This window comes from Curtobacterium sp. Curtsp22 (assembly GCF_059492135.1).
In genome coordinates this window covers 736,503-851,845 of the sequence record NZ_CP168519.1, presented here as the reverse complement: position 1 = coordinate 851,845, position 115,343 = coordinate 736,503, and the positions used below count along the sequence as shown (strand labels likewise).

General features: G+C 71.8%; 102 protein-coding genes, 1 tRNA gene and 1 pseudogene (2 of these 104 cut by a window edge). 90 read left to right on the top strand and 14 right to left on the bottom strand.

Going from position 1 to position 115,343, the window contains the following annotated elements; all coding sequences use genetic code 11:
- From ACEN8D_RS04030 to ACEN8D_RS04010, 5 genes are all read right to left on the bottom strand, one after another.
- A protein-coding gene (locus tag ACEN8D_RS04030) for a M1 family metallopeptidase (RefSeq protein WP_495601160.1) crosses the window boundary here: on the bottom strand, window positions 1-59 show its start. Its footprint begins 1,261 nt before the window's first position; the window shows 59 of its 1,320 coding nt (coding positions 1-59); its start codon is at window positions 57-59; its stop codon lies off the left edge, out of view.
- Window positions 56-3,982: a Pls/PosA family non-ribosomal peptide synthetase gene (locus tag ACEN8D_RS04025; protein WP_413461444.1), complete on the bottom strand. Its 3,927-nt coding sequence runs from the start codon at window positions 3,980-3,982 to the stop codon at window positions 56-58. The genes ACEN8D_RS04030 and ACEN8D_RS04025 overlap by 4 nt, the downstream gene beginning before the upstream one ends.
- Before the next feature lie 45 nt (window positions 3,983-4,027).
- Window positions 4,028-5,023: a Gfo/Idh/MocA family protein gene (locus ACEN8D_RS04020; protein WP_413461445.1), complete on the bottom strand. Its 996-nt coding sequence runs from the start codon at window positions 5,021-5,023 to the stop codon at window positions 4,028-4,030.
- Between the two features lie 201 nt (window positions 5,024-5,224).
- Window positions 5,225-5,296: transfer RNA gene (locus tag ACEN8D_RS04015), tRNA-Arg, on the bottom strand.
- A gap of 517 nt (window positions 5,297-5,813) precedes the next feature.
- Window positions 5,814-6,389, bottom strand: coding sequence for a hypothetical protein (locus ACEN8D_RS04010; protein WP_413399797.1), 576 nt, complete (start codon window positions 6,387-6,389; stop codon window positions 5,814-5,816).
- Between the two features lie 59 nt (window positions 6,390-6,448).
- On the opposite strand from ACEN8D_RS04010, the gene argS reads away from it, so the two are divergent.
- The 9 genes from argS (at window position 6,449) to prmC (ending at window position 18,251) form a co-directional block, all read left to right on the top strand.
- Complete coding sequence (gene argS, locus ACEN8D_RS04005) at window positions 6,449-8,119, top strand: arginine--tRNA ligase (protein ID WP_413399796.1); 1,671 nt, start codon at window positions 6,449-6,451, stop codon at window positions 8,117-8,119.
- A gap of 80 nt (window positions 8,120-8,199) precedes the next feature.
- Window positions 8,200-8,955, top strand: a complete 756-nt coding sequence (locus tag ACEN8D_RS04000; RefSeq protein WP_070416302.1) for an LmeA family phospholipid-binding protein — start codon at window positions 8,200-8,202, stop codon at window positions 8,953-8,955.
- Window positions 8,956-9,013: 58 nt separating this feature from the next.
- Entirely contained in the window at window positions 9,014-10,417 is a 1,404-nt protein-coding gene (gene lysA / locus ACEN8D_RS03995; protein WP_413399350.1) for a diaminopimelate decarboxylase, read from the top strand.
- Between the two features lie 44 nt (window positions 10,418-10,461).
- Window positions 10,462-11,769, top strand: coding sequence for a homoserine dehydrogenase (locus ACEN8D_RS03990; RefSeq protein ID WP_071296239.1), 1,308 nt, complete (start codon window positions 10,462-10,464; stop codon window positions 11,767-11,769).
- 44 nt (window positions 11,770-11,813) lie between these two features.
- On the top strand, window positions 11,814-12,893 hold the full coding sequence (gene thrC, locus ACEN8D_RS03985; RefSeq protein WP_413399351.1) for a threonine synthase: 1,080 nt from the start codon (window positions 11,814-11,816) through the stop codon (window positions 12,891-12,893).
- A gap of 32 nt (window positions 12,894-12,925) precedes the next feature.
- Complete coding sequence (gene thrB / locus ACEN8D_RS03980; protein ID WP_071296240.1) at window positions 12,926-13,885, top strand: homoserine kinase; 960 nt, start codon at window positions 12,926-12,928, stop codon at window positions 13,883-13,885.
- Between the two features lie 161 nt (window positions 13,886-14,046).
- Window positions 14,047-16,257, top strand: coding sequence for a transcription termination factor Rho (gene rho / locus ACEN8D_RS03975; protein WP_495601159.1), 2,211 nt, complete (start codon window positions 14,047-14,049; stop codon window positions 16,255-16,257).
- Between the two features lie 3 nt (window positions 16,258-16,260).
- Window positions 16,261-17,343 (top strand): peptide chain release factor 1, encoded by a 1,083-nt coding sequence (gene prfA / locus ACEN8D_RS03970; RefSeq protein ID WP_413399874.1) that lies wholly within the window; start codon window positions 16,261-16,263, stop codon window positions 17,341-17,343.
- Between the two features lie 20 nt (window positions 17,344-17,363).
- Window positions 17,364-18,251, top strand: a complete 888-nt coding sequence (gene prmC, locus ACEN8D_RS03965) for a peptide chain release factor N(5)-glutamine methyltransferase (protein ID WP_495601243.1) — start codon at window positions 17,364-17,366, stop codon at window positions 18,249-18,251.
- A gap of 290 nt (window positions 18,252-18,541) precedes the next feature.
- Here prmC and ACEN8D_RS03960 read toward each other — a convergent pair whose 3' ends face one another.
- The gene (locus ACEN8D_RS03960; RefSeq protein WP_413398670.1) at window positions 18,542-19,234 is read right to left on the bottom strand and encodes an HAD family hydrolase; all 693 of its coding nucleotides are present in this window, start codon (window positions 19,232-19,234) and stop codon (window positions 18,542-18,544) included.
- A gap of 37 nt (window positions 19,235-19,271) precedes the next feature.
- On the opposite strand from ACEN8D_RS03960, the gene ACEN8D_RS03955 reads away from it, so the two are divergent.
- The 23 genes and pseudogenes from ACEN8D_RS03955 to ACEN8D_RS03845 all read left to right on the top strand — a co-directional run bounded on the left by ACEN8D_RS03955 (window position 19,272) and on the right by ACEN8D_RS03845 (window position 46,993).
- Window positions 19,272-19,946: an L-threonylcarbamoyladenylate synthase gene (locus tag ACEN8D_RS03955; RefSeq protein WP_070416294.1), complete on the top strand. Its 675-nt coding sequence runs from the start codon at window positions 19,272-19,274 to the stop codon at window positions 19,944-19,946.
- Complete coding sequence (locus ACEN8D_RS03950) at window positions 19,943-21,169, top strand: MraY family glycosyltransferase (protein WP_070416293.1); 1,227 nt, start codon at window positions 19,943-19,945, stop codon at window positions 21,167-21,169. The genes ACEN8D_RS03955 and ACEN8D_RS03950 overlap by 4 nt, the downstream gene beginning before the upstream one ends.
- Window positions 21,166-21,645, top strand: coding sequence for a Cg1360 family ATP-synthase-associated protein (locus tag ACEN8D_RS03945; RefSeq protein WP_229085036.1), 480 nt, complete (start codon window positions 21,166-21,168; stop codon window positions 21,643-21,645). The genes ACEN8D_RS03950 and ACEN8D_RS03945 overlap by 4 nt, the downstream gene beginning before the upstream one ends.
- Window positions 21,646-21,749: 104 nt before the next feature.
- Complete coding sequence (gene atpB / locus ACEN8D_RS03940; protein ID WP_374115161.1) at window positions 21,750-22,610, top strand: F0F1 ATP synthase subunit A; 861 nt, start codon at window positions 21,750-21,752, stop codon at window positions 22,608-22,610.
- A 67-nt stretch (window positions 22,611-22,677) separates the two neighbouring features.
- Window positions 22,678-22,914 (top strand): ATP synthase F0 subunit C, encoded by a 237-nt coding sequence (atpE, locus tag ACEN8D_RS03935; RefSeq protein ID WP_070416292.1) that lies wholly within the window; start codon window positions 22,678-22,680, stop codon window positions 22,912-22,914.
- Between the two features lie 9 nt (window positions 22,915-22,923).
- Window positions 22,924-23,487, top strand: a complete 564-nt coding sequence (locus tag ACEN8D_RS03930; protein ID WP_070416291.1) for a F0F1 ATP synthase subunit B — start codon at window positions 22,924-22,926, stop codon at window positions 23,485-23,487.
- 2 nt (window positions 23,488-23,489) lie between these two features.
- A complete protein-coding gene (locus ACEN8D_RS03925; RefSeq protein ID WP_070416290.1) occupies window positions 23,490-24,284 on the top strand; it encodes a F0F1 ATP synthase subunit delta in 795 nt (264 codons plus the stop codon).
- Between the two features lie 107 nt (window positions 24,285-24,391).
- Window positions 24,392-26,020, top strand: coding sequence for a F0F1 ATP synthase subunit alpha (atpA, locus tag ACEN8D_RS03920; RefSeq protein ID WP_070416289.1), 1,629 nt, complete (start codon window positions 24,392-24,394; stop codon window positions 26,018-26,020).
- Entirely contained in the window at window positions 26,021-26,923 is a 903-nt protein-coding gene (locus ACEN8D_RS03915) for a F0F1 ATP synthase subunit gamma (protein ID WP_070416288.1), read from the top strand.
- A gap of 47 nt (window positions 26,924-26,970) precedes the next feature.
- Window positions 26,971-28,425 (top strand): F0F1 ATP synthase subunit beta, encoded by a 1,455-nt coding sequence (gene atpD / locus ACEN8D_RS03910; RefSeq protein WP_022905457.1) that lies wholly within the window; start codon window positions 26,971-26,973, stop codon window positions 28,423-28,425.
- Between the two features lies 1 nt (window position 28,426).
- On the top strand, window positions 28,427-28,690 hold the full coding sequence (locus ACEN8D_RS03905) for a F0F1 ATP synthase subunit epsilon (RefSeq protein WP_022905458.1): 264 nt from the start codon (window positions 28,427-28,429) through the stop codon (window positions 28,688-28,690).
- Complete coding sequence (locus tag ACEN8D_RS03900; RefSeq protein ID WP_413398671.1) at window positions 28,687-29,460, top strand: YaaA family protein; 774 nt, start codon at window positions 28,687-28,689, stop codon at window positions 29,458-29,460. The genes ACEN8D_RS03905 and ACEN8D_RS03900 overlap by 4 nt, the downstream gene beginning before the upstream one ends.
- 109 nt (window positions 29,461-29,569) lie before the next feature.
- Complete coding sequence (locus ACEN8D_RS03895; RefSeq protein WP_413461450.1) at window positions 29,570-30,127, top strand: hypothetical protein; 558 nt, start codon at window positions 29,570-29,572, stop codon at window positions 30,125-30,127.
- A 54-nt stretch (window positions 30,128-30,181) separates the two neighbouring features.
- Entirely contained in the window at window positions 30,182-31,090 is a 909-nt protein-coding gene (locus ACEN8D_RS03890; protein ID WP_413399894.1) for a hypothetical protein, read from the top strand.
- Between the two features lie 3 nt (window positions 31,091-31,093).
- The gene (locus ACEN8D_RS03885; protein ID WP_070416284.1) at window positions 31,094-31,915 is read left to right on the top strand and encodes a PP2C family protein-serine/threonine phosphatase; all 822 of its coding nucleotides are present in this window, start codon (window positions 31,094-31,096) and stop codon (window positions 31,913-31,915) included.
- Between the two features lie 129 nt (window positions 31,916-32,044).
- Window positions 32,045-33,457, top strand: coding sequence for a serine/threonine-protein kinase (locus ACEN8D_RS03880; protein WP_413461319.1), 1,413 nt, complete (start codon window positions 32,045-32,047; stop codon window positions 33,455-33,457).
- Complete coding sequence (locus tag ACEN8D_RS03875; protein WP_413461320.1) at window positions 33,430-39,303, top strand: Ig-like domain-containing protein; 5,874 nt, start codon at window positions 33,430-33,432, stop codon at window positions 39,301-39,303. Before ACEN8D_RS03880 ends, ACEN8D_RS03875 begins: the two co-directional genes overlap by 28 nt.
- A 68-nt stretch (window positions 39,304-39,371) precedes the next feature.
- Entirely contained in the window at window positions 39,372-40,343 is a 972-nt protein-coding gene (locus ACEN8D_RS03870; RefSeq protein ID WP_070416281.1) for an AAA family ATPase, read from the top strand.
- Window positions 40,340-41,755: a DUF58 domain-containing protein gene (locus ACEN8D_RS03865; protein WP_083294951.1), complete on the top strand. Its 1,416-nt coding sequence runs from the start codon at window positions 40,340-40,342 to the stop codon at window positions 41,753-41,755. The genes ACEN8D_RS03870 and ACEN8D_RS03865 overlap by 4 nt, the downstream gene beginning before the upstream one ends.
- The gene (locus tag ACEN8D_RS03860) at window positions 41,752-44,250 is read left to right on the top strand and encodes a transglutaminaseTgpA domain-containing protein (protein ID WP_413461321.1); all 2,499 of its coding nucleotides are present in this window, start codon (window positions 41,752-41,754) and stop codon (window positions 44,248-44,250) included. The genes ACEN8D_RS03865 and ACEN8D_RS03860 overlap by 4 nt, the downstream gene beginning before the upstream one ends.
- Window positions 44,247-44,315 (top strand): annotated as a pseudogene (locus ACEN8D_RS03855) (zinc-ribbon domain-containing protein); the annotation flags it as partial. The gene ACEN8D_RS03860 and the pseudogene ACEN8D_RS03855, both read left to right, overlap by 4 nt.
- A 3-nt stretch (window positions 44,316-44,318) precedes the next feature.
- Window positions 44,319-46,112, top strand: a complete 1,794-nt coding sequence (locus tag ACEN8D_RS03850) for an FHA domain-containing protein (protein ID WP_495601242.1) — start codon at window positions 44,319-44,321, stop codon at window positions 46,110-46,112.
- 98 nt (window positions 46,113-46,210) lie between these two features.
- Entirely contained in the window at window positions 46,211-46,993 is a 783-nt protein-coding gene (locus tag ACEN8D_RS03845) for a Rossmann-fold NAD(P)-binding domain-containing protein (protein WP_413461323.1), read from the top strand.
- 32 nt (window positions 46,994-47,025) lie between these two features.
- Here ACEN8D_RS03845 and ACEN8D_RS03840 read toward each other — a convergent pair whose 3' ends face one another.
- The gene (locus ACEN8D_RS03840) at window positions 47,026-48,018 is read right to left on the bottom strand and encodes an asparaginase (protein ID WP_071296251.1); all 993 of its coding nucleotides are present in this window, start codon (window positions 48,016-48,018) and stop codon (window positions 47,026-47,028) included.
- 34 nt (window positions 48,019-48,052) lie between these two features.
- Between ACEN8D_RS03840 and ACEN8D_RS03835 the strand changes: the two genes are divergently transcribed.
- The 12 genes from ACEN8D_RS03835 (at window position 48,053) to rbfA (ending at window position 62,191) form a co-directional block, all read left to right on the top strand.
- Window positions 48,053-48,529: an OsmC family protein gene (locus tag ACEN8D_RS03835; protein ID WP_070419068.1), complete on the top strand. Its 477-nt coding sequence runs from the start codon at window positions 48,053-48,055 to the stop codon at window positions 48,527-48,529.
- 6 nt (window positions 48,530-48,535) lie between these two features.
- Window positions 48,536-49,507, top strand: coding sequence for an FKBP-type peptidyl-prolyl cis-trans isomerase (locus ACEN8D_RS03830; RefSeq protein ID WP_413398865.1), 972 nt, complete (start codon window positions 48,536-48,538; stop codon window positions 49,505-49,507).
- Window positions 49,508-49,509: 2 nt separating this feature from the next.
- Window positions 49,510-50,595, top strand: a complete 1,086-nt coding sequence (dxr, locus tag ACEN8D_RS03825; protein WP_071296253.1) for a 1-deoxy-D-xylulose-5-phosphate reductoisomerase — start codon at window positions 49,510-49,512, stop codon at window positions 50,593-50,595.
- A 127-nt stretch (window positions 50,596-50,722) separates the two neighbouring features.
- Window positions 50,723-52,057: a M50 family metallopeptidase gene (locus ACEN8D_RS03820; RefSeq protein ID WP_175475889.1), complete on the top strand. Its 1,335-nt coding sequence runs from the start codon at window positions 50,723-50,725 to the stop codon at window positions 52,055-52,057.
- Window positions 52,058-52,092: 35 nt separating this feature from the next.
- Window positions 52,093-53,538 (top strand): purine-cytosine permease family protein, encoded by a 1,446-nt coding sequence (locus ACEN8D_RS03815; protein WP_413398866.1) that lies wholly within the window; start codon window positions 52,093-52,095, stop codon window positions 53,536-53,538.
- Window positions 53,535-54,095 carry a cysteine hydrolase family protein gene (locus ACEN8D_RS03810; RefSeq protein WP_413398867.1) on the top strand — a complete coding sequence of 187 codons (561 nt, stop codon included), beginning with the start codon at window positions 53,535-53,537 and terminating at the stop codon, window positions 54,093-54,095. The genes ACEN8D_RS03815 and ACEN8D_RS03810 overlap by 4 nt, the downstream gene beginning before the upstream one ends.
- Window positions 54,096-54,169: 74 nt before the next feature.
- Window positions 54,170-55,300 (top strand): flavodoxin-dependent (E)-4-hydroxy-3-methylbut-2-enyl-diphosphate synthase, encoded by a 1,131-nt coding sequence (ispG, locus tag ACEN8D_RS03805; protein ID WP_070419067.1) that lies wholly within the window; start codon window positions 54,170-54,172, stop codon window positions 55,298-55,300.
- Window positions 55,301-55,359: 59 nt separating this feature from the next.
- A complete protein-coding gene (locus ACEN8D_RS03800; RefSeq protein ID WP_413398868.1) occupies window positions 55,360-57,111 on the top strand; it encodes a proline--tRNA ligase in 1,752 nt (583 codons plus the stop codon).
- A 233-nt stretch (window positions 57,112-57,344) separates the two neighbouring features.
- On the top strand, window positions 57,345-58,340 hold the full coding sequence (gene nusA / locus ACEN8D_RS03795; protein WP_070416270.1) for a transcription termination factor NusA: 996 nt from the start codon (window positions 57,345-57,347) through the stop codon (window positions 58,338-58,340).
- A 66-nt stretch (window positions 58,341-58,406) separates the two neighbouring features.
- The gene (locus ACEN8D_RS03790) at window positions 58,407-58,724 is read left to right on the top strand and encodes a YlxR family protein (protein WP_309887000.1); all 318 of its coding nucleotides are present in this window, start codon (window positions 58,407-58,409) and stop codon (window positions 58,722-58,724) included.
- 75 nt (window positions 58,725-58,799) lie between these two features.
- Window positions 58,800-61,652, top strand: a complete 2,853-nt coding sequence (gene infB, locus ACEN8D_RS03785) for a translation initiation factor IF-2 (RefSeq protein WP_495601158.1) — start codon at window positions 58,800-58,802, stop codon at window positions 61,650-61,652.
- An 89-nt stretch (window positions 61,653-61,741) separates the two neighbouring features.
- Window positions 61,742-62,191 carry a 30S ribosome-binding factor RbfA gene (gene rbfA, locus ACEN8D_RS03780; RefSeq protein WP_229085022.1) on the top strand — a complete coding sequence of 150 codons (450 nt, stop codon included), beginning with the start codon at window positions 61,742-61,744 and terminating at the stop codon, window positions 62,189-62,191.
- Window positions 62,192-62,200: 9 nt separating this feature from the next.
- Here the strand turns inward: rbfA and ACEN8D_RS03775 are convergent, their stop codons facing one another.
- Window positions 62,201-63,112, bottom strand: coding sequence for an HhH-GPD family protein (locus ACEN8D_RS03775; RefSeq protein ID WP_070416267.1), 912 nt, complete (start codon window positions 63,110-63,112; stop codon window positions 62,201-62,203).
- Window positions 63,113-63,164: 52 nt separating this feature from the next.
- Here ACEN8D_RS03775 and ACEN8D_RS03770 point away from each other — a divergent pair, with 52 nt between their 5' ends.
- The 5 genes from ACEN8D_RS03770 to ACEN8D_RS03750 all read left to right on the top strand — a co-directional run bounded on the left by ACEN8D_RS03770 (window position 63,165) and on the right by ACEN8D_RS03750 (window position 66,437).
- Entirely contained in the window at window positions 63,165-63,611 is a 447-nt protein-coding gene (locus ACEN8D_RS03770; RefSeq protein ID WP_092386977.1) for a hypothetical protein, read from the top strand.
- Between the two features lie 28 nt (window positions 63,612-63,639).
- Window positions 63,640-64,581, top strand: coding sequence for a tRNA pseudouridine(55) synthase TruB (truB, locus tag ACEN8D_RS03765; protein ID WP_413398916.1), 942 nt, complete (start codon window positions 63,640-63,642; stop codon window positions 64,579-64,581).
- The gene (locus ACEN8D_RS03760) at window positions 64,578-64,943 is read left to right on the top strand and encodes a hypothetical protein (RefSeq protein WP_413398915.1); all 366 of its coding nucleotides are present in this window, start codon (window positions 64,578-64,580) and stop codon (window positions 64,941-64,943) included. The genes truB and ACEN8D_RS03760 overlap by 4 nt, the downstream gene beginning before the upstream one ends.
- A gap of 79 nt (window positions 64,944-65,022) precedes the next feature.
- Complete coding sequence (locus tag ACEN8D_RS03755; protein ID WP_070416263.1) at window positions 65,023-65,466, top strand: hypothetical protein; 444 nt, start codon at window positions 65,023-65,025, stop codon at window positions 65,464-65,466.
- An 8-nt stretch (window positions 65,467-65,474) separates the two neighbouring features.
- Window positions 65,475-66,437 (top strand): bifunctional riboflavin kinase/FAD synthetase, encoded by a 963-nt coding sequence (locus tag ACEN8D_RS03750; RefSeq protein WP_495601157.1) that lies wholly within the window; start codon window positions 65,475-65,477, stop codon window positions 66,435-66,437.
- Between the two features lie 64 nt (window positions 66,438-66,501).
- Here the strand turns inward: ACEN8D_RS03750 and ACEN8D_RS03745 are convergent, their stop codons facing one another.
- Entirely contained in the window at window positions 66,502-67,734 is a 1,233-nt protein-coding gene (locus ACEN8D_RS03745; RefSeq protein WP_309779683.1) for a DUF349 domain-containing protein, read from the bottom strand.
- 113 nt (window positions 67,735-67,847) lie between these two features.
- Window positions 67,848-68,663: a peptidylprolyl isomerase gene (locus tag ACEN8D_RS03740; protein WP_309779682.1), complete on the bottom strand. Its 816-nt coding sequence runs from the start codon at window positions 68,661-68,663 to the stop codon at window positions 67,848-67,850.
- Window positions 68,664-68,791: 128 nt separating this feature from the next.
- Between ACEN8D_RS03740 and ACEN8D_RS03735 the strand changes: the two genes are divergently transcribed.
- From ACEN8D_RS03735 to aroB, 9 genes are all read left to right on the top strand, one after another.
- Entirely contained in the window at window positions 68,792-70,168 is a 1,377-nt protein-coding gene (locus ACEN8D_RS03735) for a replication-associated recombination protein A (protein WP_031261054.1), read from the top strand.
- A gap of 241 nt (window positions 70,169-70,409) precedes the next feature.
- On the top strand, window positions 70,410-71,039 hold the full coding sequence (rpsD, locus tag ACEN8D_RS03730; RefSeq protein ID WP_058726527.1) for a 30S ribosomal protein S4: 630 nt from the start codon (window positions 70,410-70,412) through the stop codon (window positions 71,037-71,039).
- Between the two features lie 130 nt (window positions 71,040-71,169).
- The gene (locus ACEN8D_RS03725) at window positions 71,170-71,352 is read left to right on the top strand and encodes a hypothetical protein (RefSeq protein WP_070416260.1); all 183 of its coding nucleotides are present in this window, start codon (window positions 71,170-71,172) and stop codon (window positions 71,350-71,352) included.
- A gap of 44 nt (window positions 71,353-71,396) precedes the next feature.
- Window positions 71,397-74,054, top strand: a complete 2,658-nt coding sequence (gene alaS, locus ACEN8D_RS03720) for an alanine--tRNA ligase (protein WP_413399447.1) — start codon at window positions 71,397-71,399, stop codon at window positions 74,052-74,054.
- A complete protein-coding gene (gene ruvX / locus ACEN8D_RS03715; protein WP_092386988.1) occupies window positions 74,054-74,506 on the top strand; it encodes a Holliday junction resolvase RuvX in 453 nt (150 codons plus the stop codon). The genes alaS and ruvX overlap by 1 nt, the downstream gene beginning before the upstream one ends.
- A gap of 101 nt (window positions 74,507-74,607) precedes the next feature.
- Entirely contained in the window at window positions 74,608-76,254 is a 1,647-nt protein-coding gene (gene mltG, locus ACEN8D_RS03710; RefSeq protein ID WP_495601156.1) for an endolytic transglycosylase MltG, read from the top strand.
- Window positions 76,255-76,299: 45 nt separating this feature from the next.
- Window positions 76,300-77,520 (top strand): chorismate synthase, encoded by a 1,221-nt coding sequence (aroC, locus tag ACEN8D_RS03705; protein ID WP_070419062.1) that lies wholly within the window; start codon window positions 76,300-76,302, stop codon window positions 77,518-77,520.
- Window positions 77,517-78,104, top strand: coding sequence for a shikimate kinase (locus ACEN8D_RS03700; RefSeq protein WP_309779678.1), 588 nt, complete (start codon window positions 77,517-77,519; stop codon window positions 78,102-78,104). Before aroC ends, ACEN8D_RS03700 begins: the two co-directional genes overlap by 4 nt.
- Window positions 78,101-79,207: a 3-dehydroquinate synthase gene (aroB, locus tag ACEN8D_RS03695; protein ID WP_413398415.1), complete on the top strand. Its 1,107-nt coding sequence runs from the start codon at window positions 78,101-78,103 to the stop codon at window positions 79,205-79,207. The genes ACEN8D_RS03700 and aroB overlap by 4 nt, the downstream gene beginning before the upstream one ends.
- Before the next feature lies 1 nt (window position 79,208).
- Here the strand turns inward: aroB and ACEN8D_RS03690 are convergent, their stop codons facing one another.
- The gene (locus ACEN8D_RS03690) at window positions 79,209-79,403 is read right to left on the bottom strand and encodes a hypothetical protein (RefSeq protein WP_071303732.1); all 195 of its coding nucleotides are present in this window, start codon (window positions 79,401-79,403) and stop codon (window positions 79,209-79,211) included.
- Window positions 79,403-79,702, bottom strand: coding sequence for a hypothetical protein (locus tag ACEN8D_RS03685; RefSeq protein ID WP_413398416.1), 300 nt, complete (start codon window positions 79,700-79,702; stop codon window positions 79,403-79,405). Before ACEN8D_RS03685 ends, ACEN8D_RS03690 begins: the two co-directional genes overlap by 1 nt.
- Window positions 79,703-79,824: 122 nt before the next feature.
- Between ACEN8D_RS03685 and ACEN8D_RS03680 the strand changes: the two genes are divergently transcribed.
- From ACEN8D_RS03680 to ACEN8D_RS03605, 16 genes are all read left to right on the top strand, one after another.
- Window positions 79,825-81,516, top strand: a complete 1,692-nt coding sequence (locus ACEN8D_RS03680; protein WP_413398417.1) for an ABC1 kinase family protein — start codon at window positions 79,825-79,827, stop codon at window positions 81,514-81,516.
- A gap of 138 nt (window positions 81,517-81,654) precedes the next feature.
- Window positions 81,655-82,218, top strand: coding sequence for an elongation factor P (gene efp / locus ACEN8D_RS03675; protein WP_022906721.1), 564 nt, complete (start codon window positions 81,655-81,657; stop codon window positions 82,216-82,218).
- A gap of 11 nt (window positions 82,219-82,229) precedes the next feature.
- A complete protein-coding gene (gene nusB / locus ACEN8D_RS03670; RefSeq protein ID WP_309779675.1) occupies window positions 82,230-82,706 on the top strand; it encodes a transcription antitermination factor NusB in 477 nt (158 codons plus the stop codon).
- A 24-nt stretch (window positions 82,707-82,730) separates the two neighbouring features.
- A complete protein-coding gene (pyrR, locus tag ACEN8D_RS03665; RefSeq protein WP_309886990.1) occupies window positions 82,731-83,375 on the top strand; it encodes a bifunctional pyr operon transcriptional regulator/uracil phosphoribosyltransferase PyrR in 645 nt (214 codons plus the stop codon).
- Complete coding sequence (locus ACEN8D_RS03660; RefSeq protein ID WP_309779673.1) at window positions 83,372-84,343, top strand: aspartate carbamoyltransferase catalytic subunit; 972 nt, start codon at window positions 83,372-83,374, stop codon at window positions 84,341-84,343. Before pyrR ends, ACEN8D_RS03660 begins: the two co-directional genes overlap by 4 nt.
- Window positions 84,340-85,698 (top strand): dihydroorotase, encoded by a 1,359-nt coding sequence (locus tag ACEN8D_RS03655; protein ID WP_413398419.1) that lies wholly within the window; start codon window positions 84,340-84,342, stop codon window positions 85,696-85,698. Before ACEN8D_RS03660 ends, ACEN8D_RS03655 begins: the two co-directional genes overlap by 4 nt.
- Window positions 85,695-86,237: a PH-like domain-containing protein gene (locus ACEN8D_RS03650; RefSeq protein ID WP_413398420.1), complete on the top strand. Its 543-nt coding sequence runs from the start codon at window positions 85,695-85,697 to the stop codon at window positions 86,235-86,237. The genes ACEN8D_RS03655 and ACEN8D_RS03650 overlap by 4 nt, the downstream gene beginning before the upstream one ends.
- Entirely contained in the window at window positions 86,237-87,436 is a 1,200-nt protein-coding gene (gene carA / locus ACEN8D_RS03645) for a glutamine-hydrolyzing carbamoyl-phosphate synthase small subunit (protein ID WP_413398421.1), read from the top strand. The genes ACEN8D_RS03650 and carA overlap by 1 nt, the downstream gene beginning before the upstream one ends.
- Window positions 87,436-90,714 (top strand): carbamoyl-phosphate synthase large subunit, encoded by a 3,279-nt coding sequence (gene carB, locus ACEN8D_RS03640; RefSeq protein WP_413398422.1) that lies wholly within the window; start codon window positions 87,436-87,438, stop codon window positions 90,712-90,714. Before carA ends, carB begins: the two co-directional genes overlap by 1 nt.
- Window positions 90,711-91,595, top strand: coding sequence for an orotidine-5'-phosphate decarboxylase (gene pyrF, locus ACEN8D_RS03635; RefSeq protein ID WP_309886986.1), 885 nt, complete (start codon window positions 90,711-90,713; stop codon window positions 91,593-91,595). Before carB ends, pyrF begins: the two co-directional genes overlap by 4 nt.
- Complete coding sequence (gene gmk / locus ACEN8D_RS03630; protein WP_070416248.1) at window positions 91,592-92,506, top strand: guanylate kinase; 915 nt, start codon at window positions 91,592-91,594, stop codon at window positions 92,504-92,506. Before pyrF ends, gmk begins: the two co-directional genes overlap by 4 nt.
- Window positions 92,507-92,541: 35 nt before the next feature.
- A complete protein-coding gene (rpoZ, locus tag ACEN8D_RS03625; protein ID WP_022906709.1) occupies window positions 92,542-92,805 on the top strand; it encodes a DNA-directed RNA polymerase subunit omega in 264 nt (87 codons plus the stop codon).
- Window positions 92,806-92,810: 5 nt separating this feature from the next.
- Entirely contained in the window at window positions 92,811-94,025 is a 1,215-nt protein-coding gene (gene metK / locus ACEN8D_RS03620) for a methionine adenosyltransferase (RefSeq protein ID WP_413399958.1), read from the top strand.
- A 9-nt stretch (window positions 94,026-94,034) separates the two neighbouring features.
- On the top strand, window positions 94,035-96,017 hold the full coding sequence (locus tag ACEN8D_RS03615; protein ID WP_495601155.1) for a primosomal protein N' family DNA-binding protein: 1,983 nt from the start codon (window positions 94,035-94,037) through the stop codon (window positions 96,015-96,017).
- 333 nt (window positions 96,018-96,350) lie between these two features.
- Window positions 96,351-97,400 (top strand): L-threonine 3-dehydrogenase, encoded by a 1,050-nt coding sequence (gene tdh / locus ACEN8D_RS03610; RefSeq protein ID WP_413400125.1) that lies wholly within the window; start codon window positions 96,351-96,353, stop codon window positions 97,398-97,400.
- A complete protein-coding gene (locus ACEN8D_RS03605) occupies window positions 97,400-98,593 on the top strand; it encodes a glycine C-acetyltransferase (protein WP_413461423.1) in 1,194 nt (397 codons plus the stop codon). Before tdh ends, ACEN8D_RS03605 begins: the two co-directional genes overlap by 1 nt.
- A gap of 28 nt (window positions 98,594-98,621) precedes the next feature.
- Here ACEN8D_RS03605 and ACEN8D_RS03600 read toward each other — a convergent pair whose 3' ends face one another.
- Window positions 98,622-99,080, bottom strand: coding sequence for a DUF4383 domain-containing protein (locus tag ACEN8D_RS03600; protein ID WP_309779665.1), 459 nt, complete (start codon window positions 99,078-99,080; stop codon window positions 98,622-98,624).
- Between the two features lie 54 nt (window positions 99,081-99,134).
- Here ACEN8D_RS03600 and ACEN8D_RS03595 point away from each other — a divergent pair, with 54 nt between their 5' ends.
- The 3 genes from ACEN8D_RS03595 to ACEN8D_RS03585 are packed head-to-tail and all read left to right on the top strand — an operon-like array spanning window position 99,135 to window position 104,603.
- Entirely contained in the window at window positions 99,135-102,119 is a 2,985-nt protein-coding gene (locus ACEN8D_RS03595; RefSeq protein ID WP_413399080.1) for a hypothetical protein, read from the top strand.
- 58 nt (window positions 102,120-102,177) lie between these two features.
- On the top strand, window positions 102,178-103,113 hold the full coding sequence (locus ACEN8D_RS03590; protein ID WP_309779663.1) for a methionyl-tRNA formyltransferase: 936 nt from the start codon (window positions 102,178-102,180) through the stop codon (window positions 103,111-103,113).
- Entirely contained in the window at window positions 103,110-104,603 is a 1,494-nt protein-coding gene (locus tag ACEN8D_RS03585; RefSeq protein ID WP_413399079.1) for an RsmB/NOP family class I SAM-dependent RNA methyltransferase, read from the top strand. The genes ACEN8D_RS03590 and ACEN8D_RS03585 overlap by 4 nt, the downstream gene beginning before the upstream one ends.
- Before the next feature lie 28 nt (window positions 104,604-104,631).
- On the opposite strand, the gene ACEN8D_RS03580 is transcribed toward ACEN8D_RS03585, so the two are convergent.
- Window positions 104,632-105,285, bottom strand: coding sequence for an NAD(P)-dependent oxidoreductase (locus tag ACEN8D_RS03580; protein ID WP_309779661.1), 654 nt, complete (start codon window positions 105,283-105,285; stop codon window positions 104,632-104,634).
- Window positions 105,286-105,347: 62 nt separating this feature from the next.
- Between ACEN8D_RS03580 and ACEN8D_RS03575 the strand changes: the two genes are divergently transcribed.
- The 13 genes from ACEN8D_RS03575 to lgt form a co-directional block, all read left to right on the top strand.
- Entirely contained in the window at window positions 105,348-105,950 is a 603-nt protein-coding gene (locus tag ACEN8D_RS03575) for a TetR/AcrR family transcriptional regulator (protein WP_413399078.1), read from the top strand.
- Between the two features lie 47 nt (window positions 105,951-105,997).
- Window positions 105,998-106,657 (top strand): ribulose-phosphate 3-epimerase, encoded by a 660-nt coding sequence (gene rpe, locus ACEN8D_RS03570; protein WP_413461424.1) that lies wholly within the window; start codon window positions 105,998-106,000, stop codon window positions 106,655-106,657.
- A 101-nt stretch (window positions 106,658-106,758) separates the two neighbouring features.
- The gene (locus tag ACEN8D_RS03565) at window positions 106,759-107,022 is read left to right on the top strand and encodes a phosphoribosyl-ATP diphosphatase (protein ID WP_031259753.1); all 264 of its coding nucleotides are present in this window, start codon (window positions 106,759-106,761) and stop codon (window positions 107,020-107,022) included.
- A 45-nt stretch (window positions 107,023-107,067) separates the two neighbouring features.
- Window positions 107,068-107,907 (top strand): ATP phosphoribosyltransferase, encoded by an 840-nt coding sequence (hisG, locus tag ACEN8D_RS03560; RefSeq protein ID WP_022906699.1) that lies wholly within the window; start codon window positions 107,068-107,070, stop codon window positions 107,905-107,907.
- Window positions 107,904-108,701 (top strand): imidazole glycerol phosphate synthase subunit HisF, encoded by a 798-nt coding sequence (gene hisF / locus ACEN8D_RS03555; protein ID WP_413399915.1) that lies wholly within the window; start codon window positions 107,904-107,906, stop codon window positions 108,699-108,701. The genes hisG and hisF overlap by 4 nt, the downstream gene beginning before the upstream one ends.
- Before the next feature lie 25 nt (window positions 108,702-108,726).
- A complete protein-coding gene (gene hisI / locus ACEN8D_RS03550; protein ID WP_413399914.1) occupies window positions 108,727-109,167 on the top strand; it encodes a phosphoribosyl-AMP cyclohydrolase in 441 nt (146 codons plus the stop codon).
- Complete coding sequence (locus ACEN8D_RS03545) at window positions 109,164-110,708, top strand: anthranilate synthase component I (RefSeq protein ID WP_070416237.1); 1,545 nt, start codon at window positions 109,164-109,166, stop codon at window positions 110,706-110,708. The genes hisI and ACEN8D_RS03545 overlap by 4 nt, the downstream gene beginning before the upstream one ends.
- Entirely contained in the window at window positions 110,705-111,454 is a 750-nt protein-coding gene (locus tag ACEN8D_RS03540) for a Trp biosynthesis-associated membrane protein (RefSeq protein WP_413398485.1), read from the top strand. Before ACEN8D_RS03545 ends, ACEN8D_RS03540 begins: the two co-directional genes overlap by 4 nt.
- The gene (locus tag ACEN8D_RS03535) at window positions 111,451-111,690 is read left to right on the top strand and encodes an HGxxPAAW family protein (RefSeq protein WP_070416235.1); all 240 of its coding nucleotides are present in this window, start codon (window positions 111,451-111,453) and stop codon (window positions 111,688-111,690) included. Before ACEN8D_RS03540 ends, ACEN8D_RS03535 begins: the two co-directional genes overlap by 4 nt.
- Window positions 111,691-111,706: 16 nt before the next feature.
- A complete protein-coding gene (gene trpC, locus ACEN8D_RS03530; protein ID WP_413398488.1) occupies window positions 111,707-112,492 on the top strand; it encodes an indole-3-glycerol phosphate synthase TrpC in 786 nt (261 codons plus the stop codon).
- Between the two features lie 56 nt (window positions 112,493-112,548).
- The gene (trpB, locus tag ACEN8D_RS03525) at window positions 112,549-113,763 is read left to right on the top strand and encodes a tryptophan synthase subunit beta (protein ID WP_070416234.1); all 1,215 of its coding nucleotides are present in this window, start codon (window positions 112,549-112,551) and stop codon (window positions 113,761-113,763) included.
- Window positions 113,760-114,554: a tryptophan synthase subunit alpha gene (gene trpA, locus ACEN8D_RS03520; protein WP_413398486.1), complete on the top strand. Its 795-nt coding sequence runs from the start codon at window positions 113,760-113,762 to the stop codon at window positions 114,552-114,554. Before trpB ends, trpA begins: the two co-directional genes overlap by 4 nt.
- A gap of 216 nt (window positions 114,555-114,770) precedes the next feature.
- A protein-coding gene (gene lgt, locus ACEN8D_RS03515) for a prolipoprotein diacylglyceryl transferase (RefSeq protein WP_413398487.1) crosses the window boundary here: on the top strand, window positions 114,771-115,343 show its 5' portion. 426 nt of this gene lie beyond the right edge of the window; only the first 573 of its 999 coding nucleotides appear in the window; its start codon is at window positions 114,771-114,773; its stop codon lies off the right edge, out of view.

The window sequence follows — 115,343 nt, the reverse complement described above, 5'->3', positions numbered from 1 at the left end:
CGGTCGCCGCTGTGCGGGGTGTACGGGTCGGCGTCTGGGTTCGTCGAGGCGGGCTTCACGGTACCGTCGAGTCTGCCACGGCGACGTGCTCGACGGACGACCGCGCCGGCACCGGCGGCGCCGATGTCCACGGAGCGATCGGGTTGCCGGACCAGTGCGTGCCGCCGGGCACCTGCTCGCCGCGCATCACGAGGGACGCCGGCCCGACGGTGGCGCCCGGTCCGATGCCCGCCGCCGGCAGCACCACGCTGTGCGGCCCGAGCGTCGCACCCGGGTCGAGGCGGACCTCGTCGAGCTGCATCACCCGGTCGTGGAACAGGTGCGTCTGCACGACCGTGCCGCGGGCCACGGCGGCTCCGGACCCGATCGTCACGAGGTCGGCCTCCGGGAGCCAGTACGTCTCGAGCCAGGTGCCGCGGCCGATCGTCGCCCCGAGACTGCGGAGCCACGCCGCGAGGGCCGGGGTCCCCGTCGCCTGCTCGGCGAACCACGGCCGGGCGACGGTCTCGACGAACGTGTCCTGCACCTCGTTCCGCCACACGAACGACGACCAGAGCGGGTGCTCGCGGGCGGCGATCCGGCCGACGAAGGACCACTTCGCGATCGTCGACACCACCGCTGCGACGGCACCGGCGACGATGAGCACCGGCCCGGCGAGCAGCACCGTCCACCCGATGCCGACTGCCGTCCAGAGCGCGAGCAGCGTGCCGACGACCCCGAGCGCGATCCCCGCGGACACCATCGGGGCGACCAGGCGCAGGAGTTCCCAGCAGCCTCGAGCGACCTTGAGGGACCGCGGCGGCCGGAACGTGCGCTCCTCGTCGAACTCCGCCGTGGCGCGCCGGAGCCGCACCGGGGGAGAGCCGAGCCACGACGATCCGCGCTTCGCCTTCTTCGGGACGGCGGACAGCACCGCGACCAGGGCCTCGCGCGGCACCGAACGTCCGGCGCCGGTCATCCCGCTGTTGCCGAGGAACGCCCGCCGCCCCACCTTCGACCGACCGATCCGCACCCGACCGCCGCCGAGCTCGTACGTCGCCACCATCGTGTCGTCGGCGAGGAACGCCCCCGACGCGATCTGCGTGAGCGCCGGGATGAGCAGGACCGTCGAGATCTCGGTGTTCCGTCCCACCCGCGCCCCGAGCAGTCGGAGCCAGAGCGGGGTCACGAGCGACGCGTACACCGGGAACAGCAGCGTCCGGGCGCCGTCGAGGATCCGCTCGGTCGTCCACACCTGCCAGCCGATCCGGGAGCGCACCGGGTGCCGACCCTCGTGCAGACCGATCCCGAGCAACCGCACCGCGGCCACGACGAGTGCCGCGTACACGAGCCCCGCGACGACCGTCCCCACCGGTACCCACGCCAGCGCGAGCAGCACGGCCCGCTGGAGGGACGCGACCGGTCCGACGAGGAGCCACACCAGCCCCACCCCCGCGGCGACACCGATCACCGGCAACCCGGCCACGGCCAGGGACCCGGCCCCGTACGCCAGCAGCCACCGGCGTCGGGACGGGGGTCGCGCCTCCCGGTCGTGCCGAGCCGACCCGACGCGTTCCGCCGGCGACCCCGCCCACCGCTCCCCGTCGGGGACCCGGTCGGCGACCGCGGAACCGGCCTCCACCTCGGCACCGACGCCCACGTGCGCACCCGGCAGCAGCGTCGTCCGGCTGTGCACCACGGCGTCCGCGTCGATCCGGACCCGGCCGAGCCGGAACACGTCGCCGTCCACCCAGTGCCCGGCGAGGTCGACCTCGGGCTCGATCGACGCCCGCTTGCCGACCGTCAGCATCCCGGTAACCGGCGGCAGCGCGTGCAGGTCCACGTCCTTGCCGATCGTCGCGCCCAAGGCTCTGGCGTAGTAGCTGATCCACGGCGCACCGGCCGTCGAGGGGCCGTCCACCGCCTCGGCGATCCGCTCCGCGAGCCAGACCCGCACGTGCACCGACCCGCCACGGGGGTGGTCACCCGGACGCACCCCGACGAGCAGGGCCCGGACGAGGACGACCGTCACGGCCATCTTCCCCGCCGGGGTGACGAACAGGACGAGCGCCACGACGAGCGCCGGCCAGGGCAGCACCGGGACGGACGGGAGCGTCGTCGCGTGCAGCACCGCCGCCACGAGCGCCGTCCACGTCAGCACCCGGAGACCACGGAGCACCTGCAGGGGCAGCCCGAGCACCGTCATCACCACACCCGTCCCCGGCGGGACCGGCCGGACGTCGCGTGGCACCGACGTCACCGGGCCGGAGTCGTCGAGCGCGTCCGCCAGCGCCCCGATCCGCGGGTGGTCGTACACGTCGGCCACCGTCGTCGTCGGGAAGCGCTCACGGATCGCCGACACGAGCTGCGCCGCCGTCAGCGACCCGCCGCCGTGCGCGAAGAAGTCGTCGTCGACGCTCGCCACCGGCACCCCGAGGATCGCGGACCACCGCTCGGCGATCCAGGCCACCGTGTCCGGGAGCATCGCCGTGTCCGACGACCCCGGCAACGGCCACGGGAGCGCGGCACGGTCGACCTTGCCCGAGGTCCGCGTCGGCAGCGAGTCCACCACCGCGAGCAGGGGCACGAGCGCCGCCGGGAGCTCCTCGCGCAGCCGAGCGTTCGCCGCCGCCACGTCCACCGTCGCACCCGCGACCGGCGCGACGTACCCGACCAGCACCTGGTTGCCCGCCGGCGTCCGCTGCACCACGGCAGCACCCCCGGCCACGTCCGGCAGCCCCTGCAGCGCCGCGTCGATCTCCCCGAGCTCGATGCGACGACCGCCGAGCTTCACCTGGTCGTCCGCACGACCCTGGAACACGAGTCCCTCGGGGTCGTACCGCACCAGGTCACCGCTCCGGTACGCCCGCTCCCACCCGAGCTCCGGGAACGACGCGTACTTCTCGGCGTCCTTCGCCGGGTCCAGGTACCGCCCGAGCCCGACGCCGCCGATGACGAGTTCCCCGACACCCCCCGGTTCCACCCGGGCACCCGCCGCGTCCACGACCGCGAGGTCCCAGCCGTCCAACGGCAACCCGATCCGGATCGGCGTGCTCCCGTCGAGCAGAGCACCGCACGCCACCACCGTCGCCTCCGTCGGACCGTAGGTGTTCCACACCTCCCGCTCGCGGCTCGCGATCCGCGCAGCGAGCTCCGGCGGGCAGGCCTCACCACCGAAGATGACCAACCGCACCTGCTCCAGCGCGTCGTCCGGCCACAGCGCCGCGAGCGTCGGCACCGTCGACACCACCGTGATCCCGTGCGCGATGAGCCACGGCCCCAGGTCCACCCCGGTGCGCACGAGCGACCGCGGTGCCGGCACCAGGCACGCACCGTGGCCCCACGCCAGCCACATCTCCTCGCACGACGCGTCGAACGCCACGCTCAGACCCGCCAGCACCCGGTCGCCCGGACCGATCGGCGCGGCCCGCAGGAACATCCGCGCCTCGGCGTCCACGAACGCCGCCGCGGACCGGTGCGTCACGGCGACGCCCTTGGGCACGCCGGTCGACCCGGACGTGAAGATGATCCACGCGTCGTCGTCCTGCCGGGGGAGCTCGGCGCTAGCCGCGGGGTCGGTCACCGGGAGTTCCGCGCCGTCGCGGTCACGCAGGACGCCGCCCACTCCGATCACGCCGACGACGCCGGCCTCGCCGAACACCAGCGTGGCGCGTTCCTCGGGGTCGTCCGCGTCCACCGGGACGTACGCCGCACCAGCCGCGAGGACTGCGAGGATCGACACGTACAGGTCGCGCCCGCCGGACGGGATCCGGACGCCCACCCGGTCGCCCCGTCGGACCCCGCGTCGCGCGAGGTCGTCGGCCTGCTCGTGCACCAGTCGCACGAGCGTCGCGTAGTCGATCGTGCCGGCCGGGTCCTCGAGCGCGGTGGCGTCGGGGTGCTCGGCGGCGGTCGCGGTGAGGACGTCGAGCAGGGTCCGTGGTGCCGGGGCGTCGGCGCCCCGGGCGAGTTCGTGCTGCGGGTTCCCGGTGGCTGCGGTCATCGAGTCCTCTTCCCGGTCGCGTGCGGGGTCGACCGGCCCGTGATCCTAGGGGGTGGACGTGTCGCGTTCGGAAACACCGGGGGCGTCCACCCGGGGACCGAGCGCGGATCGCGCCGCGTCGAGCGTCGCGGCGAGCCCGATCGAGTCGTCGAGCGAGTGCAGCGGCGACTCCGTGCGCCCCTCGCCGACGTACTGCGCGAGCGCCGCGGTCTGCCAGACGAGGCCCTGTCTGCCACGGAGGCCGCTCTCGTCCTCCCAGTGCGCCGCCTCCGCGCCGTGGTGCAGCGCGAAGGACGCCGGGAACACGAAGTGGTCGGTGTACCGCACGGTGGCCGTGCTCCCCGCGATGACCGCGAGTCCGGGCGTCCACGCCGTCATCGTCGTGGTCACCACGGCCTGCGCGCCTCCGGCCGACGTCGACACGGTGACGGACTGGAGGTCCACCCCGCGTCCGGAGACCGCTCCCGTCGTGCTGCTGGTCACCGGGGCGCCGGCGGCGAACCGTGCGAACCAGTGCCCGTAGACACCGGCATCGAGGAGGGCGCCGCCGCCGGCGGCGGGGTCGAACATGCGGTCGGCGGCGTCGGGGTCGTGCGGCCAGCCGACGTCGACGGACGCGAGCCGGACGTCGCCGAGGGCGCCGTCCGCGAGGAGCCGTGCGACGACGGTGGTCCCCGGGAGGTACCGGGTCCACATCGCCTCCATCGCGAACACCCCGGCGCTGCGGGCGGCCTCGGCGAGGGTGCGGGTGTCCGCCTCGGACGTGGTCATCGGCTTCTCGACGAGGACGTGCTTGCCCGCGGCGATCGCGAGGAGCGCGTGGCCGAGGTGCTGCGGGTGCGGTGAGGCGACGTAGACGACGTCGACGGCGGGGTCGGCGACGAGGGCTTCGTACGAGCCGTGCACGCCGGGGATCCCGTGTCGCCGGGCGAAGGCGGCGGCGCGTTCGGGGGAGCGGGAGCCGACGGCGACGACGCGCTGGTCGGAGTTCGCGTGGAGCGTCGACGTGAAGTCGCCCGCGATCTCGCCGGGCCCGATCACGCCCCATCCGAGCCTCGGCCCACCTCGCAGCGGCGCAACACCAGGTTCCGGAAACACCATCGTCATGCGCCCGACGCTACCGCGATGTGCGCCCACGAGGGCCCCGCCCCGACCGCCCCCGGAGGGAAGGTCGGCGAAGCCGACATCGCGGGCAGCCGCCTGAGCGAAGCGAAGTCGCCTGCTTCCGCGGGGATGTCACTGTGCCCCCAGGAGGATTCGAACCTCCGCCCCTGCCTCCGGAGGGCAGTGCTCTATCCCCTGAGCTATGGGGGCCCTGGGTGGAACCAACCGTAGCAGGTCCGCACGGCTGTCCGAGACCACGCGTGTCGCGCCCGGTCCTTCCCAGAACGTGCGCGATGGGAAGCGGAATCGGGCGTACCTGGTCGGAAGAACTCACCGGGTACGCCCGTTCCCGCCAGGTACGCGGGTGACCAGCTGACGGACGGGAGGCGCGGGGCCGCGCCTCCCTTCCTCCTGGTGGGCGCGGGGCGCGCTCGAGCCCGGTCTTTCCCAGGACGCGCGCGATGGCAAACGAGATCGGGCGTACCTGGTCGAAAGAATCGACGAAGTACGCCCGTTCCCGCCAGGTACGCGGGTGACGAGCTGACGGACGGGAGGCGCGGGGCGGGGCCGCACTGCGCCTCCCGTCCGTCTGGTGGGTACGGCGGGCGCGGGGCGCGCTCGGTGCCGGTCTTTCCCAGATCGCGTGCGATGGCAAGCGAGATCGGGCGTACCTGGTCGAAGGAGCTCACCGGGTACGCCCGATCCCATCAGGTACGCGGCGGACGGATCAGCCGGCCGGCGTCGCGGACGCGCTCGGCTGCACGACGCTCCGCACCGCGTCGACGACCGGCTGCGCGCCCCCGGGCTCGGTGAAGAGCGTGGAGGTCGCGGTGATCCAGTACGGGTCGGCGAAGGCGTCCGCGCGCCCGACGCCGTCGGTGAGCGAGAAGTACCCCTCGACCCGGTAGGTCGGCACGGATCCGCCCCGTTCGTAGAGCGCGTCCTTGAGGTTCGTGAGCGACTTCTCAGGCAGGTCGGCGACGGCGACCGTGATCGTCGTCGAGGCGTCGTCGTTCGCGCTCCAGTGGCACACGCGACCGCGCTGCTCGGCGATGCGCGCCGCCGGGGTCCCCTTCTCCGGCGTGAAGTCGTCGTCGAGGGTGAACGTCTTCCCGTAGACGGACAGGGCGTCGGCGGGCAGGAGCTCGGTGCACGTCTGTGCGACCCGTTTCCCGATCGGACCCGCCGTGGCGCTCGGCGTGGCGCCGTCCGAGCCGCCGCCGGAGCACCCCACCAGGGCGACGGACGCGGACACGGTGAGGAGGGCGACGCTGATCGCCCGGACGCGGCTGCGGGTGGTCATCCCGACATGATGGTGCATCGACCGGGGAGGACCTGTGCGTCCCGGTAGACTCGACCCTCGTGACTCCTGCCGAACTCTCCGCCGCGTACCTGTCGATCCTGACCGGGATCGTCGAGCGACGAGGCGCGTCCGACACCGTGACCATCGGGGAGTCCCACGCGGCACTCGAACGTCCGAAGAACCGCGCGCACGGCGACTGGGCCTCGAACGCGGCGATGCAGCTCGCGAAGCGGCTCGGCACGAACCCGCGCGAGCTCGCGACGGAGATCGCCGGCGAGCTGACCGAGCTCGACGGCGTGGACTCGGTCGACGTCGCGGGCCCCGGCTTCATCAACATCACGCTCGAGGCCGCCGCTGCCGGCGAGATCGCGCGCACGATCGTCGAGGGCGGCGAGTCCTTCGGGCACGGCGACCTGTACGACGGCGTGCGGATCGACCTCGAGTTCGTGTCCGCGAACCCGACCGGGCCGATCCACATGGGCGGCGTGCGCTGGGCCGCGGTGGGCGACAGCCTCGCGCGGGTGTTCCAGGCGCAGGGCGGCCTCGTCACCCGCGAGTACTACTTCAACGACCACGGCGCGCAGATCGACCGCTTCGCCCGCTCCCTCGTGGCGTCGGCGCTCGGTGAGCCCACGCCCGAGGACGGCTACGGCGGCGCGTACATCGCCGAGATCGCGGCGCGCGTGATCGCGACCCTCGACCCGTCGGTCGACGTGAAGGACCTGCCGCGCGACGAGGCGCAGGAGCTCTTCCGGCGCGAGGGCGTCGATTTCATGTTCGCCGACATCAAGTCGTCGCTGCACGACTTCGGCGTCGACTTCGACGTCTACTTCCACGAGAACGCCCTGCACGAGTCGAAGGCCGTCGAGCGCGCCATCGAGCGGCTCCGCTCGGCGGGCGTGATGTACGAGGCCGAGGGCGCCGAGTGGCTCCGGACCACCGACTTCGGCGACGACCGCGACCGCGTCGTCATCAAGTCGGACGGCGAGCCCGCCTACATCGCCGGCGACCTGGCGTACTACCTCGACAAGCGCGAGCGCGGCTTCGAGCGGAACCTCATCATGCTCGGCGCGGACCACCACGGCTACGTCGGCCGGATGATGGCGATGTGCGCCGCGTTCGGGGACGAGCCGGGCAAGAACCTCGAGATCCTCATCGGGCAGATGGTCAACCTGCTCAAGGACGGCGAACCGATGCGCATGTCGAAGCGCAACGGCACGATCGTCACGATGGAGGACCTCGTCGACGCCGTGGGCGTGGACGCCGGCCGGTACGCGCTCGTCCGGTTCGCCAGCGACACCGCGATCGACATCGACCTCGACCTGCTCACCAAGCGCACGAACGACAACCCGGTCTTCTACGTGCAGTACGCCCACGCCCGCACGCAGTCCGTGGCCCGCAACGCCGCGAACGCCGGGGTGGACCGGTCGGCCTTCGACGCCTCGCTCCTGACGCACGACACCGAGGGGGCCCTGCTCGGCGCCCTGGCGGAGTACCCGCGCGTGGTGCGCCAGGCTGCCGAGCTGCGCGAGCCGCACCGTGTCGCGCGGTACATCGAGCAGCTCGCCGGGCTCTACCACCGCTGGTACGACGCCTGCCGGGTCACGCCCCTCGGCGACGAGGCCGTGACCGACCTGCACCGCACGCGCCTCTGGCTGAACGACGCCACCGGCCAGGTCGTCCGCAACGGGCTGGGCCTGCTCGGCGTGACGGCGCCGGAGCGCATGTAGCGCTCGCCGTCCGTCCGGCGCGCCGGGCGCACGCCGCGCCTCCAGGCTCGCTGCCGGGGCCACCTGGCAAGGTGGGACGCATGTCCGCCGCCACCGTGACCCCCCGGAAGCGCCGTCGCTGGCCCGTCGTGCTGATCGTCGTCGTGGTCGTCCTCGCCGCGCTCGTCGTGATCGCCGAGTTCGTCCTCCGCGGGGTCGTCGACCGCATCATCGCCCAGCAGGTCGAGCAGTCGCTGCCGTCCGGCGCCACCGGCGAGGTCGAGGCGCACGCGAAGGGCATCGTCATCCCGCAACTGATCAGCGGGCAGCTCGACGAGGTCGAGATCTCCTCCGAGAAGCTCACCATCGACGGCATCCCGCTCGCCGCCGACGTCACCGCGCGCGACGTGCCCGTGGACGGCAAGGGCGACGTGCGCGACGTCGACGGCCACGTCCGGCTGGCGGCCGCGTCCGTGAAGGACCTGTCGAAGTACAGCCCGCTGTTCGACCGGCTCAGCCTGGTCGACGGCGGCGTGGAGCTCTCCGGCAAGACCGCGGTCCTCGGCTACGACATCACCTACGCGGCGAAGGGCGACGTCGCCGCGCAGGACGACGGCAAGGGCATCACGATCACGCCGAAGACGGTGCGGATCACGAACTCGTCGCTCGGCCTCAAGGTGGACTCGATCCCGGGCGTCACGAACGTCCCCGTCGAGGTCTGCACGGCGCAGTTCCTGCCGTCGGGGCTCCTCGTGCGGTCGCTCGACGTCACCGCCTCCGAGGCGACGGTGCGCGTCACGGCCGACTCGCTGCCGCTCAACGAGGCGGGGCTGCAGACGGTCGGTTCGTGCGGTTGAGCACGTGGCTGCGTCACACGGCCAGGAGGCGCGGCTCGGCTCGGTAGGATCGGGTCCCGTGAGCGAGAACCCCCTTGCCCCGCAGCACCTGCGGTTCCCGACGGACGCCTCCGCGCTGACCGCGCGGATCTGGCCTGCCTCCGCGACCCGGACCGACGACGGCGAGCTCGTCGTCGGCGGGATCGCCGCCTCCGACCTGGTCGCGCAGTTCGGCACGCCGCTGTACGTGGTCGACGAACGCGACGTGCAGTCCCGGGCGGTGCGGGTGCGGAACGCCTTCACCGAGGCGTTCGAGCGGATCGGCACCCGGGCGCACGTCTACTACGCCGGCAAGGCGTTCCTGACGACGCAGGTCGCGGCGTGGATGGTCGAGGCCGACCTCCGCGTCGACGTGTGCACCGGCGGCGAGCTCGCGGTGGCCCTGGCCGGGGGAGTCGACCCGGCGCTGCTCGGCTTCCACGGCAACGACAAGTCGGACGCCGAGATCGCCCGCGCGGTCGAGGTCGGCGTCGGCACCATCGTCCTCGACAGCCACGAGGAAGTGCGGCGCGTCGCCCGTGCCGCGGCCGATGCCGGGGTCGTGCAGCGCGTGCGCATCCGGATCAACAGCGGGGTGCACGCGTCGACGCACGAGTACCTCGCCACCGCGCGCGAGGACCAGAAGTTCGGCATCCCCCTGACCGAGGCCGTCACCGCTGCCGAGGCCGTCCGCGCCGAGCCGTCACTCGCCTTCGTCGGCCTGCACTCGCACATCGGCTCGCAGATCTTCGACGAGTCCGGCTTCCGCGAGGCCGCGCGTCGCCTGATGGACGTGCACGCCACGCTCGTGGCGACCGGTCCGGTGCCGGAGCTCAACCTCGGCGGCGGCTGGGGCATCGACTACACCGAGGCCGACTCGGCGTTCGAGCCGGAGGACGTCGCCGACGCGCTCGCGACCATCGTGGCCGAGGCCTGCGCCGAGCGGGACATCCCGGTCCCCGAGATCGCGGTCGAGCCCGGCCGGTACATCGTCGGGCCCGCGGGCATCACGCTCTACCGCGTCGGCACCATCAAGCCCGTGACGCTCTCGGACGACGAGCAGGAGCCCGCCACCCGGACGTACGTGTCGGTCGACGGCGGCATGAGCGACAACGCCCGACCCGCGCTCTACGGCGCCGACTACACGGCCCGGCTCGCCCGGACGTCCGACGCCCCCGCCGTCCTCACCCGCGTGGTCGGGAAGCACTGCGAGTCCGGCGACATCGTCGTGAACGACGAGTACCTGCCCGGTGACGTGCACCGCGGGGACCTCCTCGCCGTGGCCGCCACCGGTGCGTACTGCTGGAGCCTGGCGAGCAACTACAACCACGTCGGACGCCCGCCGGTCGTGGCGGTCGCCGACGGCGTACCCCGTATCCTCGTGCGTGGCGAGTCGATCGACGACCTCCTCGCCCGCGACACCGGGGTGGTCCCGGGGGCCTGAGCCCCTCGGACGACCCGACTCCCCACGAACAGGACCCGCACCAGATGATCGAATACCGCAACGTCCGCGTCGCGCTGCTCGGAGCCGGCTCGGTCGGTTCCCAGGTGGCGCGGCTGCTCCTCGAACACGGCGACGAGCTCGCCTCGCGCGCCGGGGCCGGCCTCGAGCTCGTCGGGATCGCGGTGCGCGACCTCGAGGCCCCGCGCGACGTCGACCTGCCGAAGGAGCTCTTCACGACGGACGCGGCGTCGCTCATCCTCGGCGCGGACATCGTCGTCGAGCTGATCGGTGGCATCGAGCCGGCACGGACGCTCGTGCTCCAGGCGCTGCAGTCCGGCGCCGACGTCGTCACCGGCAACAAGGCCCTCCTGGCGACCCACGGCCCGGAGCTCTTCGCGGTCGCCGAGCAGGTGGGCGCACAGCTCTACTACGAGGCCGCCGTCGCCGGCGCGATCCCGATCATCCGACCGCTGCACGACTCCCTCGCCGGTGACCGCATCGAGCGCATCATGGGCATCGTCAACGGCACGACCAACTTCATCCTCGACCTGATGGACCGCGAGGGCTCGACGTTCGAGGACGCCCTCGCGACCGCCACCGAGCTCGGGTACGCCGAAGCCGACCCGACCGCCGACATCGAGGGCTACGACGCCGCGCAGAAGGCCGCGATCCTGGCGTCGCTCGCGTTCCACACCTCGGTGCCGCTCGCCGCCGTCCACCGCGAGGGCATCACCTCGGTGACGATCGAGCAGGTCCGGGCCGCGCGCAAGGCCGGGTACGTCGTGAAGATCCTCGCGACGGCCGAGCGCCTGACCGACGAGCAGGGCACCGAGGGCGTCAGCGCCCGCGTGTACCCGGCCCTCGTGCCGGAGTCGCACCCGCTCGCGAGCGTGCACGGGGCGAAGAACGCCGTGTTCGTCGAGGCCGAGGCCGCCGGCGACCTGATGTTCTACGGCGCCGGTGCCGGCGGGGTCGAGACCGCCTCGGCCGTCCTCGGCGACCTGGTGTCCGCCGCACGCCGACACGTCATCGGTGGCCCCGGCATCGCCGAGTCGACCCAGTCCGCGCTGCCGGTGTTCCCGATCGGCACCGTCCGCACGCGCTACCAGATCACGCTGCACGTCACGGACGCCCCGGGCGTGCTGTCGACCGTCGCCGGCGTCCTCGCGAAGCACGGCGTCAGCGTCGAGACCGTCGAGCAGACCGTCGCCACCGGGTCCGACGCGACGGCGACCCTCGTCATCGGCACGCACCTGGCGCGCGAGTCCGACCTCGCCGCGACCGTGGTCGCCCTCCGCAACGAGGACGTCGTCGCCGAGGTCACGAGCGTCCTCCGCGTCGTCGGCGCCTGAGCCGCGCCCGACCGAACTCCAGAACCGACAAGAAGGGGAGCCTCATGGCCCACCAGTGGCAGGGTGTCCTGCGCGAGTACGCCGACCGTCTCGACGTCACCGAGGCGACGCCCGTCGTCACGCTCGGTGAGGGCGGGACCCCGCTCATCCCGGCGCGCCGCCTGTCCGAGCGCACGGGGGCCGAGGTCTACGTCAAGTTCGAGGGCATGAACCCGACCGGGTCGTTCAAGGACCGCGGCATGACCATGGCGATCTCGAAGGCCGTCGAGCACGGTGCGAAGGCCGTCATCTGCGCCTCGACCGGCAACACGAGCGCCTCCGCCGCCGCGTACGCCACGCACGCCGGCATCACCGCCGCGGTGCTCGTGCCCGAGGGCAAGATCGCCATGGGCAAGCTCAGCCAGGCCGTCGCCCACGACGCCCAGCTGCTGCAGGTGCAGGGCAACTTCGACGACTGCCTCGACATCGCGCGCGACCTCGCCGCGAACTACCCGGTGCACCTGGTGAACTCGGTCAACAACGACCGCATCGAGGGGCAGAAGACCGCCGCGTTCGAGGTCGTCGACGTCCTCGGCGACGCGCCCGACTTCCACTTCCTGCCGGTCGGCAACGCGGGCAACTACACGGCGTACTCCCGCGGCTACCGCGAGGACGTGGCCGTCGGTCGGTCGTCCAGGCTCCCGCGCATGTTCGGCTTCCAGGCCGCGGGCTCGGCCCCGATCGTCCGCGGCGAGGTCGTCCGCAACCCGGACACCATCGCGTCCGCGATCCGCATCGGCAACCCGGCCTCGTGGGAATTCGCGCTCGAGGCCCGTGACGAGACCGACGGCTACTTCGGTGCCATCACCGACGAGGCGATCCTCGCCGCGCACCGCATCCTCTCCGCCGAGGTCGGCGTCTTCGTCGAGCCCGCCTCGGCCATCGGCGTCGCCGGGCTCCTCGAGCGTGCCGACGCCGGCGTCGTGCCGAAGGGCGCGAAGGTCGTCATCACGGTGACCGGCCACGGCCTCAAGGACCCGCAGTGGGCCCTCCGCACGCAGGACGGCGGCGAGGTCACCCCGACGAGCGTCCCGGTCGACACCAAGTCGGTCGCCGACGTGCTCGGACTGGTCGGCGCCGAGTGAGCCCCGACCGCTCGTCCGGACCGGGGGATGGCATGACCGCCCAGATCGCTGTACCGGCCGGACGGGCGGTCCGCGTACGGGTCCCGGCGACCTCCGCGAACCTCGGACCGGGGTTCGACTCCCTGGGCCTCGCCCTGTCGCTCTACGACGAGGTCGTCGTCCGGGTCCGGCCCGAGCCCGGCGCGACCGTCACGGTCGACGGTGTCGGCGCTGGTGAGGTCGCCACCGACGACACGAACCTCGTCGTCCGCGCCGTCCGCCGCGGGCTCGAGCACGCCGGCGTCGCACAGCAGCCCGGCCTCGAGCTGCACGCGGTGAACGCCATCCCGCACGGCCGCGGCATGGGGTCGTCGGCGGCCGCGATCGTCGCCGGGCTGATGGCCGCGCGCGGGTTGCTCGAGGGCGTCGTCGACCTCGACGCCTCGACCCTGCTCACGCTCGCGACCGAGATGGAGGGGCACCCGGACAACGTCGCGCCGGCGCTCTTCGGCGGGCTGACCATCGCGTGGATGACCGCCGAGGGTCCGGCGTACAAGCGCCTGCTCGTCCACCGCGGTGTCTCGCCGGTGGTCTTCGTGCCGACCTCGACGCTCTCGACGAAGCTCGCGCGCTCCCTGCAGCCGGCGAGCGTCCCGCACGAGGACGCCGCGTTCAACGTGTCCCGCTCCGCCCTACTCGTCGCCGCGCTCATCCAGAGCCCCGAGCTGCTCCTGGCGGCGACCGAGGACCGGTTGCACCAGGCCTACCGTGCCAGCGCCATGCCGGAGACCGACGCCCTCATCGGCCTGCTGCGGCAGCACGGCCTGGCGGCGGTCGTCTCCGGAGCCGGCCCGAGCCTCCTGGTCCTCGGCAGCGACCCCGCGCAGCGACTCACCGCGGCCGACCTCGTGTCGCGACACGGGGAATCCGACTGGCGGGCGCTCATGCTGGCCGTCGACCTCGGTGGTGCTACAGTGGTGCCGCACTCGGCGCTCCAAGCCGAACCCGCGTAGGCAGCAGGAACTTCCTCGCCATGCTGGGTCCGGTGCGCGGGGGCAATCTCTTTCTGATCACCGAATCCCGGTCCGTCGTCTGAACGGCGGTCGATGCATACCCGTGCATCCGGGACGGTGGAAACTCTCCGCGTTCTGCGGTTCGAAAGGAAACACCGACCTTGACGAACGTCAACGACTCCACCCAGGTGGAGATCCCCAGCGATCTGCGCGCCCTCCGGCTCCCGGAACTCCAGCGCATCGCCTCCTCCCTCGGCATCACGGGGCTCTCGAAGCTCCGCAAGGGTGACCTCATCGCCTCGATCGAGGACAAGCGTCCCGTGACGGACGACGCTCCCGCCGAGCCGGCCGCACCCGCGGTCGAGGCCCCCGTGGCCGAGCAGCCGACGCTGCCGGAGCCGACCGAGGCACCCGCAGCACCCGCCGCTGAGGCCGTCGCCGACGCACCGGCAGCGACCGAGGCCCCGGCCGAGCAGCCGGCGTCCTCGCGGGCCCGCCGTTCGCGCCGTGCCTCCTCCGGCGGCACCGTGAGCGCCGCGCCGACCTCGGCCGCCGAGCACACCAACCACGGTCAGACCGGCACCGAGGACCTCCTCGCCGGGCTCGACCAGGTCCGCGCCGAGAAGGACGCCCAGGAAGCCGCGCAGACCGGCGGCCAGCGTCGTGGCCGCGGGCAGCGCGACCAGCAGAACGGCCAGCAGGCCGAGCGCACCGAGCAGACGCCGGACCAGGCCGAGCAGCCGGCCCAGCAGGACGCCGCGGGCGACCAGCAGGAGCAGTCCGCGCACGGCACCGAGTCGGGCGACCAGAACGACCAGCAGGGCGAGGGCGGCTCGCGCCGCGGTCGTCGCAGCCGTGGTCGCGGTCGTGGCCGTGGCCAGAACGCCGAGAACGGCGAGCAGGGCGGCGACCAGAACGGTCGCGACAACGCCCCGAAGACCGACGCGGCCCAGAAGAACGGCCAGAACGGCCAGGGCCAGCAGGGCGAGCAGAAGAACGCCCAGCAGGACGACAAGAACGAGCAGAAGCAGAACGGCCAGCAGCAGAACGGCCAGCAGAAGCAGCAGGGCCAGCAGGGTCAGCAGAAGCAGCAGCAGCAGGCCCAGCAGAACGCCGACGAGGCCGAGGGCGGCCGCAGCCGTCGCCAGCGTGACCGCAAGCGCGGCCGCGGTGGGCAGAACGACGAGTTCGAGCCGGAGATCACCGAGGACGACGTCCTCATCCCGATCGCGGGCATCCTCGACGTCCTCGACAACTACGCCTTCGTGCGCACGACCGGCTACCTGCCGGGCCCGAACGACGTCTACGTCTCCCTCGGCCAGGTGAAGAAGTACCACCTGCGCAAGGGCGACGCGGTCGTCGGTGCGATCAAGCAGCCGCGCGACAACGAACAGCAGAGCCGCCAGAAGTACAACGCGCTCGTGAAGGTCGACTCGGTCAACGGGCAGACCGCTGACGAGGCCGCCGCGCGCGTCGACTTCCAGGACCTCACCCCGCTGTACCCGAACGAGCGTCTCCGCCTCGAGACCGAGCCCTCGAAGCTCAGCACGCGGATCATCGACCTCGTGTCGCCGATCGGCAAGGGCCAGCGCGGCCTGATCGTCTCCCCGCCGAAGGCCGGCAAGACGGTCGTGCTGCAGGCCATCGCCAACGCGATCGCGAAGAACAACCCCGAGGCGCACCTCATGGTCGTCCTCGTGGACGAGCGGCCCGAAGAGGTCACCGACATGCAGCGCACGGTGAAGGGCGAGGTCATCGCCTCGACCTTCGACCGTCCGGCAGAAGACCACACCACGGTCGCCGAGCTCGCCATCGAGCGTGCGAAGCGCCTCGTCGAGCTGGGTCACGACGTGGTCCTGCTCCTCGACTCGATCACCCGTCTGGGCCGCGCCTACAACCTGGCGACGCCGGCCTCCGGTCGCGTGCTCTCCGGTGGCGTCGACTCGTCGGCCCTCTACCCGCCGAAGCGCTTCTTCGGCGCCGCGCGCAACATCGAGGACGGCGGTTCGCTGACCATCCTCGCGACGGCGCTCGTCGAGACCGGGTCGAAGATGGACGAGGTGATCTTCGAGGAGTTCAAGGGCACCGGCAACATGGAGCTCCGCCTCAACCGTCACCTGGCCGACAAGCGGATCTTCCCGGCCGTCGACGTCAACGCGTCCGGCACCCGTCGCGAGGAGCAGCTGCTCTCCGCCGACGAGGTCAAGATCACATGGCGCCTGCGCCGTGCCCTCGCCGGGCTCGACCCGCAGCAGGCCCTCGAGATCGTGCTGCGGAACCTCAAGGAGACGCAGTCGAACGTCGAGTTCCTGGTCCAGGTGCAGAAGTCGGTCCCCACGACCGGTGGGCACCACAACGGTCACCAGGAGTAACGCGTGTTCGAGTCGGTGGCAGGGCTGCTGGCGGAACACGAGGACCTGACGCAGCAGCTGTCGGACCCCGCGCTCCACGCCGATGCGGCCCGGGCGAAGAAGGTGAACCGGCGGTACGCCGAGCTCAACCAGATCAAGTCCGCGTACGAGTCCTGGAAGGCGGCGGGGGACGACCTCGCCGCCGCCCAGGAGCTCGCGCGTGAGGACGAGGCGTTCGCGGACGAGGTCCCGGCGCTCGAGGAGCAGCTGTCGGAGCGCCAGGAGCGTCTCCGCCGGCTGCTCATCCCGCGCGACCCCGACGACGGGCGCGACGTGATCATGGAGATCAAGGGTGGCGAGGGCGGCGAGGAATCGGCGCTCTTCGCGGCCGACCTCCTGCGCATGTACTCGCACTACGCCGAGTCCAAGGGCTGGAAGATCGAGATGCTCGAGCGCACCGAGTCCGACCTCGGTGGGTACAAGGACGTCCAGGTCGCGATCAAGTCGAACACGACTGACCCGTCCCAGGGCGTCTGGGCGCACCTCAAGTACGAGGGTGGCGTGCACCGTGTGCAGCGTGTGCCGGCGACCGAGTCGCAGGGGCGCATCCACACCTCGACGACCGGTGTCCTCGTCTTCCCCGAGGTCGACGAGCCCGAAGAGGTCCAGATCAACCAGAACGACCTCAAGATCGACGTCTACCGGTCCTCCGGGCCCGGGGGACAGTCCGTCAACACGACCGACTCCGCGGTCCGCATCACCCACCTGCCCACGGGCATCACGGTCGCGATGCAGAACGAGAAGTCGCAGCTGCAGAACCGCGAGGCCGGCATGCGCGTCCTGCGCGCCCGCATCCTCGCGCGCCAGCAGGAGGAGCTCGACGCCATCGCCTCGGACGCTCGCAAGTCCCAGATCCGCGGCATGGACCGTTCGGAGCGCATCCGCACGTACAACTTCCCGGAGAACCGCATCGCGGACCACCGCACCGGGTACAAGGCGTACGACCTGGACCGCGTCATGAACGGTGCGCTCGAGCCCGTCATCCAGTCCGCCATCCAGGCGGACGAAGAGGCACGACTGGCCGCCATCGGCGACCAGGACGCGTGAGCGACGTCCCCTCGGACGGCCTGGAGGCGCGACCCGCCTCCGACACGCCCGTCGCGTTCGCCGCGGACCGCCTCCTGCGCGAGGCGGCCGCGGCGTTCGACGCGGCCGGCGTCCCGACCCCGCAGGTGGACGCCGAATTGTTGCTCGCCTGGGCGACCGACACCTCGCGCGGCGCCGTGCAGGCCCGGGCGATGACCGGCGGCGCGATCGCCGCCGAGCACGTCGAGCGCTTCCGGCACGCCGTCGCCCGACGCGCCACCCGCGAGCCGCTCCAGCACATCACCGGTGAGGCGTACTTCCGGGCGCTGACCCTGGCCGTCGGCCCCGGCGTGTTCGTCCCGCGGCCCGAGACCGAGGGCGTCGTGCAGTTCGGCATCGACGCACTCCGCGCGGTGCCCGTGCCGTCGCCGGTCGCCGTCGACCTCGGGTCCGGCAGCGGCGCGATCGCCATCGCCATGGACACCGAGGTGCCGAACGCGGTCGTGTACGCGGTCGAACGCTCGCCCGAGGCACTCCCGTGGACGCGGCGCAACATCGATGCCCACGGCGGGACGGTCCGCCTCGTCGAGGGCGACCTCGCCGACGCACTGCCCGAGCTCGACGGCACGGTGTCGGTCGTCGTGTCGAACCCGCCGTACGTGCCCGACGACGCGGTGCCGATCGACCCCGAGGTCCGCGACCACGACCCGGCCGTGGCGCTCTACGGCGGTCCGGACGGACTCGACGCGGTGCGTGCCCTCGCCGACACCGCGTGGCGCCTGCTCGTCCCCGGGGGAGTCCTCGTCGTCGAGCACGCCGAGCCGCAGGGCGCCGGCGTTCGCGAGGTCCTGGCGCGCCGGGGGTTCCGTTCCCCGGAGACGCACGTCGACCTGACGGGACGCGACCGCACGACCACGGCGACGCGCTAGGCGGGGTCGAGCCGCGCCTCCTGGGCGGTGTGCGTGCGTGGTCCTGTGGGCCGCTCCGCGCATGGTGGGCCGTTCCGCGCGTACCTGGTCGTCCGTTCCTGCCCGGTACGCGCGATTCCGCTTCCTACCGCACGCGTGATGGGAAGGATCGCGCAGCGGTCCGGGCCCGGAGGCGCGGATCACCTCCGCCGGTCAGCCCGCCGCCGTGAGTCGGTGCCGTTCCGCGCATGGCGGGCCGTTCCGCGCGTACCTGGTCGTTCGTTCCTGCCCGGTACGCGCATTTCTGCTTCCTACCGCACGCGTGACGGGACGTTCGCGCTGCGGTCCGGCTGCTCCGCGACGGGCGCGGCGGCGTGCTGTTCCGCGACGAAGGCGAGGACGGCTTCGCGCAGGTCGGTGTGCTCCTCGACGAGCACCGCGTGAATGCCGACGCTCTGCGCGCCCTCGACGTTGATCGGCATGTCGTCCGCGAAGAACGCGCGCTCGGCGGGCACGCCGTGGTGCTCGAGCGCGCGCCGGTAGACCTCCGGCTCGGGCTTGCGCGCCCCGAAGTTGCTCGTGGTGTCGAGGTGCTCGCCGAAGACGGGCGCGAGGGACGGCGCCCAGCGGTGGATCCACCGGCCGGCCAGTGGTCCGTTGTTCGTCAGGAGGCCGACGCGACCGTGCTCGCTCGCGACGCGCACCGCCTCGATCCGGTCGGGCAGCTCGGTCATCGCGGCGCCGCGGATCCGCGCCCACTCGGTCTCGGGGACGTCGCAGCCCATGGCCTCGGCGAAGGCGGCGAGGTACTCGTCGCCGTCGGCGTACCCGCCGGCCTCAGCGCGCTGCTCGTTGCCGCAGTCCCACCAGCGGCGACGGAGCTCCGCGAACTCGTGCCCGGTGAACTCGGCGAGTGCGGCCATCCGCACCTGCCAGTCGTACCGGACGAGGACCTCGTCCATGTCGAAGAGGAACAGGAGGCGGGGCGCAGGGGACTCGTTCACGATGCCACCCATTGTGTCGCACTATCATCGTCGAGTCATGGCATCCCGATACGACTGCACCGACTCCGACGGGCTCCTGACCGGGATGCGGCTCGCACGTGCCGCACTCGGGCGCGGAGAGCTCGTCGTGGTCCCCACCGACACCGTCTACGGCGTGGCCGCGGACGCCTTCAGCGCGGCCGCCGTCCAGCGACTGCTCGACGCGAAGGGACGCACCCGGCAGTCGCCGCCGCCGGTGCTCATCCCCGGACCTCCGACCCTGGACGCGCTCGCGAGCGACATCCCGCAGCAGGTGCGCGACCTCGTCGACGAGTTCTGGCCCGGCGGCCTCACCGTGATCCTCCGTGCGCAGCCGTCCCTCGACTGGGACCTCGGCGAGACACGCGGCACCGTGGCGCTCCGGATGCCGGACTCGCGGATCGCCCTCGAGCTCCTGCAAGAGGTCGGTCCGCTCGCGGTGTCCTCGGCGAACACGACGGGGGACCCGGCCGCGATGGACGCCGACCAGGCCGAGGCGATGCTCGGCGACAGCGTCGCGGTGTACCTCGACGGGGGCTCGCTCGAGCCGCACGAGGGGTTCGCGGAGTCGACCGGTTCGACGATCGTCGACGCCACGGGACTCTCCGACGGCGGCAAGCTCCGGATCGTCCGCCACGGTGTGATCCCGGACGAGGAGATCACCAGGGTCGTCGGAGCCGACCTCGTCGGATGAAGTACTACCTGCTCGCCGGGGCCATCGCGGCCGTGGTGAGCTTCTGCGTCAGCTGGATCGTCTGGAAGCTGGGGCTGAAGTACAAGTGGTACCCGAAGGTCCGTGAGCGGGACGTGCACCGCACGCCGACGCCCCGGCTCGGCGGCATCGCGATGTACATCGGCGTCATCGTCTCCCTGCTCGCGGCGTGGTTCCTCTTCCCGTCGATCGCCGGCACGGACTACTTCCGGTTGGTGTTCTCCGAGCCGGGTCGTGTGCTGGCGGTGCTCGGAGGGGCGACCATCATCGTGGTCCTCGGCGTCGCCGACGACATCTGGGACCTCGACTGGATGACGAAGCTCGCCGGGCAGATCATCGCCGCGGGGATCCTCGCCTGGCAGGGCGTGGCGATCGTGTCGCTGCCGATCGGGAACACGCTCGGGGTCGGGTCGTCCTACATGAGCCTGATCTTCACCGTGCTGGCGGTGGTGCTCGTCATGAACGCGGTGAACTTCATCGACGGCCTCGACGGGCTCGTCGCCGGCGTGGCGATCATCGCCGGCGGCGTGTTCTTCCTCTACACGTTCTTCATCAACCGCGTGGTCGTGCAGACGGAGTTCTTCTTCAACCTGCCGTCACTGCTCACCGCCGTGCTCGTCGGCGCCTGCTTCGGCTTCCTCATCCTCAACTGGCACCCCGCGAAGCTCTTCATGGGGGATGCCGGCGCCCTGCTCGTGGGCTTCCTGATGGCCACCAGCGCGGTCTCGGTCACGGGCAACATCGACCCGGCTGCGGTGCAGACACGCCAGGCGCTGCTGCCGGCGTTCATCCCGATCCTGCTGCCGTTCGCGATCCTCATCGTGCCGATCCTCGACTTCGGGCTCGCGGTCACGCGTCGGCTCAGCGCCGGCAAGTCCCCGTTCTCGGCCGACCGGAAGCACCTGCACCACCGCCTGCTCGACATGGGGCACTCGCACTTCCACGCCGTGCTCATCTTCTACGCGTGGACGGCCACCGTGGCGATCGGCTGCCTGCTGTTCCTCTTCGTGGACTGGTACTGGGTGGTCGTCTTCGTCGCCGTCGGCTTCATCGTCTGCGCCGTCGCCACCTTCGCCCCGCTCGGCCGAAAACGCGCCGAGTTCGCTGCACAGGTCGCCACCCGGTCCACCGCCGTGGTGGACGCCAGCCTCGACCCGCTCGACCGGGCCGCCAACGACCGCTCGATCCCAGGAGACAACTCGTGACCGCACCGAACGCGCTCGACCACGTCCGGCCGGTGTTCCGCCGCATCATCACCTGGGGCGCGCTCCTCGCCGTCGGACTCGCCGTCGTCGGGGGAGTCGTCGGACTGCTCGTCGCCGGCGGCCCCGGGCTCGCCGGTGGCCTGCTCGGAGCCGTCCTCAGCGTGGTGTTCCTCGGGCTGACCGCTGTGAGCGTGCTGGTGGCGCTGCGCGTCTCCAAGGGGCAGATGATCTCCGGCGCGTTCTTCGGGATCGTGATGGGTACGTGGCTGCTCAAGTTCGTCGTGTTCATCGTCGTGCTCGTCCTGCTGCGCGACCGCGCCTGGGTGGACTTCCCGGTGCTCGCGATCGCGATCATCGTCGGAGTCGTCGGCTCGCTCGTCATCGACGTGGTCGCGGTCGCGAAGGCCCGGATCCCGATCGGGGTCAGCCTTCCCGGAGACTCCGCGTCTCCTGAGAAGGACGCGCCCCGCAACTGAGAGCCCGGGAAGCCTCTCGCACCTGATAGGCTTCTCGGAGTCCGCGTCCGGAGCATTGCTCGGAGCGGACGAGCCTCCACAACGTCCACCATCGCGTGCCATGCGTGCGCGCGCCGACACAGGAGACAGCGCTGCTATCCCACGCTCTTCCCCTGTCCCTCACCGCTGCGGGTAACACCGTTGCGGCGGGGAGCAGCAAGGCCGCCGAGTTCCATGGTCCGTCGATCAACGAGTTCTTCCCGGATGCGATCTTCTTCGCTGGGACGCCCTTCGAGATCGACCGACTCGTCATCATCCGGTTCATCGCCGTCGCGGTCCTGCTGCTGATCGGCATCATCGGGACCCGTTCGCTCAAGCTCGTCCCCGGCCGCGGCCAGGCGCTCATCGAGTACGCGTTCGACGTCGTCCGCCGGAACACCTTCGACAACCTGGGTGAGAAGGACGGCAAGCGGTTCCTCCCGCTGCTGGCCACGATCTTCTTCTCCGTGCTGTTCCTGAACCTCACGGGTCTGATCCCGGGGCTCAACCTGCAGGGCACCAGCCGTATCGCGTACCCGATGATCCTCGCGATCGTCGCCTACGTGGCGTTCATCTACGCGGGTCTGCGCAAGCACCCGGGCACCTTCCTCCGGAACTCGCTGTTCCCGCCTGGGGTCCCGTGGTACCTGTACATCATCGTGACGCCGATCGAGCTCGTCTCGACCTTCGTGCTCCGTCCGGTGACGCTGACCCTGCGACTCCTGATGAACATGGTCGTCGGCCACCTGCTGCTCGTCCTCTTCTTCGCTGCCACGCAGTTCTTCTTCTTCGACGCCTCGCTCGGTTTCAAGGCGTTCGGAGTCGGGACGCTCGCGTTCGGCATCGCGTTCAGTTTCTTCGAGATCCTGGTCGCGCTGCTGCAGGCGTACGTCTTCATGCTGCTGACCGCTGTGTACATCCAGCTCGCGCTGGCTGACGAGCACTGACCAACGACCTGAACTGACCCCCAATACGGCACGGCATCCGCCGGGCCGCATCCTGAAAGGAAAACACGTGGACGCAACGACCGTTCTCGCGGAAATCTCCGGCAACATCGCGACGGTGGGCTACGGCCTCGCGGCGATCGGCCCGGCCATCGGCGTGGGCATCGTCGTCGGCAAGACGATCGAGTCCGTCGCTCGCCAGCCGGAGCTCCAGGGCCGCCTGACGACCCTCATGTACATCGGTATCGCCTTCACCGAGGCCCTCGCCTTCATCGGTATCGCGACGTACTTCATCTTCACCAACTAAGGCCTCTCGATGCAGAACGCACTCATCATCGCGGCCGAGGAGACGCACAATCCCCTCGTACCGCCGCTGTACGACATCGTGTGGTCCGCGGTGGCGTTCGTCGTCATCCTGCTGGTCTTCTGGCGGGTCATCATCCCGCGGATCACGAAGATGCTCGACGAGCGCACCGAGGCCATCGAGGGTGGCATCAAGAAGGCGGAGGCTGCTCAGGAGCAGGCCGCTGCCGCGCTCGACGAGTACAACAAGCAGCTCGCCGAGGCCCGTGCCGAGGCATCGCGCATCCGTGAGCAGGCCCGTTCCGACGCCAACGCGATCGGCAACGAGCTCCGCGAGCAGGCGCAGGCCGATGCAGCACGCATCACCGCCAACGCGCAGGCCCAGATCGAGGCCGAGCGTCAGAGCGCGCTCCAGTCGCTCCGGACCGAGGTGGGCACCCTCGCCCTCGACCTCGCCTCCGGCGTGATCGGGGAGTCGCTCAAGGACGACGCCAAGTCGACCGCGGTCGTGGACCGGTTCCTCGCTGACCTCGAAGCCTCGCAGGGTTCGTCGGCATCGTCGGCCGGGGAGCGCTGAGCATGCGCAGCGCCACCAGGGAAGCACTGGCGTCGACGAGGGCGGTGCTCGCCGACCTCGGCGGTGCGGCCGACCTCGCCGCCGGTGCCGAGATCCTCGCCGCAGGGCGTGCGATCGCCGGTGCGCCGCAGCTGCTCGGTCTGCTGTCCGACCCGACGGCCGACCCGGCCGGCAAGAAGGTGGTCCTCGACCGCGTCTTCGCCGGCCAGTCGGCCGCGACGCGTGCGGTCCTGACCGCGGTGGCCGGCTCGCGCTGGTCCTCGCACCAGGACCTGCTCGTCGGCATCGAGGACGCGGGCATCCGCGCCGTCGCCGCCACGGCAGCGTCCGGCACGCCGATCGAAGCCGAACTGTTCTCCTTCGAGACCGCCGTCCGTTCGGACGCCGACCTCGAGCTGGCGCTGGGCACCAAGCTCGGCAGCCCGTCGGAGAAGAGCGCCCTCGTCGAGCGGCTGCTCGGCGGCAAGGCATCGGAGCAGACCATCGTGATCCTGTCGCACCTCGTGCAGCAGCCGCGTGGTCGTCGCATCGGTGAACTCGTCCGCGACGCCTCGCGCATCGTGGCCGAGCAGGCCGGCAAGCTCGTCGCGACGGTCATCACCGCGACGCCGCTCACGGACGGCCAGGCGGCTCGCGTCGCCCGGGCCCTCGCGGAGCAGCACGGCAAGGGCATCAGCATCAACCACGTGGTCGACCCCTCGGTCGTCGGCGGGGTCCGGGTGCAGATCGGCGGCGACGTCATCGACGGCACCGTGTCCACGCGGCTCTCGGAGCTCCGGCTCCAGCTCGCCGGCTAGGCGTACCGTCGAAGCCGCTCCTCCCAAGTCCACAACGGGAACTGCCGAGTCAGGCAGCGTCACCCTCTCGGAGCCGAAGGGCCCCGGAAACCAACAAGGAAAATCCCATGGCAGACATCACCATCAGCCCCGATGAGATCCGTGATGCCCTGAAGGACTTCGTCTCGAACTACGAGCCGACGAAGGCCTCCACGGCCGAGGTCGGGCACGTCATCGACGCCGGCGACGGCATCGCGCACGTCGAGGGCCTCCCCGGCGTCATGGCGAACGAGCTCATCCGCTTCGAGGACGGCACGCTCGGCCTCGCGCAGAACCTCGACGAGGACGAGATCGGCGCCATCGTGCTCGGCGAGTTCGCCGGTGTCGAAGAGGGCCAGGAAGTCACCCGCACGGGCGAGGTCCTCTCGGCTCCCGTCGGCGACGGCTTCCTCGGTCGCGTCGTCGACCCGCTCGGCGCCCCGATCGACGGTCTCGGCGAGATCCCGGCCGAGGGTCGTCGTGCCCTCGAGCTGCAGGCGCCCGGCGTCATGTCCCGCAAGTCGGTGCACGAGCCGCTCCAGACCGGCATCAAGGCCATCGACGCGATGATCCCCGTCGGCCGCGGTCAGCGTCAGCTGATCATCGGCGACCGCCAGACCGGCAAGACGGCCATCGCGATCGACACGATCATCAACCAGAAGGCCAACTGGGAGTCGGGCGACGAGGACAAGCAGGTCCGCTGCATCTACGTCGCCATCGGTCAGAAGGGCTCCACGATCGCGTCCGTCAAGGGTGCGCTCGAGGACGCCGGCGCGATGGAGTACACCACCATCGTCGCCGCCCCGGCCTCCGACCCGGCCGGCTTCAAGTACCTCGCCCCGTACACCGGCTCGGCCATCGGCCAGCACTGGATGTACCAGGGCAAGCACGTCCTGATCATCTTCGACGACCTGTCGAAGCAGGCCGAGGCCTACCGTGCGGTGTCGCTCCTCCTGCGTCGTCCGCCGGGCCGCGAGGCCTACCCGGGTGACGTCTTCTACCTGCACTCCCGCCTGCTGGAGCGTTGCGCGAAGCTGTCCGACGAGCTCGGTGCCGGTTCGATGACGGGTCTCCCGATCATCGAGACGAAGGCGAACGACGTCTCGGCGTACATCCCGACCAACGTCATCTCCATCACCGACGGCCAGATCTTCCTGCAGTCGGACCTGTTCAACGCGAACCAGCGTCCGGCCGTCGACGTGGGCATCTCGGTGTCCCGAGTCGGTGGTGACGCGCAGGTCAAGTCGATCAAGAAGGTCTCCGGCACGCTCAAGCTCGAGCTCGCGCAGTACCGCTCGCTCGAGGCCTTCGCGATGTTCGCGTCCGACCTCGACCAGGCGTCGCGTCGTCAGCTGGAGCGCGGTGCCCGTCTGACCGAGCTCCTCAAGCAGCCGCAGTACTCGCCGTACCCGGTCGAGGAGCAGGTCGTCTCGATCTGGGCCGGCACGAACGGCAAGCTCGACGAGGTCCCCGTGGCCGACGTCCTGCGCTTCGAGTCGGAGTTGCTCGACCACCTGCGTCGCAACTCGGACGTCCTGACGACGCTCCGTGAGACGAACCAGCTCAGCGACGACACCGTCGCCGAGATGACCAAGCAGATCGACGAGTTCTCCAAGAGCTTCCAGACGAGCGACGGCAAGACGCTCGGGTCCGAGCAGTTCGAGGCCGCCTCGGCCGACGACGTCGACCAGGAGCAGATCGTCAAGGGTCGTCGCTAGATGGCAGCGCAGGTCCGGGTCTACCGACAGCGAATCAAGTCCGCGAAGACCACGAAGAAGGTCACTCGCGCGATGGAGTTGATCTCGGCGTCGCGGATCCAGAAGGCGCAGGCCCGCATGGCCGCGTCGGGTCCGTACTCGCGGGCCGTGACGCGTGCGGTGTCGGCCGTGGCGACGTTCTCGAACGTCGACCACGTGCTGACCACCGAGCCGGAGTCGTCGACGCGTGCAGCCGTCGTGCTGTTCACGTCGGACCGCGGCCTGAACGGTGCGTTCAGCACGAACGTCCTCAAGCAGGGCGAGGAGCTCGCCTCCCTGCTCCGCAGCGAGGGCAAGGACGTCGTGTTCTACCTGGTCGGGCGCAAGTCCGTCGGGTACTTCGCGTTCCGTGAGCGCGAGTCGGAGCAGCAGTGGGTCGGCAACACCGACCAGCCGGAGTTCTCGACCGCGAAGTCGATCGGTGACGCCGTCGTGGCGAAGTTCCTGCAGGACACGGCCGAGGGTGGCGTGGACGAGATCCACATCGTCTTCAACCGCTTCCTGAGCCTCGCCACGCAGGAGCCGCAGGTCGTCCGGCTGCTCCCGCTCGAGGTCGTCGAGGGGGTCGAGGCGCCGTCGAACGACGAGCCGCTCCCGCTCTACGAGTTCGAGCCGGACGCCGACGCGGTGCTCGACGCGCTGCTCCCGGTCTACATCGAGAGCCGCATCTTCAACGCCATGCTGCAGTCGGCTGCTTCCGAGCACGCCGCCCGGCAGAAGGCGATGAAGGCGGCGAGCGACAACGCCGACTCGCTCATCCGCGACTTCACGCGTCTCGCGAACAACGCCCGACAGGCCGAGATCACCCAGCAGATCTCCGAGATCGTCGGCGGCGCCGACGCCCTCTCGTCGAAGAAGAAGTAGTCCGCGTCGTTCGCGGACAGTTACCCACCCTCAGGAAGGCACCAGCCATGACCGACACCGCAACCACCGCGGTCGAGACGTCGTCGGCGCCCGGTGTCGGCCGGATCGCCCGTGTCACGGGCCCCGTCGTCGACATCGAGTTCCCGCACGACGCCATCCCCGAGATGTACAACCTCCTGTTCACGACCATCACCATCGGTGACTCGTCGCAGGAGATCGGCCTCGAGGTCGCGCAGCACCTCGGCGACGACCTCGTCCGCGCCATCTCCCTGAAGCCGACCGACGGTCTGGTCCGTGGCCAGGAGGTCCGTGACTCGGGCGCTCCGATCTCGGTCCCCGTCGGCGACGTCACCAAGGGCAAGGTCTTCGACGTGCTGGGCAACGTGCTCAACACCGACGAGAAGCTCGAGATCACCGAGCGCTGGCCGATCCACCGCAAGGCCCCGGCCTTCGACCAGCTCGAGTCGAAGACCTCCATGTTCGAGACCGGCATCAAGTCGATCGACCTCCTCACCCCGTACGTGCAGGGTGGCAAGATCGGCCTCTTCGGTGGTGCGGGCGTCGGCAAGACGGTCCTCATCCAGGAGATGATCCAGCGCGTCGCGCAAGACCACGGTGGTGTGTCGGTGTTCGCCGGTGTCGGCGAGCGCACCCGTGAGGGCAACGACCTCATCGGCGAGATGGAAGAGGCGGGCGTCTTCGACAAGACCGCCCTCGTGTTCGGCCAGATGGACGAGCCGCCGGGAACGCGTCTGCGCGTGGCCCTGTCGGCGCTGACGATGGCGGAGTACTTCCGCGATGTCCAGAAGCAGGACGTGCTCCTCTTCATCGACAACATCTTCCGCTTCACGCAGGCCGGCTCCGAGGTCTCCACGCTGCTCGGTCGCATGCCGTCCGCGGTGGGCTACCAGCCCAACCTCGCCGACGAGATGGGTGTGCTCCAGGAGCGCATCACCTCGACGCGTGGTCACTCGATCACCTCGCTGCAGGCGATCTACGTGCCGGCTGACGACTACACCGACCCGGCGCCGGCGACCACGTTCGCGCACCTCGACGCCACGACCGAGCTGTCGCGTGAGATCGCTTCGCAGGGTCTCTACCCGGCGATCGACCCGCTGACGTCGACCTCGCGGATCATGGACCCCCGTTACCTGGGTGCCGACCACTACGAGACGGCCACGCGCGTCAAGCAGATCCTCCAGAAGAACAAGGAACTGCAGGAGATCATCGCCATCCTCGGTGTCGACGAGCTCTCCGAAGAGGACAAGATCACGGTCGAGCGCGCTCGTCGTATCCAGCAGTTCCTCTCGCAGAACACGTACATGGCGAAGAAGTTCACGGGCGTCGAGGGTTCGACCGTCCCGCTGAAGGACACCATCGAGTCCTTCCGCGCCATCGCCGACGGCGAGTTCGACCACGTGGCCGTGCAGGCCTTCTTCAACGTCGGTGGCATCAACGACGTCGAAGAGAAGTGGGCGCAGATCCAGAAGGAGAACCGCTGACATGGCGGCACTCACCGTGAGCGTCGTCTCGGCCGACCGCGAGGTCTGGTCGGGCGACGCCACCATGGTCGTCGCTCGCACGACGGAGGGCCAGATCGGTATCCTCGCGGGACACGAGCCGCTGCTCGCGACCCTCGCGCAGGGACAGGTCCGCATCACCCGAGCCGACGGCTCGACGGTGGCGGCGGACGCCGAGGACGGCTTCCTGTCGGTCGAGCACGACACGGTCACGATCGTGGCGCGGCAGGCCGCGCTGGCGTCCTGACCGGACTGACCGTCCTCCTCCCGCCTTCGGAGACGAAGCGGGAGGGCGGGGACACGGACCGCACGCTCGACCTGCGTGCGCTGTCGTTCCCGGAACTGGCTGCTGAACGGGCCGCGGTGATCAACGCGGCCCGTTCCGTCAGTTCCGAGGAGTCCTCGGCCCGGACGGCCCTGAAGCTCGGCCCGAAGTCGATCGGGGAGCGGTTCCGCAACCTCGAGCTCGACACGTCGGGCACGATGCCGGCGATCGACCGGTACACGGGCGTGCTCTACGACCCGCTCGGTTCGCTCGACGCGGACGCCGCGACGCGTGCGTGGTGGTTCGAGCACGTGGTCGTGCAGTCCGCGATGTTCGGTCCCGTCCGCGGTGGCGATCTCGTCCCGGCCTACCGGCTCTCCCACGACTCGCGGCTCGGGTCTGTCCGGCTCGCGTCGCACTGGCCGGAGCCGTCCGCCCGGGTGCTCGCGGCACACACGGCGGACGGGCTCGTGCTCGACCTGCGTTCCGAGGGGTACCGGCAACTCGGCCCCGTCGCCGGCGCGGTCGTCCCGCGCGTCGTGAGCGTCGACGGATCCGGTCGGCGGAAGGCGTTGAACCACTGGAACAAGACCGCGAAGGGTCGCCTGGTCGCGCTCCTCGCCCGGACGGGCGCAGCGGCCACGACGACGGCCGAGCTGCTCGACTGGGCCGGCGCGCACGGTGTCGTCCTCGAGGAGCACGACGGCTCGTGGGACCTCGTCGCGGAGAGCCTCGAGCCCGCGACGGTCTGATCCCGGTTCCGCCCCGCTCGTCCTCCACAGGACGGGTGGGGCGGGTCGCGTTCCACAGGTGCCCACGTCGGCGGGTCCTGGAGGCGCGGCGTGCGTTTCGATGACGTGCATGATCCCCGTCACGACACGAAGCCACCCCGACGCCGCAGTGCGCTACCCGCGCGAGATCGCGGCCGCCGTCACCCTCCCCGCCGCCTGCGCGGCCCTCGTCGCGCCCGGCGACGCACCGTCGTCGCGCCGTGCGTCGATCGCCGTCGTCACGGCGTGCGGGGCACTGGCGACCCGGCTCGCGGTGATCCGGTTCCTCGCCGACCCCGGGCCGATCGAGCCCCGTGCGGTGGCCGCCTTCGACCCCTTCTCCGACCCGACACCGCCGGCGCTGTGCGGGTTCGGTCCCGAGCCGGACCGGGCGCGACTCCGGACCGCGGGTGACCGGTGCGCCGATGCCTGGCGGCACTGGCGTGCGGAGGACCCGTCGGCCGACTCGGCTGCCGGCGCCGCGGGGGCGTTGGCCGTGGCGGCGTGGTGCTCCTGGGCGCTCGGGTCCGCCGCGCGGGCACAGACGCGGGCGCAGCACGCCCTCGACACCCGGGCGGATGATCCGCTGGCGGGCCTGGTGCTGCGCTCGGTCCGGGCGGGGAGCGGTCCCGCTTGGGACCGTGGATGACGGTCGGCGGACAGGATCGTCTACGGTTGTCTCGACCACGCTTGGAGGGCCCGGGTGCGCGACGACGACATCGACGACACGGTCGTCCGTCGACCCCGCGCCGCCGCGTCCCACGAACCGGTGCACGCGTCGGTGGACGACCCGTTGGGCGACACCGTGATCCGTCCGGTCCCGCCCGTCCCCGGTGCGTCCCGAGTCCCGGGCGCTCCGACCGCCGACTCGGTCGACGACACGGTGATCCGTCCGGTGCCGCCGTTGCCGCCCGCGCCGGTGGTGGACGGCGTCTCGGAAGCGCAGGACGTCGACGACACGGTGATCCGTCCGGTGCCGCCCGTGCCGGGTGCGCCTGCCGCTCCGGCGACCGGTTCCCTCGACGACACGGTGCTGCGGCCCGGTCGCGCGCCGCGCCCGGGGGACGGGTCGATCGACGACACCGTGGTCGGGGCCCGGACGCACCCCACCACCCAGGGCGGGACGCCCGTCGGGGGCGAGCCGCGCCTCCCGTCCGACGTCCCCGCACCGACGACCAGGGTGCCGTCCGTGCGGATCGGCGACCGCGTCATCCGGCTCGACCACCCCGTCATCGTCGGCCGGCGGCCCGCGCTGCCGCGGATCCTGCGCGGTCCGGCTCCCGAGCTGGTGTCCGTCCCGTCGTCGAGCGGCCAGGTGTCGTCGTCGCACGTGATGCTGCACGCCGAGGGCGAAGCCGCCGTGGTCGACGACCTCCGGTCCACCAACGGGACCGTCGTGCGGCCCGCCGGGTCGGCGCCGTTCCGGATGCCGGCGGGTGCGTCGAACGTCGTGCTGACGGGTACGGTTGTCGAGATCGGTGACGGCAACGTGATCGAGGTCCTCTCGCCACACCTGCGGGTCGCACCGTCGTCGAGGGACCTCCCACCCCTTCCCACGTGGCCGACCGACCCACCCGCCGGCACGCCCCGAACCCCCAGAGAGCGATCCTGAAACGTGACCGAACTCGGCCGAGCAGCGACTGCGCACGCCATCGACGTCCCCGGTGCCGACGGCGCCACCCTGACGCTCTCGTGGGGAGCCGCGACCGACGTCGGTCGGCGCCGTGACCACAACGAGGACAGCTACATCGTCGGGGCGCCCTTCTTCGTCGTCGCCGACGGGATGGGCGGCCACCTCGCGGGCGACCGTGCGAGTGACGCCGTGGTCCGCCGCCTCGAGCAGGCGACGGAGAGCGCGTTCACGACGCGGCAGTCCATCCAGCGGGCGCTCCTGCTCGCCACCGCCGACATCGAGCGCGCAGCGGGCGGCAACGCGATCGGCGCCGGGACGACCGTCACCGGCATCGCGCTCGTCGCCGCGCAGGGACAGCCGGCCGCGCTCGTCTTCAACGTCGGCGACTCCCGGACCTACCGGATCGAGGGCGGCGTCCTCCGACGCGTCACCGTCGACCACTCGGTCGTGCAGGAGATGGTCGACGCCGGCCTCCTCCGCGCCGAGGATGCCGAGCGGCACCCGGACAGCAACGTGATCACACGGGCCGTGGGCTTCGGCGAGCCGCCGGAGCCGGACTGGTGGACCCTGCCGCTCCGTGCGGGGGACCGGTACATCGTGTGCTCGGACGGGCTCACCAAGGAACTCGGCGACGCCGGGATCGCCCGGATCGCCGCACGCGTGCCGGCGGCGCAGGACCTCGCCGAGCGTCTGGTGGGCGACGCGGTCGTCGCGGGCGGTCGGGACAACGTGACGGTCGTCGTCCTCCAGGTGGACGACGCCCCGGACGACGGCGACGTGGAGGACACGCTGCCGCGGCACTGAGTGCCCCCCGAACTGGGGGACGGGTGACCTCGGGCTGCGCGCAGTGTGCGGAATGTCGGTCACCCACGGTTCGTACAATGGCATGGCCGTGACGAGAGAGCTGGCCGCTCGGCCGGGGAGGAGGGGACGATGGCGCGACGCCTGCCGTCCACCCCGCCCGTCATCGCGGGCTTCAGCCCCGTGCACGTCCTCGGTTCCGGTGGCTTCGCGGACGTCTTCCTCTACGAGCAGGACATGCCGCGCCGGCAGGTCGCCGTGAAGGTCCTGCTCGACGAGGTCGTGGACGACCGCGTCCGGCAGATGTTCCAGGCCGAGGCGAACCTCATGGCGCGCCTCAGCACGCACCCGTCGATCCTCACGGTGTTCCAGGCGAGCGTGGCCTCCGACGGCCGGCCGTACCTGGTGATGGAGCTCTGCTCGTCATCCCTCAGCGAGCGGTACCGCCGCGAGCCGATCCCCGTGTCCGAGGTCCTCGCGATCGGCATCCGCATCGGATCCGCGCTCGAGACCGCGCACCGTGAAGGCGTGCTGCACCGCGACATCAAGCCGTCGAACATCCTGCTCACGGCGTACGGCAACCCGGTGCTGTCCGACTTCGGCATCGCGGCGACCATCGGCGAGGCCGACCCCGACGAGCCGATCGGCATGTCGATCCCGTGGTCCGCGCCCGAGGTGCTCATCGACGAGTCCCGCGGCACGATCCAGTCCGAGGTCTACTCGCTCGCGGCGACGGTCTTCTCCCTGCTCGCGGGCCGCAGCCCCTTCGAGGTCCGAGGCGGCAAGAACGGCGCGGCCGACCTCATGGGGCGCATCGACAAGGGCGGTGTGAAGCCCACCGGGCGGACCGACGTCCCGCCGTCGCTCGAGCGGCTGCTCGCATCCGCGATGTCGCGCAAGGTCGCCGGTCGGCCGTCCACCGTCATGGAGCTCGTCCGTGGGTTCCAGCAGGTCGAGGCTGAGCTCGGCATCCCGCAGACCTCGGCGGACGTCGCGGTCGAGGCGTGGGCCGTCGCGATGCCGACACCGCACGGTGACCGGACGATGATCCGCGAGCTCCAGCCCCCGACCCGCGTGGGTGCACGCCGGCGCACGCGCAAGGCGCTGCAGGGCGGATCGGCGGGGGCCGCGGCGCAGAGCGTCGGCACCGTCCACCGCACCGGCTCCGTCACGCGCGCCCGCCGCCGCACGCGGTCGACGTTGGTCTGGGCGACCTCGATCGCGGTCGTGGTGGTGGCCGCACTCGCCGTCGCCACCGTGCTCGTCATCGGTCGCCTGGGCTCCGGCGCGATCCCGGTGGTCGCCGACGTGCGCGCCGAGCCGTCACCGTCGTCCGTGACCTTCACCTGGGCCGACCCGGGCCTGCGCACGGGGGACACCTACGTCATCTCGTCGAACGGTGCGGCGAGCCAGCAGACCGGCACCAGCTTCGTCGTCTCGGGTCAGAAGGGCGACGAGGAGTGCATCGCCGTCGCGGTCAACCGCGACGGCAAGACCGGGGTCGCGAGCGCCCAGAAGTGCGCCACGATCGGGAGCGCCGGGTGATCCGGGCGTTCCTCGCCAAGCACCGGTCCGCAGCGGTGACGGTCGGCGCCTCGGTCGTCGTCGGCGCGGTCGTCGCCACCGCGGCCATCGCGTCGACCGGGTACCACACGCAGCGGGTCGACCTCGGTGACGGCACCGTGTGGGTGCCGTCCGCCGAGTACGGTGCGGTCGGCCGGGCGAACACCGGGGTCCTGCAGCTCAACACCGCCGTCGAGACCGCGAGCGACGACCTGTCCGTCCTGCAGCGCGGCTCCACGGTGTACAGCGTCGACGAGACGAAGGGCACCGTCGCGAAGGTCGACGTGGCCGACGCCACGGTGGCCGACCCGGTCACGCTGCCGGCCGGGACGCCGCAGGTCTTCTTCGCGGGTTCCACGGCGGTCATCGGCAACGGGGACACCGGCGAGCTCTGGGCGACCCCGGCGAAGGACCTCGGCGAGTTCGACGCGTCGACGAAGGCCGACCTGACGCTCGGCGCCGACGCCGTCTTCGACGCCTCGGACGACCACGTCGCCGTCTACTCGCCGAAGACCGGCACCGCCGCACTCGTCGACGTCGGCACCACGCCGACGGTCGCGAAGCGGTGGACGGTGAAGATGGACCGCGCCGACGACTTCCAGGTCGCGTCCTTCGGGGACCACCTGGCCGTGCTCGACCGCAGCTCGGGCCGGATGTCGGTGGACGGTCGCACGGTCGACCTCGGTGACCGCGTCGGCAGTGCACCCGCCCTGCAGCACTCGACGGACAGCTCGTCCGAGGTCGTCGTCGCCGGCACCGCCGGGCTCGTCCGTGTCTCGGCATCCGGCGACGTCAGCAACACTGCGATGCAGGTCTCCGGTCGTGCGGCACGACCGATGGTCGTCGGCTCCTGCACGTACGCGGCGTGGGCCGGCGGGCAGGCGATCGACACCTGCAAGGGGTCCGGCCTGCAGCGACTCGCGAGCACCGCGGGCACCGGGGACCTGCAGATCCTGCACAACGGCGAGACGGTCGTCGCGAACGACCCGCAGAGCGGGCGCTCCTGGGCGATCGACCGGAGCGGACAGCTCATCGACAACTGGGCCGACCTCATCAAGAAGGACGAGGACCAGCAGCAGGAGCAGGTGTCCGACGACGACCCCGAGGTCGAGAAGGACCAGAAGCCGCCGGTGGCGGTCGACGACGACCTGGGCGCTCGTCCGGGACGCACCACGAGCCTCCCGGTCCTGCTGAACGACTACGACCCGAACGGCGACCCGATCGTCGTGAGCGAGGTCGGCAAGATCGACGACGCCGTCGGCGACGTCGCGATCGTCGGCGACGGCCAGCGCCTCCAGATCACGCTGTCCGGCCGCGCCACCGGGACCGTCTCCTTCCCGTACACGATCACGGACGGCAACGGCGGGTCGGACACCGCCACCGTCCGGGTGACCGTCCGCCCCGACTCCGAGAACGACCCGCCCCGACAGGTCCGCGACACCTCGGCCGACGTCGTGCAGAACGGGCACGTCGTCTCGAACGTGCTCGGTGACTGGGTCGACCCCGACGGCGACCCGGTGTACCTCAAGTCGGCGACCGCGGCGGACGGCGACCGCGTGTCGACGACACCAGACGGGCTGCTCGACTACCGGAACGCGAGCGCGCGGACCGGTGACCGCGCCGTGCAGCTCGTCGTGAGCGACGGGCGTGCGGACGGTCGGGGCTCGGTCACGGTCCACGTGGCGAAGCAGGGCAGCGTGCCGCTCTACGCCGACCCGTTCCCCGTGCAGGGGTACGCGGGCAAGGCGTTCACGGTGGACCCGCTCGACCACGTCCGCGGCGGGAACGGCACCGTCACGCTCACGAGCGTGTCGTCGTCGACCGGCCTCACCGTCACCCCGAGCTACGACTCCGGCACGTTCCGCGTGCAGGGCGCCGGCGCGGGGGACCACCAGCTCGAGTACACCGTGACCGACGGCACGAAGACGACGAGCGGCATCGTGCGGGTCACGATCCTCGCCCCGCCGGACGCCTCGACCGCGCCGATCACGACGCCGAAGACCGTGTTCGTCAACACCCTGTCGACGAAGGACACCGACGTCACCGCCACCGACATCGACCCGGCCGGCGGCGTGCTGCTCGTGACCGCGCTCGACGGTCCGGGCCGTGGTTCCGGGGTCGAGGCGAGCATCCTCGACCAGCACACCGTCCGGGTCACGCTCACCGCGCCGCTCGACGGTCCGGTCTCCTTCGACTACACCGAGACGAACGGACTCGCCTCGGCGACCGGCACGATAACGGTCGTCGAGATCCCGAAGCCGGACCGGATCCAGCCGCCCGTGGCGCAGCCGGACACCGCGACCGTGCGGGTCGGCGACGTGGCGAACATCGACGTGCTCGACAACGACACCCAGCCCGAGGGGGAGCCGCTCACGCTGCAGCCCGACCTCGTGCAGAACGTCCCCGGCGACGGTGGCCTGCTGTTCGTCTCGGGCGACCACCTGCGGTACCTCGCCCCGAAGACCCCGGGCAACTACACCGCCGTGTACCGGGTCGCCGGGCCCGACGGCCAGTACGCCGACGCGACCGTCTCGATCTCGGTGCGCGAGCAGGACGCCGCGACGAACAACCCGCCCGTCCCGCAGACGGTGACCGCGCGGGTCGTCGCCGGGCAGTCCGTCCGGGTGTCCATCCCGTTGAACGGGATCGACCCCGACGGTGACTCGGTGCAGCTCGTGGGTGTCGCCTCGAACCCCGACAAGGGCTCCGTCGCCGACGTGTCGTCCGACTCGCTGACGTACGAGGCCGGCGACTACTCCGCTGGCACCGACGAGTTCACGTACACGGTCGTCGACGCGCTCGGCGCCCGTGCGACCGGCACCGTGCGTGTCGGCATCGCGCCCCGCGCGGAACAGGCGTCGAACCCCGTCGCCGAAGCCGACCACGTGACCATCCGGCCCGGCGGCTCGGTGACCGTGCGGGTCCTGCAGAACGACTCCGACCCCGAGGGCGGGCAGCTCACCGTCACGAAGGCCGAGCCCACCGCCGAGTCGGTCTCCGCCAAGATCCTGCAGAAGCAGCAGATCCGGGTCACACCGCCGAAGACCGCGAAGAACGGCGACTACGCGGTGCTGTACACGGTGACGAACGAGAACGGCGGGGCGAGCACGGCCTTCCTCACCGTCACGGTCGACCCCGACGCCCAGCCGCTGCGGCCCGAGGTCGACGACACCACGCTCGACCTGCAGGACATCCTGCACCGGCAGAGCGTCACGGTCGACGTCCTCGAGAACGTCTTCTTCGCCGAGGGGACCACGGCCGACCTGAAGGTCGGTGTCGTCGACGGCTACGGCGACAACGCCCGCACCACCGACGACGGACGCATCGTCGTCCGGCTCTCCGACGACTCGCAGGTGATCCCGTTCTCGGTCGCCCGCGTGGACCACCCGGACATCGTCTCCTACGGGTTCATCCACGTGCCCGGCTTCGACGACGCCCTGCCGCAGGTCAACCGGACCGCCGGCGCGATCACGGTGAAGAGCGAGGCGACGGTCCGGATCCCGCTGTCGAAGTACGTGGTCACGGCGAACGGGCAGACCGCGAAGATCACCGACCGCGGCACGGTGAAGGCGACGCACGCGAACGGGCAGAGTCTCGTCGTCGACTCCTCGACGCTGCAGTTCACCTCGTCGAAGCTCTACTACGGGAACGCCTCCATCTCGTTCGAGGTCACCGACGGCTCGAACGCCAACGGCGGCAAGGGACGCGTCGCGACGCTCGTGCTGCCGGTCAAGGTCACGCCCCGGTCCAACCAGCCGCCGGCGTTCACCGGCTCCGCCGTCGACATGCAGCCGGGGGAGTCGCGCACGATCGACCTCAGCAAGCTGACCGACTACCCGTACCCGCAGGACCTCCCCGAGCTCAAGTACTCCGTCGTCAGCAAGCCGAGCGACGGCACCACCGCCACGATCAGCGGGCAGAACCTGACGATCAAGGTCGCCGACACCGCGAAGAAGAACACGACCGCCTCGATCGGGATCGGGGTCGCCGACGACGCCAACGCCGGCCGGTCCGGGGTCGTGAGCGTCGACGTCGTCGCCTCGACGCGGCCGCTCGTGCAGCCGGGGGCGGACAAGTCGGTCACGAAGCGTGGCCAGACGACCACGATCGACGTCCTCGCCAACGACCAGCCCACGAACCCGTTCCCTGGCCAGCGGTTGCGCGTCGTGAACATCCGCGGCCTCGGCGGCGGGCTCCCCGGCGGCGTGACCGTCACACCGAGCGCCGACAAGTCGCGGCTGCAGGTCAGTGTCTCCGACAGTGCGAAGCCCGTCGACACGCACTTGCAGTACCAGGTCGCCGACGCCACCGACGATCCGGACCGGTACGTGTGGGGCGACGTGACGATCTCGGTGCAGGACGTCCCGGACGCACCCGGTGCTCCCACCCGCACCGGATCGTACGAAGGCGGGCAGGCGACCCTGACGTGGTCGACGCCGCAGGCGAACAACTCGCCCATCACCGGGTACCGCCTGCAGGGCACGAACGGGGTGTCGAAGGACTGCGGTACGGCGACGGTCTGCACGATCAAGGGGCTCGACCCGAAGGGCTCGTACCAGTTCTCCGTCGTGGCCACGAACGCCGTCGGCGACTCGGCCGCCTCCGCGAACTCCGCGCCGATCAGCGCCGACTTCGTCCCCGCGCCGCCCACCGGCATCAGCGTCACCCCGAGCAAGAGCACGCCGAACCAGCTCGACGTGACCTGGAACGCGGTCGCGGCGCCGAACAACGGCAGCGCCGTGGACAACTACGTCGTCTCGATCGAGGGGCCGGACCTGTCGACGACACGCAGCACGGGTACGGCCACGAACACCTCCTTCACGGGGGCGCAGAGCGGGGCGCAGTACAAGGTGACCATCTCGGCGCGGAACGGCGCTGACCGCAACGGCACGGTCGTGCAGTGGAACTCGGCGGCGGCGACAGGCTCTGCCGTGGGCGTGCCGACCGCCGTGTCGGTCGGTACTCCGAACCTCGACAGTTCCACCGGGCGCACCATCGTGAGTATCGACTACTCGAAAGCGGACGGTCAGGGAGCACCCGTTCAGAGCTACGCGCTCGTCAGGGTCCAAGGGCAGGTCTCGTGCGGTCCCATCAGTGGCGGTCGTGAGGTCGACAGGACGGGTTCGGAGGGTGGAACCCTGCGCGACACCGACACGGACGACGGAACCACGACTTCATACGTGGTGGTCGCGTCCAACTCGCTCGGTTTCTGCAGCGTCAGCAAAGCAACGTCGTCCGTAACCAACTACGAAAAGCCCGGAGCTGCATCGACTCCGTCGCTCCGTGTGACCAAGACGGACAACGACAATGGCGTCTACCAAGTTGTCGTCTCCGGTTACGGAGTGAGCTTGGGTCGGGTAGACCACTACAGGATCCGGTTCAACGGTGGTGACTGGCAGGACGCCCCCAATGGACCAACGGCTGCGCTGGGGTACGGCGCGGCGGTCGTCGCGGAGATTCAGGGTTGCCGAGGGCCCGGGTACGACTACTGCGGAGACCCGTCGTCGAAGTCGAACTCGGTGACGCCGGTGATCACCAAGCCGAACGTCGAGCAGCCGGTGGAAGGGAAAGCGCTGCGCGTGCAGGACCCGTCGAACGGTGGCGCAGCGCCCGAGTACCAGGTGTCCTTCGACGGACGCGCTGCCGACGACAAGGGCGTGGCCTACACGACCAGCTCGATCGTGCCGACATCGGCGCTATCTCCGATTACAACCACGACCGTGTCCATCAGAGTGACCATCGCTGGTCAGACTGACACCTGGACGTACCCTGCTGAGCCGGCAACGCAGGCCGCCGACCCTCAACCGGACTCAGCATCGGCGGGCTGACGCCCTTCCGTGGTCCTCTGACCGTACGCTGCCCCTACGCCATCCCCGAGAACGAGGAACGACACCGCATGAGCATGACCCCGGAGCAGGCCACCTGGTTCGCCGACGTCGCAGGCCGCATCGTGACCAACGTCGAGCAGGTGCTCCTCGGGAAGACGTTCGTGATCCGCCTCGCGGTCACGGCGATGCTCAGCGAGGGGCACCTCCTGCTCGAGGACGTCCCCGGTACGGGCAAGACGAGCCTGGCGCGGGCGATGGCACAGAGCGTGCAGGGCTCGACGAACCGCATCCAGTTCACGCCGGACCTGCTGCCGGGCGACATCACGGGCATCAGCGTCTACGACCAGAAGACCCAGGAGTTCGACTTCCACCGGGGCCCGATCTTCTCGAACATCGTGCTCGCTGACGAGATCAACCGTGCGAGCCCGAAGACCCAGTCGGCGCTGCTCGAGGCGATGGAGGAGTCCGCCGTCACGGTCGACGGCGTGAACCACCGACTCGCGGCGCCGTTCATGGTGATCGCGACCCAGAACCCCGTCGAGCAGGCCGGCACGTACCGCCTGCCGGAGGCCCAGCTCGACCGCTTCCTCATGAAGGCGTCGATCGGGTACCCGGACCACGCCGCGACGGTGAAGATCCTCGAGACGTCGTCGGCGCCGTCGAGTTCGGTGCCGCTCGCGAGTGTCGTGCCCGCGGCCACGATCACCGAGATGGCGACGCTGGCGCGCTCGGTCCACGTCGACCCGGTGATCGCCGACTACGTGGCCCGACTGGTCGACGCGACCCGCTCGGCGAGCGAGGTCCGGCTCGGCGTCAGCGTCCGCGGTGCGATGGGCCTCATGCGCGCCTCCCGCGTCTTCGCGGCGTTGGCCGGTCGCCACTACGTCACGCCGGACGACGTGAAGGCACTCGCGGTGCCGATCCTCGCGCACCGCCTGGTCCTCGACGCCGAGGCCGAGTTCGACGGCGTCAGCGCCACGAGCGTCATCGCACAACTGCTGGTCGAGACCCCGCCGCCGGCGGACCGGGCCGGGTCGTGACCGACCGCCGGCCCGTCTCGACGCGCTCGCGCCGTCCGTCCTCGACGCGGTCGCGTCGCGGCTCGACGGCCTACGAGCGCACCGGGACGGTCGCCGGCCTCACGAACGTCCGGACGCGCCTGGTGGGCGACCGGGACGGCGTGGCAGCGGACGCGGTCGTCGGTCTCGCCAGGGCCTGGTCGACGGCCTGGAGGCTCGTCAAGCGTGGGTGGGCAGAGGTCTCGTCCGTGGTCACCGGCCTCGGGTGGACGGTCGCGGCGCTCACGCTGGTCGCGTTCGTGCTCGGCTACCGGTTCGGCCTGCGCGAGGTCGTCGTCGTGGGCTTCGCGGGGGCGCTCCTCGTGGTCGTCGCTGCGGTCGCGCTCATCGGCCGTTCGCGGCTCGTGATCCGGATGCGCCTGCCGCAGCACCGGGTGGCGGTGGGCGATGCCGCCGGCGTGGTGGTCACGGCGGAGAACCCGGTGCGGTTCCCCTCGGTCCCGACGACGGTCGAGGTGCCGGTCGGGTCCGGGCTGGTGGACGTGGCGATCCCGTCGATCGGCCCGCGCGGTACGTTCGAGCGCGAGGTCCCGGTGCCGACGGTCCGGCGCGGCGTGCTCGACGTCGGTCCGGTGACCGGTGTGCGAGCGGACCCGGTCGGCCTGGTCCGGCGCGAGATCGTCTGGACGGCCCGGGAGCAGGTCATCGTCCACCCGCGGACGATCGCGATCCCGTCGACGAGCACCGGCCTGGTGCGGGACCTCGAGGGGCAGGCGACGACCGACCTGTCGCCGTCCGACATCGCCTTCCACGCCATCCGGGAGTACATGCCCGGTGACGACCCCCGCACGATCCACTGGAAGTCCACGGCGAAGTCCGGTGCGCTGATGGTGCGCCAGTTCGAGGACACCCGCCGGTCGCACCTCGTGGTCGCCCTCGGCCTCTCGCGTGCCGAGTTCGCCGACGACGAGGAGTTCGAGCTCGCGGTGAGCGCGGCAGCGTCGCTCGGCGCACGCGCGATCCGCGACGGCCGCGAGGTCACCGTGGTGGTGTCGGAGCGGACGCCGGAGTTCGCCAAGCGCCCCGTGTACGCCGTGCACCCGCTGCCCACCGTGACGCCCACCCGCCTGCTCGACGACTTCGCGTCCGTCGGACTCGCCGACGCCTGCCTGCCGATCGCCGAGGTCGCGCGCATCGTCGGCACCGACACCGCGGGCATCTCCGTGGCCTTCCTGGTGGTCGGCTCGACGGTCGAGCTGCCGGCGCTGCGACTGGCCGCGACGCGATTCCCGGTCGGCGTCGAGGTCGTCGCGGTGATCTGCGAGCCCGAGGCCCAGCCCCGGTTCCTGCGTGTGGCGGGCCTGACGGTGATGACGATCGGCTACCTCGACGACCTCCGCCACGCGCTGCACCGATCGGCGTCGGCCGCATGAGCGTCGCAGCGGGCCCGGACACCCGGGCACGGAAGACGGTCCGGCGCGATGCCCGCCGCGTCGCCCGCCGCCTCTCGCCCTTCCGGCTCGTGGGTGGCACGCTCGCGGTGTGGCTGGTCCTCGCCGTCGCGAGCGTCGCCTGGTGGCCCGTCTACCGCGACGACGCGATGATCGTCGCCGCCGTCACCGCGGTGGTGTTCGGCACGCTCGTCGCGCTCCTGGGCACGGTGTTCCGGCTGCCGACCGCGGTCGTCGCCGTCGCCACGGTCGCAGCGTTCGCGCTCACCGGCGTGCCAGCAGCGGTGCCGGGCGAGGCGAACGGAATCCTGCCGACCGGCCAGGGACTCGTCGACCTGTTCGCCGGCGTCGCCCTCGGCTGGAAGCAGCTGGTGACCATCAGCCTGCCGGTCGGCTCCTACGAGTCGTTGCTCGTGCCGTACTTCGCGACGTTGCTCGTCGCCACGGTGACCGGCGTGAGCGTGGCGACCCGCGCCTCCAGGCAGGAACTCGCCAGCATCCCGGCGCTGGTGGTCTTCGCGGCCGGTGTGGTCGTCGGACCCGGTCGGCTCGACACGTCGATCGTGACGGCCGTCGCGCTCACCGGGATCGCGCTGGTGTGGGCGCTGACGGTGCGGCACGCACGGCGTGCCGTGGCCGTCGCGACGACCATCGGGTCCCGCGTGCCGGTGGCGCGTTCGGTGATCCGGCCGGCGCTCGTCGGGACGGGGACCATCGTCGCCGCGGCGGTCGTCGCGACCGGACTGGGGCTCGTCGCTCCGCCGTCCGTCGGCCGGACCGTCGCCCGGACCGACGTGGTGAAGCCGTTCGACCCGCGGGACTACGTCAGTCCGCTCAGCGGCTTCCGCGCCTACGAGGAGGACACCGCGTCGAACACGCCGCAGCTCACGGTCACGGGGCTGCCGGAGAACGGGTTCGTCCGGATCGCGACGCTCGACACCTACGACGGGGTCGTCTACCGCGTCGGCGGGTCGGACGGATCGACGGCGTCCGGGACCTTCGAGCGCGTCCCGACCTCGGTCGACGTCCGGGGCGTCGAGGGGACGACCGTGCGCGTCGGTGTCCGGGTCGACGGGTACAGCGGGGTGTGGCTGCCGACGGTGGGCGACCTCGAACGGGTCGAGTTCACCGGGTCCGGCGCCGAGAAGGAGCGCGGTGCGTTCTTCTACAACGGCTCCACCGCGACCGGAGCGGTCGTCGGTGGCGTCGGTGACGGCACCCGGTACGACCTGACCGCCGTCGTGCCGGACCAACCGACGGACGAGCAGCTCGCGTCCGCACGCCCGGGGAGCGCCTCGGTGCCGACGCCGCGGTCGGTCCCCGACGCGGTGCGGGACACCGTGGACGCCTACTCCGGCGATGCCGACACCGACGGTGCGAAGCTCGTGGCGATGGTGCAGGCGCTCAAGCGCAACGGGTACGTCAGCCACGGCGTCGGCGACGACCGAGCGAGTCGTTCCGGGCACGGTGCCGATCGCATCCAGGAGCTCCTGACGTCGCCGCTGATGATCGGCGACCAGGAGCAGTACGCCGCCGCGGCGGCGCTGATGGCGGACCAGCTCGGCTTCCCGGCGCGCATGGTCATGGGGTTCACCGCCGGCGGCGACGCGGGCGGCGGAGCGGGCCGGAGCGCGACCTCGGGCGGGACGACGACGTTCCGCGGGTCCGACGTCACCGCGCGGGTCGAGGTCGACACGGCGCAGTGGGGGTGGGTCATGATCGACCCGAACCCCGCCGTCCGTGAGATCCCGGACGAGCAGCAGCAGACGCCGCAGCCGGTCACGCGCCCGGAGACGGTCGTGCCGCCGCCCCCGGCCGAGCAGCAGGACCAGTCGCAGCAGGCGCCGCCGCAGAGCGACCGCAACACGCCGCCGGTGCAGCCGCTCTGGTTGCAGATCCTGCTCGCCGTGCTGCCGTGGGCCCTCGGGGTGCTGGGGCTCGCCGCGCTCGTGCTGCTGCCGTTCGGCGTCATCGTGCTGCTCAAGCGGATCCGTCGTCGTCGCCGGCGCCGAGCCCCGACGCCTCGTGCCCGGATCGTCGGGGCGTGGGACGAGTACCGCGATGCCCTGGTCGACCGGGGTCACGACGTCGCGCGGGCAGCGACCCGCCGCGAGGCCGTCGTGGGAGCTCCGGGGGAGGGCGGCACCGGACTCGCGGCGTTGGCCGACCGGTCCGTCTTCGGGCCGAGCGAGGCCGACGGCACCGCTGCCGACCGGATGTGGTCGGCGACGGACGACGCGATCACGAGCCTGCGGGCCGGTCGGACCCGCAAGGAACGGATCCGCGCGGCGGTGTCCCTGCGCTCGCTCCGAGTCGTCGACGCCACCCGGTCTGCGCGGGCATCGGTCGCCTCCGCGGTGACGGTCCGGGGCCGACGCTCCACAGGTGGCCAGGGAGCCGCTGGAGGGCGCGACTACGATGGCGTGCAGGCCGGCGAGCGTCGTGGACGGCCGAGTGAGGACAGGCGGAACACGTGATCAGATGCGAACACTGCGGATCGACGCTCCCGGACGGAGCCATCTTCTGCGGTGAGTGCGGACGCGCCGTGACCGCTGCGGCGAGTCGGCGCCCGGTCGCGACGCCCCCCGTCGAGCAGGCACCGCCGCCGCCGCTCCAGCAGCCGGACCTGCACGGACGCCGCCAGGACCCGGCGGCCGAAGCCTGGCTGCCCGAATCGACCCTCGACCCCGCGACCCGTGCCTGGCTGACGGGTGCGGACCGTGGTGGCGAGCAGCAGCCTGCGGCCGTGCCGGTCGAGCGTCCCGACGACTTCACGCCCCGGACGGCGCCGAGCCACGTGCACGGGAGCGGTTCCGGGCTGACCGACTGGTCCGGGCAGCAGCCGGGTGGGGTCGGCCCGTCGGAGCCTGCTCGTCCGTCGGAGCCGTCGGAGCCGTCGGAGCCGTCCCAGACCGACGAGCCGATCGCTCCGCGTGCGCCGGAGGTGCCGTTCACGCCGCAGCCGCCCGAGCCGCCGCTCGACCCGGACGCGTACCCGTCCGACGCCGACGCGGCGGACTCGAACGCCGTCTCGGCCTCCGCCTCGCCAGAGGGGGATGACCCCGAGGTCACCCGCATCGCCGAGCGCCCAGCTGCCCAGCGCTGGGCACCGCCAGCAGAGCAGGCCGCTGCACCAGCGCCGTCCGGGCCCTCGTGGTGGGTCGGACGATCCACGGCTGCGAACGACTCCGTTGCCGACGCCGCGGACGCGACTCCCGACACCGCCGGTGCTCCGGACGCGGTCGTCTCCCCGCCGCAGCCCGGTGACACCGCGGTCGTCGAGCCCTTGGTCGACCGACGCCCGCCGCGCCCGGCACCGCTGGTCACTCCGGGCTCGCAGGCGACGACGTGCCACGTGTGCGGGCACCGTCTCGAGCCCGACGACATCTTCTGTGCCGAGTGCGGCGCCGTGCGGCCCGCCGTGACCGCGGCGTTCACCGGACCCATCGTGCCGCTCCCGATGGACCGACCCGACTGGGCGGCGGACGACGCCGCCGAGACTCCCGACGACGCGGTTGACGCTCCGGACGACGCGGCGGACGCGACGGACGACGAGGTCACCGACGACGACGTCGCCGAGGTGTCGGACGACGCAGCGCCGGACGTCGTGCGTGACGGCGATGCGCTGCCGGAGCCTGCGGTCGCCGACGACGGCGCCGAGGGCTCCGCCGGTGTCCTCCCCTCGTGGGTGAACGGTGGCGGCGACGGTGCACCCGCCGGCGACACCCCGCCCCGACCGCGCGGTCTGCACGCGGCCCCGGAGCACGAGTCACCAGCCGTCGGCACACCCTTCGTCCCGCCCGTTCCCGGTTCCGCGACCGTCCCGTCCTCCGCACCATCAGCACAGGACAGCGGCGCGATCGGAGTACCGATGGCAGCGCCGCTGCCGCCGCTGCCCGGGGTGGACGACGCCGCGCGCCCGGCACCGTCGGTGATCGACGCTCCGACGAGCGCCGACGGCGACCTCGAGGACGACGTCGACGAGACCCGCATCGTCTCCGCGACCCCGACCCGTGCGCCCTTCGTGCTGCACTTCAGCACCGGGGAGCGCTTCGGCGTGCACGGCACCGGCCTCGTCGGACGACTCCCGCGCCCCCAGCCCGGGGAACGGTTCGACGACCTGCTGACCGTCCACGACCCGGGCAAGTCCGTGTCGAAGACCCACCTCGAGCTCGGGCGCGACGGCGACGACCTGTGGGTGTCCGACCGGTTCTCGGGCAACGGCACCGTCGTCCGGCACATCGACGGGTCGATCCGTCGCTGCGAGCCGGGCCGCCGGTACCGAGTCGAGCGCGGCGCGCGGGTGGACATCGGGGAGCAGTTCTTCCTCGTGCAGTGACGGCGGGGGAGTCCTCCACAGCGGTGTGATCGTCAGCGCTCTCCACAGTTCGGTGGCTGAGCGTCGGTGGCACCGGGGTCGTGTGGTGCTCTGGAGGCATGACCCCCTTCACCGCCCGCTGCACCCTGGTCGGCGCAGCGGTGGTGCTGCTCGTGGTGGGGCTCGTCGTGCCGGTCGAGTGGCCGTCGCGCGCGGTGCTCCTCGGAGCGGCGGGGTGTTGCGCGGTGCTCGACGTCCTCGTGGTCCGCGCGACCAGGGTCCGTCGCTCCCGCGGCGCCGAGTGCGGGGCGGACGTGGCGGACGTGGCGGTCCTGGTGCCGACGTCGTCCGGACCGCCGGGCGCCGAGGACGAGACCGTCGGGACGGGGACGCACCGGCGGCCCATCGTCCTCGGCACGGCGTCGAACGGCTGTGAGCTCGCCGTCGACGACCGGTCGCGGCCCCACATCGTCGTGGTCGGGTCCGGCGTGCTCGCGCTGGCGGTGTTCCGGGCCCTCGCGGCGCAGGTCCGCGCCGTGGCTGGTCCGGACGACGAGGTCCGAGCCGCGTGCGGTCCCGAAGCGCGCGCGGTGGTGGCTGCGGGCAGCGATCACTGTCCGGCGATGCCCTCCGGCACGGCCGCTGTCGTGGTCGACCGCCCAGCCCACACAGCGAGCCCCGAGCGCCCACCCCGCGCAGCGAGCCCCGAGCGCCCGGACCGGGCGTGCCCGCCGACCCGCACGACCGTGGTCCTCGTACCCGGCCTCAGCGTCCTGCCCCGGCACTGGGACGTCGCCGTCGAGGTCACCCGCCACGGATGCACCGTCCGACACCCGCACGAACGGCGGGGTACCCCCGTGGCACCGGCACTCCCGCAACTGCAGCTGGACGAACCCGGATGACCCCGGCACGGGGTCTTCCCACGACCCCGCCCTCAGCGCAGCCCGGACCCCGCCCGCAGCGTCCCCACCGGCACCCCGCCACCGAGCACCTGCTCGCCCGTGGCCGCCATGACGTCCGCGACCCCTGCCGCGTCCACGATGCCGTTGCGCTCGAGCAGCGTGAGGGCCGCGAGCGTCCCGGACCGCTGCGCGCCGTCGAGGGTCTTGACCGCGACCGCTGCACCACCGGGCAGGCCCATCACCATGACGCCCTCGGCACCGAGCTTCGCCAGCACCCGGAGTCGCTCGATCGTCACCGTGTTCGCCCGTCCGATGCCGTCGATGGCCCACGGGTGGTCGAGCACCGCGTCGGTGAGCGCTGCCGTGTCGGACTCGGCGCGCGCGACGACACCGGCGAAGCCCCGGGCGAGTCCGGCCAGCGTCAGGGGGAACACCGGGGCCCCGCACCCGTCGGTCCCGACGACGTCGACGGTCTCGTGGGTGAACTCCTCGACGGTCTCGCGGACGCGCTGCTGCAGCGGGTGCGCCATCTCGAGGTAGGTCTCCTCGTCCCAGCCGTTCACCCGGCACGCCGCGAGCATGCCCGCGTGCTTGCCGGAGCAGTTCATCGCGAGGCGCCTCGGCTCGGTCATGGTGCGGGCGGTGGCGCGGTCGAACGGCATGTCCGGCGGGCAGCCGAGGTCCGACTCGACGTGGTCGTACGACTCGAGCATGTGCAGCGCGATGGCCTGGTGCGCGGGGGTGCCGGCGTGGCTCGCGGTGGTGAGGACGAGCTCCTCGTCGGAGAACACGGCTCCGGCACGGCGGACCGCGAGCGCCTGGAAGGGCTTCATCGTGGAGCGGGGGTAGACGCTGGCCTGCACGTCACCGACGGCGTCGATCACGGTGCCGTCCGCGGCGACGACGACCCCGGCACCGACGTGTCGGCTCTCGTCGAACCCGTTGCGGTCGAGGACCGCCAGTTCGACCGACCCCTCGGCGGTGAGAGGATGGCGGTCAGTGTGGACGTCGGAGAGCACCGTCATGCCGCAATCGTACTGATCCTGTGAGGAGCCCACCGTGTCCGACCACTCCTACGAGGTCTCCGTCCACTGGACCGGCGACCGCGGCACCGGAACGAGCGGCTACCGCGACTACGGGCGCGACCACGACGTCCGCGCCGCGGGCAAGCACGGCATCGAGGGCTCCGCCGACCCGACGTTCCGCGGGGACCGCGACCGCTGGAACCCCGAGGAGCTCGTCGTCGCGTCCCTCGCCCAGTGCCACATGCTGAGCTACCTCCACGTCGCCGTGACCGAGGGCTTCACCGTCGTCGACTACGAGGACCGCGCCACGGCCAGCCTCAACCTCAACCGCGACGGCTCCGGGGAGCTCACCGAGGCGACGCTGCACCCGGTGGTCACCATCCTCGAGGCGGACCGCGTCGCCGACGCCGAGGCCGCGCACGCCACTGCGAACAGCCTCTGCTTCATCGCACGCTCGGTGGCCTTTCCTGTGCACCACGTCCCGCACACCAAGGTCCGTGCGGCAGACTAGGTCCTCGTGAAGCGTCTGCGTCTCCTCCCGATCGCCCTCGTCCCCGCCGTCGTGCTGGGACTCGCCGCGTGCTCCGGATCCGGGTCGAGCGACTCGACCGCCACCCCGAGTGCGTCGTCGAGCGCGACCGCCGCGGCCATCACGTCCTGCCCCGACCCGGGTTCGGCGTCGAAGGCGATCACGGTGTCCGGCGCGTTCGGCGGCAGCACGGCACCGACGGTGAAGTTCACGGGCGGCCTCACCGCGAGCAAGCCCCAGGCGAGCACGGTCGTGCGCGGCAAGGGTGCCTCGCTGGACGAGGGCGACTACGCGCAGGTCTCGTACAGCGTGTACCAGGCGTCGGACGCGAAGAAGCTCGGCACGGTCGGCTTCGACCAGGGCAACCCGCAGGTCCTCTCGGTGGGCGGTTCGGGCTTCGGCGCCCTCCTGGCGTGCTCGAAGGTCGGTGACCGCGTCGCGGCGGTCGGTCAGTCGTCGGCGCTCGGCTTCAACACCGGCGGCGAGATCGTCGTCGTCGCCGACGTCGTGGCGCAGACCCCGACGAAGGCCACCGGGAAGGCCCAGGAGCAGGACCCGAAGCTCCCGACCGTGCAGGACAAGGCGGACGGCGAGCCGGAGATCACGATCCCCAAGGGCGTCGCGGCACCGTCGAAGACCACGCCCGAGGTCATCAAGCAGGGCACCGGCGACGTCATCGCCGACGGCGACACCGCGCTCGTGCAGTACAAGGGCGTCGTCTACGACACCGGCAAGGAGTTCGACTCCTCGTGGTCGAAGGGCGTCCCGACGACCTTCACCATCTCCGAGGGCTCGCTCATCAAGGGCTTCGTGACCGGGCTGGTCGGCCAGAAGGTCGGCTCGCAGGTCCTCATCGTCGTCACGCCGGAGGACGGCTACGGCGCGAACCCGCAGGAGGGCTCGGGCATCCCGAAGAACGCCACGCTCGTCTTCGTCGTCGACATCCTCGCCAAGGGCTGACCGTGCGCCAGAAGCGGCGCATCGCGATCCTCGGCAGCACCGGCTCGATCGGCACCCAGGCACTCGACGTCGTCGCCCGCAACCCCGACCGCTTCGAGGTCGTCGGCCTCACCGCCGGCAGCAACCGCACCGTGGTCGCCGAGCAGGCCGAACGCTTCGGCGTCCGTGACACCGCGTTCGGCGCCGCGGACACCGAACGCCTGGTCCGCAGCGTCGAGGCCGACGTCGTCCTCAACGGCATCACCGGGTCGGTCGGCCTCGGCCCCACCCTGGCCGCGCTCGAGTCCGGCGCCACGCTGGCGCTGGCGAACAAGGAGAGCCTCATCGTGGGCGGCCCGCTCGTGCAGGCCGCCGCGGCACCCGGCCAGATCGTCCCGGTCGACAGCGAGCACTCCGCCATCGCCCAGGCGCTCCGCTCCGGCACGACGGACGAGGTCCGCCGGCTCGTGCTCACCGCGAGCGGCGGCCCGTTCCGCGGGCGGTCGCGCGCGGACCTCACGGACGTCACCCCGGCCGAGGCGCTCGCGCACCCGACGTGGGACATGGGGCTCGTGGTCACGACGAACTCCGCGACGCTCGTCAACAAGGGCCTCGAGGTCATCGAGGCCCACCTGCTCTTCGGCGTCCCCTACGACCGCATCGACGTGACGGTGCACGCGCAGTCGATCGTGCACTCGATGGTCGAGTTCGTCGACGGCTCCACGATCGCACAGGCGTCGCCGCCGGACATGCGGCTGCCCATCGCCCTCGGTCTCGCGTGGCCCGACCGGGTCCCGGGCGTCGGGGTGCCGCTCGACTGGACGTCGGCGAGCACCTGGACGTTCGAGCCCCTCGACGACGAGGCCTTCGGTGCTGTCGCCCTCGCGAAGCGCGTCGGGCAGCTCGGGGGCACGTTCCCGGCCGTGTTCAACGCGGCGAACGAGCAGGCCGTGGCCGCGTTCCACGCGGGAGCGATCGGTTTCCTCGACATCGTCGACACGGTCGAGCGCGTGGTCGACGAGCACACGGCGGGGGACCCCTCCCTCGAGGGCGTGCTGGCAGCGGAGCGCTGGGCGCGCACCGCGGCCGACCGCATGCTCTCCCGCTGAGGCGAGTCGCGCCTCCCGTCCGTCAGCACGGCTGCGGGAGCAGACGGACCGGGCGGTCCAGGAGGCGCGGCGCACCTCCCAGGGTGCGCTCGGCTCGGTCATGGGAACCGTCCCGTACCCTTTCCCGGTGACCGTCGAATCCGTCCTGCTCTTCGTCCTCGGCGTGGTCGTCTTCATCATCGGCCTGCTGGTCTCGATCGGACTCCACGAGCTGGGGCACCTGTCCTTCGCGAAGCTGTTCAACGTCAAGGTGACCCAGTACTCACTCGGCTTCGGCAAGGCGATCTGGTCGTTCAGGCGGGGCGAGACCGAGTACGGCATCCGCCCGATCCTGCTCGGCGGCTACATCTCGATGGTCGGCATGCTCAAGCCGCGGGCGTCCGGGCGACCGACTGCGATCACGAACACGGGCATGTACGGCGCCTTCGTGCAGGACGCACGGCAGGCGAGCGCCGAGCAGATCGCGGACTCCGGCGGCGACGACTCGCGTGCGTTCTACCGGTTGACCCCGTGGAAGCGGATCATCGTGATGGTCGCCGGTCCGGCGATGAACCTCGTGATCGGCATCGTGCTGTTCGGAGTGCTGCTCGTCGGGTTCGGTGCGCCGACGACCACGTTCACGTCGAGCGTCGACTGCGTGCTGCCGACGAGCCAGGCGACGACGTGCACCCCCGGGGACGCCGTCTCGCCGGCGAAGCAGGCCGGCATCCGGTCGGGCGACGTCGTGCTCTCGGTCGACGGGAAGCAGGACCCGACGATCGCCCAGGTCTCCGAGGTCTTCCAGCGGTCCGCCGGCGAGGACGTCACCGTCGTGGTGTCCCGCGACGGCGCCGAGAAGACGCTGCACATCACGCCGACGACCGCCACGCGGGACGTCTACACCGCCGACGGCACGGTCGCGAAGAACGACGACGGCAGCACGAAGACGCAGCAGGTCGGCGTCGTCGGCGTGAGCATCGGCCAGTCGCTCGTGCGGCAGTCGCCGGCCGCGGTGCTGCCGGCCACCGGGGCGCAGATCTCGGCGTCGGCGCACCTCATCATCGACCTGCCGCAGCGGCTCGTCGCGGTGTGGAACGCGGCGTTCGGCTCGCAGGAGCGGTCGCAGGACAGCCCGGTGTCGGTCGTCGGCGTCGGCCGCGCGATCGGCGAGGTCTCGTCGATGAGCGGCGTGCCGGTGGTCGACAAGGCGTACACGATCCTCGGGCTGCTCGCCTCGCTGAACATCGGCCTGTTCGTCCTGAACATGGTGCCGCTCCTGCCGCTGGACGGCGGCCACATCGCCGGCGCCCTGTGGGAGGCCGTGAAGCGCCGCTCCTTCAAGTTGGTCGGCAAGGCGGACCCGGGGCCGATCGACCTCGCGAAGACGATGCCGCTGACGATGGTCGTCGTGGTCCTGCTCGCGGGCATGAGCGCACTGCTCATCTACGCCGACATCGTGCGCCCCGTGAACCTGTTCGGGTAGCGACGAGGTCTCGGCCGCGCACTACGCTTTCGCACATGAGCACAGCTCCGGAAGTCCGCACGGTCGAGCGGCAGGGCACCGACGTCATCGCCGAGTCCGACCGGAAGGGACGTCCGAGGGACCTCTTCTGGCCGTGGTTCGCCGCGAACATCTCGGTGCTCGGCCTGTCGTACGGCTCGTTCGTCCTCGGGTTCGGCATCTCCTTCTGGCAGGCCACGATCGTCTCCGTCATCGGGGTCGCGTTCTCGTTCCTGCTGTGCGGGATCGTCGCCATCGCCGGCAAACGGGGCTCGGCACCGACGATGGTGCTCGGCCGCGCGGCGTTCGGCGTCCGGGGGAACCGGCTGCCGGCGTTCCTCAGCTGGATCCTCACCGTCGGGTGGGAGACCGCGCTCGCGTCGGCGGCGGTCCTGGCCACCTCGACGGTGTTCCGGGAGCTCGGGTGGGACGGCGGTGTCCTGACGAAGCTCGTCGCACTCGTGGTCGTCGCCGCACTCGTGGTCGGTGCGGGCATCGCCGGGTTCGACGTGATCATGCGACTGCAGACGTGGATCACGGTCATCACCGCGGTGCTGACGATCGTCTACGTGGTGCTCGCGCTGCCCTCGATCGACCTCGGTGCGATCGCCGCACTGCCGGCCGGGAGCGCCCAGAACGTCGTCGGCGCCCTCGTGCTCGTGATGACCGGGTTCGGCCTCGGTTGGGTGAACGCCGCCGCGGACTACTCGCGCTACCTGCCGCGGTCGGCCTCGACCCGCGGGGTCGTCTGGTGGACCACGTTCGGCGGGGCGCTCGCGCCGATCGTGCTCGTCGTGCTCGGCGTCCTGCTCGCCGGCTCGTCGAAGGACCTCAACACGGCGATCGCCGCCGACCCGATCGGTGCGCTGACGACCGTGCTGCCGGTGTGGTTCCTCATCCCGTTCGCCCTCGTCGCGGTGCTCGGGCTCGTCGGCGGTGCGGTGCTCGACATCTACAGCTCCGGACTGGCCCTGCTCAGCGCCGGCATCCGCATCCCGAGGCCCGTCGCGGCCGGGGTCGACGGCGTGTTCATGGTGGCGGGCGCCGTCTACGTGGTGTTCTTCGCCGACTCGTTCATCAAGCCGTTCCAGGCGTTCCTCGTGACGCTCGGCGTGCCGATCGCCGCCTGGTGCGGGATCTTCGTCGCCGACGTCGTGATCCGCCGGGCTCCGTACGCCGAGCGGGAGCTCGAGGACCGCCGTGGCCGGTACGGCGACGTGCGCTGGCTCGCCGTCGGCCTCGTCGTCGTGGGGACCGCGCTCGGCTGGGGCCTGGTGACGAACACGTACGGCGTGCCGTCCTGGCTCAACTGGCAGGGGTACCTGCTCGAGCCGTTCGGCCTCGGCGGGCGCACCGGCGCCTGGGCGTACGCGAACCTCGGCGTGCTCGTGGCGCTCGTCGTCGGGTTCCTCGGCACCCTGCTGTTCGCCCGCGGCTCCGTCCGCCGGCAGGAGCAGGCATGAGCGCGGTCGAGGCGGCCGTCGCCGGGGTACCGGACGACGCGTGGCTCGTCGTCGTCGACATGCAGGAGGTCTTCACCGGCGAGAGCCCCTGGGCCACCGGGCGCTTCGACCACGCCGCCGCCGGGATCGAGCGGCTGCTCCCGCGCTTCACCGGGCGCACGGTCTTCACCCGCTTCGTCGCCCCGGAGCACCCGCAGGGCGCCTGGGTGCCCTACTACCGCGACTGGCCGTTCGCGCTCGTGCCGGACACCGACCCTCTCTGGGACCTGACCGAGCCGTTCGCGACCGCCGCCGCGGACCGACGCGACCCCGTCGTCACCGAGACGAGCTTCGGCAAGTGGGGAACGCGCCTCCAGGCCGTCACCGGTGAGCACCCGCACCTCGTCCTGGTCGGGGTGTCCACCGACTGCTGCGTCCTGTCGACCGCGCTGGCGGCCGCGGACGCCGGTGCGACGGTGACCGTCGTGGCGGACGCGTGCGCCGGGGCGAGCGACGAGGACCACGAGCGCGCCCTCGCGGCGATGCGGCTCTACGCGCCGCTGATCACCGTCGTCTGAGCATCACGCGTGCGCGGGGCTGGGCGTCACCGGGAGCGCGTAGAGTGCACCTCGTGCCTGCAGTGAACCTCGGTCTGCCGAAAGTCCCCGAAACCCTGAGCCCGCGCCGCAAGTCCCGGCAGATCCGGGTCGGCAAGGTGCTCGTGGGCGGCGATGCGCCGGTGTCCGTCCAGTCGATGACCACGACGCCGACGACGAACATCAACGCGACGCTCCAGCAGATCGCCGAGCTCACGGCGTCCGGCTGCGACATCGTCCGCGTGGCGGTGCCGAGCCAGGACGACGCCGACGCGCTGCCGATCATCGCGAAGAAGTCGCAGATCCCGGTCATCGCCGACATCCACTTCCAGCCGAAGTACGTCTTCCAGGCCATCGATGCCGGGTGCGCCGCGGTCCGCGTGAACCCGGGCAACATCCGGAAGTTCGACGACCAGGTCGGCGCCATCGCCAAGGCCGCGAAGGACGCCGGCGTCTCGCTCCGCATCGGCGTCAACGCCGGTTCCCTCGAACCGAGCCTGCTGCAGAAGTACGGCAAGGCCACGCCCGAGGCGCTCGTCGAGTCTGCCGTGTGGGAAGCCTCCCTGTTCGAGGAGCACGACTTCCACGACTTCAAGATCTCGGTCAAGCACAACGACCCGATCGTCATGGTGAAGGCCTACCGGCAGCTCGCCGCGGCGGGGGACTGGCCGCTGCACCTCGGCGTGACCGAGGCCGGCCCGGAGTTCCAGGGCACCATCAAGAGCGCCACGGCGTTCGGCATCCTGCTGGCCGAGGGCATCGGCGACACCATCCGCGTGTCCCTCTCCGCCCCGCCCGCGCAGGAGGTCAAGGTCGGCCTGCAGATCCTGCAGTCGCTCAACCTCCGCGAGCGCAAGCTCGAGATCGTCTCGTGCCCCAGCTGCGGCCGGGCCCAGGTCGACGTCTACCAGCTGGCGAACGACGTGACGAAGGGGCTCGAGGGCATGACCGTGCCGCTCCGCGTCGCCGTCATGGGCTGTGTCGTGAACGGCCCGGGCGAAGCGCGTGAGGCCGACCTCGGCGTCGCGTCCGGCAACGGCAAGGGGCAGATCTTCGTCAAGGGCGAGGTCATCAAGACGGTTCCCGAGGCCGAGATCGTCGAGACCCTCATCACCGAGGCGAACCGTCTCGCCGACGAGATGGGGCCGGCGGCCGGCACCGGCAAGCCGCTCGTCGTCACGTCGTAGAGCTGGTGCGGGGCCCCGGCGGCGGCGCACCCACTCCCACGCGCCGCTAGGCTTGCCCCGTGGTCACACGGCTTTCGCATCTGTTCCTCCGTACGCTCCGCGACGACCCCTCCGACGCCGAGGTGACGAGCGCGAAGCTCCTCGTCCGCGCCGGGTACGTCCGTCGCCAGGCCCCGGGCATCTTCGCGTGGCTGCCGCTCGGCCTGAAGGTCCGTGCGCGCATCGAGGCGATCATCCGCGACGAGATGGTCGCCGCCGGCGCGCAGGAGGTCCTGCTCCCGGCGCTCCTGCCGCGTGAGCCGTACGAGGCGACGGACCGCTGGACCGAGTACGGCGACGGCATGTTCCGCCTGCAGGACCGCAAGGGCGCCGACTACCTGCTCGCGCCCACGCACGAGGAGATGTTCGCGCTCCTGGTGAAGGACCTGTACGGCTCGTACAAGGACCTCCCCGTCACGCTGTTCCAGATCCAGGACAAGTACCGCGACGAGGCACGCCCCCGCGCCGGACTCCTGCGCGGCCGCGAGTTCACCATGAAGGACGCGTACTCGTTCGACCTCACCGACGAGGGCCTCGAGCGCAGCTACCAGGTCATGCGCGACGCCTACGAGAAGATCTTCGCCCGACTCGGCCTCGAGTACGTCATCGTCGAGGCGGACGCCGGCGCGATGGGCGGCTCGAAGTCCGAGGAGTTCCTGCACCCGATCAGCGTCGGCGAGGACACCTTCGTCCGCAGTGCCGGTGGCTACGCGGCCAACGTCGAGGCCTACGTCACCCCGGTGCCGGACGCCCTGCCGATCGAAGGACAGCCCGAACCCGTGCTCCTGCCGGCGTCGGACACCCCGACGATCGAGACGCTCGTGGCGCACGCGAACGAGATCGCCCCGCGCGAGGGCGCCCCCTGGACGGCCGCCGACACGCTGAAGAACGTCGTGCTCGCCCTGACGCACCTCGACGGCACGCGCGAGATCGTCGTCGTCGGGCTCCCCGGTGACCGCGACGTCGACCTGAAGCGCGCGGAGGTGGCCTTCGCCCCGGCCGAGGTTGAGCCCGCCGGTGACGACGACTTCCGCAAGCACACGGGCCTGGTCAAGGGCTACATCGGCCCGCAGGTCCTCGGCGCCGAGAGCACGACGGGCATCCGCTACTTCGTCGACCCCCGCGTGGTCGACGGCACCGCGTGGATCACGGGCGCGAACGAGCGCGGCGTGCACGTCTCCGGCCTCGTCGCCGGTCGTGACTTCGTGGCCAACGGCGTCGCCGAGGTGTCCGACGTCCGCGCCGGCGACCCGGCCCCCGACGGCTCCGGCCCGCTCGAGACCGCGCGCGGCATGGAGATCGGCCACGTGTTCCAGCTCGGCCGCAAGTACGCCGAGGCGCTCGGCCTCAAGGTGCAGGACGAGAACGGCAAGCTCGCCACGGTCACGATGGGCTCGTACGGCATCGGCGTGACGCGCATCCTCGCGATCCTCGCCGAGGCGCACAACGACGAGAAGGGCCTCGCCTGGCCGAAGAACGTCGCACCGTTCGACGTGCACGTCGTCGCGACCGGCAAGGACGAGGTCGCCTACGACCTGGCCACGTCGATCGTCGCCGAGCTCGACGGCGAGCGGTTCGAGGTCCTCTACGACGACCGTCCGAAGGTCTCGCCCGGCGTGAAGCTGCGCGACGCCGAGCTCCTCGGCATGCCGATCGTCGTCGTCGCCGGCCGCGGCGCCGCCGACGGCGTCGTCGAGCTGTGGAACCGGGCGAGCGGCGAACGCCGTGACGTGCCGGTCGCCGAGCTGCTCGAGGCGGTCCGCGCGATCTAGCGGGTCACGTCCCCGACGTGACGACACGACGGACGGGAGGCGCGGTGCCAGCTGGCACCGTCCCTCCCGTCTCGGCCGTCACCCCGCTGGCGCGGTGCGCCGGGACCGGCGGGTGGGGCCCACCTCCCGTCCGTCGTCCGGCCGGGTCCGTGACCCGCAGTGCGGTAGTCTGGTCGCCGACTTCCGCGCGGTTCCATCCGCGGGAGCGACTCATCTGAATACGGAGGCCCTCGGTGAAGATCGATCTCGCAGTCCTGCGACTCATGGAGCGTGAGCGGGAGATCCCGTTCGACGAACTCGTCCAGATCATCGAACAGGCCATCCTGACGGCGTACCAGAAGCACCGCACCGAGAACGAGGAGCCCGTCGACGCGGACGTCCGCGTCGAGCTCGACCGCAAGTCGGGCGAGGTCTCGGTCTACGTGCCCGAGCGCGACGACGAGGGCACCGTGATCGGCGAGGCCGTCGACCAGCCCAGCGACTTCGGTCGCATCGCCGCGTTCGCCGCCAAGCAGGTCATCAACCAGCGCCTGCGCGACATCGGCGACGACAAGATCCTCGGTGAGTTCCGCGGCAAGGAAGGCGACATCGTCGCGGGCATCGTCCAGCAGGGCCCGAACCCGAAGATGGTGCACGTCGACCTCGGCACGGTCGAGGCGATCCTGCCGCCGGAGGAGCAGGTGCCCGGCGAGGACTACAAGCACGGTGCACGGCTGCGCGTCTACGTGACGAGCGTCGGCCGCGGCATGAAGGGTCCGCAGATCACGGTCTCGCGCACCCACCCCGGCCTGGTCCGCAAGCTGTTCGCCCTCGAGGTCCCGGAGATCGCGTCCGGCGTCGTGGAGATCACCTCCCTCGCGCGCGAGGCCGGCCACCGCACGAAGATCGCGGTCAAGGCGAACGAGCCCGGTGTGAACGCGAAGGGTGCGTGCATCGGCGAGCTCGGTGCCCGCGTCCGAGCCGTGACGACGGAGCTCGGCGCCGAGAAGATCGACATCGTCGACTACTCGTCCGACCTGGCCTCGTTCGTCGCCAGCGCCCTGTCGCCGGCCAAGGTGACGAGCGCCTTCGTGCTCGACGCCTCGACGAAGGCCGTCCGCGCCCTCGTGCCGGACTACCAGCTGTCGCTCGCGATCGGCAAGGAAGGGCAGAACGCCCGCCTCGCCGCGAAGCTCACGGGCGCCCGGATCGACATCCAGCCGGACTCGATCCTGGACGGCGAGGACTGACGGTTTCGCTCGTGGCACGTCCGGTCCGGGCGTGCCGGATCGCGGTCGTCGAGAGGGAGGAGTAAGGTGGTTCCCGTCAGAACATGCATCGGCAGTCGCCGTCGTGCTCCCCGGTCCTCCCTCCTCCGTGTCGTCGCCCTGCGCGACGGTCGTGTCGTGGCGGACCCGAAGGCAGTCATGCCGGGGCGGGGAGCGTGGCTCACCCCGACCGTCGAAGCACATGATCAGGCCGTCAAGCGCAAGGCGTACCGCCGGGCGCTCCGGCTCGATCATGAACCGGACACGTCCGCGGTGCGTGACTACCTCGAAGCGCTCCGGCGCCCCGAACCACAGGCACGCGACCAGGACATGACAGAACAGGCTGAACGGCTTATGGACAACTGATGAGCGGCTCGAAATGAGACCCGTCATCCATTGAGTCCTGCCCCTTGCACGGGGTGGGACCCGTGAAGGAGAACAGTGGCAAAACCACGCGTACACGAGATCGCATCCGAACTCGGTGTCGACAGCAAGACCGCAATGGAGAAGCTCAAGGAACTCGGCGAGTTCGTCAAGGGCCCGAGCTCCAGTGTCGAACCCCCCGTCGCGCGCAAGCTCCGTGCTGCGCTGCAGGCTGACGGCGCCTCTGCGTCGAAGCCCGCTGCGGCACAGACCCCGAGCGCGCCGGCCAAGACCGCGGCGCCGAAGTCGGGCGCACCGAAGCCCGGCGGCCCCCGCCCGGGTCCGGCCCGTCCGGCACCCACCCCCGAGCCCGAGCCCGAGGTGCAGGCGCCCGCCGCCGACGTGCCGACGCCGGCTGCCCCGAAGTCCGTCGCACAGCGACAGGCCGAGGCCGAGGCCGCTCGCAAGGCCGCCGCTGCCGAGAAGGCCGCTGCCGAGAAGTCCGGCGACGCCGGTCCCGACGCAGCAGCCGAGCCGAAGGGCGACGCCGTCAAGCCCGGCGGCGCTCCGAAGCCCGGTGCCGCAGCCGGCCCCAAGCCGGGTGGCCCGAAGCCGGGCGCACGCCCCGGCAACAACCCCTACGCGTCGAGCCAGGGCATGGGCTCGCGCCCGCCGCGTCCGGGCAACAACCCGTACTCCTCCAACCAGGGCATGGGCCAGCGCCCCGCCGCCGGCGCTGGTGGCGGCAACGGCATCCCGCGTCCGGCCCCGCCGCGTCCGGGTGCTCCCCGTCCGGGCGCTCCGCGTCCCGGTGGTCCCGGCCAGGCAGGCCGTCCGAACGGCTTCGGGCAGCGCCCGGGCCAGGGTGGCGGCGGTCGTGGCGGCCCCGGTGGTCGTCCGGGCGGTGCCGGTGGTGCCGGTGGCGGCTTCCCGCGTCCGGCCTTCAGCGGCCCGCGTCCCGCCGGTGGCGGTGGCCGCGGTCGTGGCCCCGGTGGCGGTACCGCTGGTGCGTTCGGTCGTGGTGGCGGCAAGAGCCGTGCCCGCAAGTCGAAGCGGACGAAGCGCGCCGAGTACGAGATGCGGCAGGCGCCGTCGCTCGGCGGTGTGCAGGTCCCTCGTGGTGACGGCAACACGGTCGTCCGTCTGCGTCGCGGTGCGAGCATCTCGGACTTCGCGGACAAGATCGACGCGAGCCCCGGCAACCTGGTGACGGTGCTGTTCCACCTCGGTGAGATGGCGACCGCGACCGAGTCGCTGGACGAGGCCACGTTCGAGGTCCTCGGCGAGGAACTGGGCTACAAGATCCAGATCGTCTCGCCGGAAGACGAGGACAAGGAGCTCCTCGAGGGCTTCGACATCGACCTCGAAGCCGAGCTGGACGACGAGGACGACTCGGTGCTGCAGCAGCGGCCCCCGGTGGTCACCGTCATGGGTCACGTCGACCACGGCAAGACCCGCCTGCTCGACGCGATCCGCAACTCGAAGGTCGTCGAGGGCGAAGCCGGTGGCATCACCCAGCACATCGGTGCGTACCAGATCGTCACCGAGCACGAGGGCATCGAGCGCCCGATCACCTTCATCGACACCCCGGGTCACGAGGCCTTCACGGCCATGCGTGCCCGTGGTGCGCAGGTGACGGACATCGCGATCCTCGTGGTCGCGGCGGACGACGGCATCATGCCCCAGACGATCGAGGCACTGAACCACGCGCAGTCGGCCGGTGTGCCGATCGTGGTCGCGGTGAACAAGATCGACAAGGAAGGCGCGAACCCGGCCAAGGTCCGCCAGCAGCTCACCGAGTACAACCTGGTGGCTGAGGAGTACGGCGGCGACGTCATGTTCGTCGACGTGTCGGCTCGTCAGAACATCGGTATCCAGGACCTCCTGGACGCCGTGCTGCTCACGGCCGACGCCGGTCTCGACCTGCGTGCGAACCCCGACAAGGACGCCCGCGGTGTGGCGATCGAAGCACGCCTCGACAAGGGCCGTGGCTCGGTTGCGACCGTGCTCATCCAGTCCGGCACACTGCACGTCGGCGACGCCATCGTGGCGGGGACGGCCTACGGCCGCGTCCGTGCGATGACGGACGAGAACGGCGTGGCGGTCAAGGCTGCGACGCCGAGCCGTCCGGTCCAGGTGCAGGGTCTGTCCTCGGTGCCCCGCGCCGGTGACACGTTCCTCGTGACCGAAGAGGACCGCACGGCACGTCAGATCGCCGAGAAGCGTGAAGCCGCCGAGCGCAACGCCCAGCTGGCCAAGGCCCGCAAGCGCATCTCGCTCGAGGACTTCACCCGTGCACTCGAAGAGGGCAAGGTCGACTCGCTCAACCTCATCATCAAGGGTGACGTCTCCGGTGCCGTCGAGGCACTCGAGCAGTCGCTCCTGGACATCGAGGTCGACGACAGCGTCCAGCTCCGGATCCTGCACCGCGGCGTCGGTGCGATCACGGAGTCGGACATCGACCTGGCCACGATCGACAACGCGATCGTCGTCGGCTTCAACGTCCGCCCGGACGTCAAGGCCCGCGAGCGTGCAGCGCGCGAAGGCATCGACGTGCGCTTCTACTCGGTCATCTACAACGCACTCGAGGACATCGAGCAGTCCCTCAAGGGCATGCTCAAGCCCGAGTACGAAGAGGTCCAGTCGGGTGTCGCCGAGATCCGCGAGGTGTTCCGTTCCTCGAAGTTCGGCAACATCGCGGGTGTCATCGTCCGCTCCGGCACGATCACGCGCAACGCCAAGGCGCGCGTCATCCGCGAAGGCGTGGTGCTCGCCGATGGTCTGGCCATCGAGTCGCTGCGTCGCTTCAAGGACGACGTGACCGAGGTCCGCACGGACTTCGAAGCCGGTATCGGTCTGGGCAAGTTCAACGACATCCAGATCGGCGACGAGATCGAGACCACCGAGCTCGTCGAGAAGCCGCGCGACTGATCGCGTGACTACCCTGGGCCCCGGCTTCCTTCACGGGAGGTCGGGGCCCAGCCCCGTTCCAGAGCAAGACATCTCCACAGGAGGCACCCATGGCCGATCCGCAGCGCGCACGCAAGATGGCGGACCGCATCAAGGAAGTCGTCGCACGCCGACTCGACAAGGGCCTTCGCGACCCGCGACTCGGGTTCGTGACGATCACCGACGTCCGTGTGACCGGTGACCTGCAGCACGCGTCGATCTTCTACACCGTGTACGGCACCGACGAGGAGCGTGCCGACTCCGCCGCGGCGCTCAAGGCCGCGACCGGGATGCTCCGGTCCGAGGTCGGCAAGAACATCACCGCTCGTCTGACCCCGTCGCTCGAGTTCATCGCCGACGCCCTGCCGGAGACCTCGGCGCACATGGAGGACCTGCTCGTGCAGGCCCAGGTGCGCGACGAGCAGGTCCGTGCAGCCGCGGCCGGCGCGACCTACGCCGGCGACGCCGACCCGTACAAGCACGACGAGGACGAGGACGACGCCGACGCGGCGCGCGCCTGACCCGTCCGATCAGCCCTCGGGCAACCGGTAGCCGCTCGCGTCGTCCCCGACGGCCAGTCCGTCGCGCAGGAGCGACGCGAGCGCCCGGTCCCGCTGCTCGGCGTCGGGCCACACCGGTTCGATCTCGTCCCGCGTGACGGGGACGTCGCTCGCGCGGAGCTCCGCCATGATGAGCCCGCGCACCTGCCGGTCGCTGCCGGCGAACTTCGCCTGCTTCGGTGCGCGTGGGCCCTCGTGCTCCGGGTAGCCAGCGGCCCGCCACGCACAGCGGTCGGCGATCGGGCACGCGTCGCACGCGGGGGAGCGGGCGACGCAGACGAGCGCACCGAGCTCCATCACCGCGGCGTTCGTCGCTGCGGCGTCGTCACGGTCGTCCGGCAGCACCGACTCCATCAGCGGGAGGTCCTGCTTCGCCTTCGCCGGGCCCGGTTCGCCCTGGCCGAGCAGGGCGCGGGCGAGGACGCGCCGGACGTTCACGTCGACGACGGGGTGCCGGTCGCCGTACGCGAACACGGCGACCGCCCGGGCCGTGTAGTCCCCGATCCCGGGGAGCGCGAGCAGCGCGTCCACGTCCCGGGGCACCACGTTGTCGTGCTGCTCGGCGATCGCCGTCGCGGCCGCGTGCAGCGCGAGCGCCCGTCTCGGGTAGCCGAGCCGGTCCCAGGCACGCACCGCGTCCGCCGGGGGTGAGGCCGCGAGGTCCGCAGGCGTCGGCCAGCGGGTGAGCCATGCCTCCAGGCGGGGCACGACGCGCGCGACCTGGGTCTGCTGCAGCATGATCTCGCTGACCAGCGTGCCCCACGCGGGGAACCCGGGGCGCCGCCACGGCAGGTCGCGCGCCTCGGCGCGGAACCACGCGATGAGCGGCGTCGCGATGTCCGTTCCTCGGGTCGCGTCCTGTGGACGGGTCGGGTTGTCCACATTCGGACTGGAGGCACGACTCACGTTCACCACGACAGCCTACGGTGGGTGCATGGCACGTTGGGCACCCCAGGAGACCGACACCATGGCCGCGATCGCGGCCGAGGTGATCGCACAGGTCGGCACGAACCGGACGGTCGTCGGCATCGACGGACAGGACGGCGTCGACCTCGAACGCGTGGCCTCCGGGCTCGTCGACGGCTTCCAGCAGCACGGGGTGTCCGCGATGGCCGCCGCCGCACCGTCGAGCGACGTCGACGCGTTGCGGGCCGACCTCGTCGCGCCGTTCCGGTCCACCGGCGAGGGCCCCGGCATCCTCGTGGTGCACGGACACGGGGTGCTGGCGCACGGTGCCCACCGACTCTGGCGCTGGTCGCTGTGGGTGGAGCAGGAGTCCGGGCGCCTCGAACGCCGCGCGGACGTCAAGATCGCCGCGTCCGCGGTGCTGGACGTCACCGACCCCGAGCACCCGCGTCGCGAGTGGAACGACGCCTGCTGAGTCGCCGGAGCGCTGGTAATCTCCTCTGGTGCTCGAAACCGCGCCCGACGGCATCCTCCTCGTCGACAAGCCGCAGGGGATCTCCAGCCACCGGGTCGTCTCCATCGCCCGACGTCGGCTCGGCCTGAAGAAGGTCGGCCACGCCGGCACGCTCGACCCGATGGCGACCGGCCTGCTCCTGCTCGGGATCGGCCCGTCGACCCGGCTCCTGACGCACCTCGTCGGGCTCGGCAAGACCTACACCGCCACGATCCGTCTCGGGGTCTCGACCGACTCGGACGACGCCGACGGGACCCCCACCGCAGCCGTGGGCACGTCCTCGGCGGACGTGTCCGAGGCGGCCGTCGAGCGGGCCGTCGCCGAGCAGCGCGGACAGATCTCGCAGGTGCCGTCGACCGTCAGCGCCATCAAGGTCGGCGGCCGCCGCGCCTACGACCTCGCGCGCAAGGGTGAAGCGGTCGTCCTGCAGTCCCGGACCGTGACGGTGTCGCGGTTCGACGTCACCGGTCGGGGCGACCGCGTCGTGTCCGTCGACGGCGAGGACGTGGCCGTGATCGACCTCGACGTCGTCGTGTCGTGCTCGTCCGGCACCTACGTGCGCGCGCTGGCCCGTGACGTCGGCGCCGCACTCGGCACCGGCGCCCACCTCACCGCGCTCCGCCGCACCGAGGTCGGCCCCTTCAGCGTCGACGACGCGATCGACCTCGAGGACGAGTCCGTCGACGTCCGGGCCGCACTCGCCCGACCGGTCGACGTCGCCCGCACCCTGTTCCCGTCCGTGCCGCTCGACCCGGCCGCGGCGAAGGACCTCGCCGACGGCAAGCGCGTGGCGGCGGACCACCCGGACACCGACGGCCCGGTCGCGGCCGTCGCCACCGAGGGGGACCGGCTCGTCGGGCTCGTCTCGGTGCGACGCGGACTACTGCGCGTCATCACCAACTTCCCGACGGCATCGGGGGTGGGCGCGTGATCGAGTGGTTCATGTGGGTGCAGCTCGTCATCGCCGTGCTCGCCGGGCTCTTCGCGGTCGTCGTGGGGTTCATCGGTTGGAAGCCGAACGACTACACGGTCGGGTCGCTCGCGCTCATCGAGCTGCTGCTCCTCGCACAGGGTGTGATCTCCCTCGTCCTCCCGGCCACGGGCCGCCCGCCGGTCGGCAACGCGCTCGAGTTCGGCGTGTACGCCGTCTCGGTGCTCCTCGTCCCGCCGGCGACCATCGTCTGGGCGCTCATCGACCGGACGAAGTGGAGCACGGTGGTCCTCGGGGCCGGTGCGTTCACGGTCGCGGTGATGGTCTACCGGATGTACCAGATCTGGTTCGCCCTGAACTGACCCGCTCGCGTGCCCTCGGCGACTGCGCGTTCGTCGTGGTGCGTCATCGTGGCCGCCCGCCGTCGGTAGAATCGGTGCAATGGCGACCAGATCCTCCCTCGCGACCGGCATCGGCCGCGTCCTCATCGCCGTCTACGGCATCCTCGCGCTGGCAGCGACGGGACGCAGCGTCGTGCAGATCATCGAGAAGTTCTCGTTCGCACCGTTCGCGTACACCCTCAGCGCCGTCGCCGCGGTCGTGTACATCGTCGCGATGATCGCCCTCATCGTGCCGGGTCGGTTCTGGTACCGCGTGGCCTGCGTCACGATCGTCTTCGAGATGACCGGCGTGCTCGTGATCGGCACGCTGTCGCTCTTCGACCGGCAGCTGTTCCCCGACGACACCATCTGGTCGTACTACGGCATGGGCTACGCCTTCGCGCCGCTGGTGTTGCCGGTGGCCGGACTCTGGTGGCTCCGCAAGCACCACCGCACCGCCACCGCGACCGAGACGACCCCGTCCGCCGTACCGGCCGGCGAGTAGGGACCGACGTGCAGTACTACGACGACACCGCCGACGTGGCGCAGGGCTTCGGGCCGAGTGCGGTCACCATCGGGAAGTTCGACGGGGTCCACGTCGGGCACCGTGCGGTCATCGCGCACCTCGAGCGTGCGGCGCGCGAGCACGGCCTCGTGTCCACGGTCGTGACGTTCGACCGCCACCCGCTCGACGTGATCGACCCCGACAAGGTGCCGCCCGCCCTGACGAGCATCGCCCAGCGGCGCGAGCTGCTCGACGACGTCGGGGTCGACGCCACCCTGCTGCTCCGGTTCGACCACGAGCTCCAGTCGAAGGCGCCGGAGGCCTTCGTGTCGGAGATCCTCGTCGACACCCTGCACGCCCAGCTCGTGTTCGTCGGCGGCGACTTCCGGTTCGGGGCGAAGGGCGCCGGCGACGTCGCCCTCCTGCGCGAGCTGGGGGAGCAGCACGGCTTCACCGTCGAGCTCATCGACGACGTCGACCTGGTCGACGACGTCCGGCCGGACGGCGAGCGACGGGTGTCCTCGACGTGGATCCGCGAGCTCCTCGGGGACGGCCGCGTCGCCGAGGCCGCGCGCCTGCTCGGCCGTGAACACGCGGTGCGGAGCGTCGTCGTGCACGGGAACGAGCGCGGTCGGGCGATGGGCTACCCGACGGCGAACCTCGACCCGGCGTCCGAGGGCTTCGTCCCCGCCGACGGCGTCTACGCCGCACGGGTGCTGCACGACGGCACGGTGTACCCGGCCGCCGTCTCGGTCGGCAACAACCCGACGTTCGAGGGCGTGCCGGCGAAGCAGATCGAGGCGCACCTGCTCGACGTCGACATCGACCTCTACGGCGACACGATCTCGGTGCTGTTCGTCTCGTACGTGCGGGGCATGGTGAAGTTCGACTCGATGGACGAGCTCGCCGAGCAGATGCGGCAGGACGACCGCGACATCCGGACGCTGCTGGGGCTCCCCGCCGTCGTCTGACCAGGTACCGACGACGAAGCCCCCGCGACCGAACGGTCGCGGGGGCTTCGTCGTACGGGGCGGATCAGCCGCCGAGGGCGTCGAGCCAGATCTTGCGGGCGTCGAGCGCTTCCTGCGCATCCTTGATCTTGCGGGCGTCGCCCGAGGCCTGGGCATCGGCGAGCTCCGCTTCGAGCTTGCCGATCGCGTCCTCGAGCTGGCTCGCGAGACCGGTCTGACGGGCCTTGCGCTCCGGGTCGGACGCCTTCCAGTGCTCGTCCTCGAGGCTGCGCACGTGGTCCTCGACCGCGCGCAGACGGTCCTCGATGCGCCGGACGTCACCGCGGGGGACCTTGCCGATCTCGTCCCACCGACGCTGGATGCCCGTCAGGGTCTTGCGTGCGGCAGCCCGGTCGGTGACCTTCAGGAGCGGCTCGGCCTCGGTCAGGAGGGCCTGCTTCGCTTCGAGGTTCGCCGAGTACTCGACGTTCTCGGCGGCGGCTTCGGCGTGGCGCTGCTCGAACAGCACGTCACCCGCGGCCTTGAAGCGTGCCCAGAGTGCGTCGTCGTGCCGCTTGCCGGCCCGCCCCGCGCCCTTCCAGTCGTCGAGCAGTTCGCGGTACGCCGGGATCGCGTCGGACCCGCGGGGAGCGAGCGCCTCGGCCTGCTGGACGAGCTCCTGCTTGCGGTTGCGGGCGTCACGGTGCTGGGCGTCGAGCTCGGAGTAGAACGCGCGACGGTGCTGGTCGACGGTCGAGCGGGCCGCGCGGAAACGCTTCCAGAGCTCGTTCGCCTCGTTCTTGGGGATGCGGGGGCCGTCGTGCTGGTGCTGCTGCCACCGCGCGAAGACGTCGTCGAGCTGCGCGGTGATCTGCTTCCACTGCGCCCGTGCCGGGTCGACCGCGGCGAGGGCCTCGGCTTCTTCCACCAGGGCGGTGCGGTGCGCCAGGGCGTCCGCGAGGGCCTGCTGTGCCTGCTCGGCCTGCTCCTTCGTCAGGGAGCCGAGCTGCTCGGTCAAGGCGGCGACGCGGGTCTCGAGCGACTTGAGGTCGCCGACGACCCGGGCCTCGGCCACGAGGGCCTGCAGGTGCTCCACCGTGCGGGCGACGTCGTTCGCCGAGGCACCACGCTGGACACGCTGCTCGGCGATCTTCACCTGCCCCTCGAGGTCGGCGTACTTCCGCGCGAAGTAGGCGAGGGCTTCGTCGGGTGTCGCGTCCGGGTACTCACCGACGGCTTTCTCGGTGTCCTCGTACCGGACGTACACCGTCCCGGTCTCGTCGACCCGCCCCCAGGTCGTTGCTTCGTCAGGTCCCACAGGTCTCGCCTCGATCGTGGTCGTGCATCACCGACGTCGCCGTCGGCACGGTCAGGTCGTCAGCCTATTGCACGGAGAGCATCTGCGACCCGCCGGGTCGGCGCGCCTGTGGACTACTTCTCCTGCTCGATCGTCGCGCCGGTGATCTTCGTCGCCACCTTCGGCTCGCCGGTGCCGTCGCTGCCGGGGGAGGAGATGCCCTTCGACGTGATCTTCGACTCGAGTTCGTCGAGGCCGCTGGTGACCTTCCCGACGACGGTGTAGCCGCCGGTGGAGCCGTCCAACGTGGTGTCGCCGTAGACGATGAAGAACTGAGTCGTCTGCGAGTACGCCGACGAACTGCGGGCGATCGCGATGGTGCCCTTGGTGTACTTGCCGTCGCTCGGGACGTTCTCGAGCGGACCGTACTGGAACCCGGCGTCACCCGTGCCGTCGCCGTTCGCGGAGCCGCACTGCAGGAACTCGAACCCGGTGCTGTCGGCGAGTCGGTGGCAGGTGGTGCCGTTGTAGAACTGCTCCTGGATGAGCTTGATCTCGACGCTCGCGGCCTGGGGTGCCTTCTCGCCGTCCAGCTCGATGCCGAGCTTCACGTCCTTGTTCAGGGTGAGCGATCCGGTCCAGGTGGAGTCCTTCGCGATGGACTTGCTCGGGACGTCGCCCGTGTTCGCGGCGGTGGCACTCGCGGACGGGGTCGGTGTCGCGGTCGCGGAGGCACTCGCGCTCGCGTCCGCCCCGCCACCCTGCGACCCGGCGAAGGCGAGCTGCGAACCGGTCGCCAACGCCGCGACGAGGACGAGGACACCGGCGCCGACGACGTTGTCCCGCACCCGGCGGCGCCGCTGCCGTTCGTGCAGGCCCTGCCGTGCCGTGTAGAGGCGGAGGCGCTCGCGCGCCTCCCGGTTGTCACGCGCCTGGTTCTTCGGTGCCACGGTGCTGGTCGTACCTCTCGTCGAGTGTGCGACGAGCGTACTGTAAACGGCCCTGTCGGAGGCCTGGAGGCACGCCCCTGTCGGTGGGTCGGCCTACGATTGGTCACATGGCAGCGGACCGTTCGGGCATGCGTGCGCCCACCACCGGCGGTCGCGCCGGGCTGGCGCAGGGGTCCGTCCCGCTCGCGGTGCGGATGCGGCCGACCAGCCTCGACGAGGTCGCCGGCCAGCAGCACCTGCTCGGCCGCGGCAGTCCCCTCGTGCAACTCGCGACGGGCACGCGCGAGAACCCCGGCGGCGTCTCGGTGATCCTCTGGGGACCGCCCGGCACCGGCAAGACGACGCTGGCGCAGGCGATCGCGCGGCAGTCCGGTCGCGAGTTCGTCGAGCTGTCGGCCGTGACCGCCGGCGTGAAGGACGTGCGCGAGGTCATGGAGAAGGCGCTCACGCACCGCGACCTCTACGGATCGACCACGGTCCTCTTCCTCGACGAGATCCACCGCTTCAGCAAGGCCCAGCAGGACGCCCTGCTGCCCGGCGTCGAGAACGGTTGGGTCATCCTCATCGCGGCGACGACCGAGAACCCGTCGTTCTCGGTCATCTCGCCGCTGCTGTCCCGCTCCCTGCTGCTCACGCTCAAGCCCCTCACCGACGAGGACCTCGGCATGCTCGTCGACCGCGCGGTCGAGGACCCGCGGGGTCTCGGCGGATCGGTCGTCCTCGGCGACGAGGCCCGCAGCGCCATCGTGCGGCTGTCCTCCGGCGACGCCCGTCGGGCACTCACCGCGCTCGAGGCCGCGGCGTCCTCGGCCGTCGCGGCGCAGGCCGACGACGACGCGGACGGGACCCTCGACGGCGTCGACACGGTCCCGGTCGTCGACGCCGACACCGTCGCCGCAGCGGTCGATCGGGCACTGCTCCGCTACGACCGCCAGGGCGACGAGCACTACGACGTCATCAGCGCGTTCATCAAGTCGGTCCGGGGGAGCGACGTCGACGCCGCACTCCACTACCTGGCGCGCATGATCGAGGCGGGCGAGGACCCGCGGTTCATCGCCCGTCGCATCATCATCTCGGCGTCCGAGGACATCGGCATGGCCGATCCGCAGGCCCTGCCCATCGCCGTCGCGGCCGCACAGGCCGTCCAGCTCATCGGCATGCCCGAGGGTCGGATCCCCCTGGCCGAGGCGGTCGTCTACCTGGCGACCGCACCGAAGTCGAACGCCGCCTACAACGGGGTGAACGCCGCGATCGCCGACGTCAAGGCCGGGCGGCTCGGGGTCGTGCCGATGCACCTCCGCGATGCGCACTACCCCGGCGCGAAGCGGCTCGGCCACGGCAAGGGCTACGTCTACTCGCACGACGCCGAGCACGGTGTCGCCGAGCAGCAGTACCTGCCCGACGCGCTCGAGGGCACCGAGTACTACACCCCGACGGCGAACGGCTTCGAGCGCGAGGTCGGGCCCCGACTCGAGCGACTCCGGAAGATCACCCGCGGCGAGTAGTGGCCGCCCCGAGTTCCTGCTAGCATTGCCGGGCCTACGTCCTGGTCCTCGAGCACGGCTGCGTCGAGGACAGAGTGCCACTCCGGTGGTACGGGGGCAGAGGTTCGGACTGTAGCCGTCCGATCCCACAGGCTCATCCCTCTGGATCCCGTCGTCGGGACCGATCCCTTCCGTGTGTCTCGTTGCCCACGGTCGGACGGATCCCCTCGAGTCATTCAGTTCAGACAGAGAAAAGGACCCTGTGTCTACCAAGTCACGTACCCGCAGCAAGACCCGCCTCTCGCGCGCGCTCGGCATCCCGCTGACGCCGAAGGCGGCCCGTTACCTCGAGAAGCGCCCCTACGGCCCCGGTGAGCACGGCCGCACCCGCCGTCGTGCGGACAGCGACTACGCCGTCCGCCTCCGTGAGAAGCAGCGTCTGCGCGCCCAGTACGGCATCCGCGAGAAGCAGCTCCGCATCGTCTTCGAAGAGGCCCGCAAGACGAAGGGCCTGACCGGTGAGAACCTGGTCGAGCTCCTCGAGCAGCGCCTCGACGCCCTCGTGCTCCGTGCCGGCTTCGCCCGCACCACCGCGCAGGCGCGTCAGCTGATCGTGCACCGTCACATCCTGGTCGACGGCAAGCTCGTCGACCGTCCGTCCTTCCGCGTGAAGGAGGGGCAGCTCATCCACGTGAAGCAGCGCTCCGAGTCCCTCGAGCCCTTCCAGGTCGCCGCCGCCGGTGGGCACCAGGAAGTCCTGCCGAAGGTCCCGGGCTACCTCGAGGTCGAGATCGACAAGCTCCAGGCCCGCCTGGTCCGTCGCCCGAAGCGCGCCGAGGTCCCCGTGACCTGTGAAGTGCAGCTCGTCGTCGAGTACTACGCAGCTCGCTGATCCACTGATCACACCCGAACGGCGGGTCGTCCTCTCACGAGGGCGGCCCGCCGTTCGGCGTCGGTGGCCGGTGTCGTCGGTAAGATCGTATGGGCACGCACCGCTCGCGTGCACGAGAGGGAGAGGCACCGTGAAGCAGCTGTTCTTCGTCGCCGTCGGCGTCGTCATCGGGTTCGCCGTCGCGCACAAGGTCGCGAACACCCCCGGTGGCGCGCGGTTCTTCGCCGACGTGAACGCTCGCGCGGAAGCCTTCCGTGGTGCCGTCGCCGAGGGCTACCGCTCTCGCGAGGCCGAGCTCCGCACCGACGTCTGACCGACGACCCCTCCCACGCACACGACCTGAAACCAGGAAGCACCATGCAGACCGCAGAGATCCGCCGCCGTTGGCTCCAGTTCTTCGGTGACCGCGGCCACACCGTCGTCCCGTCCGCCTCGCTCGTCTCGGACGACCCATCGCTCCTGTTCACGGTCGCCGGCATGGTGCCGTTCATCCCGTACCTGACCGGACTCGTCCCCGCGCCGTACCCCCGCGCCACGAGCGTCCAGAAGTGCATCCGCACGAACGACATCGAAGAGGTCGGCAAGACCCCGCGGCACGGCACGTTCTTCCAGATGAACGGCAACTTCTCGTTCGGCGACTACTTCAAGGAGCAGGCGATCGAGTACGCCTGGCAGTTCCTGACGACGCCCGAGCCGGACGGTGGGCTCGGCTTCTCGCCCGACGACCTCTGGGTCACCGTGTACGAGGACGACGACGAGGCGATCGCCTTCTGGAAGCAGCACTCCTCGCTCCCCGACGAGCGGATCCAGCGGCTCGGCAAGGACACCAACTACTGGTCGACCGGGCAGCCCGGGCCGGCGGGCCCCTGCTCCGAGATCTTCTTCGACCGCGGTCCGGAGTACGGCATCGACGGCGGTCCGGCGACCGACGACGACCGCTACGTCGAGATCTGGAACCTGGTGTTCATGCAGTACCAGATCGCCGACGTCCGTTCGAAGTACGACTTCGAGATCACGGGCGAGCTGCCGAACAAGAACATCGACACCGGCATGGGGCTCGAGCGCGTCGCCTTCATCAAGCAGGGCGTCGACAACATGTACGAGATCGACCAGGTGCGCCCGGTCCTCGACGAGGCGGCGGCGATCTCCGGTCGTCGGTACGGCGCCGTGCACGAGGACGACGTCCGCATGCGCGTCATCGCGGACCACGTCCGGTCGGCGCTCATGCTCATCGCCGACGGCGTCTCCCCGTCGAACGAGGGCCGCGGCTACATCCTCCGCCGCCTGCTCCGCCGCACCGTGCGCGCGATGCGCCTGCTCGGCGTCGAGGGTGCGACCTTCCCCCGGCTCTTCCCCGCGTCCCGCGACGCCATGCGCGACGCCTACCCCGAGGTCGGCAGCGACTACGACCGCATCGCGCGCATCGCCTACGCGGAAGAGGAGACCTTCCTCCGCACGCTCGCGCAGGGCACGACGATCCTCGACGTCGCGGTCGAGCGTGCGAAGCAGGACGGCGCGCCCGCGATCGGCGGGGACACGGCGTTCCTCCTGCACGACACCTTCGGCTTCCCGATCGACCTCACGATGGAGATGGCCGAGGAAGCCGGCGTCCAGGTCGACCGGTCCGCGTTCGAGACCCTGATGTCCGAGCAGCGGGCGCGGGCGAAGGCGGACGCCAAGAGCAAGAAGACAGCACTCGCCGACCTCAGCGTCTACAGCGCGTTCCGGGCGAGGGGCGAGACCGTCTTCCTCGGCTACGACGCGCTCGAGGCCGAGACGAACATCCTCGGCATCATCGTGGACGGCGTGAGCGTCGACCGTGCGGTCGCGGGCGACATCGCCGAGGTCATCCTCGGTGAGACCTCCCTCTACGCCGAGTCCGGTGGTCAGGACGCCGACCAGGGCTCGATCGTCGGCAACGGCTTCGACCTCGAGGTGCTCGACGTCCAGCGTCCCGTCGCCGGTCTGTGGAGCCACACGGTCCAGGTGCGCTCGGGCGAGGTCGGTGTCGGTGCGCCGGCGACGACCGTGGTCGACGCCGAGTACCGCCGCGGTGCGACCCAGGCGCACTCCGCGACGCACCTCGTGAACGCCGCACTGCGCGACATCCTCGGCCCGGAGGCGCTCCAGGCCGGCTCGTACAACAAGTCGGGCTACATGCGGCTCGACTTCTCGTGGTCGCAGCCGGTCTCGCTCGAGACCCGTTCCGAGATCGAGGAGGTCGTGAACACCGCGATCCGCTCCGACCTCGAGGTCTCGACGCGCGTGCTCCCGCTCGACGAGGCCAAGTCGCTCGGCGCGCAGGCGCTGTTCGGCGAGAAGTACGGCTCCGAGGTCCGCATGGTCGACATCGGCGGCCCGTGGTCCCGTGAACTCTGCGGTGGCACGCACGTGGCGTCCAGCGCCCAGGTCGGGCTCGTCAACCTCGTGGGGGAGTCGAGCGTCGGTTCGACCAACCGCCGCGTCGAGGCGCTCGTCGGGCTCGAGGGCTTCCGCGACCTCGCCGTCGAGCGCACCATCGTGTCCCAGCTGTCGAGCGCGCTCAAGGCCCCCCGAGAGGACCTGCCGACCCGCGTGCAGTCCCTGATGGAGGACCTCCGGACGGCGCAGAAGCGCGTCGCCGAGTTCGAGTCCGCGAACCTCCAGCAGCGCGTCCCGGCGATCGCACGCCAGGCGACGACGGTGGGCGCGACGACCGTCGTGGCCGAGTCCGTCCAGGGACTCCAGTCCGGTGACGACCTCCGCGCGCTCGCGACCGGTGTCCGCAGCCAGCTCGGCGACGGTGCCGCGGTGGTGGTCCTCGGCGCGGTCATCAACGACAAGCCGGTGGTCATCGTCGCGACGAACGACGCCGCCCGCGCCGCCGGTGTGCAGGCAGGACCGCTCGCGAAGGAAGCCGCCGGCGTCCTCGGTGGTGGTGGCGGCGGCAAGCCGGACCTCGCGCAGGGCGGTGGCACCGACGCGTCCGCGCTCCCGGCAGCCCTCCGCGCGGTCACCGACCGGCTCGCGGCCTGATCGTGGCGATCCGTTCCGGGCGCCGGCTCGGCGTCGACGTCGGCCGCGCCCGGATCGGGGTCGCCGTGTGCGATCGCGATGGGCTCCTCGCGACGCCCGTCGAGACCGTCGCCCGGCACGACGCCACGGACGTCCGGCGGATCCTCGAGATCGCGGAGGAGTACGACGTCCTCGAGATCGTCGTCGGGCTGCCGCTCTCGATGTCGGGCGGGGACACCCCGTCCACGGCGGACGCTCGGGAGTTCGCCGGACGCCTGGCGGAACACCGTCCGGTGCGTCTGGTCGACGAACGACTCTCGACCGTGACGGCCCAGCGCGGCCTGCACCAGGCCGGCAAGAACACGAAGAAGTCCCGCGCCGTGATCGACCAAGCGGCCGCTGTTATCATTCTGCAACACGCGCTCGACCACGAGCGTGCGGCCAGTGCCCCACCCGGGGCCACGCTCCCCTGAAACTGCGGACCACCGCAGTGCTCGCCTGAACGCGGCTGCCCACACCGTCGCCCAGCACCCCGAGCCCAGGCGGAGTTCCCGACCGAGAGACCCGAGGACCGTTGGCAGACGACCTGGACTGGAACGCGATCATCGCGCCCGGCAACGACGCCGAGCGGCGGAAGACGACTTCCGACCGTGCGGAGACCCCCGACGCACGCGGTGACGCGGGCGAGACCACCGGTGCGCGGAACGGCGCCCCGGACGCGACCGGTCGACCGATGTCCCGACGCGAAGCACGCGCCGCCGAAGCCGCGCGGGCGCGCGCCGACGCGGGCCACGCGGACGCGAGCCCGGCCAGCACCGACGCGGCCGGGTCGAGCACCGACCGTCCCGACCTCGGCCGAGCCGACGTCGACCGTCGCGCCGCTGCGGCCGACGCCCCGGTGGCGTCGTCACCCGACGAACTGCACCCGGACGTGCACGCGCTCCTCACCGGCGAACTCCACGTCGACGACGACGCGCGTGCCGGGGCACGCGGCGGTGACGCCGATGCGGCCACGGCCGCCGGCGCGGGTGCCGGCGCGGGTGGTCCCGACCAGCCCGGCGACGGCCCCGGAGGCGCGGGAGACGGTGGACGCGGCGGTCGCGGTGGACGTGGGCGCGCCTCCAGGTCGCCACGCGGCCCGCGTGAGCCGCGTCCGAAGCGTCGTCGCGGCCCGCTCATCGCGGGCATCGTCATCGTCGCGGTGGTCCTCGCGGTCGGGGTGTCCGCGTACTCCTTCGCGGCCCCCAAGGTCCAGCAGCTCGTCGCCGCCATCAGCGGTTCCCAGGAGCCCGACGACTACTCCGGCGACGGCACCAGCAAGGTGACGATCACCATCAAGCAGGGCGACATCGGCGAGAACGTCGCCGCGACCCTGCAGCGCAGCGGTGTCGTGAAGGACTCGAAGGTCTTCTACAAGCTCCTGCTCGCCTCGCCGGACGTCCAGTTCCAGCCGGGGTCGTACGCGCTCAAGAAGAAGATGAGCTCGAAGGCGGCCCTCGCGGCGCTGCAGGACAAGGACAACCGCGTCCAGGCCTCGATCGTGATCCCCGAGGGCACGGCGCTCAAGGACATCGAGGCCGGCATGGTCTCGAAGGCGGGGCTCTCCGCCGCCGAGGTCTCCGCTGCGGCGAAGGACCTCTCCGCGTACGACCTGCCGGCGAACACGACCACGCTCGAGGGCTGGCTGTTCCCGGCGACCTACCCGATCAACCCGGGGTGGAGCGCGACGGAGTACTTCAAGTCGATGGTCGACACGATGAAGGAGCACCTCTCCGCCGCCGGTGTGGCCGAGGCCGACCAGGAGCGCGTGATCATCTTCGCCTCGCTCGTCCAGAAGGAAGCGGGCCTCGCGGCCGACTACCCGAAGGTCGCGCGGGTGTTCCAGAACCGGCTCGACATCGACATGCCGCTGCAGTCCGACGCGACGGTCGCCTACGGCACCGGCAACACCCACCGGGTGACGACGACCGACGCCGAGCGCAAGGACGCGTCGAACAAGTACAACACCTACGTGCACGACGGCCTGCCGCCGGCACCGATCTCGAACCCCGGCGACATCGCGATCAAGGCCGTCACGAACATGGCGCAGGGGAAGTGGCTGTACTTCGTGACGGTGAACCTCGAGACCGGCGAGACGGTGTTCTCCGACACGTACGCGCAGCACCTCGTCGCCGTCGACCAGTTCCAGGCGTGGCTCCGGGCACACCCCGATTACCAGTAGTCGAGCGGCGTCGCACGGGGCCCGGGCTGTGGGAAGATGGACACCATGCTTCGTTGGTTGACTGCTGGTGAGTCCCACGGACCCGAACTGATCGCGATGCTCGAGGGCCTGCCCGCGGGTGTCCCGGTGTCGTTCGAGTCCATCCGTACCGATCTCGCGCGACGCAAGCTCGGCTACGGCCGCGGCTCCCGCATGAAGTTCGAGCAGGACGAACTGCACGTCTCCGGCGGCGTCCGGCACGGCTACTCGCTCGGCAGCCCGATCGCGATCCGCATCGGCAACACCGAGTGGCCGAAGTGGGTCGAGGTCATGAACCCCGAGCCCGTCGAGCAGACCGACCTCTCCCGTGGGCGGAGCGCCCCGCTCACCCGCCCGCGTCCGGGCCACGCCGACCTCGTCGGCATGCAGAAGTACGGATTCGACGAGGCCCGCCCGATCCTCGAACGCGCGAGCGCGCGCGAGACCGCGGCCCGGGTCGCGCTCGGCGCCGTCGCGAAGTCCTTCCTGGCCGAGCTCGGCATCCGATCGGTCGCGCACACGCTGCAGGTCGGCACCGTCCGCGTCCCCGACGGCACCGCGCTGCCCCTGCCGGACGACGTCGACCGCCTCGACGACGACCAGCTGCGGTGCTTCGACGCCGAGACCTCCGCTCGCATGGTGACCGAGGTCGAAGCCGCGAAGAAGGACGGCGACACCCTCGGCGGCGTCGTCGAGGTGCTGTTCTACGGCGTCCCGCCCGGACTCGGATCGCACGTGCAGTGGGACCGCCGGCTCGACGCCCGTCTCGCCGCCGCGATCATGGGCATCCAGGCGATCAAGGGCGTCGAGGTCGGCGACGGCTTCGCGACCGCTGCCCGCCGTGGGTCCGAGGCGCACGACGAGCTCTTCCGCGAAGACGGCGAGATCTACCGCACGTCCGACCGCGCCGGCGGCACCGAGGGTGGCATGTCCACGGGCACCGTGCTGCGCGTCCGCGCCGGCATGAAGCCGATCGCGACCGTCCCGCACGCGCTGCACACCATCGACGTCGCCACGGGTGAGGACGCCTCGGCGCACCACCAGCGCTCCGACGTCTGCGCCGTCCCGGCCGCCGGTGTCGTGGCCGAGGCCATGGTCGCGCTCGTCCTCGCCGACGCCGTGCTCGAGAAGTTCGGTGGCGACAACGTCGTCGAGACGAAGCGGAACCTCGACGCGTACCTCGCGTCGATCCCGGAGACGCTGCGCACCCGCAGCACCGAGGCCGCCGAGCACTCCACGGCCTGGTGACGCACGCACCCGAGCCGGCGGCGGCGTCGCCGTCGGCCGGTCCCGCAGCCCCGGTGGTCATCATCGGGCCGATGGGCGCCGGCAAGTCCAGCGTCGGCAAGCGCGTGGCGAAGGCGCTCGGCGTCCCGTTCACCGACACCGACCGGGTGATCGTCCGCGAGCACGGTCCGATCCCCGGGATCTTCGCGGACCGTGGCGAGGCCGCCTTCCGTGAACTCGAGGCCGCAGCCGTCCGGGCAGCGCTGTCGACCGGGGGCGTCATCGCCGTCGGTGGCGGCGCCGTCACCCACGTCGCCACGCGCGAGGCCATGGCCGGGGCGCGCATCGTCCTGCTGACCGTCTCGCCCGAGGCCGTCGCCGACCGGATCGCCGGCAGTGACCGGCCGCTCCTGGCGAACGGCGGCATCGACGCGTGGCAGACGATCATGGACGCGCGAGCGGCGACCTACGCCGAGCTCGCGCACGCGGTGTTCGACACCTCGCGCCGGCCGATGTCGCACGTCGTCGACGACGTCGTCGCGTGGCTGCGCGACGAGACCCCTCCGGCCAGCACCGGTGCACCCACGAGCGAAGGAACAGCGTGACCGACCCGACCCAGTCCGTCCTCCCCGAGGGCACCACCGAGATCCGCGTCGGCGGCGCGGACGGCTACGTCGTGGCCGTCGGCAACGGCCTGCTCGGGTCGGTGCCGGCGCTCCTCGGACCTCGCGTCGCCAAGGTCCTCATCGTGCACGCCCCGACGCTCGGCGCCCGGGCGAACGCGCTGCGCGACCTGCTCGTCGACGCCGGCCTCGAGGCCCTCATCGCCGAGGTCCCGGATGTCGAGGGCGCCAAGCGCGTCGAGGTCGCCGCGTTCTGCTGGCAGATCATGGGGCAGTCCGACTTCACCCGCACCGACGCCGTCATCGGCCTCGGCGGCGGTGCCGTGACCGACCTCGCCGGGTTCGTCGCGGCGACCTGGCTGCGCGGGGTGCCGTACGTCGCGATCCCCACGAGCGTGCTCGGCATGGTGGACGCGAGCGTCGGCGGCAAGACCGGCATCAACACCAACGAGGGCAAGAACCTCGTCGGCGCCTTCTACCCGCCCCGCGCGGTCGTCGCCGACATCGACCTCGTCGCCACGCTGCCGCGCAACGAGATCCTCACGGGCTTCGCCGAGATCGTGAAGGCCGGCTTCATCGCCGTCCCGGAGATCCTCGACATCATCGAGGCCGACGTCGACCGCGTCACCGACCCGACCACGCCGGAGTTCCGTCGCGTCGTCGAGCTCGCGATCGAACTCAAGGCGCAGGTCGTCTCGGACGACTTCACCGAGCAGGGCCGCCGCGAGATCCTGAACTACGGGCACACCCTCGGGCACGCCATCGAGCACGCCGAGCGGTACCAGTGGCGACACGGAGCGGCCGTCGCGGTCGGGATGGTCTTCGCCGCCGAGCTCGCGCGCCTCACCGGACACCTCGACGACGCCACGGTGGACCGGCACCGCGCGATCCTCGAGTCGCTCGAGCTGCCGACGACCTACGGCATCGGCCGCTGGGAGGGGCTCCTCGCCACGATGCGTCGTGACAAGAAGGCCCGCGCCGGCATGCTCCGGTTCATCATCCTCGACGGTGTCGGCAAGCCGGTCACGCTCGAGGGGCCCGAGGACCACCTCCTCTTCACCGCCTACCAGGAGGTCGGGGTCTAGCTCAGCGGAGGACGCGGCGGGTCCGTCGCCACCACCACTTCACCCGCATCGACACGGTGACGATGCCGGTCCGTTCCACCTCGTACCACTCGGCGAGGGAGGCACCGTCCACCCAGGCATCGAGGATCGCGTCGTCCTCGTCGGTGCCGTCCATCTTGAATCGCGGTGCGTCGGGCAGCGGGCGGAAGAGCGGCATCAGTCGGCGTCCTGTTCTCGGTCGCGGATTCGCTCGAACCGGTGCCGCCGAAGCGCCCGTCGAGCGAGGTTCCTGTCGGGCTTCGGCGCCCACGGTACGTTCATCAACCGCTCGAGCACAGTTCTCGAAATGTCGTACTCAGATTGCGTCTCGGCGCGACGCATCGCCCAGGTGAGCCGTCGCCAGGCGTGGTCGCGATCGGCCGTCCGACGGTTCTGGAACGCGCCGAACCAGCTGACGACGGCGGCCACGATCGCTGCGGCAGCGGCGATGAGCGCCGTGACGAGTGCTGTCTCCATGACTGCAGCGTGACGCAGTGGAGGCGGCCGCAGGACGGGCGTCGGCCGACCTGGGGACGGCGAGCCGCGCCTCCAGGCTGTGGAGGAACCGACCACGCAGGGCGGGGGAGCAGACTGGAACCGTGCCCACCCCGCCACGCCTGAGCGACCTGTCCACACCGGACGCGACCGACCCCGGGACCGTCCGGTCCCGTGCCCGCCGGTTCACCGAGCTGCTGTCGATCGCACGCCGGCACGGCCTCGTCCCGTTCCGGCGCCTGGACTTCTCGCACGACCCGGCGACCGCGGACCTCCGCCGCAGCCAGGCCGAGCACCTCCGCCGTGCGCTCGAGGAGGCCGGCGGTGGGTTCGTGAAGATGGGACAGCTCCTCTCCACCCGCGACGACCTGCTCCCCGAGGAGTGGACCGAGGGGCTCGCGCACCTGCAGCGGAACGTGTCCCCGGCACCCGCGGACGAGGTCGCAGCGCTGCTCGAACGCGAACTCGGCGCCCCCGTGGACGAGGTCTTCGCGGCCTTCGACCCGGTCCCGGTGGCCGCGGCGTCGATCGCACAGGTCCACCGCGCCCGCCTCGCCGACGGCACGAGCGTCGCCGTCAAGGTGCAGCGGCCCGGCATCGACCAGGCCGTGCGGCGCGACGTCGACATCGCCCTCCGCGTCGTGCGGTTCATGGCGCGCTGGTCGGTCGAGGCCCGTCAGGTCGGCGTGCAGGACGTGGCCCAGCAGTACGCCGACGACCTCGTGCGGCAGGTCGACTTCAGCTCGGAGCTCCGGAACCTCGAGGCACTGCGGGCTGCCCAGCGCCGGAGCGCCCGCCCCGACGAGGTGCGCTTCCCGGACCCGTACCCGGAGCTCTCCGGTCGGCGCGTGCTCGTGATGGAGTTCCTCGAGGGGGACACCCTCAGCGCGATCCGGGCCGAGCGGAGCGACCGCGACCTCGACCAGCCGATGCGGTCGATCCTCCGGGCGTTCCTCCGGCAGGTGGTGTTCGACGGCGTGTACCACGGTGACCTCCACCCCGGGAACGTCCTGCTGCTGCCCGACGGCCGGCCGGCGCTCATCGACTTCGGCTCGGTGGGCAGGCTCGACCCCGGTCTCCGGGACATCGTGCAGGAGCTGCTCGCCGCGTACATCCAGGACGACACGTCGCGGATCGCCGACGCGGTGCTCCGGATGGCACCGGTCCGGGACGCCCAGGACGAACCCGACTTCCGCCGGGACATCGCGCGCTTCGTCGCGGACGAGCTCGGTCCGGGTGCCCGGATCGGCGTCGAGACGGTGGACGACGCCGTCGCGGTGTTCGGCCGGTACCGGCTGAAGGCGCCGCCGGACTTCGTCGCCGCCGCGCGCGCCCTGGCGATCTTCGAGGGGACACTGCGCACGCTCGCCCCCTCGTTCGACCTGCTCGAGGAGTCACGAGGACTCGCCTCCGAACAGATCCGCGACCAGCTGCGACCGGGCAAGCTCCGGGACGTGGCGGTGCGCGAGCTGTTCGGCGCGGTGAAGGCCGCACGCCGGCTGCCGCGCCGGGTGGACCGCATCGGCGAGGCGATCGAGACCGGCAAGCTGTCGGTCAACATCCGGCTGTTCGCGGACCGGCGGGACCGACGGACGCTGAACGGGGTGGTCCGGCGGGTGCTGCTCGTGCTGCTCGGCGCCGGGGCCGGCATCCTGTCGATCGTGTACCTCGCGCTGCCGGCGCGGCCGACCGCGGTCATCTCGACCGGGGTGGCCGGAGCGCTGCTCGGGGGAGCGGCGGTGGTGCTGCTCGCCTGGGCGGCGGTCGACGCGATCCGCGCGCGACGACGAGAGTGACCGCAGGCGCAGGCGCAGGCGCAGGCGCAGGCGCAGGCGCAGTGCGCGGGGACGCCACGACCCGTCCGCTACACTCGTCCGGGACCCAGCGCGGTCCGCAGACCTTCACAACACGATCGAACGGGACATCGAAGACTCATGGCCAGTACCACTGACATCAAGAACGGCGCCGTTCTCATCATCGACGGGCAGCTCTGGTCGGTCGTCGAGTTCCAGCACGTCAAGCCGGGCAAGGGCGGCGCGTTCGTCCGCACCAAGCTGAAGAACGTCGTGTCGGGCAAGGTCGTCGACCGCACCTTCAACGCGGGCGCGAAGATCGACACCGCGACGGTCGACCGCCGTGACTACCAGTTCCTCTACGAGGACGGCGACTCCTACGTGTTCATGGACACCGACACCTACGACCAGATCCCGGTCTCGGCGACGGTCGTCGGCGACGCGAAGAACTACCTGCTCGAGTCCGCGATGGTCACCATCGCGATGAACGAGGGCAACCCGCTCTACGTCGAGCTCCCGACGTCGATCGTCACCGAGGTCGAGACCGAGCCCGGCCTGCAGGGCGACCGCTCGTCCGGTGGCACGAAGGACGCGACGATCATCGCGACCGGCCACCGCATCCAGGTTCCGCTGTACCTCGAGAGCGGCACCACGGTGAAGATCGACACGCGCGACGGCAGCTTCCTCGGCCGCGTCAACTCCTAGGCGACGCCCGTATGAGTGCTCGTTCGAAGGCCCGCAAGCGCGCCCTCGACATGCTGTACGTGGCCGAGGTGCGTGAGCTCCCGATCGCGGACGTCCTCGCGACCGAGACCGTCCGGCACCTCGACCAGCCGGAGCGTGCCTCCAGCTGGGACTACGCCCGCCAGATCGTCACGGGTGTCGACGACGCGCGCCACGAGATCGACGCCGTGATCGTCGAGCACGCCCAGGGGTGGTCGATCGCCCGCATGCCGGTGCTCGACCGCTGCATCCTGCGCATGGGCGTCTGGGAGCTCCGGTTCAACCCCGAGGTCCCCGACGCGGTCGCGATCGCCGAGGCGGTCGAGCTGGCCCAGTCGCTCTCGACGGAGGAGTCCGCCGGGTTCGTCAACGGAGTGCTCGGGGCCGTCGCCGGCGGCCGCGCGCCGGGCGAGAAGGCGAGCGGTGCACCGTCCGGTCGGACGGTCGCAGAGGACCAGGAGTCCCGGTAGGGTTGACCACGTCAGCATCCTTTAATGCCGTCCGGTGAGGCGGGGAAGGAGGTCGGCGTGGGCACCAGAACGGTCCTGCAGCACTCCGACATCACGCGTGCTCTGACACGCATCGCGCACGAGATCCTCGAGGCCAACCACGGTGCCTCGGACCTCGTGCTCCTGGGCATCCCGACACGGGGTGCCGTCCTGGCCGAGCGGCTCGACCGCATCCTGGCGGACATCGAGCCCGAGTGGGCGGACAGCGAGCCCGAGCGGACGAGCGAACCGGCAGCGACCGGCGCGGACGCCGGCAGGTCGCACCGCGTCGGCACGCTCGACGTCACGATGCACCGCGACGACCTCGGCCACGGCATCGGTCGCGCGCCGCACCGGACGACCATCCCGGCGAGCGGCATCGACGGCAAGGTCGTGGTCCTCGTCGACGACGTCCTGTACTCCGGTCGCACGGTCCGAGCGGCGCTCGACGCGCTCCAGGGCATCGGTCGCCCGCGGGCGGTCCGGCTCGCCGTGCTCGTCGACCGGGGCCACCGCGAGCTCCCGATCCGCGCGGACCACGTCGGCAAGAACCTGCCGACGGCCTCCGACGAGCGGGTGACGCTCCGGCTGACCGAGACCGACGGCACCGACGAGGTCGTCATCGAGCAGGGCGACGGGGGTGCAGCGTGAAGCACCTCCTCTCCACCGCCGACCTCTCCCGCGCCGAGGCGATCCACATCCTCGACGTCGCCGAGGAGATGGCCGAGGTCAACACGCGCGAGGTCCGCAAGCTCCCCGCGCTCCGCGGCAAGACCGTCGTGAACCTCTTCTTCGAGGACTCCACGCGCACCCGGATCTCGTTCGAGGCGGCCGCCAAGCGCCTCTCCGCCGACGTCCTCAACTTCGCGGCGAAGGGCTCGAGCGTCTCCAAGGGCGAGTCCCTCAAGGACACCGTGCAGACCCTCGGCGCGATGGGCATCGACGGCATCGTGATGCGCCACGGCGCGTCCGGTGCGCCGCGGGTCCTCGCCGACGCCGACTGGATCGACGTCCCGGTCGTCAACGCCGGCGACGGCACGCACGAGCACCCCACGCAGGCCCTGCTCGACGCGTTCACGATGCGTCGGCGCCTGCACGGTGCCGGCAGTCGGGGCCAGGGCCTCGACGGCGTCCGGGTCCTCATCGTCGGCGACGTGCTGCACAGCCGGGTCGCCCGGAGCAACGCCTGGCTCCTGCAGACCCTCGGCGCGAGCGTCACGTTCGCCGCGCCGCCGACCCTGCTCCCCGTCGCGAGCACGCCGTTCGGCGCCGCGGTGCACCACGATCTCGACGTCGCCCTCGCCGAGGACCCGGACGTCGTGATGACCCTGCGCATCCAGCAGGAGCGGATGAACGACGCGTTCTTCCCGAACCCGCGCGAGTACACCCGGCACTGGGGCCTCACGGCGAGCCGGTTCGCCCGGCTCGACGAGCGCACGCTGATCATGCACCCGGGCCCGATGAACCGCGGGCTCGAGATCGCCGGCGTCGCCGCCGACGACCCCCGCTCGACGGTCGTCGAGCAGGTCGAGAACGGCGTGTCGGTCCGGATGGCCGTGCTCTACCTGGCCCTGACCGGGGCCGAAGCGACCGCAGCAACGAAGGAGACCGTCGCATGACCGCCCACCTCATCCGCGGCGCGCAGCTGGTCGACGGCACGCGTGCCGACGTCCGCCTGGAGGCGCGGCGCATCACCGCGGTCGGGTCCGGTATCGACGCGGCCGGCGCCACGGTCGTCGATGCGGACGGTCTGATCGCCCTGCCCGGTCTCGTGGACCTCCACACCCACCTGCGCGAGCCCGGCTTCGAGGAGTCGGAGACGGTCCTCACCGGCTCGCGTGCCGCGGCCGCCGGCGGCTTCACCGCCGTCAACGCGATGGCGAACTCGTCGCCCGTGGCGGACACCGCCGGGGTGGTCGAGCAGGTGCAGGCGCTCGGCGACGACGCCGGGTACGTCACGGTGCGCCCGATCGGTGCGGTCTCCCAGGGACTCCAGGGCACCCACCTGTCCGAGATCGGCGCGATGGCGACGAGCCGGGCGAAGGTCCGGGTCTTCTCGGACGACGGCTCGTGCGTGTCCGACCCGCTCCTCATGCGCCGGGCGCTCGAGTACATCAAGGGCTTCGGCGGCGTGCTCGCGCAGCACGCGCAGGAGCCGAGGCTGACCATCGGTGCCCAGATGAACGAGGGCCGGCTGTCGTCGGAGCTCGGGCTCGCCGGTTGGCCGGCGGTCGCGGAAGAGGCGATCATCGCCCGCGACGTCCTGCTCGCCGACCACGTCGGGGCGCGGCTGCACGTGTGCCACGTCTCGACCGCCGGCAGCGTCGAGGTGATCCGCTGGGCCAAGTCCCGCGGCATCGACGTCACCGCCGAGGTCACGCCGCACCACCTGGTGCTGACCGAGGTCCTCATCGCCGGGCACGACGGCGCACCCGGCTACGACGCCCGGTACAAGGTCAACCCGCCGCTGCGCTCCCGCGAGGACGTCGACGCGCTCCGGGCCGCCCTGGCCGACGGCACGATCGACATCGTCGCGACCGACCACGCGCCGCACACCGCCGAGGCGAAGTGCTGCGAGTGGCCCGCGGCGGCGAACGGCATGGTCGGCCTCGAGTCCGCGCTGAGCGTCGTGCAGGCCGCCGTGGTCGACGACGGCCGGCTCGACTGGGCCGACGTCGCGCGCGTCCTGTCCGAGGCGCCCGCGCGCATCGGCCAGGTCGAGGGGCACGGGCAGCGGATCGCCGAGGGCGCACCGGCCGAGATCACCCTGTACGACCCGACGGCCGTCCGCGAGTTCTCCGTCGCCGACCTCGCCGGGCAGTCGCAGAACTCGCCATACCTCGGCATGCGGCTCCCGGGCCGGGTCGTCGCGACCTTCCACCACGGGTACCCGACGCTCCTGGCGGGGGAGCTCGTCGACGCGGAGACGGTCGCCGGACACGCGCGCGCCGCGCGGACGGAGGCGACGGCATGAGCGGTGACGCGCTGCGCTGGCTCGAAGGCGGGATCATCCTCGCCCTCGTCGTCGCGCTGTTCGTCGCCATGGCACGCACCTGGCGGACGCGGGCGAGGAAGCAGGCGGAATCCGTGCCTCCCGTCCCGGTGCCGACCGACGTCGGACCGGCGGCCGGGTCCTGGGACGGCTTCACCGTCGCGACGACCCGCGCCGACCAACCGCTCGAGCGGATCACCGCTGGCGGACTCGGCTTCCGGGGCCGCGGCGGCGTGACCGTCCACGACGCCGGCGTGGTGCTCCACCACGCCGGCACCCCGGACCGCTGGATCGAAGCCTCCGCCGTCCGCGGCGCCGACCGCGCAACGTGGGCCATCGACCGCGTGGTCGAGCCCGGGGGACTGGTCCGTCTGCGATGGACGGCGACCGGCGCCGCAGGTGCGTCGGACCTCGACACCTACTTCCGGTTCCCGGAGGGCGACGGCGCAGCACTGGCCGCCCTGCAGGGACTGTCGACGAAGCACGAACACCCGCACACCGCGGGCGAAGGGACGAACTGATGACACGCGAACGGGCCGTACTGGTCCTCGAGGACGGCACCCGGTACGACGGCTGGGCCTACGGCGCCCGCGGGCGCACGCTCGGCGAGGTGGTCTTCGCGACCGGCATGACCGGGTATCAGGAGACGCTCACCGACCCCTCCTACGCCGGACAGATCGTGGTGCAGACCGCGCCGCACATCGGCAACACGGGTGTGAACGACGAGGACCCCGAGTCCCGTCGCATCTGGGTCGCCGGCTACGTCGTGCGCGACCCCAGCCGCGTCGTGTCGAACCACCGCGCGAACGCGTCGCTCGACGACCACCTCGTGCGCGACGGCATCGTCGGCATCTCCGGGATCGACACCCGGGCGCTCACGCGCCGGATCCGCGACGCAGGCGCCATGAAGGGCGGCGTGTTCAGCGGCGCCGACGCCGCCCTGTCCGAGTCGGAGCAGCTCGACGCGGTCCGCGCGCACGCCACGATGGCGGGCGCGAGCTTCTCGTCGATCGTGTCGACGCCCGAGACCTACGTGGTCCCCGCGGTCGGCGAGCAGATCGGCAAGCTGGCCGTGCTCGACCTGGGCGTGAAGGCCTCGACCACGCGGTACCTCGCCGAGCGCGGCTTCGAGGTGCACGTCGTGCCGCAGGACATCACCGCCGACGAGCTCGAAGACCTCGCGCCGGACGCGCTCTTCTACTCGAACGGCCCCGGCGACCCTGCCGCGTCGGACGCTCAGGTCGAGCTGCTCCAGGGCAGCCTGAAGACCGGGCGCCCGTTCTTCGGCATCTGCTTCGGCAACCAGCTGCTCGGACGGGCCCTCGGGTTCGGCACCTACAAGCTCCCGTTCGGGCACCGCGGCATCAACCAGCCGGTGCTCGACACCGTGACCGGCAAGGTCGAGATCACGAGCCAGAACCACGGCTTCGCGGTCGACGCGCCCCTCGGCGAGGTCGTCGAGTCACCGGCCGGCTTCGGTCGCGTCGAGGTCTCGCACTACTCCCTGAACGACCAGGTGGTCGAGGGCCTCCGCGCGCTCGACGTGCCCGCGTTCAGCGTGCAGTACCACCCCGAGGCGGCGGCCGGCCCGCACGACTCCATGTACCTCTTCGACCGGTTCGCGGACCTGGTGCGCGAGCGTCGCGACGGGGAGCCGCTCGACGCGGCGACCGCCGACGCCACGACCCCCGCAGCAGACATCACCAAGGAAGCCAACTGATGCCGAAGCGCGCAGACATCAACTCCGTCCTCGTCATCGGCTCCGGCCCGATCGTCATCGGGCAGGCCGCCGAGTTCGACTACTCCGGCACCCAGGCGTGCCGCGTCCTCCGTGCCGAGGGCGTCCGGGTGATCCTCGTCAACCCGAACCCGGCGACGATCATGACCGACCCGGACTTCGCCGACGCGACCTACATCGAGCCGATCACGAGCGCGTCGCTCGAGGAGATCATCAAGATCGAGCAGCCGGACGCCGTGCTGCCGACCCTCGGCGGCCAGACCGCCCTGAACGCCGCGATCAAGCTCGACGCCGAGGGCATCCTCGACAAGTACGGCGTCGAGCTGATCGGCGCGAAGGTCGACGCCATCCAGCGCGGTGAGGACCGCCAGCTCTTCAAGGAGCTCGTCCTCGAGTCCGGTGCCGACGTCGCGCGCAGCCACATCGCGCACACCTTGGAAGAGGCGAAGGAGTACGCGCAGGACCTCGGCTACCCGCTCGTCGTCCGTCCGTCCTTCACCATGGGCGGCCTCGGCTCCGGCTTCGCCTACAACGAGGAAGAACTCGTCCGCTTCGTCGGCGACGGGCTGCAGTCCAGCCCGACGACCGAGGTCCTGCTCGAGGAGTCGATCCTCGGCTGGAAGGAGTACGAGCTCGAGCTGATGCGCGACAACTACGACAACACCGTCGTGATCTGCTCGATCGAGAACGTCGACCCCGTGGGCGTCCACACCGGCGACTCGATCACCGTCGCTCCCGCGCTGACGCTGACCGACCGCGAGTACCAGAACATGCGCGACATCGGCATCGACATCATCCGTCGCGTCGGCGTCGACACCGGCGGCTGCAACATCCAGTTCGCCGTCGACCCGTCGAACGGCCGCGTCATCGTCATCGAGATGAACCCGCGCGTCTCCCGCTCCTCGGCGCTCGCGTCGAAGGCGACGGGCTTCCCGATCGCGAAGATCGCCGCGAAGCTCGCGATCGGGTACCGCCTCGACGAGATCGAGAACGACATCACCCGCGTCACCCCGGCCAGCTTCGAGCCGACGCTCGACTACGTGGTCGTGAAGACCCCGCGGTTCGCGTTCGAGAAGTTCCCCGCGGCGGACGCCACGCTCACCACGACGATGAAGAGCGTCGGCGAGGCGATGGCGATCGGCCGCAACTACGCGACGGCGCTGCAGAAGTCGCTCCGCTCGCTCGAGAAGCGCGGCTCGTCGTTCCACTGGGACACCCCGGCGGCCGAGCTCGACAAGGACGCGCTGCTGCAGAAGTCGGCGATCCCGACCGACGGTCGCATCGTCACCGTGCAGCAGGCGCTCGTCGCGGGCGCCACCGCCGACGAGGTCTTCGAGGCCACGAAGATCGACCCGTGGTTCATCGACCAGATCGTGTTGATCAACGAAGTCGCTCTGGAGATCAAGAACGCCGAGACCCTCGACGCCGACACCCTCCGCTGGGCGAAGGAGCACGGCTTCAGCGACGCGCAGATCGGCAGCCTGCGTGGGATCACCGAGCAGCAGGCCCGTGACGCCCGTCACGCCGAGGGCATCCGCCCGGTGTTCAAGACCGTCGACACCTGCGCCGGTGAGTTCCCGGCCCTCACGCCGTACCACTACTCGTCGTACGACGCCGAGACCGAGGTCGCCCCGAGCGACCGCAAGAAGGTCGTCATCCTCGGCTCCGGTCCGAACCGCATCGGGCAGGGCGTCGAGTTCGACTACTCCTGCGTCCACGCGTCCTTCGCGCTGAGCGCCGCCGGGTTCGAGACGATCATGATCAACTGCAACCCGGAGACGGTCTCGACCGACTACGACACCTCGGACCGCCTGTACTTCGAGCCGCTGACCACCGAGGACGTCCTCGAGGTCATCGAGGCCGAGGCGGCCTCCGGCGAGCTCGTCGGCGTGGTCGTGCAGCTCGGCGGCCAGACGGCCCTCGGGCTCGCGAAGCCGCTCGAGGCGGCGGGCATCCCGATCCTCGGCACCAGCCCGAGCGCGATCGACTCCGCCGAGGAACGCGGCCAGTTCTCCGCCATCCTCGACGCCGCCGGCCTGCTCGCACCGCGGAACGGCACCGCCCACGACCTCGCCAGCGCGACCGCGGTGGCCGAGGAGATCGGGTACCCCGTCCTCGTCCGCCCGTCCTTCGTGCTCGGCGGTCGCGGCATGGAGATCCTGTACGACTCCCCGTCGCTCGCGGACTACTTCGACCGGATGGCCGACCAGGCGATCATCGGCCCGGAACTCCCGCTGCTGGTCGACCGCTTCCTCGACGACGCGGTGGAGATCGACGTGGACGCGCTCTTCGACGGCGAGCGGCTCTACATCGGCGGGATCATGGAGCACCTCGAAGAGGCCGGCATCCACTCCGGCGACTCGGCCTGCACCCTGCCGCCGGTCGGCCTCGGCCGTGCCGAGATCCAGGGCGTCGTGGACGCGACCGAGAAGATCGCGCGCGGCATCGGCGTCCAGGGCCTGCTCAACGTGCAGTTCGCCATCGGCGCGGGCGTGCTCTACGTCCTCGAGGCGAACCCGCGCGCCAGCCGCACGGTCCCGTTCGTCTCGAAGGCGCTCGGCATCCCGCTGGCCAAGGCGGCGTCGCGGATCATGACCGGCACGACGATCGACACACTCGTCGACGAGGGGCTCCTGCCCGCCCGTGACGGCGCGTTCGTGCCGATCCAGTCCCCGATCGCCGTGAAGGAGGCCGTGCTGCCCTTCCGCCGGTTCCGCACCCACGACGGCCAGGTCGTCGACTCGGTGCTCAGCCCGGAGATGCGCTCCACCGGCGAGGTCATGGGCATCGACCGCGACTTCCCGCGGGCCTTCCTCAAGTCGCAGGAAGCCGCGTACGGCGGGCTGCCGACGAGCGGCACCGTGTTCGTGAGCGTCGCCGACACCGACAAGCGCGCCATCGTGCTCCCGGTGCACCGGCTGCAGCAGCTCGGCTTCACGATCACGGCGACCGAGGGCACGGCGGAGATCCTGCGCCGCAACGGCATCGAGGTCACGCTCGTCGGCAAGTACAGCGAGGGCGGCGAGAGCGTCGTCGACCTGCTGGCCCGGAACGAGGTCGACATCGTCATCAACACGCCGTCGGGTGCCGCCGGTCGTGCGGACGGGTACGAGATCCGTGCGGCGACGGTCGCGGCGGACAAGCCGCTGTTCACGACCATCGCGCAGCTCGGGGCCGCGGTCGCGGCGATCGAGACGATCGGGTCGCCGCACAGCGTGCGGAGCCTGCAGGACTACGCGCTCGAGCGCGCCACCTGGTGAGCGACCCGGGCACGGGAGGCGCGGCCTCCTTCGGCGTCCGGCTCGCGTCCGCCATCGGGTCGCGTTCCGCCCTCTGCGTCGGCATCGACCCCCACGCCGCCACCCTGGCGGCGTGGGGGCTCGGCCGCGACGAGCAGGGCCTGACCGCGTTCGGCGCGGCCCTGGTCGACGCGGCCGCCGGCCGCGCCGCGGTCGTCAAGCCGCAGATCGCCTTCTTCGAGGCCGCGGGGGTGGCGGGCTACCGTGCGCTCGACGCGACGATCCGTCGGGCACGCGATGCGGGCCTCCTGGTCGTCGCCGACGTCAAGCGCGGCGACATCGGGTCGACGGGGGACGACTACGCGCTCGCGTGGCTGGACCGCGACGGTCCGTTCGCCGCCGACGCCATGACGGTGTCGCCGTACCTCGGCTACGGCTCCCTCGCGGGAACGGTCGACGTGGCGCGCCGGAACGGGGCCGGGGTCTTCGTGCTCGCCGCCACGAGCAACCCCGAGGCGCGCGTGCTGCAGACCGCGGTGCTCGCCGAGGGACCTCGTTCGGGGCGGAGCGTCGCTGCCGGTATCGTCTTGGACGTGGCAGACGACAACCGGAGAGGCGGCGACCAGCCCCTCGGCGACGTCGGGCTCGTGCTCGGCGCGACCCTCGACCTCGACGACTTCGGCATCGACGCGGACACCATCGGCACCTCGCCGATCCTCGCCCCGGGCTTCGGTGCCCAGGGCGCCCGCATCGAGGACCTCCGCGCGCTGTACGGCGCCCGCGCCGAGCAGGTGCTCGTCAGCGAGTCGCGCGGCCTGCTCACCGACGGTCCCGACGGCGTCGCAGCCCTCGTGACCGACCGTGCGGACCGGATCCGCGCCGCGCTGGGGGCCGCCGCATGACGACGGACCGCGACGGCCTGCCCGCACACCGGAACCCACCCGAGGTCGACCGGGTCGCCGCGGCTGCCGCTGCGGTGGCCGCCCGTCGTGCCCGGGCCGCGGTGAAGGCCGCCGTCGCGTCGGGGGAGCGCTCCGCACTCGAGGTCGCCCGCACCGCCTGGTCGGACGCCGACGCACCGGCCGAGAAGTCCCTGCGGGTGCGCGACCTGCTCACGAGCCTGCCCGGCATCGGACCGGCACGGGCGGAGTCGATCATGGGCGAGCTGCGGATCGCGCCGTCGAAGCGCCTCGGCGGCCTCGGCACCCGGCAGCGGTCGGAGCTCGCCGACTGGCTCGCGGCCCGCGGTCGCAAGCGCGGGTCGTCGAAGCTCGTCGTCCTCGCCGGCCCCACCGCGGTCGGCAAGGGCACGGTCAGCGCGTACATCCGCGAGCAGTACCCGGACGTCAACCTCAGCGTCTCGGCGACGACCCGCAAGCCCCGTCCGGGCGAGGTCGACGGCGTGCACTACTACTTCGTGGACGACGCCGAGTTCGACCGGATGATCCGCGACCGCGAACTCCTCGAGTGGGCCACCGTCCACAACTCGTACCGGTACGGCACGCCCCGGCCGCCGATCGACCGCGCGCTCGACGCCGGCGACAAGGTGATGCTCGAGATCGACCTGCAGGGCGCACGCCAGGTCCGGGACGCCATGCCCGACGCGGTGCTCGTGTTCCTGCTGCCCCCGTCGTGGGAGGAACTCGTGCGTCGGCTGATCGGCCGGGGCACCGAATCGGCCGAGGAACAGGCACGCCGGCTCGACACCGCCAAGGTCGAACTCGCCGCCCAGGACGAGTTCGACGTGCGCATCGTGAACTCCGATGTCGGCACCGCGGCGCGTGAGGTCGTAGACTTGTTCACTGCGCCCTGACCGGGCGTCCCCCCGTTCCGTCGACTGGAGACACCATGGCCAACCCCCAGGGCATCATCGACCCGCCCATCGACGACCTGCTCGCCAAGGTGGAGTCGAAGTACGCGCTCGTCATCTTCGCCTCGAAGCGCGCGCGACAGATCAACGACTACTACGCCGACCTGCACGAGGGTTCGCTGTTCGACAACGTCGGCCCGCTGGTCGACTCGACGATCGACGACAAGCCGCTGTCCGTCGCACTGCACGAGATCAACGAGGACAAGCTCACCGTCACCAAGCAGCAGCAGCCCACCGACTGACCGCGGTGACGAGCAGCAGCCTGCGCCTCTTCACGTCCGAGTCGGTGACGGAGGGGCACCCCGACAAGATCTGCGACCAGATCTCGGACACGATCCTCGACGCGCTGTTGACGGTCGACCCGCACGCACGCGTCGCGGTGGAGACGATGGTCACCACCGGGCTCGTGCACGTCGCCGGCGAGGTCACGACCTCGGGCTACGTCGAGATCCCGAAGCTCGTCCGTGACGTCATCACGGGCATCGGCTACAACTCGTCCGAGGTCTCCTTCGACGGCCACACCTGCGGCGTCGAGGTCTCGATCGGTGCGCAGTCGCCCGACATCGCCCAGGGTGTCGACGAGTCGCTCGACGCGCGCTCCGGCGCCGGCGTGGACCCGCTCGCCCGCCAGGGCGCTGGCGACCAGGGGATCATGTTCGGCTTCGCGACGAACGAGACCCCCGAGTACATGCCGGTCGCGATCTGGCTGGCGCACCGCCTCGCCGAGCGGCTGGCCGCGGTCCGCAAGTCCGGCGAGCTGTCGTTCCTGCGTCCCGACGGCAAGACCCAGGTCACGGTCGGGTACGACGGTGTCGTGCCGAAGACCGTCGAGACCGTCGTGCTCTCCACGCAGCACTCGCCGTCCGTCACGCTCGACGAGCTCACCGCCGCGGTGACCGAGCACGTGATCCGTCCGGTGCTCGCCCAGGTCGACCTCGACTCGTCGCACGTCGACGTCATCGTGAACCCGACCGGCCGGTTCGAGATCGGCGGCCCCCAGGGCGACGCCGGCCTCACCGGACGCAAGGTCATCGTGGACACCTACGGCGGTGCCTCCCGCCACGGTGGCGGTGCGTTCAGCGGCAAGGACCCCTCGAAGGTCGACCGCTCGGCCGCCTACGCGCTGCGCTGGGTCGCGAAGAACGCGGTCGCCGCGGGCCTCGCCGACCGGCTCGAGGTGCAGGTCGCCTACGCGATCGGCCGCGCGAAGCCCGTCGGCCTCTACGTCGAGTCGTTCGGCACCGGACACGTCGACGACGCCACGATCGAGGCCGCGATCCTGCAGGTCTTCGACCTCCGGCCGGCCGCGATCATCCGCGACCTCGACCTGCTCCGTCCGATCTACGCGAAGACCGCGACGTACGGGCACTTCGGCCGTGAGCTCCCCGGGTTCACCTGGGAGCAGCTCGACCGCGTCGAGGAACTCCGCGCCGCCGCAGGACTCGTCGCCGCTGCCGTCTGAGGCCTCGGCGTGACCACCGTCGCGCGCGTCGTCCTCGACTCGCCGCTCCCGCAGTTGGACCGTCTGTTCGACTACCGGGTGCCGGACGGGCTCGAGGACGACTGCGTGCCGGGGGTGCGGGTCAAGGTGCCGCTCCGCACCGGTGCGCGCATGTCCGACGCCTACGTGGTCGAGATCGTCACCGAGGGTGAGTACCCGGGCGAGCTCAGTGCCATCGAGACGGTCGTCTCCCCGGTGCCGGTCCTCGCGCCGGAGATCTGGTCGCTCGCGCGCGCCGTGGCCGACCGTGCCGCGGGGGTGGCGTCCGACGTGCTCCGGCTCGCCGTGCCGACGCGCCAGGTCCGTGCCGAGAAGGCCTGGCTGGCCCGCGACACCGCGTGGTCGCCGCCGTCGGTCGAGCCGCCGCCCGTCAGCAGCTACGCCGACGGCGTCCTGGAGGCGCTGGTCGCCGACCACGGTCGCGCTGCGGTCGCCGCCGTCCCCCACCCGACAGCGCTCGGTGCCGCCGACGCGCCGATCTGGGTCCCCGGGTGGGCCGCCACGCTCGCCCAGGCGGCCGCGCACACGGTCGCCGCGGAGCAGTCGGCCGTGATCGCCGTTCCGGACTTCCGCGACGTCACCGACCTCGAGCGTGCGCTCCTCGCGGTGCTGCCGCCGGAACGGGTCGTCCGGTTCGACGCCAAGCAGACGAACGGGCAGCGGGCCAAGGCCCTGCTGCAGGCGAGGACCCATGCGGTCGTCGCGATCGGCAACCGCACGGCGGTGTTCGCGCCGGCGACCGAGCTCGGACTCATCGCCATGTGGGACGACGGGGACGCCTCGTTCATCGAGCCGCGTGCCCCGTACGTGCACACCCGGGACGTCGCCCTCGTCCGGGCCGCGCAGTCCGGGGCCGCGCTGCTGTTCCTGTCGCATGCCCGGAGCACCGACGTGCAACGGCTCGTCGAGCTGCACTGGCTGCAGGAGGTCACGCCGTACCGGGTGAAGACACCCAAGGTCATCCCGACCGTCCAGCAGACCGGTGCCGAGGGGTACGCGGCGCAGGCCCGCATCCCGAGCTCGGCGTGGCGTGCCGCGCGCGAGGCCAGCCAGCACGGAGCCGTCCTCGTGCAGGTCGCCAGTCCGGGGTTCGGCACCGGGCTCGTCTGTGCCGAGTGCGGTGAGCGGGCGCACTGCCGGATCTGCGGCGGTCCGCTCGGCAGCCCGCACCGGGGTGCGACGCCGCAGTGCCGGTTCTGCGGCGCGCTGGCGGTCGGGTTCCGGTGCCCGACGTGCGGCAACGGCACGGTGAAGCCGGTCGGGCAGGGGGCGCAGCGCACCGCGGACGAGCTCGGCCGGGCGTTCCCGGGCACGCGCATCGTGGTGGCCGACGGCTCCCGTCCGCTCGACGAGGTCCCGGCGCGCCCCTCGGTCGTGGTCGCCACCCGCGGAGCCGAGCCGAGCGTCCCGGGCGGGTACGCGTGCGTGCTCCTGCTCGACGGGGAGCGCATGCTCGCGCGCGAGGGGCTCCGCGTGCAGGAGGACGTGCTGCGCTTCTGGACGAACGCCGCCGCCAAGGGCGCCCCGGGCGCCGAGGCGTACCTCGTGGGCATCGGCGGGAGGCTCGCGACGGCCATGGCGCTGTGGCGGCTCGACGGTCCGGCGCACGACGAGCTCGCCGACCGCCGCGAGCTGCACTTCCCACCGGCCGTCCGGGTCGCGACGCTGACGGGCACGGACGAGGCGGTGACGGCCGCGGTCGAGGCGCTCGACGGTCTCACGGTCGGCCCCGTGCTCGGTCCGGTACCGGTCGAGGACGACGCACTCCCGGGAACCGTCCGTGCGATCGTGCGCTTCCCGTACGCGCACGGTGCCGAGGTGGCGGCGACCCTCAAAGCCGAGGTGATCCGGCGCGCGTCCACGCGGCGGGTGCTGCCCGGGGGGAACCGACGTCGGGCGGCGCCGGCGCTCCGGGTGCGGCTCGACGACGCGGAGCCCTTCAGCGAGGTCTGACCCGGCCGGCCGCGCGCCCCCCCCCCGACGCGGTGCGACATCGTCGCTGTCATACGACATCAGCATCGTCGTTCTTCCCGCCTCGCAACAGTCCGCGCGCGCACCGTGCGACATGGTCGCTGTCGTACGACAGCGACAACGTCGTTCCGGCTCAGCCACTCGCCAGCCCGCAGCGACCCGCCGGATGCACGCCGCGCCTCCTGGCCGCCCGGGTCCGGGCCGTGCATGCGACATGCGCTGCCCTCGCGCGCGACCTGTGCCAGGGTGGACGACGGCGGTCACGAGCCGCCGACGACACACATCACGCACGACGAGGTGACGCGGATGACGCCGATGAGGGCGCTGTACAAGCCGGACGCTGCTCCGGGACTGATCATGACCGAGCGGCCGGTACCGGTCCCGACGGAGGACGAGGTCCTCATCCGGGTCCTCCGCACCGGGATCTGCGGGACCGACCTGCACATCCGGCGGTGGGACGACTGGGCGGCCTCGGCGGTCACGGCCCCGCTGGTCCCCGGACACGAGTTCTTCGGCGAGGTGGTCGAGGTCGGCTCCGCCGTGCGCGACGTCGCGGTGGGGGACCGGGTCTCCGGCGAGGGCCACATCGTGTGCGGCACGTGCCGGAACTGCCGGGCTGGCCGACGCCAGATGTGCATCCGCACGAAGGGCCTCGGCGTGCAGCGGGACGGCGCCTTCGCGGAGTACCTGACGCTGCCCGGCGCGAACGTGTGGGTGCACCACGCCGACGTCGACCCCGAGGTCGGCGCCCTGTTCGACCCGCTCGGCAACGCGGTCCACACGGCGCTCGCGTCCCCGGTCGTGGGCGAGGACGTGCTCGTCACCGGGTGCGGGCCGATCGGCCTCATGGCGATCGCGGTCGCTCGGCACGCCGGTGCCCGGTTCGTGGTCGGCACGGACGTCAGCGCGAACCGACTGCGGATGGCCGAGGCGATGGGCGCCGACCTCGGCGTCGACGTCGGTGCCGCCGGTGACCCGATCCGTGCGGCGCAGGAGCAGCTCGGCATGCGCGAGGGGTTCGACGTCGGCTTCGAGATGTCCGGCGCCCCGACCGCCCTCCCGGCGATGGTCGACAACATGAACCACGGCGGGCGGATCGCCATGCTCGGACTGCCGACCGGCGCGATCGCGGTCGACTGGGGCAAGGTCGTGACGCACATGCTCACGGTCAAGGGGATCTACGGCCGCGAGATGTTCGAGTCGTGGCAGACCATGAGCTCGATGCTGCAGACGAGCGAGGTGCTGCGCGACCGCATCGCCTCGATCGTCTCGGGGCGCTTCGCGGCGCGTGACTGGGAGGCAGCGTTCGCCGCGGCGGCGAGCGCGGACGGCGGCAAGGTCGTCATCGACTGGACGGAGATCTGATGTACGGCGCGATCAAGGACCACCTGACGGCCGAGCTGGCGGGCATCGAGGCCGCCGGGCTCACGAAGCGGGAGCGCGGCATCGCCGGTCCGCAGCGTGCGGCGATCGAGGCGGACGGTGCTCCGCTGCTGAACTTCTGCGCGAACAACTACCTCGGGCTGGCCGACTCCACCGACCTCGTCGACGCGGCGAAGGACGCCCTCGACCGGTGGGGCTACGGCATGGCGAGCGTCCGGTTCATCTGCGGCACGCAGGACCTCCACCTCGACCTCGAGCGTCGCGTGTCGGCGTTCCTCGGCACCGAGGCCACGATCCTGTACTCGTCGTGCTTCGACGCGAACGGCGGCCTGTTCGAGGTGCTCCTCGGGCCGGAGGACGCGATCATCTCGGACGAGCTGAACCACGCCTCGATCATCGACGGCGTGCGGCTCTCGAAGGCGCAGCGGTACCGGTACCGCAATCGCGACGTGCAGGACCTCGAAGCGCAGCTCGTCGCCGCCGGGGACGCCCGGTTCCGCGCGATCGTCACCGACGGCGTCTTCTCGATGGACGGCTCGATCGCCCCGCTCGCCGAGATCTGCGACCTCGCGGACCGGTACGACGCCCTCGTCATCGTCGACGACTCGCACGCCGTCGGGTTCGTCGGCGAGCACGGCCGCGGGACGCCCGAGCTGTGCGGCGTCGCGGACCGGGTCGACGTGTACACGGGCACGTTCGGCAAGGCACTCGGGGGTGCGAGCGGCGGGTACGTCGCCAGCCGCCAGGAGATCGTCGACCTGCTGCGGCAGCGGTCCCGTCCGTACCTGTTCTCGAACTCGCTCGCGCCGGTGATCGCCGCGGGGACGGTCGCAGCGCTCGACCTCATCGAACGGTCGGACGACGCGCGCGAGCGGCTGCGGGCGAACGCGGCACGCTTCCGGTCGCTCATGACCGACGCCGGGTTCGAGCTGCTGCCGGGGGAGCACCCGATCGTCCCGGTCATGTTCCACGACGCGGCCCTGACCGCACGGATCGCCGACGAGATGCAGGCGCGCGGGATCTACGTGACGGCGTTCAGCTACCCGGTGGTCCCGAAGGGCCGGGCGCGGATCCGGGTCCAGCTCTCGGCGGCGCACACCGGGGAGCAGGTCCGGCGGTGCGTGACGGCCTTCACCGAGGCGCGAGCGGCCGCGGCGCGAGCGGCCGAGGCGTGAGCGGCCGCGGGTCCGGTCGGCGACGCGGTCAGCCCGCGGTGACGGCGGTGTGGCGCTCCCGCGGGAAGACCACGCCGAGCGCCACCATCCCGATCGCCAGCACCAGGTGCAGCCAGTTGTCCGCCCAGTTCAGCGGCACGAAGTTCGCCCCGAAGTCGTGTCCGGCGGTGAACAGCCCGTACACCCACAGCACGAAGTAGACGACGCCGCCGATCACGAGGTACATGCGGGACCCGGTTGCGTACCGCGCCGCGAGCAGTCCGACGACCCCGAACAGCAGGTGCACGACGTTGTGGAGCACCGACACCTGGAACAGTCCGAGCAGCATCGCCATCGAGCCGTGCCCCGCCCCGCCGAGGTCGCCCGTCGTCAGCCCGGGGACGAACCCGGCGATCCCGACGAGCAGGAAGACGATCCCGACGACGAGTGCGATCGCCTGGATGCTCGAGCCCGCGTAGCGGTTGGTGGACGTGGTGACGTCGGACATGGTGGGACCTCCTCGTTCGGCTGCTGGTGACGGTACCCGTGGGAGACTCGGACGGTGACGACGGGGGAACGCACGAACGACCGCACGGGGGCCCGCACGCTCCCGCTCGCCAGCTGGCGCTACCAGGGCACGCTGCGCACGTACCAACGCGACGTCCTCGACCGGGTGCCGGTCGAACCCGGCGACCCCGTCCACGTCGTCGCGCCCCCGGGCGCCGGCAAGACCCTGCTCGGGCTGCTCCTCGCCGGACGCCACGGTGCGCGCGCCCTCGTGCTCGCGCCGACCGCGACGATCCGCTCGCAGTGGGCCCGATCGGCGTCGGCCCTGTACGGCGACGCGACGGTGTCCGAGGACCCGGACCGCCCCGGCGACCTCACCGCGCTGACCTACCAGATGCTCTCCGTCCTCGACACCGGCAGTCCGCTCACCGACCTCGCCACCGCGGACTGGCGTCGCGAACTCGTCGACGGGGGACGGGACGACGCGGCCGCGGCACGGTGGATCGACGACCTCCGCACCAGCAACCCGGCAGCGTTCCGGAAGGGCGTCCGTCGCCGTTCCCGCGCGATCCGGAAGCGGCTCGCGCGCGAGGACCCCGAGCGCCTCGCCGAGGCCCTGCACCCGAACGCCCGCGCACTCGTCGACCGGCTCGTGGCACACGGCGTCGAGACCGTCGTCCTCGACGAGTGCCACCACCTCCTCGACCACTGGGCGCTGGTGGTCGCCTACCTGCTCGGCCGCATCCGCGCGTCCGGCCGCGAACCGGTCGTCATCGGCCTGACCGCGACCCTGCCGTCCACCGACGACCGCGACGCCCACGACACCTACACCGCACTGCTCGGCGACGTCGACCACGAAGTGCCGACACCCGCCGTCGTGAAGGAGGGCAACCTCGCGCCCTACCGCGACCACGTCTGGTTCGTCGAGCCGACCCCGGTCGAGCTCGCCTTCCTGCGCGACCACGAACGCCGACTCGCCGCGCTGATCCGCGGCGCGCTCGCCGAACCCGACGGGATCGACTGGCTCGAGACGACGCTGCAACCGGAGACCAGCACCGGCGCGGTCCCCGGACCGGACCCCGGCACACGGCCCGCCACCGCCGAGGAACGACTCGCCGCAGCCTTCGCCGCCGACTTCCCCGTCGCCGAGGCCGCCGCACGCACCCTCGCCGAGTTCCGCCCCGACCACCCACTGCTCGCGCTCCTGCCCGACGACGTCCGACGCGCCCCCGACGCCGAGGGGCGGATCCGGGTCCTCGCCCGCTACGCCCTCGACCGACTGCTGCCCGACCCCGACCGCGCGGAGCAGTGGCAGCGCATCAAGCGCTCGATCGTGGACTTCGGCTTCACCCTGACCGACCGCGGCGTCCGACGGAGCCGGGACCCGATCGACACGGTGCTCGCGTCGTCCGCCGCGAAGGACCGCGCCGTCGTCGACCTGCTCCACCTCGAACTCTCCCAGGACGCCGCCGACCGGGTCCGGGCCGTCGTGGTGACCGACCACGCCACCCACGGCAACACCCGGGGGAGCGCCGTCCCCGCCGCGGGCGCACTCCGGACCTTCGCCACGGTCGCGACGGAGGACCACCCCGTGCCGCTGCGCCCCGTGCTCGTCACCGCGTCCCACCTCCGGATCGCCACCCGGGACGCCGACATCCTGCTCCCCGCACTCGATCAGCGCCTCGGCACGACCTGCAGCACGGAGCCGGTGCCCGAGGACCCGCACGTGCTCAGCGTCGAGACCCCCGGTGCCGGATCGGCCGCGGTGCTGGCCGCCGTCTCCGCCCTGCTCACGGACGGCACCACCCGATTCGTCATCGGTACCCGTGGCCTCCTCGGCGAGGGCTGGGACTGCCCCGCCGCGAACACGCTCATCGACCTCACCGCCGTCGCGACCTCGTCGGCGACCCAGCAGCTCCGCGGTCGCACGCTCCGCCTCGACCCGGCGTGGCCCCGCAAGGTCGCCCACAACTGGACCGTCACCGCCGTCGTCCCGGCCGACGTCCCGCTCGACGCCGCCCCGGACGTCTCCCGGATGCGCCGGAAGCACGAACAGATCTGGGGACTCCTCCGCTCCGACTCCGCGCAGGTGGTCCGCGGCACGTCGATCGCGCTCACCGACGGACAGGCCCGCCGGCTCGCCGGACTCGTCGCCAAGGACGAGCGGCAGACCGTCCGGGCCCTCGACGAGACCATCGCCGCCGAACTCCCCACCCGGGCCGACAGCTGGGCCGCCTGGCGCGTGGGCGAGCCCTACGCCGACCGCGAGAGCACGGCGACCGTCGTCGAGGAACCACGGACGCAGCCGTTCCGCACCGGACCGACCGCGGAGTTCGTGCTCGCCGTCGTCCTCGGCGCGGTCCTCTGGCTGCTCGCCGAGTCCGCCCGGGGCATCGTCGCCCTCTGGCGGCTCGGCTCGGTGCCCGGCGTGCTCGGGCTCCTCGTCGTCATCGGTCTCGCCGTCCTGCTCGTCTGGCCCGTCGCCCGACAGCTCGGCCTCGCCCTCCGCCAGCGGTTCAGCACCGTCGGCGCGTACCGACGAGCCGTCCGGGTCGTCGTCGACGCGCTGCACCGGGCCGGTCGGGTCCCGGCGTTCGGCGAGGGGGACGTCCGCGTCACCGCGCAGATGGCGGGGAACGTGCCGCAGAGCTTCACGATGGAGGTGCTCGGCGCACGCCCCGAGGACCGCCGCGTCGTCACCGGCGCGCTCGCCGAGTTCTTCGGCCCGGTGCGGACCCCGCGCTTCCTGTTGCAGGTCAGCCGCACCGAGCGCGCGACCGTGCACCGGGCGCCGTTGCTCGTCGTGGCCCTGGCCGTGGCCCGTGCGGTCACCCCGGGCGACCGGTACTTCGCCGTGCCGACGGCCGTGGGACGTCGCCGTGCCGATGCCGAGGCGTTCGCCGCCGACTGGAGCCGCCGGGTCGGTCCGTGCCGCCTGCACGAGATCGACTCGCCGGAGTCGCTCGTGCTGCTGGTCCGTGCCCGCCGGACGTCGGGTGCCGCCACGGCCGCGCCGGTGCTCCGCGACCAGTGGTCCTGACGCGATCGGAGCCGCCGTCGGACGCGGAGCACGCGGGGAACATGGGAGGATCGAACCCATGCGTCTCGTCGTCGCCGGCAGCCCCGCTGCGGCCGTCCCCACCCTCCGCCGCCTCGCGGCGTCCGAGCACGAGATCGCCGCGGTGCTCACCCGTCCGGCGACCCCGCAGGGCCGGAAGCGCGTCCTCACCCCGACCCCCGTCGCCCAGGTCGCACAGGAGCTCGGCCTCCCGGTGATCGAGGCGTCCCGCGTCGACGACGAGGTCACCGCCCGCATCGCCGACCTCGGGGTCGACCTCGGCGTCATCGTCGCGTACGGCGCCCTGCTCCGACGCCCGGCGCTCGACGCCCCGCGGCTCGGCTGGGTGAACCTGCACTTCTCGGACCTGCCGCAGTACCGCGGCGCCGCCCCCGTCCAGCGCGCGGTGATGGCCGGCGACACCCGCACCGCCGCGACGGTGTTCCAGCTCGTCGAGGCGCTCGACGCCGGTCCGGTCTACGCGAGCGACCCGTTCGACATCGATCCCGAGGCCACCTCCGGCGAGGTCCTCGCTGCGATGGCCGAGACCGGCGCCGAGACCGTCGCCCGCGTCGTCGACGACATCGCCGCGGGCACCGCGGTCGCCGTGGAGCAGACCGGCGAGCCCACCCTCGCCCCGAAGCTGACCATCGACGACGGTCGCATCGACTTCGCTGCGCCGGCCACCGTCGTGCACGCACGCCTGCGCGGCGTCACGCCCGAGCCCGGCGCGTACGCCCTCCTCGGCGAGACCCGCGTCAAGCTGCTCCGCAGCAACCGACCGCCAGGAGGCGCGGCAGACCCCGCCCCGTCGCTCGCCCCCGGTGCGCTCAGCGTCCAGGGCGGTCGGCTGCTCGTCGGGACCGCCGACGACCCGCTCGTGCTCACCGAGGTGCAACCCGCCGGCAAGAAGGCGATGGACGCCGCCGCCTGGGCACGGGGCCTCGGCTCCCTCGACGGGAAGGTCCTGGCGTGAGCGCCGCGAACACCGGGCAGCGCCGGCACCACGGACCGCGGCAGACGAGTGCCCGCCGTGTGGCCTTCGACGTGCTGCGGGCGGTGCAGGTCGACGACGCCTACGCCAACCTCCTGCTCCCGACCCGGATCCGCCGCGCCGGGCTCTCCGCGCGCGATGCCGGGTTCGCCACCGAGCTGACCTACGGGTCGATCCGGATGCTCGGCCGGTACGACGCGATCATCGCCCTCGCCTCCGGTCGTCGCATCGACAACGTCGAGTCCGACGTGCTCGATGTGCTCCGGCTCGGCGCCCACCAGCTGCTCGGGATGCGCACCCCGACGCACGCCGCCGTCGACGCCACGGTCGAGCTCGCCCGCGAGGTCGGTGCCCGCCGTGCCACCGGCTTCGTCAACGCCGTGCTGCGCAAGGTGGCCGCACGCACCGACGACGAGTGGGACGCGCTCATCACCGAGGGCCGTGGTGGCGACGCACTGCTCGCTACCCGGTGGTCGCACCCCACGTGGATGGTGTCCGCGCTGCGGGACGCCCTCGCTGCCGAACGCTCGCGGGACGAGCTCGCCGCGCTCCTGGCGGCCGACAACGCCGCACCCCGGGTGCAGCTCGCCGCGCTGCCCGGGCTGGCCACCGACGAGGACGTCGCCGCTGCCCGGGCCCACGTTGCGACCGCGACCGAACACGAGACGGACGCCGACGACGAGACGCAGGTCGCGCCTCCCGAACCGCTCACGGACCCCGAGGCGGACCTGCCGGTCTCGCCCGTCGGCATCCGCGGGATCTCCGGCGACCCCGCCCGCGTGCCGGGCGTCACCGCCGGACGGCTCCGCGTGCAGGACGAGGGCTCCCAGCTCGCCGCACTGGCGCTCAGCCGCTCGTCGGTGATCCGGCCGGGGGAGCGGTGGCTCGACCTCTGCGCCGGGCCCGGTGGCAAGGCGGCGCTCCTCGCGGCCGAGGCCGCACAGGGCGGGGCGACCCTCGTGGCGAACGAACTCGTGCCGGCGCGTGCCGGACTCGTGCGGAAGGCCCTCGCGGGCTCCGGCGACGGCGTGACCGTGGTCGAGGGCGACGGCCGCCGCTTCGGTCGCGACGGCGCCGGGGTGACGTTCGACCGGATCCTGCTCGACGCGCCGTGCACCGGACTCGGAGCGCTCCGGCGTCGTCCGGAGGCCCGGTGGCGCAAGCAGCCCGAGGACGTCCCCGAGCTCGCCGCGCTCCAGGCCGAACTGCTCGACGCCGCCGTGCGGGTGCTCGCACCGGGCGGGACCCTCGCGTACGTGACGTGCTCGCCGCACCTGGCGGAGACCCGCGGACAGGTCGACGCGCTGATGGCTCGGCACGGTGGCGAGCTCGAGCAGCTCGACACCGCGTCCGTCGTGCGGTCGGTGGCCGCGCGGGACCCGCAGGTGGCCGACGGGAACTCGGTGCAACTCTGGCCGCACCGCATCGGGACGGACGCGATGTTCATCGCGCTGTTCCGGCGCGTCGCGTAGCCCCAGAGTCCAGCAGCAGGCCGCCGGCTCAGCGTGACCGGCGGTACGCGCTCCCGTCGCAGGTGTGCACGGCGTCCTCGTCGAACAGCGCCCGCAGGTTGTACGCGGCGCAGTCGCGGAAGGTCGCGATGCTGATCCACCGCGCCGAGCGGCGGAGCTCGCCCTTCGCGGGCCCGTCCGAGCCGATGCCGGCCCGGTGCACCGTCCAGGCGATGTCCCGCGCCTCGGCGTCGAGGTAGCGCATCACCGCCTCGTTGTCGGCGTGCTGCCCGCGGTACGCGCGGGCGAGCGTCGCCCGCACGAGCCGCAGCACCGGTGCGAGCCGCCGGCCGGGAGGCGCGCTCAACCCGCCCGCCTGGTAGAGCAGGCGGGTGGCACCGCTCCGACGCATGGCCGGCACGAGCGCCCGGACGAAGGGCGTGTTGACCAAGCGGTCACGCTGCGCGTCGACGTCCCCGAGCATCACGACGACCGCGGTCACGCCGTCCAGCAGTGCGTCGAGGTCGAGGTCGTCGGGGACGGAGCCCGGCACGACCTCGAGCTCGTCGTGCTGGATCGTGAGCTTGGCCGGCGTGCGGGCGACCGCGCGCACCCGGTGTCCGGCGTCGAGGGCGAACTGCGTGAAGTGTTGGCCGGTCTGGCCCGTCGCGCCGAAGACGAGCAGGTGCTGTTGGGATGTCATGGTCCCAATCTAGGCAATGCCTAGAAAATAGGCAATGCCTAGTCGCCGGGTAAGGTGGAGCCATGCCGGATCGTCCCTTCCACCACGGGAACCTCCGCGCCGTCCTGCTCGACGAGGCCGTGACGGTCCTGCGTGAGGACGGTGTCGACGGGCTGTCCCTGCGTGACCTCGCGCGCCGTGCCGGTGTGAGCCACGGAGCACCACGGAGCCACTTCGTCGATCGCCAGGCGCTCCTCGACGCCGTGGCCGAGCTCGGCTTCGACCGGCTGGCCGCCGCGGTGCGCCGAGCGCTGGCCGGGGCCGGTGACCTGGACGACCGCTTCCGCCGGGTCGCCCTCGCGTACGTCGACTTCGCGATCGACGACGCCGCGTGGATGGACCTGATGTTCCAGGCGAAGACGACCACCCGGGCCGAGTCGGTGCAGGCCGCCGCCTCGTCGCTGTTCGCCGTGCTCGACGGCGCGATGGGGAGCGCGGTGGCGCGTGACGGCGACGGCGACTCCCGGCACCTGTTCAAGCTCCTGTTCGCCGCCACCATGCAGGGGATCGCCGCGCTCGTGGTCTCGCGTCGGATCGACCGCGCCGAGGGGGAGCGGCTGGTGGACGCCGCGCTGGAGACGATGCTCCGCTCCGACCTCGGCTCCCGCGCCGTCGGCGCGAGCTGAAGCGCGTACGGAGTGGGCAGACGGACGCGCCCCGGTAGGCTCGACGGGTGACGATCCGCATCTCGCCGAGCATCCTGTCCGCCGACTTCGCGAACCTCGAACGCGAGCTCCACCGCATCGAGACCGCCGACCTGGTGCACGTCGACGTGATGGACAACCACTTCGTGCCGAACCTCACGCTGGGCCTGCCGATCGTGCAGCGCCTGCAGGAGGTCTCCCCGGTGCCGCTCGACGTCCACCTCATGATCACGAACGCCGACACCGAGGCGCCGAGGTACGCCGAGACCGGTGCGTCGAGCGTGACCTTCCACTTCGAGGCCGCCGACGACCCGGTGGCGACCGCCGCGGCGATCCGCTCGAACGGCGCCCGGGCGGCCGTCGCGGTGAAGCCGGGCACCCCGATCACCCAGGTGCTCCACCACCTCGACGCCTACGACATGATCCTGCTCATGACGGTCGAGCCCGGGTTCGGCGGCCAGGCGTTCATGCGCTCGGTGATGCCGAAGCTCGCCGACGCCCGTGCGGCGGTCGACGCCTCGGGGCTCGACGTCTGGCTCGAGGTCGACGGCGGGATCGCGGTCGACACGGCGCCCGAGGCGGTCCGCAGCGGTGCCGACACCCTCGTGGCGGGCTCCGCGGTCTACGGCGGCGAGCCGGCCGCGCGCATCGCGGACCTGCGCGAGGCGGCCGCGGCAGCACGCTCGTGACCGGACCGGCGCCCGAGGTGAAGGGCGTGACGGACACGAGCCGCGCCTCCCGTCCGGACGGTACGTCGGCCGTGTCGGCGGAGGACGGTAGCCTGGTGCGCGTGAAGACGTTCGACGACCTGTTCCAGGAGCTCACCGAGAAGGCGCGCACGCGCCCCGAGGGCTCCGGCACCGTCGCCGAACTGGACGCCGGCGTGCACCAGATCGGCAAGAAGATCGTGGAAGAAGCGGCCGAGGTCTGGATGGCGGCCGAGTACGAGGGCGACGAGCGCACCTCGGAGGAGATCTCGCAGCTCGTGTACCACCTGCAGGTGCTCATGGTGGCGAAGGGGCTCACCCCGGCGGACGTCTGGCGACATCTCTGATCCGCTGATCAGCCGCCGACCCTCCACCAGAAAGCAGACCCCCTGATGCTCCGCATCGCCGTGCCCAACAAGGGCTCCCTGTCCGAGACCGCGTCCGACATGCTGCGCGAGGCCGGGTACGCCGGCCGCCGCGACCCGAAGGCCCTCCACCTGCTCGACGAGCGCAACGGCGTCGAGTTCTTCTTCCTCCGCCCGCGCGACATCGCCACGTACGTCGGCTCCGGCGCGCTCGACGTCGGCATCACCGGCCGCGACCTGCTGCTCGACTCCGGCTCCGCCGCGCACGAGGTCGACGCGCTCGGGTTCGCCGACTCGACGTTCCGGTTCGCCGGCACGCCCGGCCGGTTCAGCACGCTGCAGGACCTCGACGGTGTGCGGGTGGCGACGAGCTACCCCGGGCTCGTGGGGGAGTTCCTCGCGAAGCACGGCGTTACCGCGACGCTCGTGAAGCTCGACGGCGCGGTCGAGAGCGCCGTGCGCCTCGGTGTCGCCGACGCCGTGGCCGACGTGGTCTCGACGGGCAGCACGCTCCGTGCCGCCGGGCTCGAGATCTTCGGGCCGGTCATCCTCGAGTCGACCGCGCTCCTCATCTCCACCGACGAGACCATCCCCGGCATCGACGTCCTGCGGCGCCGACTGCAGGGCGTGCTCGTCGCGCGCGGCTACGTGATGCTCGACTACGACATCCCCACCGGGCTCCTCGAGCAGGCGACCGCCGTCGCGTCGGGCATCGAGTCGCCGACGGTCTCGCCGCTGCACGGTCGCGACTGGTCGGCCGTCCGCGTGATGATCCCGCGCGACGACGCGAACCTCATCATGGACGCGCTGTACGACCTCGGCGCGCGTGCCATCCTCGTCAGCCCGATCCACGCCGCACGACTGTGACCGGCTCCGGTGCCGTGCCTCCGGCGCGGGCGGGCGGGGTCGCCGTCCGGGTCATCCCCTGCCTGGACGTCAAGGGCGGCCGGGTGGTCAAGGGAGTCAACTTCCTGGACCTGCAGGACGCCGGTGACCCGGTCGAGCTCGCCGCTCGCTACTACGAGCAGGGCGCGGACGAGCTGACCTTCCTCGACGTGGGTGCCACGGTCGAGAACCGCGCGACGATGTTCGACACGGTGACGCGCACGGCCGAGCAGGTGTTCATCCCGCTCACCGTCGGTGGTGGCGTCCGGAGCGTCGACGACGTGTCGCGGCTGCAGCAGTGCGGTGCGGACAAGATCGGCGTGAACAGCGCCGCGATCGCGCGGCCGGACCTCGTCGGCGAGATCGCGGACCGGTTCGGCGCGCAGGCCGTCGTGCTCTCCCTCGACATCAAGCGGTCCGACCGGATGCCGTCGGGCTTCGTCGTGACGACCCACGGCGGTCGGACCGAGTCCGACCTCGACGCGCTCGCCTGGGCGCGCGAGGCCGTCGACCGCGGCGCGGGGGAGCTCCTCGTCAACTCGATCGACGCGGACGGCACGAAGAACGGGTTCGACGTCGAGCTCGTGGCAGCGGTGCGCGCGGTCGCGTCGGTCCCGGTCATCGCTTCGGGAGGCGCGGGTCGGCTCGAGCACTTCGCCCCCGCGATCGAGGCGGGCGCGGATGCCGTCCTCGCCGCCAGCGTCTTCCACCGCGGCGAGATGACCATCGGTGACGTGAAGGCCGCGCTGCGCGCGACCGGGCACGCCGTCCGCTGATCCGCCGCCGTAGGCTAGGAGTCTCATGACCGACAGCACCAGCACCAGCACGGACGCGGTCCTCGACCGCGCGCGGTTCGGTGCGGACGGGCTGCTCCCCGCCATCGTGCAAGAGGAGTCGTCGAAGGACGTCCTCATGCTCGGCTACATGGACCGAGAAGCCCTCCGCCGCACCCTGACCGAGGGACGGGTGACCTTCTGGTCGCGGTCCCGGAACGAGTACTGGCGCAAGGGCGACACCTCGGGGCACGCGCAGTACGTGCGCGGGGCGGCGTTCGACTGCGACGCGGACACGCTCCTCGTGACCGTCGAGCAGGTCGGCGCCGCGTGCCACACCGGCGCGCACCGCTGCTTCGACGTCGACCCCCTCGAGCCCGTGACGGCGTCCGCGCCCGACGGCGCCGCGTCCGCTCTCGATGGTGCGCCGTCCGCTCTCGCCGGCGGGGCCGTGGAGGAGACCCGATGAGCACCGCGACGCTCTCCGACACGCCGCACACGACCTCCCGTCCGGAGTTCGACGCCCTGCTCGACGCCCACCGCGTCGTCCCCGTCGTGCGCGCGCTCTACGCCGACAGCGAGACGCCGGTCGGGGTCTACCGGAAGCTCGCCGACGGCCGGCCCGGTACCTTCCTGCTCGAGTCCGCCGGACAGGGCGGCCTCTGGTCGCGCTGGTCCTTCGTCGGCGTGCGCAGCTTCGGCGTGCTCACCCAGGACGGCGACCGTGCCGCGTGGATCGACACCGGCATCCCGGCGTCCCGCGCCGTCGACTCGCTCGACGGCGAGCCGCTCGAGGTCCTGGCGCGGCTGCACGAGCGCTGGGCGACCCCGCGGATCCCCGGCACCCCGCCGCTCGTCGGTGGCACCGTCGGGTTCATCGGCTGGGAGGCCGTCCGTCAGCTCGAGCACCTGCCGAACGTGCCGCCGGCCGACTTCGACGTCCCGGGGCAGGCCCTCGCGTTCGTGTCCGAGCTCGCCGCGCTCGACCACCGCACCGGGCTCGTCCTGCTCGTCGCCAGCGTGCTGAACGACGGTGTCGACGACGCCGAGGCACTCTGGGCGGACGCCCAGGCGCGACTCGACCGGATGCAGGCCGACCTCGTGCAGCCCTCCGCCGCCACCGTCGCCGAGGCGTTCGACATCGCCGAGCCGACCCCGACCCACCGGTCCACCCCCGCGGACTACATGGCGGCCGTCGAGCGGTCGAAGGGCTTCATCCGCGACGGGGACGTCTTCCAGGTCGTCATCTCGCAGCGGTTCGACCACGAGGTCACCGCGGATCCCCTCGACGTCTACCGCGTGCTGCGGACGCTCAACCCGAGCCCGTACATGTACTTCCTGTCCCTGGCGGACACCGCCGACGAGCGCTTCTGGATCGTCGGTGCCTCGCCCGAGGCCCTGGTCAAGGTGCAGGACGGCCGGGCGATCACCCACCCGATCGCCGGGTCGCGCCCGCGCGGCGCCACGCCCGAGGCGGACGTCCGTCTCGGCGAGGACCTGCTCGAGGACCCGAAGGAGCGCGCCGAGCACCTCATGCTCGTCGACCTGGCGCGCAACGACCTGCAGAAGGTCTGCGAGCCGGGCACGGTCGCCGTGACCGAGTTCATGACGGTCGAGCGGTTCAGTCACATCATGCACCTGGTGTCGAGCGTCGAGGGCGCCGTGCGGCCCGGTGCCTCGGCGATCGACGTGTTCCGGGCGACCTTCCCGGCCGGCACCCTCTCCGGGGCGCCGAAGCCGCGGGCGCTCGAGATCATCGACGAGCTCGAACCCGCGAAGCGCGGTGCCTACGCGGGCGTGGTCGGCTACTTCGACTTCGCCGGCGACGCCGACCTCGCGATCGCGATCCGCAGCGCCCTCATCAAGGACGGTGTGGCACGTGTGCAGGCCGGGGCCGGGCTCGTGGCCGACTCCGACCCCGAGACCGAGCACATCGAGGCCGTGAACAAGGCCGCGGCACCGCTGCGTGCCATCGCGACCGCGAACCGGATGCGCGGGGTGCACTCGTGACGGCCCGCCGATCCCGGCCGCTCGTCGTCGTCGCCGGCCTCGCCGTCGCGGGGATCATCATGCTGTCGTGGACGCAGACCTGGTTCACGGTCCACCTCCACGCGGGCGCTGCCGTCGCCGCGAAGGTGGACGCCGACGGTGCGGCCGCGGTCCCGCAGTACACCGCCCTGGCGATCGCCAGCCTCGCGCTCTTCCTGGCGATGACCATCGCCGGTCGGGTCGTCCGGATCGTGCTCGCCGCCGTCGAGATCCTGCTCGGCGTCGGCGTGGTGGTGTCCGGCATCACCGCCCTGGCCGACCCGGTCGCCGCAGCGAAGGGCGCCGTGGGCGAGGTCGCGGGCGTCGCGGACCTGTCCGCCGTCCGCCGGGCCGTGTCGAGCGTGGACGTGTCGGCGTGGCCGGTCGTCGGCATCGTCGGCGGCGTGCTCGCGATGGCCCTCGGGGTCGTCGTGCTCGTCGTGCAGCGGTCCTGGCCGGGGCCGAGCCGGAAGTACGGCGCGGCCACCGCGGGTGCGGCGGCGGATGCTCGTGCGGTGCCGGCGGTCGAGCGTGACGCCGTCGTGGACTGGGACGACCTGAGCGCCGGTGTCGACCCGACCTCGGACGCGGTCGCAGGCGCCGACAGCGCAGCCGCGGGCCCCGACGACGCGAGCGCGGACGCTGCCGGAGCGGCCCCGGACGACACGGTAGGATCGAACGGACGCCGGTCGAACGACGGCGTCGAAGCAGAACGAGGAGCACCGTGAGCAACACTGAGCCCGCAGAACTCGGCGAAGGCCACTCGCCGGCAGCCTGGACCGCCGTCGTGATCATGCTGATCGGATTCGCGGCCGGCACGCTGTTCTTCTGGTTCGACCAGCCGTGGGGCGTCTGGGCCTCCGCCGGCGTGGTGCTCATCGGCCTCATCGTCGGTGGCGTCATGAAGAAGGCGGGCTACGGCGTCGACGGCCCGAAGTTCGTCCCCAAGCACCACTCCGAGTAGGTCCGGCATGCCGAACGTGCTCGAGACCCTCGTCGCGGGCGCGCTCGAGGACGCCGCGGCCCGTCGCGTCGACCGTCCCTACGCGGACGTCGAACGTGACCTGGACCGCGTCGCGTCCCCGCTCGACGCCCTCACGTTCCTGGCCCCCGGCGACCGGGTGAAGATCCTGGCCGAGGTCAAGCGTGCCAGCCCGTCCCGCGGGTCCATGGCCCCGATCGAGGACCCCGCGTCCCTCGCCGCCGACTACGAGCGCGGCGGTGCCTCGACGATCAGCGTCCTGACCGAGGGGCGCAAGTTCCTCGGCAGCCTCGCCGATCTCGAAGCGGTCAAGGCCCGGGTGGGCGTCCCCGTCCTCCGCAAGGACTTCATCGCCGACCCGTACCAGGTGATCGAGGCCCGGGCGTCCGGTGCCGACGTCGTCCTGCTCATCGTGGCGGCGCTCGAGCAGCAGCAGCTGGTCGAGCTCCACACCATGGCGGAAGAACTCGGCATGCGCGTCCTGGTCGAGGCGCACTCGGCGGACGAGGTCTCGCGCGGCCTCGACGCCGGCGCCCGGATCCTCGGGGTGAACGCCCGCGACCTGACCGACTTCTCGCTCGACCGCGACCTGTTCGGATCGCTCGCCGACCGGATCCCCGACGGGGTCGTGCGCGTCGCCGAGTCCGCGGTCGCCGGTCCGGCCGACGTCGCGCACTACCGTGCCGCCGGCGCCGACGTCGTCCTGGTGGGGGAGGCGCTCGTGACGGGCGACGACCCCGCTGCCACACTCGCGTCGTTCATCGCAGCCGCCGACCGCGACTGAGCGACGACAGCATCCATCCCAGCCCGGTTCGCCGGGCGTGTCCCGGGAGACCCATCGTGACCTCACTCCGCGACCTGCACGGACCGTACTTCGGCGACTTCGGCGGGCGGTTCGTCCCCGAGTCGCTCGTCCTCGCGCTCGACGAACTCGAAGCGGCGTTCCGCGAGGCCTGGGCGGACCCGGCCTTCCGCGACGAGCTCGACACGCTCCAGCGCGACTACACCGGGCGGCCCTCGATCATCACCGAGGTGCCCCGGTTCGCCAAGCACGCCGGCGGTGCCCGGATCATCCTCAAGCGCGAGGACCTCAACCACACCGGGTCGCACAAGATCAACAACGTGCTCGGTCAGGCCCTCGTGGCGAAGCGCCTCGGCAAGACCCGCCTCATCGCCGAGACCGGCGCCGGCCAGCACGGCGTCGCGACGGCCACCGCGGCGGCGCTCTTCGGCATGGACTGCGTCGTCTACATGGGGGCCGTCGACACCGAGCGCCAGGCGTTGAACGTCGCCCGGATGCGCCTGCTCGGTGCCGAGGTGATCCCGGTCGAGACCGGCTCCCGCACGCTGAAGGACGCCATCAACGACGCCCTGCGCGACTGGGTCGCCAACGTCGACTCCACGCACTACCTGCTCGGCACCGTCGCCGGCCCGCACCCGTTCCCCGAGATGGTGCGCGAGTTCCACAAGGTCATCGGCGAAGAGGCCCGCCAGCAGGTCCTCGACCGGGTCGGGCGCCTGCCGGACGCGGTCGCCGCGTGCGTCGGCGGCGGCTCGAACGCCATGGGCATCTTCGAGGCGTTCCTCGACGACGAGTCGGTCGCGCTGCACGGCTTCGAGGCCGGTGGCGACGGCGTCGAGACCGGCCGGCACGCCGCGAGCATCACGCTCGGTCGCGAGGGCGTCCTCCAGGGCACGAAGTCCTACCTCATGCAGGACGAGGACGGCCAGACGATCGAGAGCCACAGCATCTCCGCCGGGCTCGACTACCCGAGCGTCGGGCCGGAGCACGCCTACCTCGCCTCGATCGGGCGTGCGAAGTACGAGCCGATCACCGACGACGAGGCGATGGAGGCCTTCCGCCTGCTGAGCCGCACCGAGGGCATCCTGCCGGCGATCGAGTCCTCGCACGCCCTCGCCGGGGCGATCAAGCTCGGCAAGGAGCTCGGCCCAGAGGGCGTCATCCTCGTCAACCTGTCCGGCCGGGGTGACAAGGACGTCGCGTCCGCCAGTCGCTACTTCGGCATCCTCGACGAGAACGCGGTGCAGCTGTGACCACGAACCAGACGGTCGCGACGACGATCGACACCGCCAACGCCGAGCGCGCGGGGGCCGTCGTCGGGTACCTGCCCGCCGGCTACCCCGACGTGCAGACGAGCGTCGACGCCGCCGTGGCCCTGGCCGAGAACGGCGTCGACGTCATCGAGCTCGGCCTGCCGTACTCCGACCCGGTGATGGACGGCCCGGTCATCCAGCGTGCGGCAGAGGAGAGCCTGGCGAACGGCTTCCGCGTCGCGCAGGTCTTCGACGCCGTGCACCAGATCACCGAGCGGGCGAACGTGCCCGTGCTCGTGATGACCTACTGGAACCCGGTGCTCCGGTACGGCGTCGAGCGGTTCGCCGACGACCTCGTCGCCGCGGGCGCCGCCGGGCTCATCACGCCGGACCTCATCCCCGACGAGGGCGCCGAGTGGATCCGCGAGTCGGAGCGCACCGGCCTGGACCGGGTGTTCCTCGCAGCCCCGTCCTCGTCGGACACGCGCATGCAGCAGGCGGTCCGGTCCAGCCGCGGGTTCGTCTACGCGGTCTCCACGATGGGCGTCACCGGCGCGCGCGAGGGCGTCGACGTCGCAGCCCGCACCGTCGTGTCGCGGCTCCGCGACGCCGGGGTCGAGCGCACGTGCGTCGGTCTCGGCATCTCGACGGCGGAGCAGGTCGGCGAGGTCCTCGAGTACGCCGACGGCGCCATCATCGGCTCCGCCTTCGTCCGGGCCCTCGCGGACCTCGGCGTGCAGGGCGTGGCGGACCGGGCAGCCGACCTCACGTCGGGCGCGCGGCGCCGCTGACGTCCAGGAGGCGCGGTGCCGGCGACCGCCTCGGCCCACCCGCACCGCGGTGCGGGTGAGCGACGCGTCCCGCCCGCACCGCGCCTGGCGTCGGTCACAGTTTCCACAGGACCGGGTCCCCGGTTCCTGACGCACGCACCTCCCGCGCTACAGTGAGCGGGGCCGACGGCACGTCGGCACCGCGCCCAGCCAGCACCGAAAGGCGACAGCACCTCCATGCCCCTCCTGAGCATCCCGAGCCCGAGCACCGCGTGGCAGTACTTCGACCTGACCGCCTGGCTGCGCGACGCGTTCGGTTGGTCGCTGCCGCTCGACTTCCGCATCCACGCCTACGCGATCTGCATCCTGCTCGGCATCGTCGCCGCCGTCATCCTCGCGAACCGCCGGCTCAACGCGCGCGGCGTCGAGCGCTGGATCATCATCGACATCGCGATCTGGGCCGTCCCCGCCGGGATCATCGGCGGTCGCCTGTTCCACGTGTTCACGCACGTCAGCGACTACTTCGGTCCCGGGCGCGACCCGCTGTCCTTCCTCTACATCTGGGAGGGCGGCCTCGCCATCTTCGGCGCGCTCATCCTCGGCTCGGTCGGCGCCTACATCGGCTGCCGCCAGGTCGGCCTGCGGTTCACCGCGTTCATCGACGCCGTCGTGCCGGGCGTGCTGCTCGCCCAGGCGTTCGGTCGTCTCGGCAACTACTTCAACCACGAGCTCTTCGGCATGCCGACCAGCCTGCCGTGGGGCCTGCAGATCGAGTCGTCGAACGCGGCGTTCCCGAAGGGCCTGCCCGAG

What these genes read in the sequence shown, in the direction of transcription:
- ACEN8D_RS03990 (WP_071296239.1), top strand. Translation starts at nt 10,462, where the DNA reads ATGATCGAATACCGCAACGTCCGCGTCGCGCTGCTCGGAGCCGGCTCG.
- ACEN8D_RS03690 (WP_071303732.1), bottom strand. Translation starts at nt 79,403, where the DNA reads ATGCCGCTCTTCCGCCCGCTGCCCGACGCACCGCGATTCAAGATGGAC.
- ACEN8D_RS03580 (WP_309779661.1), bottom strand. Translation starts at nt 105,285, where the DNA reads ATGACATCCCAACAGCACCTGCTCGTCTTCGGCGCGACGGGCCAGACC.
- ACEN8D_RS03735 (WP_031261054.1), top strand. Translation starts at nt 68,792, where the DNA reads ATGCGTGCGCCCACCACCGGCGGTCGCGCCGGGCTGGCGCAGGGGTCC.
- ACEN8D_RS03860 (WP_413461321.1), top strand. Translation starts at nt 41,752, where the DNA reads ATGAGCGTCGCAGCGGGCCCGGACACCCGGGCACGGAAGACGGTCCGG.
- ACEN8D_RS04025 (WP_413461444.1), bottom strand. Translation starts at nt 3,982, where the DNA reads ATGACCGCAGCCACCGGGAACCCGCAGCACGAACTCGCCCGGGGCGCC.
- ACEN8D_RS03905 (WP_022905458.1), top strand. Translation starts at nt 28,427, where the DNA reads ATGGCGGCACTCACCGTGAGCGTCGTCTCGGCCGACCGCGAGGTCTGG.
- alaS (WP_413399447.1), top strand. Translation starts at nt 71,397, where the DNA reads ATGCAGACCGCAGAGATCCGCCGCCGTTGGCTCCAGTTCTTCGGTGAC.
- hisG (WP_022906699.1), top strand. Translation starts at nt 107,068, where the DNA reads ATGCTCCGCATCGCCGTGCCCAACAAGGGCTCCCTGTCCGAGACCGCG.
- hisI (WP_413399914.1), top strand. Translation starts at nt 108,727, where the DNA reads ATGACCGACAGCACCAGCACCAGCACGGACGCGGTCCTCGACCGCGCG.
- rbfA (WP_229085022.1), top strand. Translation starts at nt 61,742, where the DNA reads ATGGCCGATCCGCAGCGCGCACGCAAGATGGCGGACCGCATCAAGGAA.
- ACEN8D_RS03600 (WP_309779665.1), bottom strand. Translation starts at nt 99,080, where the DNA reads ATGTCCGACGTCACCACGTCCACCAACCGCTACGCGGGCTCGAGCATC.
- ACEN8D_RS03895 (WP_413461450.1), top strand. Translation starts at nt 29,570, where the DNA reads ATGATCCCCGTCACGACACGAAGCCACCCCGACGCCGCAGTGCGCTAC.
- ACEN8D_RS03815 (WP_413398866.1), top strand. Translation starts at nt 52,093, where the DNA reads ATGAGCACAGCTCCGGAAGTCCGCACGGTCGAGCGGCAGGGCACCGAC.
- pyrR (WP_309886990.1), top strand. Translation starts at nt 82,731, where the DNA reads ATGCCGTCCGGTGAGGCGGGGAAGGAGGTCGGCGTGGGCACCAGAACG.
- ACEN8D_RS03870 (WP_070416281.1), top strand. Translation starts at nt 39,372, where the DNA reads ATGAGCATGACCCCGGAGCAGGCCACCTGGTTCGCCGACGTCGCAGGC.
- ACEN8D_RS03880 (WP_413461319.1), top strand. Translation starts at nt 32,045, where the DNA reads ATGGCGCGACGCCTGCCGTCCACCCCGCCCGTCATCGCGGGCTTCAGC.
- carA (WP_413398421.1), top strand. Translation starts at nt 86,237, where the DNA reads ATGACACGCGAACGGGCCGTACTGGTCCTCGAGGACGGCACCCGGTAC.
- ACEN8D_RS03755 (WP_070416263.1), top strand. Translation starts at nt 65,023, where the DNA reads ATGGCGACCAGATCCTCCCTCGCGACCGGCATCGGCCGCGTCCTCATC.
- thrC (WP_413399351.1), top strand. Translation starts at nt 11,814, where the DNA reads ATGGCCCACCAGTGGCAGGGTGTCCTGCGCGAGTACGCCGACCGTCTC.
- ACEN8D_RS04010 (WP_413399797.1), bottom strand. Translation starts at nt 6,389, where the DNA reads ATGACCACCCGCAGCCGCGTCCGGGCGATCAGCGTCGCCCTCCTCACC.
- ACEN8D_RS03915 (WP_070416288.1), top strand. Translation starts at nt 26,021, where the DNA reads ATGGCAGCGCAGGTCCGGGTCTACCGACAGCGAATCAAGTCCGCGAAG.
- ACEN8D_RS03840 (WP_071296251.1), bottom strand. Translation starts at nt 48,018, where the DNA reads ATGACGGTGCTCTCCGACGTCCACACTGACCGCCATCCTCTCACCGCC.
- efp (WP_022906721.1), top strand. Translation starts at nt 81,655, where the DNA reads ATGGCCAGTACCACTGACATCAAGAACGGCGCCGTTCTCATCATCGAC.
- ACEN8D_RS03925 (WP_070416290.1), top strand. Translation starts at nt 23,490, where the DNA reads ATGCGCAGCGCCACCAGGGAAGCACTGGCGTCGACGAGGGCGGTGCTC.
- ACEN8D_RS03930 (WP_070416291.1), top strand. Translation starts at nt 22,924, where the DNA reads ATGCAGAACGCACTCATCATCGCGGCCGAGGAGACGCACAATCCCCTC.
- tdh (WP_413400125.1), top strand. Translation starts at nt 96,351, where the DNA reads ATGAGGGCGCTGTACAAGCCGGACGCTGCTCCGGGACTGATCATGACC.
- ACEN8D_RS03685 (WP_413398416.1), bottom strand. Translation starts at nt 79,702, where the DNA reads ATGGAGACAGCACTCGTCACGGCGCTCATCGCCGCTGCCGCAGCGATC.
- ACEN8D_RS03950 (WP_070416293.1), top strand. Translation starts at nt 19,943, where the DNA reads ATGAAGTACTACCTGCTCGCCGGGGCCATCGCGGCCGTGGTGAGCTTC.
- nusB (WP_309779675.1), top strand. Translation starts at nt 82,230, where the DNA reads ATGAGTGCTCGTTCGAAGGCCCGCAAGCGCGCCCTCGACATGCTGTAC.
- thrB (WP_071296240.1), top strand. Translation starts at nt 12,926, where the DNA reads ATGACCGCCCAGATCGCTGTACCGGCCGGACGGGCGGTCCGCGTACGG.
- atpA (WP_070416289.1), top strand. Translation starts at nt 24,392, where the DNA reads ATGGCAGACATCACCATCAGCCCCGATGAGATCCGTGATGCCCTGAAG.
- ACEN8D_RS03810 (WP_413398867.1), top strand. Translation starts at nt 53,535, where the DNA reads ATGAGCGCGGTCGAGGCGGCCGTCGCCGGGGTACCGGACGACGCGTGG.
- ACEN8D_RS03655 (WP_413398419.1), top strand. Translation starts at nt 84,340, where the DNA reads ATGACCGCCCACCTCATCCGCGGCGCGCAGCTGGTCGACGGCACGCGT.
- ACEN8D_RS03845 (WP_413461323.1), top strand. Translation starts at nt 46,211, where the DNA reads ATGACCCCCTTCACCGCCCGCTGCACCCTGGTCGGCGCAGCGGTGGTG.
- ACEN8D_RS03575 (WP_413399078.1), top strand. Translation starts at nt 105,348, where the DNA reads ATGCCGGATCGTCCCTTCCACCACGGGAACCTCCGCGCCGTCCTGCTC.
- ACEN8D_RS03590 (WP_309779663.1), top strand. Translation starts at nt 102,178, where the DNA reads ATGCGTCTCGTCGTCGCCGGCAGCCCCGCTGCGGCCGTCCCCACCCTC.
- ACEN8D_RS04000 (WP_070416302.1), top strand. Translation starts at nt 8,200, where the DNA reads ATGTCCGCCGCCACCGTGACCCCCCGGAAGCGCCGTCGCTGGCCCGTC.
- atpD (WP_022905457.1), top strand. Translation starts at nt 26,971, where the DNA reads ATGACCGACACCGCAACCACCGCGGTCGAGACGTCGTCGGCGCCCGGT.
- ACEN8D_RS03955 (WP_070416294.1), top strand. Translation starts at nt 19,272, where the DNA reads ATGGCATCCCGATACGACTGCACCGACTCCGACGGGCTCCTGACCGGG.
- ACEN8D_RS03650 (WP_413398420.1), top strand. Translation starts at nt 85,695, where the DNA reads ATGAGCGGTGACGCGCTGCGCTGGCTCGAAGGCGGGATCATCCTCGCC.
- aroC (WP_070419062.1), top strand. Translation starts at nt 76,300, where the DNA reads ATGCTTCGTTGGTTGACTGCTGGTGAGTCCCACGGACCCGAACTGATC.
- rpoZ (WP_022906709.1), top strand. Translation starts at nt 92,542, where the DNA reads ATGGCCAACCCCCAGGGCATCATCGACCCGCCCATCGACGACCTGCTC.
- gmk (WP_070416248.1), top strand. Translation starts at nt 91,592, where the DNA reads ATGACGACGGACCGCGACGGCCTGCCCGCACACCGGAACCCACCCGAG.
- ACEN8D_RS03545 (WP_070416237.1), top strand. Translation starts at nt 109,164, where the DNA reads ATGAGCACCGCGACGCTCTCCGACACGCCGCACACGACCTCCCGTCCG.
- ACEN8D_RS03770 (WP_092386977.1), top strand. Translation starts at nt 63,165, where the DNA reads ATGGCACGTTGGGCACCCCAGGAGACCGACACCATGGCCGCGATCGCG.
- carB (WP_413398422.1), top strand. Translation starts at nt 87,436, where the DNA reads ATGCCGAAGCGCGCAGACATCAACTCCGTCCTCGTCATCGGCTCCGGC.
- ACEN8D_RS03605 (WP_413461423.1), top strand. Translation starts at nt 97,400, where the DNA reads ATGTACGGCGCGATCAAGGACCACCTGACGGCCGAGCTGGCGGGCATC.